Here is a 115,343-nt window from a genome sequence, read left to right as displayed (position 1 = left end):
GGCAGAAGTTTTTCTGTCACTGTCTTTCCAATGTTGTGCGTCCAAATTGCCCCTGACCTGATTGCATAGGTGGATCCCTTTTGATGAAGCCAGTAGTGGATTTACTTTGTACCATTCGACCAGCTTTGGTGTTTTAATGAGATCTAATCAGAGCCCTTGATAGTTCCTTCGATAATGGTCTCAAGGCATGATACGTAGAATATTTTCGTCTTCGCGGCTTCATTAATAGGCTTACCTTTATAAGCCCCTAGGTTGATCAGGCTGGTAACACACATTCCCCAATTGTCGTTAACTCTAGGAAGCTTCTTTGGGCTCCAGAGAGATGTGGTTGAGCAGGGTTGTTACGAAGGCGAACAGGAGGAAGGGCAGGCTTAATACCAAGATCAAGCCAACGCCAACTAGAGCGAACAGAGGCCTGCTCGAGCCCATAAGACCCAGGCCTGCTGCAAGGCTTACAAAGATCACAGCCATCCAGGCCAAGACTTGGCCATAGATGTCTCCAAAGGTGAGAGTGCAACGCAAGGAGTATGGAGTGTTGGTTGTCATGTCATTGCCTTTATCCTCTTCCTTACAGTTAAGCCTCTTGACGCCCGCTTGTCTTGCGATTGACACATATCATATTGAGAGGCAAGAACCCTTTGATAGCAATAGCTCTAGGCAATTAGAATGTGGGTAGAAGGCACCATCTTTGTTCCCACTATTTAATAGATTTAGGGATAGATCTGCTTTTATGCTATTGCAAAATGCTTGTTATCATTATTTAACGACCCAGAACGTTTCTCTTGTAAGTTCCAAATTTACGATGTCCATAGAATCTATGGATACCTGATTAAGGTAATAGGAAAATCTCAGAAATGAAACCAAGCCTTCCTGCTTCATGTAATTAGAAGGATGTTTCTAGAATGAACAAGAAGTAGTAGGCTTATTGAGGACCAAGCTAATCTTACAATCCTAACGACGTGTGCACAGTAAAAGCACCACTTCCACTGCTTCAAAGGCTCAGTCAGGTTCCAGGCATGGAAAAAGACAAATATCGACTTATTATTTTGCTTCCCCAGTTAGGTGACTTTGACAGCATCGAATATGCTCAGGCGCTAGTAGCTGATATGCCAAGGCTAAGGGTTGCTGGGATCTCCACTTTGGCCATAGGCATCGGCAATGCTGGCAGTGCTGAACGATTCTGCACCTTTACTGGCTTTCCTAAACAAAGTTTGTTGGTAGATGAGGAACCGATACTTCACAGAGCCCTTGGCCTCTATGGCGGACTAAAAACACCTGGTGGTCCTTGGCCTGCATTGTTGTTAATGTGCGCAGGCATTGGTTCTCCAGGCACCCTGTCTGAAGTACTGCGTGGCTACATAGGAGATCGTAGTGCACCCCAGCGAATCGCCAACAACGAAACCATCAACATCTCCCCATTCCCATCCGTAACAGGATCCTTTTTCTCGCGAGCTGGTGGTGAGGGTTTTCAAAGACCATTTGAGCTCGCGACCGTTCGACTGCGAAACATGATAGAAGTTCTAGGTAACTTGCGTACTTATCTACCCCGTCACGACTTCATTACACAACGGGGCGGTACTTATTTACTAGATTGTGACGACATACTTTTATATAGCCATCAAGACAAGGGGATCCTAGGTTTTTCAGAAACAATGGCCAAACCCCTTTCCTTTCTAGACCAATATCTAGATAGGAATTAATATCAATAAAATATCAAATTCATTACTCTCATGACTCACGCTTGACTGCTAGTCTTTGATTTGGCGATTAGTATAAAAAGCTAGGGTAATAATATGCATAATTCCTCCAACTAACGTTGAAACTTGCCTGGTAAGTATTTTGTGTAAGTCACAATCAATAGATGTTATTGGCAGCCCTATGTTAGTTAACGACTTGGGGTAAAATTATAATCAACTATATTTATAATACCCATCAAGTCCAAACATCTATAGGTTAATTGTGCCCCCTGTTTATCTGCCGAAATGGCAATATCAGAATATTTAGCATATAGTTTAATTCCTCAAACCCTACAAAAAATTCTATTGATCCCAAATGACGATTGAAAGTTGGACGAAGCTGGTTCACTCTTCAATGAACGATAGTATGTTTATTGTACATTAACTACACAAGTGTCCTGCACCTCAACACTTCTCCATTAGCATGAATAGGCACTCTCATTTAAACAAGTACATTTCACCAATGATGGCCTTAAACGTTAAACCTGAGCATGAATGATCTAACCAAGGCGATCAACCTTCATTTGGCCTGTGAGTTTCAGGCAAGTCATACCTACCTAGCGATGTCAATTTGGCTTCGCGAGAAGGATTTAGCTGGATTTTCCTCGTACATGCAAGTTAAGAGCCAAGAGGAACGTGGTCATGCAGATCGACTTATTGCCTACCTTGTTGATTGCGATGAACAGGTCGAACTTCCCGCTGTTGAAGCTCCACAACGCAATTGGGTCTCCACGCAGGATCTCTTTGATCAGGTCTACGAGCTAGAAAAAGATGTAACAGCATCAATTAACCGCATTTATTCCATAGCCGAACAAGCTGGTGAGCGTAGTGCGACCGCCATGCTCGATTGGTTCATCGCAGAACAGTTACAAGAGGAAGCGGAAGCTCGTTTCGTGCGTAAGCGACTTCGCCTGGCTGGTGACAACACTGCTGCGCTACTTCTTTTGGACCAACAGTTTCTTGATGGAACTGCCTTGACAACTGTCAAAGGTGGCCTTACTGGATTAAAACAATCTGAGAATTAATCCAAAGTTTTTATGATCACTATTCAATAATACTAGAAAATATTATCCGCCGCTGTTTGTTGTGGCTTACTTCTAAAGCATTTCCATGGCAATGATCTGGCAGGAATAAAAATTGCACAATGCCATCATCTTGCATGGAATGATATTACATTGTTTCTAGTAATACCTTCTAGCTATAAAAAGTTTGTACAAATGACCATCCTGTTAGAAAAGCTCTGAATAGAGATGTCTCGACAATGATTTCTTTGCCAAAACTTATTTCACATTAGAATACTTTGTCAAATCTCAATAATGCTGTATTCAAAATTAAATAGCCATAGTTTCTCTACTTTTATTTGTAATTAAAACCAATACTAAAAAAGGGCAGAGTGAAAACTCTACCCTTCCTTGCAAGCGAGGCCAACTTAGATTTCACGTCATGTTGGTTCCTTGTCCATCATTATCGGCTTTGCCTCCGATGATAAAAATAGCAATGCAGGCCGAGCCAATGATCCCACACACCACTGCTGAGAGGGTTCCAAAATCCATTGATGAATCCAGACAAAGTCCATATATCACTAGCCTAAGTAATCCCAATTACAGGATGGCATTGTGCAATTCGAAATGAGACTTAATCCTAGGTGAGCCACTCCATCGTGCAAATACATACATACAACAAAGTGCCAGCGATGGCTTGCTTCGGTTCTGTCAGGATTCCTCAAAACCTAGTGATATCAATAATAATTCACCTTTCATGATCTGTGGCCTGCGAGGCATAATTTGATCGGCTGTATTAATTATCACTTGATAATGTGTCGTTGAACTCTAATTTACGTGATTAATGCCTTGTCTCTGCGGTATCATCTGCGAGGCCTATGATGTATCTAATGATCGCGCTTAATCATACAAATACTACGGCACATTATCATGTCTAAATCACACTCACACTCTTTAAATATGTAGAGTTCTGTGTACACCTAATGTCGAACTGTCGCCATACAAATAGATTTCATTTGCCCTAAACAAATTCATTCTCGTGCAAACCTACGGGAAAACAGACGTTACCTACGCCTGGTACGCGGGTAACAGTGGTGTGACCAACCGATCAGGCCGATTCATTGCCTCGCATATTGGCCATACAGGATTAATTTGCTTCGGCGCTGGTGCCAACACCCTATTTGAGCTAGCTCGGTACGATTCCGCATTACCAATAGGTGACCAAGGATTTGTAGTTCTTCCTCACCTAGCAGGCCTTGGTATTGGTGGCATAGAGAACGGTGTGATTACTGACTCCTATGGGATGCTTGTAGTCGCAGTCTTCCATCTAATCTTCTCGGCCGTTTATGCCGGTGGAGCGATGCTTCACTCTTTTCGATACAAGGAGGACCTGGGAGAATACCCGCAAGGATCCAGGCCCAACAAATTTGATTTTAAATGGGATGATCCAGACAGGCTCACCTTCATTCTTGGACATCACTTGCTATTCCTAGGTCTTGGCTGCGTTCAATTTGTTGAATGGGCTAAATACCATGGAATTTATGACCCAGCAATGGGTGTTGTACGTAAGGTTGAATACAATCTTGACTTGTCAATGGTTTGGAATCACCAGATTGATTTCCTTACGATTAACAGTTTGGAAGATGTGATGGGCGGTCATGCATTCTTGGCCTTTTTCTTGAGTGCTGGTGCTGTTTGGCATATTTTCAGCAAGCCATTTGGGGAATACACTGAATTCAAAGGAAAAGGACTCTTATCTGCTGAATTTGTGCTTTCTACCTCATTGGCAGGTGCAGCCTTTATTGCTTTTGTGGCAGCCTTCTGGGCTTCTATGAACACTACAATTTATCCAACTGATCTCTATGGTGGTCCTCTTAATATCGAATTGAACTTCGCTCCATATTTCTCAGATACAGATCCATTGTTTGGTGGAGACGTACACTCTGCCCGTTCATGGCTGTCAAACTTCCATTTCTACCTTGGATTCTTCTATCTTCAGGGTCATTTCTGGCATGGATTGAGAGCGATGGGCTTTGACTTCAAGCGTGTTGAAAAATTGTTCGATCAGCTAGAAAGCAACGAAATTAGTCTTAACCCAGGTAAGAGTACGACAGTGCCATCAACATCAACAGATAACGCCTCATAAACTAGCTTCTTCAAATTAACACTGCTCTTTAGCTCAAAAAAAAAGCCCTGCGTAAGCAGGGCTTTTTCATTGAGTCTATGGTTGTGAACTTGAAAATATCTTCCTCAGCAAACTACAACTTCTGATTGTTCTATAGTAAGAATTTCCTCCCACTAGTTATACTGCTTCAAATACGTAAACCGCTGATCTTCAAGTTTGCGATTTTGACCTGCCAACGCAAACTGACTTTGTCAAAGCAAAGAGGTTCTTTGATTCATTAACAATCTAAAATAAACATCTATAACTAGCCTTTGATATAGTCTAATCGCTATTGATGCTTGGCTTTTGATGCTGAGGATCCAGGATCAGTGCGGCTATGCCTTTTCACGAACTCTGCTTCAACGACTGTTTCACTGATCTTAATGTGATCGATTTACAATAGAGCCTTGGCCTTAAGGGTTAGAAAAGATTGTCTCTGCCACTTATTGATCTCTAGCTTCTTGATTAGGAGCCATTTTGCGCATGCGGCTTTGTTGTTGCTGTCTTATTAATAAATGAATATCGGCGGCCAATACCAAAACACCAAGCAAGACAATTCCGCCAATGGTTATTGGTGTCAGCTCTACTGCCGCTGCAAAGGGAGCTGTATACATCGTTGACTTAAAATTCTCTCTAATCATAGCTATAAAGACCCATTTGAGGCCCTGCAAACTTAAAAATCAAACGAATCCAAATATCTAGATAGGCCCTCTTACATGTGTTGTTTAACAGTCGCTATGTCTTCGCCACCCTGCCTCCTAATCACTCCATTGAATGAGCTTGCCTTGTCTCTAAAAAAACAAACGAATCGCCTTTTACTGCATTCCATTCATTAACTGTAATCAAGCAGGCTTGTGATCTCAGTATAAATCAGATTTGAAATCACTTTGCCAGATTATCGCTAGAAACTGGCAAAGCCTATGGCAGGCAAACCTGCAATGCTAAGCAGCTTTACAACTGAAGCAGGATTTAAGTCATTGCATAAAACCGTAACATCAATGCCTTCACGAGATTCCATTTATATTTCCTTTCGATCTGTTCTTCTTCCATCCAATCTAAGCCCAGGATTAGCAACTCTTTCAATGGCAAGGATTCACTTCATCTATTTATTTGAAGTGCATTGCGCATTGCTCTTTGGCGATTGATTCGTTCTGCCCCTGCCACAGATTTCAACATGTGCAAGTGAGCAGGTGATAACTTGACGGCGTCACTGGGCCAAACAGCACTCCATGCTGTGACGAAATTTACATAGGAATCAATCAGTAATGCAGATCCCTCGCAACAGCCCTATTGCTATTGAGAATCGCTTGCAAAAGGCCCCGTTGAGCGTATAGGTTGCGAAGAGTTCTCAAAAAGCACTTGAGAGGCTACAAATGAGCTTCCGATTCCTGCCAGATGATCCAATCCCAGCAGTGCGGATGCCAACAGGGCAATCCATCCTGATTGATCCAGCCGCTCGTTCAGGTGGCGCTTGTATCGAAGTTGTTGAGGGTATTGCCCGCGTTTACTGCCCATGCGAAGAAACTGAAGGAATGACTCTCGCTTTTCTTCAGGAAGGCGATCAACTACGCACCGATCGTTTGTGCAGTGAAGGTGTCTGCGTTGAAGCACTTACACCTTTATGTTTTCGCAGCGATGCTGAAATCCGTGATGGGCATGACTTTGATGCAGTGAACGAATGGACCCTGCAGCTGCTTCGCATTCGCCATTTAGGTAATGCAGAACAGCGTCTCCAAGCATTGCTCGCCCTGCTTGTTAACCGCTTAGGACGACGCTGTGGCGACTGGTGTGATCTCCCATTCCGGCTCACCCATGAGCGAATTGGCGAACTCATCGGCTCCACGCGTGTGACCTCCACGCGACTGATCTCCAGGCTAAGGACGGCTGATCTTTTAAATGTTCCCAGCGGAGAGCCCATCTTGCGTTTGGCTCCAGCCTTAATCGAATCAGCACCTCTTGCCGCCTCATAGCTCTAAGTTAATGAAAGATCTAGTTAAGACATCAGACAGCGTTATCGCTAGTCTCTGTAGAGAGGTTGATGGAATCCGCCATCGCTCTAGCTCGTTGCTAGAGGCTATGGCTAAATGTAATGATGAGAACCTATTTTGCCGTCTGAAAAAAGAATTTCAGCAGCTCAGTAATCGACGCAGTCGATTACTCGAAATAGCTAAAGCAATGCAATTTAAAGGTTTCGACGATAAACTCTCTATTGAATTTCTAATTGAGATCAGTAGCAGGCCAATTGACATGAGAACTTGTTGGCCTTATGAGAAAAAGTCTGGTTTTATTAGCCACAACTCATAGGCACTGTTAGTCACTATTCTAAAAACACAGTTATCTATCGATATTTATTATTGAGGGCGATTTCTAGGCAAGCTTTGCAGGTGAATGCTTGCCATCGCTTAATTCGCCGTCAATAATTAACATTGCAGAGGGCTGATTCTGGGCAAAACGTACACGACCCAAGAGGTGAGCCAACTCATTTTCAGAGTTGACTTGATTATCGACTAGTGGATCAAGGAACACTGTCGTGCGCATATCAGATGCTCGCTCAGCCATTGCATAAAGCTGATGCAGTGAGGTTGTCACGTCTGCCTCCATCTGGAATGAGGCAGCCATGATTTCATCTGTAGACATCCATTCCTGACGGGGTGAAGGTACATCCTGCAGAACAACAGTTTGTCCACGAGCAATTAGGTAATCTGCAAAATGGGCCGCATGTTCCTGTTCTTGAATGGCTTCTTGCTTGAAGTAATGGGAAAAGCCTCGTAATTCGCGCTCAGCAAACCAAATCGCGATAGCAAAGTAAGCAGCGCTAGCATTTCGCTCCATGGTTAGATGCTCTTGGAGAGCCTCAACCAGAGACACTTCCATTGACTGAGCGATTGCACGTCCTGCAGGACCTGTTGTAAGCGCTACAGCTTTAGTACTGCTAGGCAATGCCATGATTTTTCCTTTTGAGTCTGCACACTTTGCCGAGGCTGAATTAGCAAAAACGCAAACATGCAGATGGTGATGTGACAAATGCTACAAGCCCTTGTGCATCTTGAAAAGGTCTATTCAGGTGCGATTTGGACCCTGTAGAATGAGAATCAGTCTCAGTTGCGGAGTCGGCCGCAGGTCCTTATGGCCAAGTCCTTGGGGAATGACGATACAGATAGTCTGCGACGCCGTGGGCCGGTTCAAAACAAGAAAAAAGCCTGCAAAAAGCGCAAGTGCTCGAAGTGGAAAGGTGGTAAATGTGTATGCAGCCGTGGCTGATTACCCATTCCTTTGCGAAAAGGGGGTATTGATGGCCAATACAACTGGATCAGGATAAAATTGTAGCCTTAATAGTTGTTGAGTGATTGAGAGCACCACTGGTTAGGTCTTGGTGGTCAATCATTGCTCTCAACATAGTGGGCATGGAATCGCTCCGGGGAAAAGAAGGCCGTTCTGTCCAGTGCGGAAGGCGACGAAACAGCGCTCTCCTGTCTTGACAGGACTTTCAAGTGGTTGCCTTATACGCAACGTGTGATTTCCAAGCTCCACACGCAACAACCAGTGACTACCAAGAAACTCGCGACCTTGAATCAGAGCCTCGCCTCTGGGATCCTGCTGAATCTGAAGAGCCTGATCATCGACCATTAACTCAGTTGCCTTAGCAGCATTAGGTTCCTTGGGTTTTGAGAGAGGGCCAATCGGCGTTAGCCAGTGTTCGCCACCCATGTTGAGAGGAAGCAGGTTTCCTTGGAGCACAAAACGACCAACAAAAGGTGTGGCTGGTTTTTGCACAAGATCAGAGGGTGATGCGCACTGATGGAGCTCACCATTGCGCAGGACGGCAACCCGATCGCAGATTGCCAGGGCTTCTTGAGGATCATGTGTCACGAGCAGACCACTGGCACCACATGTTTGAAGAACACCTGCAAGTTCGCTGCGCAAGCGCAGACGTACCTCAACATCAAGGTTGGAAAACGGTTCATCAAGAAGTACGAGTGATGGTCCTGGGGCCAATGCCCTTGCCAGTGCCAAGCGTTGGCGTTGGCCTCCAGAAAGCTGATGCGGATAACGGTGACGAAGATCCGCTAGGCCAAGCATCTCCAGCAGCCATTGCGCACGGCTGGTGTCTTGGCCGCGGCGTAAACCAAAACAGCTATTGCGCCAGGCATCGAGATGGGGGAAAAGAGCATAATCCTGAAACACCATGCCTATGCTTCGGCGCTCGGGTGGCAGCATTCCCCGTGAGCTTGCAACCTCGTGATCATCGATGCAGATCGTCCCTCTCACAGGCTGTTCAAACCCAGCAATCAATCGCAGCAAGGTTGTTTTGCCACAACCTGAAGGTCCCAATAAACCAACGAGTTCACCTCTCTGGAGGTTCATATTGATGGATTGCAGTGTCCAACCTTCTGCTGATCCATCACCGTAGTGATACCAGAGGCCCTTGATTTGCAAGTGGTTAGCAATCACAATCGTATATCCATAGCTGGGGCGGATTCGATAAGTCGTGCCGAGAGCAGAAAAGTCCCGCCAGGTTCAATCAGCTCAAGATCATTCTTGTTCCGAAACAAGGTGATCTGACGAGTAACAGTGGAGCGCGTGGCCCCAATCAGTTCGGCCATGCGTGCATGGCCTAGGGGAAAGGGCAATTCATAACCTTCACTTCTACGGATGCCAAAGCGACCAATCAGAAGTTTTAAAAGAGCAACTAACCTTGCTTCGGCTCCTACTGGATGCCTTACAAGATGAAACTCAAATAGCCAATCCCATAGGATATCTTGCTCTTTTGGGCAGTTGTCTGCGTAATGAAGGCCAATTGAACTATTCGTGAGTGCCTCAAGTAAAAAGTTACTGCCGTCGGGTAATCGAAGCCAACTAGATTCAGAATCACCACAAAAGGCCAAAGTGATATCAGGAAAATGATCTCCGAAAGAGCCTGAAAGCCTGGCAATGCCCTGCTGAAAAAACAGCCGCACGTAGCGAGATTGATCAGTCTGGGATGACAGCAGAATGCTCTGCCCTACTGTGAGTTGAAGTGATTCCAGCGATTCCAGTTGACTACTGACTGTTATCGGACAAGACGCATTGTGTAATGGTTGACGGAGGAAAGGGACCTCTTCCTCGCCATAACTACTGGTGGCAGAATCAAGGGTGATCTTTGTGGCAGGCTTCCAAGATCCATTGCTGTCAGATAGATCCGAGCATCTACTAGAGATTTTTGAGTCAATAGCGACCCTAATAGATGACAATTGTCACAAGCGGATGAATCATTCTCGCCCATCAGGCACAGATAAATGCTTGCTTGGCATGTGATATTTATTACATCTAGAGGTAGCTATTGATTCGGGTCGCTTGGTTTGGGGGGAGGTAGTAGCAAAACAAAGCAGAAAAATGAGCATGTTGGTTTTTTGGTCAAGAGTCAGGCTTTGGTTCAAACAAAAGGCCAGCCATCCTGCTCATGGGCTGCTTGGATTCAAGTTAAGCCGTATAGTTTCAAATGTTATTCATAAAAAATGGCTTATAGCGAGCAGAATGCATGATCTAGACAAGGATTTTGTATACATAGAAGCAATTAAGGATAGCTAGAATGGCAAGCGTCTATGTCAGTGAATTATCTGTTTATAATGATCGATTCGCCTAAGACTATTGTAAAGCTAGTTGGATAACTGTTGGTGCCAGAATAAGTCAATAACTGCTATAAATAGGATATTTGCAACCAGATTCCTGGGGTAGGACTTGCCTATCATTAGCACTTTAAATATGGATTGAAGTATACATTCATGCAGACAGAGCATCCTGTCTTCAAGGTTTATGGTGATGAATACAGTGAATAACAGTATTCGCTTTGTAACTATCAAATATACAGCGTTTGCTTGATAGTGGTGTATTGAATAGATCTGCGCACTTAGTTTTCAGAAAAAGGATGAAATGGCTGTTCCTATAGATTTAATTAGCACTAGGAAAATGCCATAATGTGAGATTTTTGCTATCCTAAATATAATCATCATTGAAAATGAATGGAATGATTGCTGATAAGAAATTAGAAGAATTAACCATTCCGCTTAACGGCCCATTCTCTTTTTTATTTTATGGTTGGCGTTAATTCTGAAGTTGAAATGTCTTGCTCGGTTTACTGTAGTCCAACAATTAGTGAATGCCGTAGCTGATTGAGCCGCTAAGTATCGAGATAAATGGCATAGTTTACTAAAGACTTCTTAAAAGGCAATTGCGTCCATGCCCTTGATCAACATCCAAGCATCAGTTCCAGCTGTAGTTGATGCGAGCTCACTTCTGCAAGAGCTCTCTAGCAAGCTTGCCGAGCTACTGGGGAAACCAGAGAAATATGTGATGACATCTCTTCAATGCGGTGTGCCAATGACATTTTCGGGAAATACTGAACCGACTTGCTATGTGGAGGTGAAAAGCATTGGAGCTCTCGATGGTAGCCGTACGCAAGAAGTGAGCGAACTCGTGTGTAGCCACATCGAGCAAAATCTTGGTATTCCAGCTGATCGAACCTATATCGGCTTCGAGGATGTTCCTGCTCGACTCTGGGGTTGGAACGGAAGTACCTTCGGTTGAAGTGATCGTGATATGCCGCTAAATGATTACTCAAACAACCTTAAGTTACATGAAGTAATTGTTAGCGTCCATCTCACTTCAAAAGCAGACTGAACATTGGGATTCACAGGTAGATAAGCAAGAGTAGATGTTGAAAAAGAAATTTTTTGACCAATGAATGATAAAAAGAAAACAAACACCGCAATTCGCAATTCAATGAAAGACACGTGAGAAAACATCAACGAGCAGAAACGATCATGCGACGACTAAACGAGCACTATCCTGACCCTGCTATTCCTCTTGACCATCATAACGATTTCACCCTATTGATTGCAGTTGTTTTAAGTGCGCAGAGCACTGACAAGAAAGTCAATGAGGTAACAGTATCTCTGTTCGAACATGCACAGACCCCAGAGGAGATGTATCAGTTAGGTGAAGTGAATATACTAAATATGATCAGACAGCTAGGGCTGTCAAAGCAAAAAGCCAAAAATATACATAGACTTTCGGAAATCATTGTTCAACGCTTCCATTCTTCCGTTCCAAAGAATTTCAAAGATCTAGAATCACTCCCTGGAGTAGGACACAAAACAGCAAGTGTTGTTATGGCGCAAGCCTTTGGAGTGCCTACATTTCCAGTTGATACTCATATCCACCGTTTAGCCCAAAGATGGGGATTGTCTAATGGCAGCAGCGTAGTTCAGACAGAAAAAGATCTCAAAAAGCTGTTCCCGAAATCAGCATGGAATAAGCTCCATCTCCAGATCATCTACTATGGGCGTGAAAATTGTTCTGCAAGAGGGTGTGATGGAACAACCTGTGATTTATGTAGAGAGCTATATCCAAAACGACGCAATCCAGTAAAGTTGATCAAAACCTAGCCCGTTAAATAATAAGATATTGTCTGATACTATGCATGCGCAAATGACGTCATGAATTAAATTAACGTATAAATAGCTAGGAAAATATTTTGTTATCAATCCTTAGCATTATTCAATCGCTTTGGTTCCCGTGAAAGAGCAAGTGCAGCAATAATACCTCCAAGAAATCCACTAGCATGTCCAATCCAGCTCACCCCAGCCGGAGACACGCCTGGGATCAAAGCCGGAAGTGCATTTCCAAAAAGAACCAAACCCACGATTGACAATAAAATGGTCATGAAACGGCGTTCAAGAAACCCAATTAACAAAAGGTAGCCGAGCAGTCCATACAAAACACCCGACATGCCATGGCTTCCTCTAGGCCAAAATAACCAAACCGGTATTTCCATCACAACAACAGCAATTAAAACACCAATATAATCACGAATGCCCTTGCTAAGTACTAACCAGCTTAGCGGTAAAAACATAATTGTGTTAGAGATCAGATGGCCAAAACCTGCATGGCTAAATGGAGCGGTAAGTAGCCCCCACCAAGGCAGGCCAGGCCCTATAGGCAGATTCCAACTACCCGAAAAAAATAGCTGATCAATACTTTCCTGCAGCCAAGCAATCCCTACAAAGAACAGAGGGAGTAATAACCGAAAGCTCAGCATCTGCTTACGTTTGGATTGGTCCACTCAAGATGCTTTGAAATGACAACTGCATGATTCACCATTTTATTATGCTGCAACTCCCCTACAACTCCATTAAGACATTGCAGCAATCAGCAGAGGTGTAGATCAATATGCTGCGATCAAAGCAGATCTTCCCTGGCATTTCGACCTAAGAATGGTTCTCCAGCAGACATGAAAGACGGCGCTCCCAGTGATGAATCGACATTGCTAAGGCAAAAATCCAAGCGTTTTGAAGCTAGAGCATTGATCAATCAACAGCGTTCTATATATATTTTCGCTAGACCATGTGCAATCTTCAGCAAAACGACATGGGCATCAAGCTGGCCATCAGTGGAGCCTCTGGCAAAACCGGCTATCGAGTTGCCGAGGAAGCCCTAAAGGAAGGGAATCAGGTGCGCCTGTTGCTTCGTCCAAACTCCCTTTTGCCCGACAATTTGAGCCAATGCGATCTACGGCGCTTGTCATTGGCAGATGAAACAGCCCTCGATGAAGCACTTAAAGGCTGCGACGCGCTTGTGCTCGCAACAGGTGCCAGACCCTCTGCAGATCTAACCGGCCCTGCGCGGGTGGATGCCTTAGGGGTAAGACAGCAAATCGCCAGTTGCAAAAGGGTTGGCGTCAAAAGGGTTGTTCTGGTCAGTTCGCTTTGTGCTGGACGATGGTTGCATCCACTCAACCTTTTTGGTCTGATTTTGGTTTGGAAACGCCTAGGAGAACAGGCACTTGAGCAAAGCGGTCTCGATTGGACTGTGATCAGACCGGGTGGCCTAAACGACCGAGAAGAGAACCTAGAGAAAGAAGGGATCCTTTATACAGGGGCCGATTGTCAGGAAGACGCTAGAATTCCACGACGATTAGTTGCGCGTTGCTGTATTGAAGCCCTGAAGACTCCCTCGTCAATTGGCCGCATTATTGAGGTCACGAGTGACCCTGATCTGAAGAGAATCACAATGCAACAAGCACTTAAAAATATCAATGCTCTGGCGTCATAGTGTCATCAGATAAGGAGTGTCTGTTCATGAACACCAATGCCAAAATTGATGCCTTACAGCTGATGCTTACCGACCTGCGTACTCGTAACGAACCCATTCGTCACAAGGCGGCATTCCGAGGTTGTCAACCTGAGTTTCAGGCACTCGTTACCAAGCTGATTGAACAACTCGAAAGCGAACTTTTTGAGGAGAAACAACGTCAGCGAAACCATAGTAACCATGCATCTGGCTCTTGATACTTGCCAGGGTTAAGCTCAGTTAAAGAGCAATTGATCACAACGTTTTGCTTCCAAAAGTACAATCAATATAGGACAACAGAAGAGGGAGTCATTTAAAGGAAGTTATTAGCTTCCCTTTTAATGATTCTAATAAGACGACTTAAATGAGTCTAGTGATTTGATCACTTGCCGACCAAGCCAACGGCACTACGAGCTTTGTCGAGAATTTTGCCTTGAAGGGGAACGAAGCCCAACCCATCAGCTTGCGCCTGAGCCTCATCACTCAACATGTAGTCAAAGGTTGTTTTGAGTGCGTCAAGGTTGCTGCCATTACCAGTTTTGTATGCCAACAACCAGGTGAGAGTGGCAATCGGATAAGCACCTTTGGCTGTGGGATTTGGATTGGTACCGGCAAGATTGGCGTCTAACTGGATGCCATTGAGGGCAGCGGCTCCTGTATTCACAGTTGGCTTGAGGAACTCGCCAGAGAGATTTTCAAGTGCAGCAGCTTTAACCTTTCCTTTGATGAATGACTGATTCACATAGCCGATGGCACCAGGTGTATTTGTAATCACACCAGCAACACCTGAATTCCCTTTAGCGCCCACCCCTGTTGGCCATTCCACTGATTTACCGGCTCCCAGGGTCCATTGTTGAGAAAAGGCCTGCATCGAATTGGTAAAAGCTTTGGTGGTGCCAGAGCCATCAGAGCGATGCACCCAAGTGATCTTGCCTGCAGGGCAATTGAGCTGATTCCAATCAGTGATGCTGCCAAGAGCAACTTCAACCGCTTGCTTTTGGGTCAACTTCAGATCGCAGTCTCGGTTGTAGCCAAAGGCGATTGTGCCTCCCACCATGGGGATTTGCACCAAGCCACGCTGAACCTTGTCGATATCCTCTTGCTTCATCGGATCATCCGATGCCGCGAAGCTCACGGTCTGATCAATAAAGGCTTTGCGGCCAGATCCAGAGCCAACCGCCTGATAGTTGACCTGTGGCCCCCCAGCCTTGGAGAGATCACTCAACCAACGGGTATAGATCTTCTCTGGGAAGGTCGCACCAGCTCCGCTGAGCCGTGCGGATGACCCTGAGGTGCTGCAAGCAGTCATGCCAGCACTAAGAACAACCACTGAAAAGAGCAAAAGGGCCTTCTTTGAGAACGACATGGGGCCCCTGAAGGATTTCATCAACCCATACCTAGATAAGAAATGCCCTTTGATGGGAAAAAGTCAGCAATTGACTAGGAGATCTTGATGAATCGGTGAGTGGTTAAGGGAGATAAGAACGTTCTACCCAGTAGAACCTTGTTCTTTTCTCTAGGCAAAAGCCCAGCAACTGAACTATCAAAGGGAGATTCCTGCCCCTTTCCTTAGTCAAGCTAGGCTTCGCCTGGATCTGCAAAGATCAACAAGGCGTTGGTCTTTCGGTGAATATTTGAATTAATAACAGCTTCTATCCAAAAGAGTTCAATGCCCATTTGATACCCAACAATGGTTGGCGTTGATACATGCTTCTGATGCGTAGGCTACTTTCAGCTCTCCTTGCTATCACCGTATGCTTTGCAGCTCCTTCTTGGGTGATGGCTGCTGACTCGGCCCATGGCGGACAAGTCTTCTCGTCTACTTGTGCCGCATGCCACGCTGGCGGCGGCAACATCGTAGATCCTGCAAAGACCCTTCAAAAAGCGGCCCTAGAAGCAACCTTAAGCAACTACGGCTCAGGTCATGAAGAAGCAATTGTTGCGCAGGTCACCAATGGTAAAGGCGGAATGCCTTCCTTTGCAGACGTCCTTAGTGCCGCAGATATTGCTGATGTAGCAGCCTATGTTGAAGCGCAAGCCAGCAGTGGTTGGTAGTTAAAGTCAATTAATCGTTTCAGATCCTTCTATCAAGCTGGTTGAAAAACCAGTGTTGATAGAGGGATTTTCATTTTTTAGCCTAATTCCAAGCAGGCCAAACCATAAACCTCGTCTAAAGGAATAGAGGGTTGTACTCCGCGATACATACGCAAAGTTTGAGAAACAGCCCTGAAGCCAAGTCGTTTCAGCAGGGGCTCTGCCGAAGAGTTGCCTCCAGGTGCGTCCAAGAGCACCACACCTGGATGGCGTTGGATCAAACGCTTCAGCAACAGCTCTGCGAGTTGCGGACTATCAGCCAATAGCGGCCCAATCCGCCAGCCTTCCCCATCACGTAATAAACAAGGCCGGATCCTGCCAAATCCATGGCAACAATCGTTGCCATCTACCAGGGCCAACACATTACCGGCCGGATGCTCAAGCCAATCGGAAAGGAAGTGAGGGCGGGGGCTGGGTTCCCGTATGGCGTCATAAGACTGCACAGCCATCGCGGGGATCGAATCACCCTCAAGCAGTTGCAACCCTTCGCCATTGGAATAACCATCGTTGCCAACGAGGTTGCCATCACAAATCCTCTGCCAGCGGGTTGTCGGCGATGCATTTGCAAAGCCCCATCCGGCATAGTCGTCAATTCGATCGTACGCAGCTTCTAAACCAACGCAGGGAAGATCAACGAGATGCTCGAGAGCATGTTCCCATAGCTCAACCCCATACCCATGCCCTCGATGTTCCGGAATGACAAGGAACAATCCGATGAAGCCATAGGCGGCGTTGTAGCGAACTCCGGCAATGCAACCGACAGGCTGATTGCCGAGCCAACCCACCCATAATCCCTGACGGTCGGTATGACGATAAATACTTACATCACCCACACCAGGAGCAAAACCCTCTGCCCTGGCCCATTGCGTAACCATGGCGATGTCATTGCGTTGCAGCGGCCGGATCTTTAGCAGCGAGGCCATAACAGAGCAATTAACGAGATGTTTTTGAGGATCAAGCTGGTTTGGAGATTGATCCAATGATGGGGCGTGATATTTAAAGATTGAGATCCATCAGGATGAGATTTGATCCTGTTCCGAAAGTTGCTGCTGAATCTGCTGGCGATAGATCGCTGGGGCTAGCACTAGAAACAAGCCCCACCATCCGAACACGCCTATAGCGATCAGAACAGTAAACCAAAGCAGATTGGGCCACCACCAACTGACAGCGACAAAAGCAACACCTGTGAGCAGAATGCTCCAGGGTTGACACCACCAGGGTTTTTCATCCCAAAAGCTTGCAGTGGTTGCTTTGCCTTGATCACTACTCATCGCAGTGTCTCTAGTTGGCCAGAAGCATGCATCTTCGATAGTTCATCGTAACCGCCAATCAACTCACCATCGATGAAAATCTGAGGGAAAGAATTGAGCTCACTAAGATGATTGAACTCCTTGAAAGAGGCATCATTGTCGATGCTCTTAACGGTGTGCGGAATGGAAAGAGAACGAAGCATCCTCAGAGCTCTTGCCGACCAAGGGCAACCGGGCAGAACAGCAATTTCCAGCCTTGGTGGCTGAGAAGAATCAGGAGAGTCTTGTGGGAGAGACTGATCCAATAAACCCACCAACAGATCAGCACCCTTGAGCACAAGGGTGCCTGGTTCAAGATGGCCTCCCCATACCTGACAGGCACTATCAGAGAGGCTTAGATGCAGATGAACACTATTGGGAGAAACTGTGCCATTCAGAGTGATGATCTCCAAGTTTCCCTCTAGGACAGTAGGCCTTGACTGACCAGGACACTGAAATGCTGCACGCGAAAGATTGCCAACCACCCCAAGAACGAAACCGGAGCTGTTCTGTTCCTGAGCCATTTTCTGAAGGCTTATCAGCAGGTCCCTGCCTGGAGCAAGCTTCAATGGCAGCGAACGCATGGAGTTCTCCTCAGTGAAAACAGAGATTAAGAATTCAACAATAAATGCTGATCCTCAGATCTGATCGATAGACGACTCGAAGATTGCCATAGAGAGCTTTTGAGCACGAATGGCAAGTTATTGCTGAACTATTGCTGCCAAGCTAAGACGTCAAAGTGTCGTCACTGCAGAACCCAATGGATGAGCTGCAAGAGCGCCAACGATTGCCTCAAGAGGCTCCAAGTGCAGCAATGGTGGCCGATTCTGCTGAATCGGAACGCCTCAATGTGACCCTGCCGGCGGGTTTGATGAATCGGCTCAAGCAGCATGCCCTTGCAGAAAGCCGTAGCTGTAGCAGCCTTGCGTCATTCTTGATTGAAGATGGATTGCGTCGTCATCGTCAGTTAGACGGGTGACGACCAGTTCTACTGAATAGCGAGGATCTTGACTGTTTAGATGCTGACGTAAGTGCAGTATTAGAAGGTTGACTAAATAGTGTTATTGGTTCGTCTTTGCTGCATTGATGAGTTAGAGGGCGGCTTAATTGATGTTTATAGCCTCAATTTCTATGAAAGCATTGTCTAGATAAAAGTATCTTTATAGCTTCTGCGGCAATGATTTATTTCGAATCTTTTAAGTCAATCGTTGATCATCTCAGTTATCCAGTGTAAATTAGTTCTAATTAGAAACTGTGTCTATGGAGAGTCAGTTTAGGCGGCGCTTATTAATTTTATAAGTTGATCTGAATACACCTGCTCTTAGGCTCTGTCAACGTGGGGATCGACCAAGTGGTTATGTTGTCCTCCGTAATGCATCTGACCAGTCAGAAAGGATGTCGTCTAGCCATCGGAGCTTATCCAGCCTTTAGTTATGACGCTAGAGGTGGTGGTGGAGACGGCCTTCTAGGGCCTTTAAATCAAAATGGGCTGAGAAGTCTTCGCTTTGATCCAAAAAACCTGATCATTCCTGCTCTCAGCTGGCGCACAACACAGATACTTGGCTTGCCAATGCCTCCTGGTTTGAACATCAGCATTAGAACCAAAAAGCTTGAAGGGTCTTTCGCACCCGATAGCGGTGAATTATTACTTCAGTTTGAAGCGCGCTTCTGTTTCACGGTTGGCAGTTGGCTCACTGCTCCTGACCTGACTGTGAACACATGCCTCAGCAGTGGAAAGGTTGAGAGTCAGCGCCATCATGTACAAGGACAGGCACTTGATGCGGATGGCAATGCCGTACTTGTGGGCGTCGCTACCGTGCCACTCAGTGGAGCCGCATGGCTGGATCAATTTTTGGGACTACCCGATGAAGCGCTAGCAGTGCTGAAGTGTCAGCTGCAAAACTAAATGTTTGTGAGCATTAGATCAGAGGAATTATTTCAAAAGCCTGTCGCTTATCGCTTGAACCTTATTACTGCGTTCAAGGCGAAGGAGTTCAATATTAATCAAACGTTCCAATGGACTATCACTAGGCAAGACAAATCCATAGGTCTGAAGGGAAAGCCTAAAAGGTGCTAATTTTAGAGATTTATCTGGATTATTTTTCATATAATAACTCAAGATAGGTTTGTCTGAGATCACTCCTGAGACTTTATTTTTCTTGATTAGATGAATAGCCTCCTTAAGGGTTGGTACTGGCAACGGCCGTGCACCATATGATCTTGCTAAAAATACCCCTGTGGTGCCAGTAACTACGCCAATTAATTCACCATCCAAATCCGATGGTTTCATGATCCCAGGCAATTGCGTCTGAGATAGCGAGACGGTAAATGCCGAAGCCAATCCTGCAGTAATTGTCGACACTGATACTAGCGAAATTACCATCCAGACCCCTGCTATAGACCTTCCTGCTTTTGTTAAAGGTGCACGGTCTCCGTAACCTACGGTGGTGAGTGTAACCAAGGCAAACCAAATCCCATTCCCTAGACCCTTTATATATTGAGGAGGAAAATGTTCAGGGTTGCGTTTTCGCTCTGCAAGCCAAATCAGATTGCCTACACAGAAAAGTGTAAATAGCAAGAAAGTGATAGAAGATAAAGCAGCGACACCAAAGAGAGGTTTGATCCTCGTCCACAATCCGGGTGGCTCTGATGGTACTAAAATACCCTCCTCTGCATAGAAATAAGGTTGAGTGAATTCAATCCCATTTTTTGCCGCCCGATCTGGCGTAATGCTGATAGGCCCGATAGCCAAATCAATCTTTCCATCAGCAACCGCCTTGATGTTCGAATCTATGTTGGGATATGGAACGAGAATGTATTCAAGTTTCTCTGCATTAGCGATTTGATCCCAAACTTCAATACTAATCCCCTCATATACACCAGCCCTCTTGTCCACAAATGGTGGCGAACCACTCACTCCAACCCTTAAAGCCATTGCCTCAAGGGGAGACGGAGTCGCCATGACAATCAAGGCAATAACGGAGAGCCTTCTCTTTAAATTTATGCCGCCCATCAATCGCCTATACACCAACTGAAAAGCCCATCTAACCTAAGGGTGCCATAGGAATGCGGACGATTCTTATCCACACCACCACGACAAGAAAGGTTGTAAGACCAGTCTGAGCAAGAACTTGAAAGGAGAGACAAGCAACAGCTTATTTCTGTTCAAGGCGACGAACGATCAAAATCATTGCTAGAACGGATCCAACTAGGGCACTAATCAGAAAAAGAGTCATCTAGAAGCTACGACTGGAAAGGTCATCTTAGATTGCGATCAACAGCCCTGAAGAGCGTTTTGCTATTTCCTTTTGTAAGCCTTAAGCGCTTGCAAGAGTTGCAGATGGTTCCCTAACAGAACCATAACCTTTGAATAAGACAGTATCTGACGGCACAGCTAGGTCAAACAGATTGATCGCGTTTCAATGACATGACAAAGCCAGCCAGGCCAAATTCTTCCCTAAGCAATATTGATATGGCTAGGAATAGATAACAGATGCAGCAAAAATACGGCTAACAAGCATTGACTATGAAAAGGCTTGAAATGGATCAAAATTCAGCACAGAAAGCCCTTTTGGAATCATGAGAAGGTAATAAATTCTGGCAGAGAAAGGTTCGAAGCTCGAACGTCTTTGCCTGTTTCATTTTTTAGTAAGAAGCCATTCACTAACGACTTCCTTCATCTAGGGAGTTGACGGGAAGCCATTGATGCAGTGAGCTTTAGCTGAATTTGCTGATGGTGAAGGTAGCCATTTTTCACTTGCCCCGAACGAAAACAGCTACAACCAAAGCAAAGGCAGCCCCACTTAGACGTGCTGGCCGCACAGCCTCCCCGCCAAGGCGGCGACGGCGGCCTCAGCGTAGGAGATCTCAGCTACCCAAACGCTTATTTGTGATCGTGTTGCCGCTCACTGTTTTTGCTGGTCTTGTGGCTCTGGCCCCGAAAGCACCCGAACGCTTCAACCCGAGTCAAGTCGCCCAAGAGAGCATTAAGAGACAAGTCCATGCTCCCTTTCGCTATCGACCAAACGATGAGGTCTACGCATTCGATTTTGACCCACGTAAAGTGAAGTTCGGCCTTCTTGAAGGCTGGGATAGAGAACAGGACGCTTTCCAGGACTCCTCTTCACTGGCATTTGTCTCTGGTCCGATGTACGAGCGGCATGTCGACATTGGCGGCCAAGAGATCACAGTTCCCCTTGGAGATCTCAAGCTGGGTCAACGTGTTTGGAGTAGTCGTAACCGCGCTGCCTCCATCCAACGCGCCTACATAGGCATTCGCTACAACGGCAGAGTTGACTTCGGTTACGGAGAACTAACAGCCAATCGTGCCTCAACCTACGACACCTTTATCGGAGGCCTACACAGCATTTACAACGATCTGGAAGCGCCTCCTCCTCGCTACAAGGGCGCATACAGCATCAGCATGGGCCAGCGGATCCGCTACTACCTTCCTCGCATCAGGATGATCATGGGCCTGCGACAAGACGGGCGTATGGAGGTATTAATGAGCAGAGATGGGTTGACCCTTGAACAGAGCAAGGATTTAGCCCGCAGCCGTGGCCTTGTGGCGGCTTACATGCCAGACCATGCCTCCAAGAGTCGTTTGATCATTCCAGGCGTCAAGGGCTTCACAGAGGATGACGCCAATTGGATCAGCGGTGGTGTCACAAGCTTTGTGCATGTTCCCTATCTCCTGAGGCTCAGTGAACGGCGCTTCCAGCTTCAGGGCACCTTGGCAGCCTCTCTCAGCCCCAGGATTGATGGGGCGCAAGACTGCAATGGAGTTAATTGCCAACAATGGCCGGGCGGAAGACTGTTCGACCGGGCCCTGGCTGGACTGAATCGCTTGATAGAGCAAGGTGTGGAGCCCATCGCCAGGATGATCTGGGCGCCCAAGCCCGGCACTACTATTCCCAGCGATAGCCAACGCACTTTGCTGGCTCGTAATAGTGATCGAGCTCCTCTACGGGAACCGCCGATTACGGCAGATCCACTGGTATTGCTCGAAACGCCCGAAAAGTTGGATTCACCCTTGAATCTTAAAGATAAGGATCCCTTGAGAACGGATCTGGAATGGGGCAACACCCTGCTTCCCCCTGATCTGCCACCACCTTTGCTGCTTCGGGAAGGCGAGGTCCTGCCTACAGCCCAGGAGATCCATCAACAAAGAGACCCGATCCATCAAAATCCAGCTGAAATCGAGCCTCCACCACTGATCGGAGCCCCACCACTGCCGGTATTACCTCCACCACCGCTGTCTGCATCAGAGGTAGGACTGATCAATTAACAGTTAAATCAATCGTTTTCATGGCAGGCCTCTACCGATAAGGCCTTGCCAATTTGAATCGTGTTCCATTCCCTACGCCTCAAGATTGGCTATTGCATATTCGCGAGCTTCGATAGGCACTAGTCACCCTGCATTGATAAAGCTCGAACAACATCACCCCGGGTAATCACCCCAACAAGTTTGCGCTGATCGTTGATTACAAATAAGCGCTGCGTACTGCGGTCATGAAGCATGGCGGCTGCCCTTGGTAATGGCAGTGCTTCATTGCAGGTATGGGTGTCGCTGCGCATCAAGTCGTTGACGCTGGTACCAAGCACCTGGTGAACTTGCTTATCCCAGTTAAGGGGGTTCCGCAAGTAGATAACACTGTCGAGCAGTAACACATAGGGACCAGCATCAACGCCGCTCTCGCGCACCATCAGATCTTGCTCAGTGAGTTCCCCCACAAGCGTTCCATCGTCGTTGACGACTGGCAGGCCACTGATGTGGTGATCAGTCAGCAGTTGTACAGCCTCCTGCAGAGATGTGGCTGGCACGACACTGAGCACAGGCGTTGACATGACATCCTTCACCGTCTGCTGGAGCACCATGAATCACATGCAAGTTCATTCATTCTGAGCCTGTGAGTGCACCATCCCGCCTCGGTTCACCATCAACACTGAGAAGATCGGCAAATGCTCTAACAGTGGGGCGTTCTGCCGCAGGCCTCCCCCTGGTGTTGTTGCTTCAATTGGGTCAGCCTGCTCTGGCATGGGTGTTGTTGCTGCTGGCAGGGCTTAGCGACGCCGCTGATGGCTGGCTAGCCCGCAGAGCAGGTGGTGGTAGTAGCTGGGGTGCTCGCCTGGACCCGCTTGCTGACAAGCTTCTTCTAGCAGCACCGATGATCTGGCTGGCCAGCAACGAGGTCTTGCCTGTTTGGTCGATCTGGCTCCTGCTGGCCAGGGAACTACTGATTTCTGGTTGGCGTGCTCAAGCCTCATCTGGTGCTCCTGCTTCTTGGGGAGGTAAAGCAAAGACGATTCTTCAATTCCTAAGCATGCTGCTGTTGTTGTGGCCGCCTAGTTGGGGAAGCCACAACTTTTGCCTCAATATGCAGCACCTGGGCTGGTGGTTGTTCTGGCCATCTCTGTTCCTGGCGCTTAGCTCTGCGTTGGCATACATCAAACCCCGATCAAGGAATGATCGGCACTGAAATCTGGTTCAGCCGTTGGCTTCAAGGAGTAGTCGTTGCAGTAGCTATCTTCGAGGCCAGTCTCAAGGTCAAAGCGTGGCTGCCAGGCCAATTCCCGCTCCACCCTGGTGATATCGGTAAGGAAATGACTCAGCCTCAGCGGGAAGGCCTTACGAGCTTTGGGATTCAGGCCTGAAGGATCAAAAGAACGAAGCTCAACGGTATTTGGATCTTTGCCACAAGCCCTTGCTGCCGCTGCAATCAAGCCCCTGAAGGTGATACCACGCTTGCTGGAACAGTTGTAAATGCGATTCGTCGCTGTCTCCACCTCAAGGGAACGAACCATGGCATCAGCCAGATCAACAACATGCCCCAATTGGGTGATGGTGGTGCCATCTCGTGGCAAAGGAACCGGTCGATTATGGACGATACGATCGAAAAACCAACGTTCAATTGGGTTGTAATTACCAGGACCATAGATATAAGTAGGTCGGAAACTGGTAAAGGGAATTCCTTGCTGAAGCAGCCATGATTCGGTCTGAGCCTTGCCGGCATGACGACTGTTCGGGTCGGTTGCGCTCTCCTCATTCAGTGGCCACTGTTCGGAATCCGCATAGACGCCAGCGGAACTGACATAGAGGAAACGATGCTTTGGCTCTCCTGTACAGGCCACCACCCTTTGACTGTCTTCAAGCTTGCGCCCTGAGCTGTCGACGATGACATCGAAGCTTCGGCCTTGAAGACGACTCAGCCCCTCAGTGGTGGTTCGATCACCACTGAGATGTTCCACACCATCTGGCAAAGAATGGCGGCCACGAGTGAACAACGTGAGCGCATGGCCTTGGGCCTGAAGTCGAGTAACTAGAGGCTTGCCGACAAATCGGGTTCCCCCCATGATCAGAATCTTCAAAACAGCTGAATCATCAAACGCGCATATTGAAGCGCGTTCGATCAGCAACTGAAGGCCCTTCGCCCTGCAGGATGGAGCTCTCAGGCAACGTTCTTTGCCAATCATGGATATCATTCCAGCCATCGACCTACTGGACAGCGCTTGCGTGCGACTTCACCAGGGGGACTACGAGAAGGTGACTCGCTTCAGCGAGGACCCCGTTGCTCAAGCCCTGAGCTGGCAGAAGCAGGGGGCAACACGCCTACACCTGGTGGATCTCGATGGCGCCAAATCTGGTGAGCCGGTCAACGATTCCTGTGTGCGAGCTATTACCTCTGCTCTCAATATTCCTGTCCAGCTCGGGGGAGGTGTGCGCACTCTCGAACGAGCTGAAGAACTTCTCGCCTATGGCCTTGAACAAGTCATCCTTGGCACCGTGGCAATAGAGCAACCCCAGCTAGTGAAACAGCTTGCCCAAAGGAATCCCGGTCGGATTATCGTCGGCATCGATGCCAAAAACGGCAAGGTGGCAACGCGAGGATGGATTAGCCAAAGCGAGGTGAATGCAACAGACTTAGCCGCCGATTTCAATGCTGCCGGCATCGCTGCAATCATCAGCACAGACATTGCAACCGATGGAACTCTTGAAGGGCCGAACCTAGAGTCATTACGCGAAATGGCAAACGCCAGCAGCGTTCCAGTAATCGCCTCCGGAGGTGTGGGTTGCATGGCCGATCTACTTAGTCTGCTTGCTCTTGAACCCTATGGAGTGAGTGGGGTGATTGTGGGAAGAGCTCTCTACGACGGCAAGGTGGATCTAAATGAAGCAATCCGAGCTATTGGAGATGGCCGACTGCAGGACCCACCAAGTAGCCAACCACTGATGGCATGAGGACCTTGGACTATGAATTGACCTTGCTGGAGCCGTAAATTGAATTCATTATCACTTCAGTTGTGACGCACACCGCTCCCAAGATCAGCGGCTCAAGTGGTGGGCGGGATGAAGATGGATTGCAGGGAGCCTTCGAACGCTGCCGGCTGCTCGGGATGCGACTAAGCCGTCAGCGGCGCATGGTGCTGGATCTCCTCTGGAGCGAAGCCACTCATCTCAGTGCTCGCGATATCTTTCAAAAGCTCAACGCCTGTGGTCGGTCCATCGGTCACACATCCGTCTATCAGAACTTGGAGGCACTTCAATCAGCAGGACTGATCGAATGTCTCGATCGAGCCAATGGTCGCCTATACAGCTACCGAAGCGATCCTCATAGCCACCTCACCTGCATAGAGACCGGCAACATCACAGACCTTGATATAGAACTCCCTGAGGATTTGCTCGATCAAATCGAGGCCAAAACTGGTTACTGCATTCACTCCTACACCCTTCAACTCAGCGGTCGGCCAGCATGTAAGAACCAGAACTAAAAACATCAAGATCTCAACGGACTGGAGGATTTGCCTAACGCTCGTTACCTTGATGGCATAAGCCTTGTGCCGTGGTGAATTTGGCGGACAGCACATCCACTCAGATCCTGTTGTTGGCTCCCGATCTACTCGGTGAATCCTTAGCGTTGCAGCTCAGCAGTGCAAACCCAAACCTGGATGTCATTCTGCGGACGGATCAGCTGAGCCGTCATCCAGTCCTAGTGATCTTGTCGGTGGAGAGTCTCGAAACTCTCAGCACATTGCAACTGGAACTCAAAAGACTTCAGGAGCATTGGCAACCTGCTCCAGTAATGCTGATCCTTCCGGCCCAGCTTCGCTTCAATGCAAACGAGTTGTTGAGCCTCGATTGTCCAGGCCTGCTTCAAGACCCCGATCTGGTCACATTGCAGGCTGCCATCACCACCCTTTGTGGCGGTGGAAGAGTTGTGAGACTCAATGCTGCCCCTGACTCCCCAGACAGCATTCCCCAAGCAACGATGGGGCTTGGTCAGTGGCTTTTGGTGAGTGGTCTCCAGCAGATCGACAACGATCTGAGGTTGATCGAAGCATTCCTCAACCCACCGCCCAAAAATGAACTGTCTCGTCTTTTGATGGAAGGGCGCCAGCGGGAACTCCGCAGTGCAAGAGATTTTTTGTTCTGGATTTGGGGCCCGCTGCAAGTGGGATTACGCAACCCTTTCCCCAAAAACCGGCCAGCCCAAAAGGCACGCATCAATTTCGATTTCGATGCTTCAAGACAGATCTCAGCAGAAGCTGCTGGAACGGTTATCTGCCTTAGTGAACGCAACGCAGTGGCGGTATGGGGAGCGATTCGTCAGCGGCTTAGCGATTCCGTAGAAAGAGGACTCAGCAATTCAACAGGCAGCTTGCTAGCGATTGAAAGCCTCAATCCCGAGCGACGTCGTGATCTACTCCTGGCCCTTTTGAACCAATTGGATCAAGTGATGAAAAGGCTGCGTCAAGCCAACAGTACCGAGACCCCACTCAATGACTCCTGGCTGACGCTCGAATCTGAACTACGTGAACAAGCCCTGCGATCCATGGCAGGTAATTACGTCAGACTTCCTCGAGGTGGTGAACTCAAACCAGTGGCAGATCAATTGCTTGCCACTGCCAATCTCAAGGGAATTGATCAAGAACTTCCAGATCCCCAGAGAATGCTGGCTCCATTGCTGCTCGACAGACCCGTGCTTGTTGAGGGGCAGCTGCTGCCGGCAGATGCCCCTCGTGCCTTACTGCAACTTGAAATGTTGGTGGGTAACTGGCTCGTACGAACCGCTGAAATAATCAGTGCCGAAGTTCTCGGAACCTGTGGTGAGTGGCCCGAACTACGCCGATTCCTACTTAACCAGCACTTGATTTCCACACGAGAACTCGAGCGATTGCGTAATCAACTCAATACTCAGGCCCGTTGGCAAAACTGGATTCAAAGACCAATCCAGCTCTACGAAAGCAAACGACTCCTCTACAGGTTGCGAGACGGCATTATCGAGCCATTACTGCTGACCGAACCTCGTGATGAAGAACTCAGCGAACTTGGTTGGTGGCAGCAGCAAGTTGCTCTATTGCTCGAAGCCCGCGATGCTCTGGCACCCTCAATGCAATCCCTGATCAAACGCATTGGTGATCTCATGGTGGTCGTGCTTACTCAGGTATTAGGCCGTGCTATTGGTCTGGTTGGACGAGGAATCGCTCAGGGAATGGGACGCAGCCTGAGAGGTGGCTAACTCCCTCACTTTCGAGGCACTCAAGCGCCAAAATGAGCATTAAACATCTCCGTGTACTGCCCATGACCCATCTGCTCAAAGCACTCCTGAGCTTGGGTCTGGCCATTCTTCTGATGGTGCCCCCAGTCCAAGCCATCCGAGATGACGATGCCTACGACGGCAACATCTTTCCGATCTATGCGGGTGATGGTTCATTGGGTTACGGGCAAGCAACAAATCTTCCCGAAGCCCTTAGAGAGAAGCGCACAAGTGTGATCGTGTTTTATCTAGATGACAGCGCCGTCAGCAAGGCTTTCTCGCCTGTGGTGTCAACAATTAAATTGATATGGAGAGATTCCATTGATCTGATCCCATTGACCACAGACGAGTTTCAAGGACGAACAAGCAACGATCCCCAAGATGAGTCTTATTACTGGCATGGACGCATCCCTCAAGTGGTGGTGATCGATGGTCAAGGTGAGGTGCTACTCGATCAAGAAGGCCAAGTTTCACTCGATGAAATCAATGATGCAATCAGTACTGCTACAGGCCTAAGTAAACCAATTGATTCACTGAAAATCGACAGCTTCAATGAGTACAACAGCTTCATGGTGAAAGAATAAGGCGCTAAAGTACTGCTATCAGCATCAACTACCCTTTACGCTGCGCGCCAGGTCCCCCGGTCTAGTAAGCCGGCTGCTCCAATGACTTGCCTGCTTGAGCTGCTCCTACTGCTGGGTCTTGGTGTGTTTTGGCTCGAGCTGAGGCATCGTCTGAGGCCCGCCTCCCCTCTGAGCCTCAAGGCGCTCGACTTCAAGGTCAAGCAAAACAACTCTGATCTTGATGTAGAAATCTGGCTGGAGATCAGCAACCCCCATCCGCGCATGGAAGTGATGGTGCCTGAGTTGCAAATTAACCCTGTTCTGCTTGGCAAAGCCGATCTAAGTGAAGTCAAGTTGAGCACAAAGATCACACCACATCATCCAGATGAAAAGGCTCGCGATGATGGTTACTGGGCGGCCTACATTGTCAAAGGCCACAAAAGCACGAGGGTGCAGGTGAACCTGCACCTGCAGAACAGTAAAAGCAGCGATTTGAAAACCAGTGTTGACAGCATTTGGGTAGATGTGAACTGGGTGAACTACGGCCCCTTTGGTCGGCTGAATCGTCGTCAAGGTGTCCTGGTGCCACTCCATCAGCCTGAACCCCTCCAACCCTCTGAAGTCAGCTTTCAAGCTGGCGATTGCTGTGAGGTGTTGCCTCTGAAAACCCATTTGCTTGGCACCCTCGATAACACCGTTGAGATCTTGCGTGACTACGCCAAGCCGCATCTACGCCCAGGAGATGTCCTCACGATCGGGGAAACCCCGGTGGCGATCATGCAAGGGCGCTATCACCACCCCAGCACAGTCAACCCTGGATGGCTCGCCCGGTTCCTTTGCCGAGCCTTTCATCCCACAAGCAGTCTTGCTACTGCTTGTGGGATACAGAGCTTAATTAATCTGGTAGGGCCAACCAGAGTGCTACTGGCATGGATCGTTGGCCTAATTCTGAAAACGCTAGGAATCAAAGGAGGTTTCTATCGACTTGCTGGCGAACAGGCACGTCTAATTGATGACATCACAGGAACCACTCCTCCATACGATCAAACGATCGTGCTTGGGCCCCTCGCGCCAACAAAGCTCTGCAGACAAGCAGCCGCTGAGTTGGGAGTTGGCGTTGCCATCGTTGATGTCAATGATCTGGGCCGGGTCAAGGTCCTGGCCTCTAGTGATGGTTGCGATGAAACCCTTCTCAATAAAGCTCTGCGTCCGAACCCAGCCGGTAATGCCAATGAACGCACGCCTTTGGTCTTGGTCCGACCCAATTGACCACAATGGAAGACACGGTCAAGCTGGATAAGATTCAACTGAAGGCATTGGTCGAGGCGTGATCGAGGCATCCAGCAGCCCCCTTCAGGTGATGTCCCTAAGAGCGAGCCACTTCCCCATGCTGAATGCCAGCAATCACGCTGGTCGGATGCACTGGCTAGAGACCATGCTTTGGCGCGGTTGGCTGGCAAGAGCTGAACAACAACTTCCAAGCTTGCTGCCAACTAGGCAGCCAAGTTGCCTAGTTGCTCTTGAGCAGAAAAATCTGGTCGGCCTCGTTGTGATTAGGCCCTACAACCGACGTGGCACCTGCTGGTCAGTGACCTCACCGGAGTTAATAACGTCGCCGCGGCACTGCAGCAAGCAAAGCGTGAGCCGTGACCTTTTAAAAAATGCCATCCAGCAAGGCAGTAAGCGGGCACAGAGCTGGATCTTGCGCTGCCCCGTCAATGACACCGATCAGCTGGCACTAGCCCGAGTGCTCGGCTTTCAACCTCTCAAGCTCTTCCAGTGTTGGACACCACCTTCACTGATGGCCCAGGCGATACCAACTTGGCCTGATGAGCTCAGCTGGCAACAATTGAGCCATCGAACAGCCTCCTTGCTTTGGCCACTGGAAAAAGCCGGAGGCTCTGGCCATCTCCGCCAGATCGTCGATCGACAATGGATCGACCTACTTGACCAAAACCAAACGGGCAGTGGCGTGCTGCTTACCCAGGGCGGCGCAACGATTACGGCCATTGCAGGTCTGGTCAGCCATCCTGGAACAAACTCAGAAACAGTGCTTGAACTCATTCGCGATGTCGGCTGGGACCCTCGACTGTCACAAGCTCTGCCAAAAGTTTTGGCTGACCTTACGAGCATGTCCAAAACATTCCGATTGATCACCACCAGCGAAGACGAGCCGCTCAATACTCTTCTCGAACAACTGAGATGGAAGCGTGCGGGAGAAGAGTTGCTGCTTGGCCGCAGTCTTTGGCGTCGCCAGGCAAGCAGCAAGTTGCTTCTTGGAGCTCGACCACTGCAATCGATGCTGGGGCGACTGCAACCACAGCAACCACCCCTCCCTACTCCAAGCCTGGGCCGACGTGAATGACGGCAACAAAACCCAGCCCCAAATCCATTCTTAGTCTGGATTTGGGGAAAAGACGCATCGGCCTAGCAGGCTGCGATCCACTGGGCATCACGGTGAGTCCTCTACCACCTCTGCAGAGAAAAAGCTTCGACCGAGACCTAAAAGCATTGCAGCGGTACTGCACTAGTCGCAAAGTGGAAGGTCTGGTCGTGGGTTTGCCACTCGATGCCAAAGGTCTGCCCACTGATCAAGCACGACACTATGAGCGCTATGGACAACGCTTGGCGAGAGCTCTCAAGCTGCCTCTCGCTTTGGTCAATGAACACAGCAGTAGTTGGGCTGCTGCTGAACGCTACAACTTGCAAGGCGATCGCAGTGGCCAGCTTGATAGTGCTGCGGCAGCACTTCTACTCGAGCAGTGGTTGCGAGAAGGTCCCGAACTGAAACCGGTCCACGTGGCGGCCCATCCAGTGAGCCAGGCGAACAGCGATAGTGGATCCTGAGCAAATCAACCTCAGCTCTAATGACTGCCCCGGGTCCAAACATCAATGGCGAGGTGCCAACGGTTCTAGTAAGAGATGATGAAGGGCGGGATCTGCTCTGTTTTCTCGAGCAACTCATTCCCCTTGATGACAAGGATTACGCCCTACTCACACCGGTCGACACCCCCGTCTCCCTCTTCCGCCTCATCGAAGGCAACGATCCTGAACTGATCGAAACGATTGCCAGCAGTGAACCAATCCTTTCAGTGGCCGATGTCGTGCTGCAAGAACACGACCTCACTCTTGTTCGCTCAGCCGTAACACTCACTGTGAACGGTGAACTAGACGAACCCGATCCAGAGGAATTGGAAGATGAGGAAACCGATGGCGACTCCGAGACATACGAATTGCTCGTTAGTTTTATGGTCCAAGAGCAGGAGTATGGCCTTTATATCCCTCTGGATCCCTTTTTCGTTGTGGCTCGCATGACCGACGGTCAAGCAAAGCTTGTAGAAGGAGAGGAATTCGATCAAATCCAGCCACGTATTGAAGTCGAGCTCGAAGATAGGGAGCTGTAGATCTAATGAGCCAACACTGGCTTCAGCCAAACTGGGAACCCGGCCTGACCCTCCCCCATCTGCCGATCCAGCACTTGCTGGATCAGGGCCTGCAGGCCCTGATCCTTGACGTTGATCGCACCTTGCTGCCCGGGCGTGAGATTGAACTACCGCTATCCGTTACAAGCTGGGTTAAGGAAGCCCAACGCCATCTATTACTTCACCTCTTCAGCAACAATCCCTCTCGAAAACGTATCGGTTCGGTAGCTGAGCAACTAGATCTCACCTTCACCTGCAGTGCAGCGAAACCTCGCAGAGCCCGACTGCGAAAGGTACTCAATCAGCTCCAGTGCAAACCTACAGAGATCGCCATTGTGGGAGATCGAATCTTCACTGACGTGCTAGCCGGAAACCGTCTTGATCTCTATACCGTTCTAGTTCGACCACTACGCGCCGATGGCTACCCCTGCAACAACAACCGAGTTCAGCGTCTCGAACAAAAACTTGCCGCATGGTTAGGGGCCCCACAGACATGAGTCTGTGGGTGGTGAAGGTGGGAACCAGCCTGCTGAGAGGCAATGAGAAGCAATCCACCGCCGAAGTGATTGAGAGCTACAGCGCCTGCCTTTCAGCAAGCCTCAAGCGGGGGGATCATGTTGTCCTCGTAACAAGTGGTGCCGTAGGTCTGGGTTGCAATCGTCTAGGGCTAAGCCAACGGCCGGTCGATGTGGTGGCTCTCCAAGCGACGGCGGCTATCGGTCAAGGACAACTCATGGCTCTCTATGAGGCTGCTATGAGCCGAAGGGGCCACACCGTGGCTCAGGTATTGCTCACCCGCTCAGATCTTGGCTCGAGGCACCGTTATCGCAATGCTTCAAGCACCTTGAAGCAACTGCTCGACTGGGGCGTGCTGCCGGTGGTGAATGAGAACGACGCCCTCTCTCCGGAAGAATTGCGTTACGGCGACAACGACACCCTTTCAGCTCTCGTTGCAACCGCAGTGGGGGCTGATCAGCTCATCATGCTCACCGACGTGGATCGCCTTTATTCCTCAGACCCCCGCATTAATGCCTCTGCCGAACCGATCTCAGATGTTTACCATCCCCATGAACTGACTGCCCTGGAAGTCGCGGCCGGGGAGGGAGGTCCCTGGGGCACTGGGGGTATGACTACAAAACTTGCGGCAGCTCGCATCGCTACCGCAAGTGGCATCACCGTTCTTCTTGCTGATGGCCGCGATCCTCAAGTACTTGATGGGTTGCTGCAAGGAAGACGGAGCGGCACGGTGTTTCATCCTCACCCTCAACCTCTCGGCAATCGCAAGAGCTGGCTGGCCCATGCCCTGAAGCCCTTAGGGACCCTTCAGCTGGATGAAGGCGCCTGCGATGCCCTTCAAGATCGTGGCGCCTCCCTCCTCTTGGTGGGGGTTAAAGAGGTGGAAGGAAACTTTGAAGCCAACCAGCCGGTAAGACTCATTAATCCTGAAGGTAACGAGCTCGCTCGAGGCTTGTGTTCCTTGAGCAGCAAAGAACTGCGCGAGGCCATTGAGACCCAAATGAGCACGAATCGTTCACCGGTTGTGGTGCATAGGGACGTGTTGGTTCTCCGCAACGCGTGACTTGAGTGAACATCAACAACACATCACGCCTACGATCCGCCGAAAAGTGATTTGACATGCTCTTCAGCCAGTTGATCGCCTCCCTCCAACAAGGAAGCGCTGGGCTGCAGGACCACCAGCTAGCTGAAGATCCTGAACTGCTTAGCGGCGCATCTCTTGATCAAGCAAAGGCCAATCAGCTCAGTTTTCTGGAACAGGGCAATGCACTAACCACACAGCTAAGCCACAGCAAGGTTGGGGCCGTATTGATTCCACCTCAGGATGATCTACGTGTCATTGCTGAACAAAGAGGGCTGGCCTTTGCGGTGTTGCGAGATCCTCGCCTGGCATTCGCTGAAGCCTTGGAACAATTGCATCCACGCTCGCGGCCCAAGGCAGGCGTTCACCCCACAGCTGTGATCGGAGATCAAGTGCATCTTGGTCAAGGGATCTCAATCGGTGCGCACGTCGTCATCGGTGATGGCAGCCGTATCGGTGCCTATAGCGTGGTTCATCCAGGCGTAGTGATTTACGAAGATGTGGTGGTGGGGGAAGCTAATGAACTTCACGCCAATGCTGTTCTTCAGCCTGGTTCCAGGCTAGGTCTGAACTGCGTTGTGCACTCCAATGCCGTTGTGGGATCAGAGGGTTTCGGTTTCGTACCTACTGCCAATGGATGGAGAAAGATGCCTCAAACAGGTTTGGTGGTTCTTGAAGACTGTGTAGAAGTGGGCTGCGGGTCGACTATCGACCGTCCATCGGTGGGTGAGACTCGCATCGGCGCTGGTACCAAAATTGACAACCTTGTGCAAATCGGCCACGGGGTGGTTACAGGCAAAGGATGTGCCCTTGCCTCACAGGTGGGGATTGCTGGCGGTGCTCGCCTGGGTGACGGTGTAATCCTCGCTGGTCAGGTTGGAGTCGCTAATCGAGCTGTAATCGGCGATCGTGCCATCGCTAGCTCGAAGAGCGGTATTCATGGCGAAGTTGAAGCGGGGGAAGTTGTCAGCGGCTATCCCGCGATTCCAAATCGCCTCTGGTTGCGCTGTTCCGCAACCTTCAGCAAATTACCGGAGATGGCCAAAATGTTGAGGAAGCTGACAAGAGATACACCTCAGTAACCTCATAGGAGGCACAAGCCATTTTGGAGTCCTCCACATGCGCCAGCACCGCATCGTTCTGCTGCCTGGTGATGGTATCGGTCCTGAAATCACTGCTGTAGCAAAGTTGTTACTTGATGCAGCAGGCGAACTACACGGTTTCAAGCTGAATTTCGAGCAACACCCCATAGGAGGTGTTGCCATCGACGCAAGCGGATCGCCGCTGCCAGCCAGCACCCTGGAGGCATGTCGAGCCAGTGATGCGGTGCTCCTTGCAGCAATTGGTAGCCCTCGCTTTGATGCCCTCCCCAGGGAGCAACGGCCGGAAACAGGCCTTCTATCCCTTCGTGCAGGACTGAAACTATTTGCGAACCTCAGACCGGTGACGATCCTGCCGGCCCTGATCGATGCCAGCAGCCTGAAAGCAAAGGTGATCAAAGGCGTTGATCTAATGGTGGTGCGGGAGCTCACAGGCGGGATTTATTTCGGCCAACCGAAAGGGCGGATTGAGGCCGATGGGGATGAGCGCGCTTTCAACACAATGACCTACTCCAGAACAGAGGTGGACCGAATCGCCAAGGTTGCTTTCGACCTCGCCCGCGATCGCAGCGGAAAGCTTTGTTCGGTAGATAAGGCAAATGTGCTTGATGTCAGTCAACTGTGGCGTGATCGTGTCGATGCTTTGGCTGTCAACTATGGAGATGTAGAGCTCAGCCACATGTATGTGGACAATGCCGCGATGCAATTGGTGCGCAACCCCAGGCAATTCGATGTGCTGCTCACCGGCAACCTGTTCGGAGACATCCTTAGTGACGAAGCAGCCATGCTGACAGGCTCGATTGGCATGCTGCCCTCAGCTTCGCTCGGCAGCGAAGGACCAGGACTGTTCGAGCCGGTGCATGGCTCCGCACCCGATATTGCAGGACAAGACCTGGCCAATCCAATGGCAATGGTGCTTTCCGCAGCAATGATGCTGAGAATTGGCTTAAAGGAAAACGATGCCGCAACGGCTCTTGAACGATCAGTGGACCGTGTTCTTGCGGCTGGTTTCCGGACAGGTGACCTCATGAGTGAGGGCTGTACCCAACTGGGCTGCGCAGAGATGGGTGAGCAATTGCTGCAAGCGCTTTAAAGGATCGACAACTCTGATAAGCAAATGCTGATGTTGCCAAATTGAGCTGTTTGCTCCATGACCTGCCAAAATCTCTGGGCCTGTCCTGCCTGCGTCGATGTCGAAGCGTCACCCGGTTGTCGCCGTTACAGGGTCCTCTGGAGCCGGAACCAGCACCGTAAAGCGGGCCTTCGAGCACATTTTTTCCCGAGAGAAAATCACGCCCGCCGTTGTAGAGGGCGATAGCTACCACCGCTTCGAGCGGATGGCCATGAAGGAAGCCATGGCTGACGCCTTGGCCAAGGGTGAAAACTTCTCCCACTTCGGCCCAGAAGCGAACTTATTCGACAAGCTCGAAGAGCTCTTCCGCACCTACGGTCAAACAGGGGGTGGCAAGAAGCGTTACTACTTGCATAGCACTGAAGAGGCAGCAGAACATAACAGCCGCCTAGGTACGAAACTTGACCCTGGTCAGTTCACCCCTTGGGAGGAAATTCCAACCAACACTGATGTGCTCTTCTATGAAGGTCTGCATGGCGGTGTCGTTGGTGATGGCTACGACGTAGCAGCCTGCGCTGACCTACTGGTTGGGGTGGTACCAATCACCAACCTTGAGTGGATACAAAAAATCCACCGCGACAATGCCGAGCGTGGCTATTCCGCAGAAGCAATTGTGGATACGATTCTGCGTCGCATGCCTGATTACATCAACCACATCTGTCCACAATTCAGCCGCACAGACATCAATTTCCAGAGAGTGCCCACTGTGGACACCTCCAACCCATTCATTTGTAGGAACATCCCTACGCCGGATGAAAGCTTTGTGATCATTCACTTCCGCAAAGGTGCTCGCGAAAAATGGGGCATCGACTTCGGAGATCTGCTCAACATGATTAATGACTCGTTTATGTCGAGTCCGACAAGCATCGTGGTGAACGGAGGCAAGATGGGTTTTGCAATGGAATTAATTCTGACCCCGATTATTCATCGCCTGATTGAAGACAAACACAACCTCTCCTAAGCAAAATAATTTCGTTACCTCAAGAAACAACTATGATGGGATTATCTGAGTAATCAGTTAATCCTATTTCTATTTCTAACCTCTCATTTGTAATTTCAACAGCTGCTTCCCGATCAACCGAGGCAGCACGCTGGGATCGGATCAACAGTGACCAACTGATTGAGAAAGCACGACAAATTTATTTCAACTATCTCTCTAACACCATCACTACTGGCACGGAACCCAGTGGTGTTGTTCTGAATGAAAACAATGGGAAAGGACGCGTTGTCTTTGATCTTCCGGTTCTGCTCCCAAAAGAAAAGTATCTCAAGCTAGAACTCCTGCGCACCCTCCCGATGCGCTCCCGTCAAACCCGCGCAAGAAACATCGCCATCTCTAGGCGCAGCTAATGCTCTGGATTTATATAGCGATCATCGGAGCTTGTATGGGCAGCTTCAGCAATGTGATGGCCTGGCGGCTTCCCCGAAAGGAATCATTGATTTGGCCTGGTAGTCATTGCCCACGTTGCGGATGTGGTGTGCGTTGGCACGACAACATCCCAGTACTCGCATGGATTCAACTGGGCGGTCGCTGTCGTGATTGCAGAACCACCATTCCAGTGCGTTATCCAGCGGTGGAGAGTCTCAGCGCCGGGCTTTGGGTATCGGCTGCCTTGGCAGCTCCAACCAGCATGGGCGAGTTCTCTTCCTTGTTCAATCTCTTTGCTGGAGTGGTGCTTGTCAGTGTGCTGTTGCCACTGGTCCTTATCGACCTCGATCACATGTGGTTGCCAGAACCACTCTGTCGGGCTGGTCTTTTGTTAGGCCTGGCTTTCACAGCGACAGCGGCAGCTTCACTCGGCTGGAGTAAGGGATCAGCCCTGCTGCTCGACCATTTACTAGCAGCAGCAGCAGCCTTCATTGCGATGGAAGGGCTTAGCTTCTTTGCTAAAAAGCTGATTGGTCAGCCAGCCCTTGGGCTTGGCGATGCCAAATTGGCGGCCCTTGCTGGAGCATGGTTAGGACTGAATGGGGTGGCTATGGCCATGACCTTGGCCATCATCAGCGGCGCAATGGTTGGTCTCATCGGTCGGCTTACTGGTCAGCTACAACCTCGCCAGCCTTTTCCCTTCGGGCCTTTCATTGCCTTTGGGGTCTGGGGTGTATGGCTTTGCGGATCAGATTGGTGGTGGCAAAATTGGGCGAACCTAATGGGTCTTTAATAGACCAAAGGCTGCTAGAAAAAAATGCCAACTGTCAGTGAGTGAAGCGCGCTTTAGATTTGGATGATTCACCACTTCTTAATTTGCGGTATTGGACATAAGCATGGACACTTGATCCATCCTTATGTCTGTCCGAGAAGCCTTGTGCCAGTTGAGAAGTCACCCGTCCTCACACTGATTTAAAAGGATGAGTTTATTCGACTGGTTTGCTGATCGTCGCAAGGGTCAGTTCGTTGGCAAGGTGAGCCAGGAAACTGAAGAAAGCGATGGCCTTTGGGTCAAATGCCCCGAATGCGGTCAGGTTGTTTATCGCAAGGATCTTCATGCCAATGCAAGTGTTTGTTCCAACTGCGGCTATCACCACCGCATCGATAGCGACGAAAGGATTGTCCTGATCGCTGACCAAGGAAGTTTTAAATCATTGGATCGCAACCTCAGCCCTACAGATCCACTCGGATTTAAAGATCGCCGTGCCTATGCCGATCGACTGAGAGAAAGCCAGGCCTCAACAGGCATGAAGGACGGGGTCGTCACAGGTCTTTGCCAAGTTGAAGGAATGCCGATGGCAATGGCGGTGATGGATTTCCGCTTCATGGGCGGTTCTATGGGATCAGTCGTTGGAGAAAAGATCACCCGACTGGTGGAGCGGGCCACAGCCCAAGGTCTACCCCTTTTGATTGTCTGCGCTTCAGGCGGAGCTCGAATGCAAGAAGGCATGCTCAGCCTGATGCAAATGGCCAAGATTTCCGGTGCTCTTGAGCGACATCGAGAGGCTGAACTGCTCTACATGCCACTGCTCACTCATCCAACTACCGGTGGTGTGACTGCCAGTTTTGCCATGCTCGGTGATCTAATTCTGGCGGAACCGAAGGCTCTGATTGGCTTTGCTGGACGCCGGGTCATTGAGCAGACCTTGCGGGAAAAACTACCCGACAATTTTCAGACTGCCGAATATCTGCAAGAGCACGGCTTCGTAGACACAATCGTGCCTCGCACGCAACTTCGTAAAACGCTGGCCTCACTCTTGATGCTTCATGGCTGCAAAGCGAAAAAGGCTGCGGGTAAATAATGAGCAAATCTCTATTCCGATTCTGCCTCTGGCTTGGTCAGGGTGTCATGCTTCTGCTGCTAACCCTTTTGATTCCTTTTGGCTTTCTCGAAGCAGAAATCGCAAGCGCTGGCCCAGTCGAATGGAAGGAAGTCCCAGCCACTGAAGCTGGACAGCAATGGTGGGATATAGGCAGCCTTCACTACGACAAGGATGGCAATCTCAGCGTGCTTAGTCGCTTTACTCCAGCGCTCAGAGAAGGCGAGAAGCAGCAAAATGGCAGCCTTTATTTGATGCATGTGGACTGCGATCAAAAGCTCTTCAGGGATACTTCAGTGAATGGTTTGCATCGTTTCCGCGCAGAATGGAAACCCTCTGATGGCGATGGGCTCATCGATGCAGTCATCGATGAGGTTTGCACTGCAGAGGTGACGTAAATATCAATCATGAATCCAATCCGCCCTCCAATTGGTGTTGCGATTGCCGGCCTTGGCTTCGGTGAAAGCGTTCATCTTCCGGCACTAAAAGCCAATCCAGACCTACAGCCTGTTGCCCTTTGGCATCCACGCACAGAGCGATTAGAAAAAGCCTGTAACCAACATGAACTTATCGGCTATAGCAACTGGTCAGCCCTATTGACTGATCCAAAGATCGAGGCCGTGATTCTGGCAACACCACCAGGCCCGCGTTTTGAATTGGCGCTAGAAGCACTCAAAGCTGGAAAACATTTGCTTCTGGAGAAACCCGTGGCGTTGCATGCCGATCAAGTCGCTGAACTGCAACGACTGGCCATCAAGAAAAGATTGAGCGTGGCCGTGGACTTTGAATACCGTGCTGTGCCGTTGTTTATGCAAGCCAAGCGTTTGCTTGATCAAGGCATCGTGGGAACGCCATGGCTGGTGAAACTTGACTGGTTAATGAGTAGTCGCGCCAATGCTTCAAGACCATGGAACTGGTATTCCCAATCCGAGGCAGGTGGCGGCGTGATTGGGGCGCTAGGCACTCATGCCATCGACATGCTGCATTGGTTGTGTGGGCCAACTCGCCAGGTGAGTGCTCTGCTATCCACCTCGATTCAAGCAAGGCCTGATCCAAGTAGTGGCGAACCGTGTGATGTGAGCAGTGAAGACGTCACCCTGGCTCAGTTAACGCTGGGTGGAAATGAGAGGCCTGAAATTCCTGCCCAGGTGAGCCTCACGGCAATTGCCCTCCAGGGAAGAGGGTGCTGGCTGGAGATCTACGGCAGCAACGGCAGCCTCTTGCTTGGCAGTGACAACCAGAAAGACTATGTGCATGGCTTTGGCCTCTGGGCAGCAGCTGCCGGTGAGCCACTACGCAGCATTAGCGCTGATTTGGATCTAGCATTCCCCACCACATGGACTGATGGTCGCATCGCCCCTGTGGCGAGGCTTCAAGGCTGGTGGGCCGAGAGCATGCGCAGTGGCCAGCCAATGCTGCCAGGCCTTGCGGAAGGATGGGCCAGCCAAAAGGTATGCGACAAAATAAGGGATTCAGCTAGATCAGGACAGCGACTTGAAATCCAATCGACACTCTGAAAATAAATAAGCCTGATAGAGATAGGTGACAGTTCTGACCATCGTCTTATAAAGTCCGGGGCCGCAGGTCCAGGACTCTTTGCTTGAGAACTGGCCCCTACTGACACTACGGAGATCTCTATGGCCCTCGTTCCGCTAAGGCTTCTGCTTGACCATGCCGCAGAAAACGGCTATGGCATCCCTGCTTTCAACGTGAACAACCTCGAGCAGGTGCAGTCCATCATGGAAGCGGCTGACGAGACTGACAGCCCAGTGATCCTGCAGGCCTCCCGCGGTGCTCGAAGCTACGCAGGTGAAATCTTTTTAAGACATCTGATCATCGCCGCCGTTGAGACCTATCCAGACATCCCGGTTGTGATGCATCAAGACCACGGGAATAGCCCCTCAACATGCTTTGGTGCTGCCGCAAACGGTTTCACCTCTGTGATGATGGATGGTTCTCTTGAGGCAGACGCCAAGACACCTGCCAGCTACGAGTACAACGTTGCTGTCACAAAAGAAGTCGTAGGCGTGGCCCATGCCATTGGCGTAAGCGTGGAGGGTGAACTGGGCTGCCTGGGCTCCTTGGAAACAGGTATGGGTGAAGCCGAAGACGGCCACGGATTTGAAGGCAAGCTCGACCACAGTCAACTGCTCACTGACCCAGCTGAGGCCTCCGACTTCGTCGCTAAAACCAAAGTTGACGCTTTAGCAATCGCGATTGGGACCAGCCACGGCGCCTACAAATTCACGCGCAAACCCACTGGTGAAGTATTAGCGATCAGTCGAATTGCAGAAATCCATAAGGCCATCCCTAACACTCATTTAGTGATGCACGGTTCCTCTTCCGTTCCCCAGGAATGGCTGCAAATGATCAATAAATACGGAGGTGCAATCCCTGAGACCTATGGCGTTCCTGTCGAAGAGATCCAAGAAGGGATTCGCAATGGCGTGCGTAAGGTCAATATCGACACCGACAATCGCCTGGCTTTCACCGCTGCTGTACGTGAAGCCTCTGTCGCTGATCCTGCCAACTTCGATCCACGCCACTTCAACAAACCTGCGCGTAAATATATGAAGCAGGTCTGTCTTGATCGCTATCAGCAGTTTTGGTGTGCCGGCAATGCCAGTAAAATTAAGCAACGTGATATCAACTATTACTCAGCCCTTTATGAGAAAGGTCAGCTTGATCCAAAAACCGCTGTTGCTGCATGATTAAGGCCAAATGAATTGCTGAGGGGGGCTGTGAGGCCTCCCTTTTTAATGACTATGGTTTAGGACAACAACATTAGAGATCCATTGCGTCCGTCGAGGCGCGCGATTGCTCCAAGAGGCAAGGCAAGATTCGGTTGGCCATGACCAACAGGAAGATCCCTGACCAATGGCACGCCAAGAGAAGAAAGACGCTCCGCAAGGATGCTGACCATTGAGAAGTCTCCAGGGACAATCTCCCCTTTCCAGCTGAAACGGCCTGTCGCTACAGCCGCAACATCTCGTAGCAGCCCTGCACTGCGCCATTGTGTGAGCATGCGATCAACCCTATAGGGTGCTTCACCTACATCCTCGAGCAGTAACACGGCACCCCGCAAATCAGGGAACCAGGGTGTTCCGATTAAATGTGTAGCCACGGTGAGATTGGTTACCACTAAAGGGCCTACAGCAATGCCTGGAATCACCCCAATGCCCGATATCGGAGCTACAGATTGACAAGACAACAGATCAACCGTTCGTTGCCATTGTTCGTCAGACCCAGTCATCGACCCATGGATGGCGCCGCGAGATCCCACAGCCCACTGGGCCAATAACAGAGAACTGGAGTCTGAGAAGCCCAGGCTCCAAAGGGAGCGTCGTGGAAATTGGAACCCGTCCTCCAAAACCCTTGCGCCACCCCAACCAGAGCCGATGTAGACAATTCCATCAACATGAGGATCCCTCCACGCGTCCTCTAGTTCAGTGCGGCGCTGGGCATCTGTGCCAGAAAACCACTGCCATTGGCGATGCAACGATGGAGGTAATTCAAGGAGCCACCCCTGCGCCTTGCAACGCTCAACTAAAAGAGAAAAGTCTGTTTGAGGATCGATCCACGTACCAGTATTGACCACCCGAATTCGTGAACCATCACGCAGTGGTGTTGGCTCCGCCAAAGGTGTTGATGCATTAAAGGCTGGGGTCAACGTTCGCCCCAGCTTTGGCCAAGCCAAGCTTGCTGCTAAGGCAGCCGGAACCCCCATCAGCAGCGAACGCCGTCGCATCGTGAATCAGCCAAGCAGTGACTGCAACAATCCTCTGCCATCCACACCACCAATCACAGGATCACAAGCCCGTTCAGGATGTGGCATCAAGCCAAGCACATTGCCAGTCTTGTTTGTAATTCCAGCGATATCAGCCACTGAACCATTGGGATTATTGACATAGCGCAAGGCGATAGCGTCATCGTCTTGTAACTGGCAAAGGGTTTCGTCACTGCACTGATATCGACCCTCACCATGGGCAATGGGCAGGGTGAGAGCATCCTGGCGTTGATGACCCATTAGCCAAGGCGTGCGGTTGCTTTCCACAGTCAGCAAAGCATCCTCACAGATGAAATGAAGGCTTCGATTGCGGGTTAGAGCTCCAGGGAGCAGACCTAGTTCAGTCAGAACCTGAAAGCCATTGCAGATGCCGAGCACTCTGCCGCCACGTGCAACAAATTCCACCAGCGACTCAAGCACAGGCGCAAAGCGGGCAATTGCACCACAACGGAGGTAGTCGCCATAACTAAACCCGCCTGGAAGCACAACAGCATCAAGACCATTTAAATCACGGGTCTCATGCCAGAGAAAGCGCGTTGGGATGTTCAAGCATCCTTGCGCTGCCCAGCGCACATCGCGATCACAATTTGAGCCAGGGAAGACAACAACACCAATACTCATGGCTGAATTAAGCGGTGGTTGTAGGAACCGGCTGAAGCTCAAGGCTCCAATCTTCAATCACGGGATTGGCAAACAGGCGATCACTGATCAGTTCCAGCTGCTTGCGTGCTTCCGTTTCATTATCAGCCTCGAGCTCAAGATCAACAACCTTTCCGATCCGCAGTTTGCTGATGCCTTCCACCCCAAGGCGATTGGCAGCAGATCGAGCAGCCTCTCCAGCCGGGTCAAGCACTGAAGGACGCAGACTGACAAGAACGCGGGCATGAAATCGCGGCACGGTCTGTAGGAAGTGGATTGTTAAATCTTCGCAGCTCAAGGCACCCGCTTTAAAGGATGAAAGCGCGTTTAAGACCTAGGCCACTAGGCCCGCACTGCTTGCGTGGTGAATGGTGATGGTTGATTCAACGATCAAAACAATGCTGATTGTCATTACAAAACTGGTCTTGTTAATGCTATTGATGAAGCATGCAAGCAGAACTGATAAGTGCAGTGGTCATAGGGTATTGAAATTGCCAGAGGATTCCAGGCAATAGTTACGATGGACGTGGGGCAGAGAAGTCGATGATGCTGGCTCTACGCCAAAAACCAACACATCTGCTTTAGCCAAGGGGGCAGTGGAAAGATGCAGATATGCTCATAAACAGTAAAGTCACATGACAGCTATCCAGCCATTTTTTGATCAGTGGGAAAACTCTGCGGTTAGGGAAGGTCTGATGAAATGGGGACGTCCCACTGGATTAAAGCTGAGAAAGCAGGCGATCTATCGAAGCCCAAAGATCTAGAATGACCTGTGAAATAAATAGTTACTTCTAAAGCACCTGTGCGCTAGAAGTAACTAGCCGTAAAGAAATTATAATTAAACATCAATTCAATAGGCAATGGATACATTTGAAATTAGATCGCTGATATCAATCTCAATCGGTATCCTTGTACTGTTTATTGGCAAGCGCATCAATGGCAATATTCAAGCGCTGCAGAATTTATCGATTCCTGATTCTGTTACAGGCGGACTGATTGCAGCACTAGCAATCACACTCGTGAAATGGACAACGGATATAGAGGTTGTATTTGATCTTGGTGCAAGAGACTTCTTGCTTATTTATTTCTTTACTACGGTTGGTATAAGTTCAAATTTAATCAACATGAGAAGGGGTGGGAAAGCCCTTGGAATATTACTCGGTCTGGTTATTGCTTTCATTACGATTCAGAACATTTTCGGTGAATGGACAGTTAATCTATTTGGACTCCAAGAAGGCCTTGGAGCACTTTTGGGTTCAGTTTCGCTTGCAGGTGGCCATGGTGTGACCATCGCATGGGCGCCAACCTTTGCAAAACAATTTGGCATCAAGAATGCTTTGGAAATTGGCGTTGCAGCATCTACATTTGGGTTGTTGTTTGCCAGCCTAATAGGTGGGCCAATCGCCAATTACTTGATTCGAAAAAATCATCTGAATTTAGATCATAAAAAAGAAATATATAATGAAAACAGGAATGGAGATGAAAATACAAACAAGAAGGAATTGAATAATCAATTAGCATCAAAATTGGATTACAACAGTATTCTTTCGTCAGTGCTGGCTGTCAATATCTGTATTATTCTCGGGAAAATATGCCAGGGATTTCTTTTTAAGTTAGATATTCAACTGCCACTTTTTGTTGTTTCTATGATCGTTGGAATCATTTTGAGCAGCATTTTTCCGGATCGTAAGATTTCAAATGATTTTCTAATTTGGCCTAAGCAAACAGCTGCATTATTACTTCTGGCAGAGCTTTCCCTTGGCACATTTCTGGCAATGTCAATCATGAGTCTGCAGTTTTGGGATCTCTTGGATCTCCCTCCGGTCTTGCTGTTGATATTGGTTTTCCAAACTATCCTCTCTATCATAGTCAATCTATATCTTGTTTTTCCGCTGATGGGTCGCAACTACGACGCAGCTGTGATTTGCGCAGGATTTGCGGGCATGTCGATAGGTTCATCGGCTGCTGGGCTCGCAAATATGACGGCAATATCAAGGAAGTATGGGCCAACCAAAAAAGCATTTATAGTCGTGCCACTGATCGCAACATTTATTGAGATTATAAATTCAGGTCTTATTATTCCAGCCTCAATTAGGTTTTTATGATTTATTAAATCTTAAATAAAGAATTCACCCGGCAAATCAAATTGCCAATATCTTCATGAGTGATCCGCCAAGGATAGACAGCTTATGCAAATCCTGAATAGCGAATCAATAGATGCAGGTATAGGAAAAATATAACACAAAAATTATAGTTATCTGAGCAATACTATGCAGCTAAAGTAAAGAAGAGCTGAGTGGACTGTGCTGACCCTGGTTGTTAGCTGTCTGGCTGATGGTAAGTAAGACTCTCTGATGAAATCTTAACTTACAAGAGGATATAGATTATCATGCTAAGCATGAGACAAGTCCCTAATAAAATAATGGGCTAGAGATACTCTCTGGGGCTCTATTGCGTCAATAATATATATAAGAATTGGATGAAGTGAGTTTGGCTAGTGGATGGCTTGTTTAATTTGTTCATTCATCAACTCTCTGCCTCGACTAATCAAGTCATCTCGAGTGAACTCACCAGAATCCAGCTTTTGCAATATGCTCTTCTGTGCTGCATAGTCTTCGTTGTGCAGTCCAGCACGGCTTTGCATCATCCGCCATGATTTACGGCGCTCTACATGGAAGAGAACCATCTGACGACTAACCGCATAATACTTAAACTTGCCATTGATTTCAGCCTTGAAATAGACACCCCAATCAGGCACATAGGCATGATGATTCTCATTGAAAACATTTCTATAAATAACATCTTGCTGCCTAATTAGAGTAAGCATATTATCGATATGTATAAACTCGTCAACTTGTGCTTCGGGAATCTCTTTGAGGTGTCTGCGAAAACGTGCTTCGGTAAGAGCCCAGTGAGCAACAGTGAGATTATATGGCTTTCCATCTGATTGATATTTAGCTGCCCTCCAGTCTCGATTGATTGAAGGGTTACCCTTGAGCTCAAATGTTTCCTGGATGGTCTCGCCAGCGCGAGGATTATAGATAAACTCAGGCATCCCACGACTATCGCGAATCATACGAGCCTGATAGGCACTCATGTCGTCACCAATACCATGCTCTGGTTGACAAGATGTATAGCATTGGAAAAAGGCTGTACCACGATATTCAAGTCCATCAAGCATTGCCTTATACATTTTCCCTGAATTTGCCATCGAAACCTGGGCAATAAATGGCGAACCATGGCCAGATGTAAATGCTTCTGCAACACTTTTCTTCTCTACGAGCTTACCTTGCGAAGCAACACCAAATTGGTTCATGTCATATCCACCCAACATGTTAGAGCTGTCAGAGTTTTGACCTCCGGTGTTGGAATAGACCTGGGTATCAAGCATCAGTAATTTCACATTTGGACGGTTTTGCAAGACGACCTTTGAAACGTTTTGGAAACCTATATCGCCCATAGCTCCATCACCACCAATCGCCCAAACCTTAGGTAACTCACGTATTTCCTGATCAGTCATGAGTGAGTCATCAAGATGAGTTAGCTCGAAGTATTCACGCTCACTACAAACATTGATGTCACGATCGAGAAGTGCTGTAGCAAGTCGTTCCGGAGTCACAGATCGACGTGCATGATTGAGGACAGCAGATTCTCCTATCAGCCAACTAATGGTTGCGCCATCCTGAAATAAGGAATTCATCCAGGGGTATGGATGAGGATTGGAGGGAGGCGTAGAGCCGTAAACCGTATTGCAGCCAGTATGAGCACCCATATACATGGTGCACATTCCATTTGCCATACGTCCATCAACTGCCTGTAGATCACAGTGATTAAAGGCATCCTGATTGAGGACTGTTACCAGTGCTGTGATGATTTCTTGATCAGTGATCTCACCAAATCTATTGAGCCGAAGAGTTGTATCATCTTCGTTTTCACCACCAAGACCCATTACTGCATGGGCTACAGAACGCTTAAACCAACTATATTCATCATCATCTTGAGTCTTTAGAGTTGCCAACCTTGTGACACCACATTTTTCTAATAGTTGTGCTTTATTGCGTAACCGCTCTGCTTTTTGGTGATAAATCGGTCTCATGTATGCCTCTGTGATAGAAGCAGCGGCCCTCAGCACACTTTTTTCGCCACAGCCTGCACAAGCACCATCTCCAGAGACAAGAGACTCGTAATTACTCCGTACCATCAAGTGCTTCCGCAGGGCTGATTCAAGAGAAGATTCTGGTGATTCAGACTGATATTGCCCAAGAAACTTTTGACTGGTATCTGGTAATAAGCGGCTAAACACTTGGGCAGTTGTAAGATCGGCATTAAGTTCAGGCGTATCCTGCTTCATTCGCAGGGCATCATGTTCGCCACAAACCTGAACACACTCCCCACATCCTTTGCAGAGGTCGCTAACAAAAATAGAAAAGATACCCCCACTACCAGGATTCTTCTTCTCAAGACTTTTGTAAATACTAGGGGTGTTGTTATAAGCAAGTGGTAACTTGTCAACAATATCAATTAGCTGCTTACGGGAAGATTGATCGATTGATGTAAGCTCATTCAACTCATTACTTAGAATAGTTTTAAATGGCTGTTTGGTTTTGGATGCAACATTGTCATTCATTTTTTCGTGGCAACGTTGATCTAATCCAGGTACCTCCTTCAAAAGTTGCTTCGATGCATTCTCATCAATGACATAATTGCGTATGGCAGTGACAAGAATTGTACTTACATCTTGTGCTGTATTAGGCAAGGCAGTATCAGGGCATGCAGCGATACATTCCATGCATTGAGTACAATTCTCTGCGATGTAAATTGGGGTTTCGCGCCTGGCTACATATTTACTTTGTGTCGCGCCACTGGCAGGTCCCATAACAGATAAGCTTGCAAAAGCACCTGATGGTTGGTGATAGCCCAAGTCGTTTCGGAATTCTGAATCAAATTTCTGCAGTGTTTGGAATGGTGACCTATTGGCTTGTCCATCAGGCATCGCACAAGACGAACAGCCACTAGCAGCACAACCTGCAGTTGCTGGAATCTCAATGAGAGCAGAATCCTTTGGTGCAAGCATGGGATTACGCATGCTTGAAGTATCTACATCCTTATTTTTTCCATAAGCAATTTCCTCAACCCGTTCAAAGCCACCAGCCATAACTTTCATGTTTGAATCAACTACCGCGTCACCAAAGCGTCCGAACTTCTTTTGATATTGGTTGCGAACAACCTCCTTATACGCTGCCTCACTAATTTCGTGATCCTGCAGAAAGGTTGAAACTTTGAAGAATGCACCAAGGAAGGAATTGCCTTGCATCCTTAATTGCAGATCAGTTCGAGTTGTTGCTTCTCGAGCGATATCGAATCCAGGCAGAATAAATACACGAATGCCGTTATCCTTGATAAATTTGCGATACTTTGAGGGAATTCGCTCCCAAGCTTCAGACGCGGGCTCACTTGATTCCCATACAAGGCAACCGCCTTTATTTAAACCCGCCAGCGGATTAGTATGTGTGAATGCTTTGGGGTCACAACAGAGCACCACATCAACATGATTGAGCTCACAATTCACTTGTATCTTTTCAGCCGCAACTGTTAGGAAATAATTAGTAGGGGCTCCTTTCTTTTCGGAGCCATATTTGGGGTTGGCCATAATGAAGAGCTTTTCTTCCAATTGGCCATGTTGATCATAGGTTGGATCACGTTCGGAAATCATTTGCCCAAACTTACCGATAATTTCACCAAGGTTTTTACCCGTGGTGATCATTCCCCAGCCTCCAATCGAATGGAATCGAACAGCAATCGCTCCATTCGGCAATAGCGATGGTGTCTCTTTAGAAACCACGCTATAGGGGTGATCAATGCCTAGTGTGAAATAAGCTTCGCCATCAGCTGCACTTTTGCCGTCTTTCCGGGCAATCTCCCCAGTGGCATATTCAAAAGCTCCGATGATATGTTCCGGACGAAAATCTCTAGAGCCAAGCCCATAACTTCCGCGAAAAATTCTTGGTGTTTGCTCAAGTGTTATTGCAGGCATCATGCCTCCATACTGAGTAGACTCCTGTCCTTTACTTAGAGCAGTGCGGATGTCTCTACCTAATGGATTATCACCAGCCAAGCCCTCATCTGTTCGTTCTAAAATAATGACATTCTTTTTCCCACGCAAAGCATTAATTAATGCCGCTTCAGGGAAGGGACGTAAAACATTTATATGAATAGAACCAATCTTGGCATTGCGGTGCTCACTTAGGTAATCGCATGCCGCTTCAATGTTTTCAGCTGCACAACCAAGAGAAATAAAGACTGTATCCGCTTCCTCGGTTTTATATTCTTGAATAAGACCGTAGTTGCGGCCTGTTAATTGACTAAATTCTCGATAGCATTGCTCAAGGAATTCAAGGATAGGCTCATTGAAATTATCACGACGTGCTATGACACCATTCATATGGTGTTCTTGATTTTGAACCGGACCTAAAAGCACAGGATTCTTTAAATCCAACATTTCGGGAACTCGGCGACGCCGAACTCCGAACAGTTCTCTTTGAGCTTTAGTAGGGCAATCTATCTGGTCATCTGGTGCACCTAGATATTCACGTAGTAGATCCGCTTCTGGGGCTCGATAAGTACGTTCAGAATGGGTTGTCAACATCCCATCTTGAATATTCATGCCTGGATTTAAGGCTAATTCATTACATTTACGCAGAATAATTGCCTGATCTGCAGCTTGCTGGGCATCACGGGCAATTAACATCGTCCATCCAGTATCTAGTGCCGCATTGAAATCATCATGGCCACAGTGAACATTAAGAGCATGCTTGGTCAGGGCTCGAGCTCCAACCTCCAAAACCATTGTCGAGAGCTTTCCCGGGGCATGGTAATACTGTTCCATTGCATATACAATTCCCTGTCCAGAGGTGAAGTTAACTGTGCGCTTACCAGTCATCGCTACCGCAGTAGCACCGCCTTGCGCGGCATGTTCACCCTCTGCTTCAACAGATAACTTTTGGTTTCCCCATACATCAAGAGCCCCTTCCGCAAAAGACTGTTGATATATTTCGCCACCCTCTGTTGAGGGTGTAATTGGGTAATAGACACCTCCTTCCGTAATGCGCGTTTCTACCCACTTGGTGACAAGATGATTGCCATTACACGTCACCGGAACTCCTGGATACTTGGGGTTATCACCCCCCAGTACTGCTGGAGTCATTTCCTGTTCTACGGTTTGATCTGACATACGTAGAAATCAACGAAGGAACGTCTGCTGTGTGCGTGAAATCTACTGAAATCTGTGAACAGATTGCAGCACTTGATCAAAGAGAGCGAAACAACACCTAAGCCCAGGCCTCAACGAGTCGATTCTAAAAAAGCTTAAGCCTCACCCGTCTAGCGAATGTCAGTCTTGAGGCTTGGCTTGATTTTTTCAAGAGCTGGTGTCTCTGCTATCAACCCCTAAAGATAGTGAACTGTTGTTCCTGGCTGCATAACCTGGGAGCACAGGGGATGTTGCCTCAATCTGTTTAGAGGCCCTCAGGTAGCGACTCTGTTGTTTTCAAGTACGCAAACCTCGAGACCACCTGGTATGACTACGGAATAGGCCTGTATTGCCTATGCAAGCACAAAGTCCTGTGCTTGCTTGTAGCTCAACAAGACCCATAGCTATCAATATTCTTGTCGTTCCTTGCCTTCGCAATAGCGCCCTAATCAAGGCCTATTGAATCATTGGTTGAAACAGACCACCTCTTTTGAAGATCAGTAACAAAGCATCGTGGCAAACCGCTCAAGGGGCATGAATCGGTTTCACAGAACTTCCATCAACCAGATCTGAACATGGATGGTGGATTTTGAGATCTACATCCGAATTATGGGCAGCATCAAGGGGACACAAACTCACCACTAGCCGTGCTGCACAGCGACCTTGACCTGGCAGTGATCAGTTTAGTGATCTTCGCCTATTGCCTGCTTTCAAGACGATTGTCCAGGACAGCAGTCTCTGGACCACTGGTCTTTGTTGCGCTGGGCTTAGTCCTTGGCCCTGCCAACCTGGGCTGGCTCAACATCTCACTGGATTCAGCGCTGCTAAGGCGTCTGGCTGAGATCACATTGGGTCTTGTGTTGTTCACCGATGCAGCAGCCTTGGACTGGGCAGTGTTACGCAACAGTGTCCGCCTGCCAATGCGTCTGCTGCTGCTCGGACTGCCACTCAGCATTCTGATGGGTTTCGTGGTAGCCCGATTGATATTGCCTGAACTAGGCCTGATTGAAGCAGCCCTACTTGCTGTGGTGCTCGCTCCAACAGATGCGGCACTTGGCGAAGCCGTGACCACCAACCTCGAAGTACCAGAAGCTATCCGCGAAGACCTCAATGTTGAAAGTGGCCTCAATGACGGAATTTGTGTTCCTATGTTGTTGTGTTTTCTTGGCATCTCATCTGGTCATCTTGACCAGATCAATGGACCGAAGGATGCATTGCAGAGCTTCGGCCAGCTGCTTGTCAGTGAAATAGGAATCGGCCTCGTGATAGGAGCCTTTATTGGATTATTGGGTAGTTGGTTAAGGGATCAGGCAGAACAACGCAAATGGATTGCTGAGGATTGGAGGCCTTTGATCACGGTGGCCCTGGCCCTGAGTGCCTACACCCTCGCCCAAACCCTCCATGGGAGCGGATTCATTTCCTGTTTCATCTCTGGTCTTCTCTATGGGATCTGCAGTCGCAAAGAACTCAAGGACGGTGAGATGGTGGCTTCTCTGGCAATGGGTGACATGTTGGCCCTACTGACCTGGGTTCTATTTGGCAGTGCCATGGTGCCCGATGCCTGGAGCAACATCACAGTCGCAAGTGTTGTCTATGGGGCTTTAAGCCTGACACTAGTGCGCATTGTTCCGGTTGCCTTAGCAACAAGCGGCCTTGGACTTGATCACTGGACGAAACTCTTCGTTGGTTGGTTTGGGCCAAGAGGTTTAGCCAGCATTGTGTTTGTTGTGATGGTGGTAGACGCGGCGCTTCCAAACGCACAAGTGATCCTTACTACCACAACGGTCACCATTGTTTTGAGTGTGATTGCCCATGGCATTACAGCTAACCGGTTTTCGATGTTCTACGGCCGCTGGGAAAGAAGTCATGCAGGTTGAAATAAAGAAGATTGAGTTTATAAAGACAAAACAAAAAAGACGAAAGCTCAAAAAGAACACGCCAGTCAAACGAACGATCTATTGAAATGAATGTATCTACAGTAATGATGCTCAGGATTAGGGCTAGACATGGTTGAATGACATGCCTATCTATCTATATCGTCAGTGCTTGGAATCGTTAAAGATAATGCATGATAGAAATATGAGCCTATTGAGTGTTCTGCTGGAAGATGAATGAATTTAATTCTAGTATTAATTAATAGTTGATGCGACTAGTCTAATTCATGGATAGCCAACACTCTTCAAGCCAAGGAACGGCCTTTCCAGGTCCAATCGCGTCCAGTCAGTGTCCTCCAAACTGAAGTTGGCCCAAGTAAGCCAATAAGGATGCCACCTGCACTCATCAACCACCAATTCGTTAGCGGCACCTCGAATTTCTGACGTGTCCAAAGACGTAGAATGAACTGAAGCAATACACCAATTACTGAAAAAGTAAAGGCAACTAATTGTGCCCCATAAAAAGGGATCCAGAGCAGGCTAACTATTATCAGAAACAAAACTAGCCAGGGGCCTGTGAACATCCAGAACACTAGTGCTGATGCTCCGATTGCTTTGACGATACTGCTATCTAGGCCTAGAAACCAATTTTTGCTCCAGCCTTCCCAAAGCGCAGGAAAATTGTCGTACATCCGCAATTGCAATGCATCTAACCCCAGCAGATAACGAAGTCGAAATCCCCCGCCTTTCACTCCACGAGCTAGAGCCAGATCCTCTATCACTACATCAGCCAGTGCGCGATGACCGCCAATCTCCTCATACGTTGATCGGCGAAATAACATAAATGGTCCAGCGGCAAATGCTGTTGATTCAGCTGGATCATTGGCGGCTTTAATCGGAAAACCTACAGCCAAAAGACAGGCCATGATCGGTTGCACCATCCATTCAGCGGAGCAGCTGCAGTTAATACGTGGTACCAGGCTCAGTAGATCTGCTTCTTCCTCAATCGCCTGATTCAGTGCACGCTTGAGGGTTGCTGGGTGAAGCTCCACATCTGCATCTACAAACAGCACCCAGGTGCTACTCACAAGCTCCATTGCGCGCGAGCAGGCCCAGTTCTTGCCTACCCAACGCTGCGCCAAGGGTCTTGGTCCGGCGTTGAAAATTGTAAAGCGACCTTCCTCGAGCTTTAAGACTGAGGCCACATCGCTTGCAACTTGAACGGTTTCATCAGTACTCCCGTCATCAACCAACAACACTCTCCAGTTATTGCAGGGTGGATCACTGGTCAAAATGCTGCTCAGGCACACCTTGATGTTGGTGGCCTCGTTATAAGCAGGAACAACCACTGTGAGCTCAGTTTTCTTGAGGGTTTCCACCTTGCTAGGTAGCTGCCCAGGCTGAAACTGCTTGGAATTTAAGGTTGGAGCATTTTGGAACACACGTACAAGACTGAACAGCAGCAGTAACAAGCCGAGTGCTGCTCCTGCAGCAAAGACAATCAAGATCCAAGTAAGGATCAACAAAATTGTTTCCCTAAAAAGTCCTTCTATCAAATCATCTCAAGGAGTAATCGCGGAAATCTGTTCCATAAGCATTTGCGGTGACAGCTGGAATGACCAGTTAACGCTGTAATCAAAATCACAGGTCGCCATGAGCACAGTCACTCACTAACTGATAAAAGCCATAGATAATCATTGCATCAATGAATCAATGATCATCATTTGGCTATACCCATGACAACAAATAAATTCGAATTAGAAATCGAAAAGATCATCACACTCACTATTGCGATTGGCTTTGTAACGACTGTTGCCACATCAGCTTTTACAGAAGTCAATGCGCAGTTGAATACCAACTCAAATGCTGCAGGCCCTCCCTTTGAAAGACTGCAGAATGAAGTCAAGGCGAAGAACTGAGATTGCCTTAATAAGGCTTGCTAATCCATATTTGCTGATTGCTTTTTGCGCAAAAAAATAAAATATGATTTTCTAATATTAGGTGTATTTGCTCGTAAAGTTTTTGTTAGTAATAATCAAAGCCCATTTTTTTCAAGCTTGCCTATATCCCGATGTTTCTATGCATGCACGTACAAGCAGATGCCACAATGGCTGAGGTTCCTTTGCGCAGGGTATCCCGCATTGTCAGTCGAGAAGCCCATTGAGCCAAGCACTGTGATGCAGTTTCAGACCGAGAAATTGCGTCGAACAATCCAGGAGTGTCAGGATCTTGACACCCTACGTGGCATCGCAATGCAATTGTTGCAACTTCACGAGAAAAAAAGCGCAATTGCAGAGTGGGCAACAAAAAAGGGAGTTGATGCTGAATGTCGAGCACTTGTGGCCGAGATGGGTAACAACAACAAGCTGGCCAACACCTTTCAAATAATACGAACTGACGGCCAATCAGATGAGATCGCTGGTAGGTATTTTTCCAGCTATGATGAGGCACATAATGTATTGGAAAGATATTATGCTGATCTCAGCTGTTGCGATGAGGATGAAAGAGAATACTATGACATTGTTGAGGTAAATAGCTAAGGCATGATGCCTAAACCACCCCTTACCATTAAGTCAAGTGGAAGTATTTGCCTAAAACAAAAAAGGAAATTCAGCATCGCACCTTCCTTGTTGATCTGATCAAAAACTGAGAAGTGACTAAGGGGAAATGCTTGATAAAAGCGGAAACAGCACTTTGGTTTAAGTGACAAACTAATGACGTCTTTCTTGTTTATTCAGTCTATGTGATTGAAAAAAAAGATTCTGGAAATTAATTAACTAGGCAGAAAGTTGCCACTTAAATCTAAATGCATACAGCGCAGGACTATCTTGTTTAATCAACAGATCTGAAAAGCCTTGGGAGGCCTATCTATGGTCTTTCACCAGGGCAAATCCCAGCCCATTCGACCAAATAGCCAAATTCCTAAGGTGACCTTGGCTCCAGTTGTTAAAAGCCACCAGCCCAAGAGCTGCTTTTTAGTAAAGCCAAACAGCATTTTAGCAAGAGCTTAGTCAGTACCATTCATAGCCCACCAAGCGGTCTGTTAGCTACCAGCTGTAGTGGTTAGTCAAAAAAGAGCCCCCAGCTGTCGGTCTGGAGGCCTGCATACCTTGCTCAATTCAAATCAAAACGCGCTCAAAAGCCTTGCGCTCTCGTAAGTAATACTCATTGCTGTATCCCGAATCAGCTGGTTTGCAGGAGGAGAAACCAACCTCGCTTACTTGGATATGTGAGGGCGGCCAGCTCTGGGCATGGTCCCAGTGATAATTGGGGAGGCTTGCCAACACACAAGATAAAAAAGAAGCTCAATCAATCGGCATCTGTTTCCGCTTTGATTCTGTAATAGCGATCAACTCCGAGCCATTTCCAAGTCGCTCTAGCCGACTTTGGTCCCATAAAGGCAGCCACTAGAAGGATTGGTAAAGACACCCAGACAGCTCCTGCTTGAAACGTTAGCCAAATAAGCCATCCCACAAATACAAGTTGAAGCAGACCAAGAATGGTAAAAACTGTTCCTCTGGGGTAGCGGAAGCCTTTGTAGAGAAGAACTGTGCACATGCCAAGGGTGAATGCTGGGGGCATCGCCAAAGCGATGTTCTTCACCCAGAACTCAAGCAGAGACGTATGCCCATAGATGGGGATACCGCTCAATGAGGGGTTACTGGCCAGTAGTGCTAGCAGGAATATGACGGTTAGACCTGCGGCGATTTGACGACTCATGGCTTCGTTGGAACACCCTCTGGAGATAGCAGGTTCTGATGACACTCGCAGTGACTTGGTGCAAAACCAAGTCAAGCAATCCTGGCATCCACAAGTCCCGAACTGAGAAGTAGAAACAAGATGACTTGATGATCGCGAAAAAGCTTTGCAAGAAAGCTGCAAATAGTTGAGAGGCGCTAGACAAGCTCAGACCACAAAAAAGCCCCGACGAGCGGGGCGAGGTCAAAGGGTTTTTCAGAAGTGATTGCCAAATGAATTACTTCTGGTACTCCTGTCCGCGATAGGTGAGCACAGGATGGGCCTGGGCTGCTTTCAGCTTGTTGTTTGCGTAGACAGTGCGGCGGTATGTCAGTTCTACGAGTTGCTTAGGTGCAACTTCTTTGTGCTGGGCATACTGCTGGCCGCGATAAAGAAGCGTGGTCATGATTCAGAGTCCGAAATGACGTCCAAGTCCCCGTTCCATGGCTTGGCTCGAACTGCGCCCTGCAATGATCAGGGTGAACGTTTGGTAGCTATCGCTACAAACGAATTATGCACTTTGCGCGGCAGGGTTTGTTGTTCATGCGGATACAAAATCCTGCATGGATCGCGCCTCTTCGCTTTGGATTACAAGGATGAAGCTGTTCTGGAAATCAAGATACGGTCTGAATTCTCTCTCAAGCTGTCGTTCCAAAAGGGACCATTCACGACTTTTGCAAGGCCGTGGTCGCAACAAATCTTTACGAGTATGGATGAATAGGGGGGTAAGTATCCTTGCAGAACGTACAGCAACTTTCGCTATTGATTTCTTGATCGAATGTGTGCTGGTCCTTAAAAGGGAGCTAATCAGAGTGAATGAGAACTGGGCATAGTTCAACCAAAAGAATCAGTGACAAGATTCAACAGTAGAAATACTTAAAATCGTCAGTGAGGCAGGAGGCTCTGCTGGCCTCCCTCAGCGGGCCGGCATTCAGCTCAGTCCTAATGAGCAACTCTCCTAAATGAGACGAGAAAAACTGAGAATCACAATGAAAAATCCCCTTGGTTTCCGGACCCAGGGGATTGGACGTCGTCCATGGCTAACTTCGCATCTGCTTGGGGAAGAAGCTGTAATCAAGGCACCAAGCGAACGTGCCGAATGTATCGATCATCCAGATCAGTATTCACTATTCCCCTGAGCTACGTATTTATTTTCACGTTTTAGGATTGCCAAAAGTCTAAATATCAAGAATTATAAGCATAGTAACATTTAAATAAATTGAACAAACTAATGAAAAATGAGTACTGAACTGTGCACCGATAAAATGTAATGAAATATCTAACGATCACTTTCCATGCATCTAATCTCAAAAGAAAGAAGAGGGGTGTTGTCGTTGATGGGATTAAAGAAAAAAAATATCAATAAGCCAATCTGAGTATTGTGACTATCATCATTTTCGTGCAAGTCTGACAAGGTTAAGTTAACAAAAAATTGACTAGCCATTGGCACGAAAATCACTAGGATTGGTTAATAGAGTCAGCTAGTCATGACCTCACCGCAAAGTCGAAGCTTGCTAAGCAAGTGGACTGATAATACTTGTCAGTTGCTGCGACGCACTCCACCACTGGTCTTTGCAACGGCTGTTTTCGTGTGCGGAATCGTCGCAGCATCGTCAATCTTAGTCAAGGGAATCCGCAGTAGTAATGACACAATTACTGTCACCGGAGCCAGTACAGAGCGTATTACGAGCGACTATGTCGATTGGTCTGTAAATGTTCAACAAACTGGCTACAACCAGCAGGCTTCCTATCAGCTGCTAAAACCATCGTTAGAAAAAACGATGGTCTTTCTAAAAGCCAATGGAGTCAAGCCTGATGAGATAGAATTAGGGACTGTTAGGTCTAATAAAGATCAAGTTCGCAACCCAAAGACGGGAGAGCTGCTATCAACAACTTGGACGACAACTCAGGCTGTTCTGATAGGAAGTTGGGATGTTAAAAAAATCCACGTGATTTCAGGAAAGATCAGTGCCCTAATTGGTGAAGGGGTACCTCTTTCAATTAATCGACCCTCCTACACTTTTACAAAGCTTGCAGCCAAGCGAGTTGACATGCTCGCAAAAGCTACTCGTGATGCACGCAAACGAGCAAAGGTTATTGCCCAGGAAGCAGGCTCAAGTATTGGCGCAATCACCAACGCCGATACCGGCACATTCCAGATCACAGTCCCTAACTCTACACAAATGAGTAGTTATGGATCATACGACACCAGCACAATTAAAAAAGACATCACCGCAGTTATGGGGGTAACATTTCGGGTTGAATGAAGACTGAATAAGTCTATAGAGTTGCGGCTTTGTTTTATTAACAAAAATACGATTGATGATTGGATTAAGCTGAGGATTCTCATGGTTTATGTTAATATATTGCCGATGATTTGCATTCTCTTTTGTTGATAGCCTGATTTGAAATCATGAGTCTGGCTAAAGTTCTCTAATGCCTGACCCGAAATCGTGCATTGCATGATCAGGATAAGGATTGTCAAGAATTTGATTCCACACTTGCCAAAAGATTAAGCACTAGCTATTGGATCTGAGCACCATTCGCAACGTTTTCTCGAAAGATCTTGAATTGAAAAGAGAATCTATTCAAAGGCAGGGTAACCATTGCCAGCCAATTGCCAATAGTTTTGAACGATCGCCATCAGCCTCCACCCCAGTCAAATGCAGAAAATTTTATTGAATCCAATCATAAAGATAATGCAATCACATAACAATATTGAGCATGATGAATCAATCCCAATGATGATTGGTTGCATCATCAGGTACCTACACTGATGCTGAGTATTGCTACCTTATTTCTACGGCCATGACCCGCGAACGAGATCCCTTCCGCATCCCACGAGCAGGACTAGAGATCGCGGCGATCGCAGGCCTTACATCGATTGATATCAACCTCAATGGAGGAGCCATCAATGGTGGTGAAATCGTGGCCGAATCAACGCTCGGCGGGATGGCCGTCTATGCCATCTACCAAACTCTTCTGAGCGGATTAAGAACCGAAGCATTGCGCAAGCGGGGTGCGATCAGCCGCACCGTACAAATCCAAATGATTAGCACAACTGTCTGGGAATCAGTTAAACAGGGTGCCGCAGTCAGTGTCTTGCTGGGTGTATTGCTACTGGTTTTCCCTTGGTTGAGCCTCCCACTCTCAATCATGGGGATGGTCGGCATGGGTGTTGCCTCTATTGAATTGTTCAATGCGTTCTGGGATGGTCTTGATGCAATGCAGCGAGCTGAGCTTCATGCTGCATCAATGGAAGCAGGAGTGAATCTACGTCGCTTCCTGAATGGTGATCAGCCTGAAGTTCAATTTTTTTAAATCAAAACGAGCACTGCTACGCAAGCTTTCATTTATCTGGGCTTCTGCATAAGCCTCACCCTCATGAACCTCCTGTCTAGACATCTCCAATGAAGGCAAGTTTGCTAGTCGCCTTGATCTTTCTTTCACCGCCATATCTAGACCGCGACAGCCTGAACTCTTTCAGTATGAGTGGTTATTGAATATTAGCAGACTAGTATCAATAATAAAAAAAGTCCAACTCCAGTAAAGATTGTCTTGTTTGACCAATTTGTCATATTTAATGGTGGCCAATTAGTGAGAGTATATTCCTGTTCTTATTCTTATGTCTACGATTTTTATCGCAAAGAATCCATGTTATTCAAGAGGTTTGGAATGTTTTGCTCGTCATTTCTTTGCCAATAACAAAGTCTCATCAACTCAACTAAGGGTTTAGATCTCATGTGTGCAGTTCATGCTCAGTTCAAACGGTACACAACTGTTAGGTAGCTGTAGCAAATGAGAGCTCAAAGAGGCGATGTCATCAGGCTGAGTCATCGCCTCTTTGGGCAATGACTTAACCCTGGCAGCCATATCGGTATTGACCCAACCTGGACAAATCGCTGTCACGCGGATGCCTTGCTCCCATCCTTCGTTACGCATGGTCTGACAAAGGCCCATCAGAGCAAACTTACTAACTGTGTAGCCAGCCAAACGGCCCTTGGAGCGCTTGCCACTCATTGAGACCAACACAATGATGCGCGCCTCATCATGGCATTCAAGCTGAGACCAAGCAGCGCGGCTGAGCAACCATGGGCCCATGACATTCACCTGCCAGAGCTTATCAATCTCATGCTGCTGGTTATCATTAAACCGTATGGGCGTGCGATGAAATACGCCTGCACAGTGAATCAAACTATCGAAGCCACTGAAATGAGCCAAGCTTGCCGATACCCAGCTTTCGGCAGCGTTAACGTCCTGGGCTTCATAGGGATGTATGAACACTTGTTCAGCACCAGCGATTGCCGGGTCAAGTGAGCTACCAATTAGGCATTTAGGGTCCCTTAGGCCAAGGCTAAGACGATGGCCATCAGCCAACATTCGTTCGGCAATTGCTCGGCCTATACCTCGACTGGCACCACTGATCAAGATGGTGCGCATCATTCCTGAATGGTCGCAAATCCAAAAACATTATTGCTGGTAGTTCTCGTGATGCTCATAACTCTGCAGAATCTGAAAACCTTTTGATGAAATCCCGCTCCACCCAGGCAATCAAAGCCCATGCAACGGAGCAAGCCGTCGCGGGGATCCATTGTTGTTTAATCAGGTCGATAAGCGCAAGCGTGCTTGCGGTGATGGCTAATGCCCGAAGTCCAAAACGTGAGAATCGCAGAAGTTGGTTGTTCATTAGTTTCTCTTCTCCTTTAACAATACCGAGTAAAAAGCCAACTCATCTAGGGAGTGATCAATTGATCTAACTTTGAAAGGTTTTGATGCTGCCGTAATTCGGCTAGATCAATCAACTATAATGACTAAGAGTTTCAACTTTGAACCCAGAGTTAAGGGTTGGGTCAAATTCTTCACTTTCCTCTAATGACGAGATAGCGAAATTCAGATTAAGGAGATCCTTACATGCAGTAACTCGATGCTGAATCAGAAATGATAAAAGTGCTACGTATGTTTATCGGCTAAAGAATCAAGAGCATCATATCGTAATCACACTATTTGATTCTACCGAGGCTGAAAGTAGTGACAATTTTAGCTTAGGAAACACCCGCAACGGCAGAGAGTGGCAAGACACAGACAGTGCAGATCAACATCAAAACCGACGTATAGAAAGTCATCGTGAAACCAAGCGCTCGTCCTACCGCACCACGCCGATAGCCTGCAAAGAAGAGAACTCTCCCTAGTGCAAAAGACAATGCTGCTAGCGGTACGACAGACAACCACGCTGAGGGCATAACGATTGTCCAAGTGCCATAAACGAATGCTGCAGGACCGACTGCTCAAGGGTATTTTGAAGAAGAGACTAGAGGAGGATGGCTCGATCAGAATCTGTTCTAAGACCTTTTCCATCAAGCTCGTCTGGGCTAAAGAAGCGATGCTTTGCAAGACGGCCAATCGAAAAAGTAAGGCAGAGGGCAAGAATGATTAGTGATTTAAACAGAACAGAACTTTTTTCTAAGAGTGTAAGATTGGAATGGAAATTAAACGTATTTAGCAAAATTCCGAAAATAATGATCCCTATCGAAATTGCTGTGCCAGTGAGCATTCCATGAAGGACACCACTCTGTTTAATTGAAAGTTCCATTGTTAGCTTCTAGTTCGTATTCATATTGGTATCAACTCAATATATCTAGGATTCATGGCCCTGACCTGAAGAAATCATATAAAGCTAATTCTTCAGGAGTAATTGAGAATCATCAGATTACGCACTCAAGCTTGGCCCGAAGGTCCAAGTTGGATAGGGTCTGAAACGAAGAATGAGGAAGAGGAAAACTGCTTGCTTTTGGAATAAGATTTAATCAATAATAGAATACTCATGCCCTAGATGTTTTACCAAAGAGCAGCAAGATACTGGCTCGATTAAAGTCCAGGCCAGGTTTTTGTGACACTCCTGGTCTTAATCTTTTAAAAGTTTTAACCTTTTAAGTGTTTGAAGCCTGGAGTTTCGTTTCTTGCTAGAGCTGAAGCTGGCTTTAGAGACTTTCTTCTCTTAGTTAAGGGTTATATTTCTCTATTCACTCTTGCGTAGAGGAGATTTCATGCTTTACAGCTGGTGATAATTAACTTCTGATAATCATTACCGTGTGTTCTCTTCTCTTGATTTCTAGGTTTAAGAAGAAGGGTTTTCTTTCTGGCTGAAAAGAATTTGATGTGAATTCATTTTCATCAGGATAGTTAGCCCGATCGATCTCGTGTTGAGATGCATCTTCTGTTTTTAACTCTGATGGATGAATGCCAAGCACCATTGATTGTGAATTATCTGTCTGCTTGGCTGTCGAATCAACGCTTGGATCATTATTGCTATCGACTGTGAATGAAAATCCAAGCAGCCATTCGGCCAGGGCTATAACCAGAGCCATCGAATACACCAAGAGTAGGTGCAGAATCAAGAGCAGAGGTTGTAAGCCTAACCAAGCTGGACGAAGGATGATTAGCAAGGGCTTGATAACCCTCGAGAAGCGTTGTATGGGCACTATCAGACCATTGACAACCACAATGGCCAACTCGATAGGGTGTGGAGAGGATGGCATTACTCGTCGTCCCATTCAGGAAAATCTAGTTCTTCCAATGCATCGCTAGACCTAGAGAAGGATCCATAGACGATCAACAACCATTTAACATCACTCTCCGAGCTCGACAATCGAGATTGGTACTCAAAAAGAGGTTGCTACTTAAAAAGATCTGCTTGCTTCATCGCCTGGACCGCTTCGACCTTTCCCATAATGATCTGATCCGACTAGAAAATTGAATCCACATATTTTTAACTATCTGGACAATTTAAAGGGATACTTCTGGCAAATCAATGATGGAATTAATGCCAGTTGAGGAGGATGGGCTTGCCTGTTGATTAATCACCAAGATAGATTCTTTATATGATTCACTATAAAATAAAGGAAGAATTGGTGTTAAGTCCTAAGTTAGTGCTTTGTAAAACGCATTAGGCCCCAGCAAAGTCTTCCCTGACTCCCACCTTCAATCCAATGACCAAGGCCTGCATCCATGCGACTCAAATAATCCGTACTAATTACACTTGCAAGCTCTTGATGACGTCGACGTAGTTCCTCTCGAACCCGCGTGTAATGCCTCACAAGCATTTCTGTGCGTTCTTGCCATACATCTCTAGTCATCCCTGAAGCCTCTGCCCAGATTCGGTAACGATCAGGAGATGCCAAATCTGATAGGTGGATACGATCAAGAATCGGTTGAAGGGCGTTGGCTTCGATGCCGTCGCATGCCATTGGATCTGTTAAGACAAATGCACCCCCCGGCTTAAGAAGCCTTGATACTTCATTCATTACCTGGAGGCGATTACCGGAATGAAGTATGGCGTCTTGACTCCAAACCACATCTGCTATGCCATCGGGCAATGGCACTTCTTCGAATGATGCATCATGTACTTTGATGAGCTTGGCCAATCCAGCAGCATTGTTGAGATCTCGATGGCGCATATTCTCAACTGCAGAGATATTGACAGCATGCACATTGACCTGCCATTGCTTGGCGATACGGCGTGCCGCTCCGCCATAACCAGAGCCAAGGTCAACGACGCAACCTTTAGCTGGAGGTTGAGTTGCAAGCTCCATAAGTGCTTGCACGGTTCTCTCGCTCGCGGAAGCGATGGCTTGATCGGCAGTCTCGTATAGGCCGATATGGATGTCTTCACCTCCCCAAATCTCGGCATAAAACCGATCTGCATCGCTGCTGTCGTAATAAGTAGCAGCAACAGTTGATGATGATGAATTCATGATTGATTAGGATTGTATTTTGCTGAAGTCTCTAATATCACGTATCAGTTTTGTTTAAGGTCTGCTTTGTATTCCTTCTCAGCGACATGTACATAAAAATCTGGGTCTTGATGGCCAGGTAAATAATCTCCAAAAGATGTAATCTTCTGGAATCCAACTTCGGTCATAAGACGGTTTACGTAGCTTTGCCTTAGGGGGAACATATTCAAGTGATAAGTGCTGCCATCACTGAAGGAATATTGAAAACGCGCTAACCCTTCATCAACATGCTCAGGGCTGACATTGACATCCTTCCCGCAATAAACATTTCCCTTCCCAGAACGTATCGCTACACCTTGATCGAGAAGTCGGTCATAGTTTCGGTGGTCAAGAATCAGGATTCCATTATGCTTAAGTACTGCGTAATATTCAGCTAGAGCCTTGCGTCGATCATGCTCTCGAAATAGGTGGGTAAAGGAATTGCCCAGACAGATCACAGCATCAAATTCGCCATGAATATCTCTATTTAGAAAGCGCCAATCAGCCTGAGCAGTGCGTAATAACTGACCATGATCACGAGCATTCTGAAAGGCTCTCGCCAACATATTAGGGCTTCCGTCTGCACTGATGACGTCAAACCCTTCCTTCAACAAACTAACCGAATGAAACCCCGTTCCGGTAGCTACGTCGAGCACGGAACGTGCGCCATGTTCACGAAGGATTCGAATATAAAAATCGCCTTCAGCTTCGGACCTCGCCTTCCAATCAATCAGTCGATCCCATCTGTCTGTGAAATCCTCAACATATTCCTGCTGATAATGGTCTGTATCACGTACTTGTTCCGGTTTATCACCAAAGTTTTGCAGATCGTCTTGGCAGGGTTTTTGCGAATGTTGAGTCAAAGTCATGCAGATTCAAACTTCCCGAAGATTTTTTTGATGCGCCATGTCTTTGAGGTCGGGAAAGGCCCGAATCAGCTAGAAAGGCATTGGTCTGAGCAAGGCTGCGTTACAGCTTATGCAATTCCCATTCGCAATCATAGCGAATGATTCTATGGATGTCTGTTAATCAAAATCTAATGACATCACATCAGTTCCCTTAACGCCTAATAATTCATCAAATCCCTTTGGCAATAAGTGCTTTCAGCCGATGATTCAAGATAGACAATTCATTTGACTTCATAGGTGCCTTGGTACGGCCTGCAAGCAGTCATAGTCTGTAAATACAGTCGATGTCAGATATGACGCCCCGGATCAGCATCGACCAAGTCTGGAAGGTGTTTGGTGAGCATCCTGAACGTGCGCTTGACGATCACTGTCAAAGCATGGATGCGGAGCAACTCCATAATCAAACCGGTCTTAAGGCTGCCGTACGCGATGTAACGCTGTCGATCTCTAGTGGCGAGATTTTTGTGGTGATGGGCCTTTCGGGTTCAGGAAAGTCCACGCTGCTACGCATGATCAATGGCCTAATCCTCCCAACTGGCGGTGAAGTCTCCGTTGACGGCAAGCCGATCACTCAGTTGGCAGCTGCTGAACTGCAAAAGCTTCGCAGCAACAAAATGGCCATGGTTTTCCAATCTTTTGCGCTCTTCCCCCAGCGAACCGCACTTGAGAATGCGGCCTTCGGCCTTGAGGTTGCGGGAGTTCCGCGACAAAAAAGGCTGGAAAAGGCCAGGGAAGCACTTGAGCGTGTTGGTCTTGGTAAGGATCTCGACAGGCTTCCTCAACAGCTCTCTGGCGGCATGCAACAGAGAGTTGGCCTGGCCAGAGCCCTGGCACTTGATCCTCCAATCCTGCTCATGGATGAGGCCTTCTCGGCTCTTGATCCTCTGATTCGGCGCGAGATGCAAGAACAACTGCTGGAACTTCAGGCAGAGAGACCTCGCACGATCGTCTTTATTTCCCATGATCTAGACGAAGCTGTAATGCTTGGTGATCGCATCGCTCTAATGAAAGAAGGCAAAGTTCTGCAATGTGGAACGCCACGTGAGCTGCTCTGCAAACCCGCCAATGAGCAAGTTCGTCATTTCTTCCAAGATGTTGATGCCGCCTCTGTGATCACGGTTGATACCGTTGCCGAATCACCCGCTCGCCTAATCAATCAATCAGATTTGCGGCAGCTGCAGATAGAAGGAGATACAGCAATAGAAGCACCGACGTGCATCGTGGACGATCGAAATATCTTCAAAGGTGTGCTTCAAAAGAACGGCAAAATCATTCCAGCTGAAACTGGTCCAGCTCTCATCGCCGAGACCACCATTCGCGATGCCATGAAATCTGTTGCCAACGCCCCGTATCCAGTTCCAGTGATTGGATCAGATCAGCGCCTCATTGGCGTGATGAGTCCACGTCGACTTTTGCGCTCGATGATCCTGAGATGATGGATGTGATTGACCAAGTTTTTGCAACCGTCAGTACCGGCCCTGTCGGCGAGGGCATGAGCAGATTCGTGGACTGGTTGCTCAATCATGCGCAACCAATTTTCCTAGTAATTGATTCTGCAATTAATGGGTTAGCCGGAGCAATCGAACAGATCCTCTCCGTACCAGCGCCCTGGCTGCTAGCTCCCCTGATCGCCATACTCGCAGCTTGGCGAGTGAGTTTTAGCTTCGCCATTCTCAGCCTTCTTGGTCTGAACCTCGTTTTGTTCATGGGGCTTTGGCAGCCAATGATCTCAACCCTGGCCCTAGTTATTGCAGCCTCATTACTGGCACTAATCATTGGGATCCCGATCGGCATTTTTTCTGCCCGTCGCCAACACATCTGGGCGATTACCCGCCCAGTATTGGATCTAATGCAAACCATGCCGGCATTCGTTTATCTCATTCCGGCAGTGATGTTTTTTGGCACAGGGCTTGTCCCATCCACTATCGCAACGCTGATCTTCTCGATGCCACCCGTAGTACGCCTGACGTACCTGGGCATACGACAAGTCCCTGTTGATCTAATCGAAGCCGGGCGCGCCTTCGGTTGCTCAGAACGACAATTGCTCTGGAAAGTGCAACTTCCAAACGCCTTACCAACCTTGATGGCTGGTGTTAATCAAACCATCATGCTCGCTCTATCGATGGTTGTTATCGCTTCAATGATTGGTGGTGGCGGCCTAGGTGATGTGGTGCTAAGAGGCATCCAACAACTTGACGTAGGCCTTGGCTTCGAGGGGGGGCTCGCCGTGGTAATTCTGGCTGTAATCCTGGATCGCCTCACACAAAGCCTGGCTGCCTCAAACTTTTCGAGAAAGTCATTGCCGCAGCGCTTTAAAGCCTTTACTAACCTCTGGACTTCCTCATGAAAATGTCTAACAAGTTGCGAAATCTAAGCCTTGTTATCGCTGGAGTGCTGATGACTGGCTTGTCGGGATGTTCGAACGCCAAACCAGATCAATTGCGCATCGGCTGGACTGCCTGGGCTGATGCTGACGTAGTAAGCCTGATGGCTGAAAAACTAATCGAAAGCCACTATGAGCAGCCTGTCGAACGAGTTATGGCAGATATCGGTATTCAGTACGACTCTGTTGCTCGCGGGAAGCTCGATCTGATGTTAATGGCATGGCTGCCAAAAACACACGATAAATACTGGCAAAAAGTAAGCGATCGAGTTGTAGATCTTGGCACGATGTACTCAGGTCGCATTGGCTGGGTAGTCCCTGACTATGTGCCAAAACAACGTATTGGCTCCATTAGCGATCTGAGCGACCCGAAAATTGCTAACGACTTCAACAACACAGTGCAAGGGATAGACCCGGGATCAGGGCTGATGCAGGCATCTGAGCAAGCGCTAACTGCCTATGACCTATCGGATCTGAAGCTGATTTCAGCGAGTGGTGCCGCAATGACAGCCGTTCTCGATCGGGCTATCAATGACGATCGATGGGTCGTGGTAACTGGTTGGACCCCTCACTGGATGTTTGCCCGCTATAAACTCCGCTTTTTGAAGGATCCCAAGAGTGTCTTTGGTGGCCAAGAAGGTATCCATGCCATTGCACGCCTAGGGCTGGACAAAGACCATCCCAAAGTGGTCGCCTTTTTCACCCGCTTCAAGCTGTCCGATGGTCAGCTGGATGCCATGCTATTGGATGCTCAGAACACCTCAACAGAGGAAGCCGTTAATAATTACATAGCCAACAATCGGAATCAAATCGACTACTGGATGAACGGCACTATGCAAGAGCCGAAAGATAGAGAAGCCAAACCATAACCACCCGCTCAGCTCTTGAGCTGCTTAATCAGTTGACTTCCCTTAGACAATATCTGACATCAAAGAGCTTTCAAGACCAAAGCGAATCGCTTCAGCTGCTTGCTTTTCAAAACTAAGCACCACCAGATCAATGCCCGCCTCCTCAGGATGCCAGGCGTTCTCTGGAGCAGCCTCAAACCAACTGCTAAGCCTTGGGCCAACCATCTGCAGCTGAAGGGGTAAAGCTTTGCCCGGTAGCCATAAGCGACCTTTTAGGCGTACAACCTGATGAAGTGTTGCCAACTCAGGCAGAAGTGCTTCAACCGTAGCCCGATCAACAGAACCTTCAAAACGTACATTGCCACTCACCATCTCCACATGGTTGTGGTCATGATGATGATCATCTTCATGATGATCGACATCAATGGCAGTATCGTCGATTAGGTCATCGCCAAATTGTTTAGGCGAGCTCTTTTGTTGGTAGCCATTGTCTGCAGTACTGAGACCCAATACCACAGCAGGATCGACTTGGCCATGACTGATCGGCATCATTGACGTGCCAAGGCGTACCTGTTCAGCAAGTTCGCTCTTGAGCTTGCGGAGGTCGACATTGGAGACAACATCCGCTCGACTGATCAATACCAAATCAGCAGCTTCCAACTGATCAGTGAATAAGTCTTCAACAGCACTGAGATGATCAAGGCTTGGATCCTCCTGTCGCTGTCGTTCCAACCCGGCAGGATCCCCAACGGGGCTACCCGCTGCGAGGGCTTCACCATCCACCATTGTGACCACTCCATTCACATAAACTCGAGTGCGTACGGCAGGCCAGTCGAGCGCTTTCAAGAGGGGGCGAGGCAGAGCAAGTCCACTGGTTTCAACGATAATTCCATCCAACTTATCCGCCTGTTTCAGCAAGGTCTCCATGGTGGGTAAAAAGTCTTCCTGCACTGTGCAGCAGAGACAACCGTTATTGAGCTCAACGACTCGACCATCCAACTCCTCCTCCGGACAAAAGCCACAGCTACGGATTAAATCGCCATCAAGACCAACCGTGCCAAATTCATTGACCATGACCGCTAAACGCTGCCCCCCATGAGTGAGCAGATGACGTAGCAGGGTGGTCTTTCCAGCTCCAAGGAAACCAGTCAAAACCGTGACGGGTAGACGCTTTGAAATCAAGGCAGGCCTATGCAGGTTGGGGATCAAGAACGACAGCCAAGGCTGTCAACAGTGTTGGAGCCGCTAACGGCATTGGTGCCATTTGCTCTGGAGCAAAGCTCATTCTGCTGGCGACGATCAAGCACAGCATTGCTGAAATCAGCTCCTTCAATAAGGGCATCTTTAAATTGACTCTGCATCAGCATGGCGTTGGTGAAGTTGGCTCCCCTGAGATCGGCTCCATCGAAACGACTAGCAAAAGCCACCACATTTTCCAAATCAGCCCCTTGCAGATCAGCTTCTTGCAGCTGGCTGCTGTTAAAGACCGCACCACGAAGGTCGGCCTCACTGAGATCAACGCCGCGCAGGTCAGCCTTGAGAAAGTTTTGTTCCTTGAGGTCACGTCCGTGCATGTCTTTAGAGATCTCTTCAATGGCCTGGCCTCCTCTGAATTCAGGAGGGATGATTGCCATCACAGGTGACTCTGTTAAACCCAACACAAGAATCACAAGGCCGCTAAGCAACACTGCTCGACAACGGTTCCACCAACAGGGAGAGAGATTCATGAAACTAGAAAATTGCAATGAGCCAGTAGTTTGAGCAGTCACGTTATGGCAATTGCCGGCCAATCCACGCGTCATGCCAATGACCCTAAGGGTAGTGGTCCCCCCCCATCCACTGATCGCCCACTGGCTCACATTGCTGCGCAACACCACAACACCGCCAGCGCTCTATGCCACAGGCTTGGAGGAACTTGGTCGCTGGCTTACCTATGAAGCCCTGCGGGATTGGTTGCCCCACCGCCGTGAAATGGTAACCACATCTCAAGCGCAGACAGAAGGCACGCTAGTTGAGTCCAACGTGCCATTGCTGAGCATTCCCTTGCTGCCCGGGGGCCTTGATCTTTGGCAAGGAGCACGACGGGTGTTACCCAGTTCACAACTATGTCTTGGTGGGGTGCCCGACAACATTGAAACCAATGCCGGGGTGATTGTTTTTGTGGATCAGATTGCTAGTGGTGAACGTTTATTAGCCATCCTGAAGCTTCTGCAGACTCAAGAAATCGAGGCTCGCCGGTTAAGGGTGATCACTGTTCTGGCATCAAGTCCAGGCCTCAAACAACTTGGCGAAATGATGCCTAATCTCACGATTCACACCGCTTGTATTGACCCCGAACTCACTGAAGATGGTGAGATTAGTCCAGGTATTGGTAATCCGGTTTTACGTCTAAACACTAGAACCGGAGGCACGACCTAGACTTTGAAAACTGATCCAGTATCTATGGGCCAGCATCGCGAGCCGGCAACCGGCAGCCTCACCTCCCTGATCAGCGGTGCCGTACTCGGCGCTGCCGGACTTGCCTGGTGGCTTTTTTCTGAGGCAGAACGCCGGCAACGCAGTCGCCACCAACGAGCCATGCTTCACGCTCCTCGCATGCAGGACGGATCAGAGGCCCTGGAGGCCATCTCTCATCCCGAGAACAACAGTCAACACCTGGAACATCGAGTGGAACAACTCAATGCCGCCATTGCAGATGTGCGCAGACAGCTTGAAGATCTAGGGGCGAGGACCTGAGTGGTCGTTAGGTTGGCGACTGAGTGCCCCAGTCGTCACCATGCTCAGATCTGCCGCCATCACAAAGGGAACTCAACGCTCTCCCAACCGAGCCATGCTTCGCGCAGTGGGCTTTGGCGACGAAGATTTCAATAAACCAATCATCGGTATAGCCAACGGCTACAGCACGATCACTCCTTGCAACATCGGTCTTAATGACCTGGCGCGACGTTCAGAAGAAGCAGCCCGCCAGGCCGGTGCAATGCCCCAGATGTTCGGCACCATCACCGTCAGTGATGGCATCTCTATGGGCACCGAAGGGATGAAATATTCCCTGGTAAGCCGCGAGGTGATTGCTGATTCGATCGAGACAGCCTGCAACGCCCAAAGCATGGATGGCGTCCTAGCAATCGGTGGCTGTGACAAAAACATGCCTGGAGCCATGATCGCCCTGGCCCGAATGAACATCCCAGGTGTCTTTGTCTATGGCGGAACGATCAAACCAGGAAAATTGGCTAACCGCGACCTCACGGTAGTCAGCGCCTTTGAAGCTGTTGGCCAGCATGCCAGCGGCAAGATTAACGAGGAGCAACTCACCGCTATCGAGAAGAACGCATGCCCAGGAGCAGGAAGTTGCGGTGGCATGTTCACAGCCAACACGATGTCAGCCGCGATTGAAACATTGGGATTGAGTTTGCCTTACAGCTCAACGATGGCTGCAGAGGATGAGGAAAAAGCAAATAGCGCAGCCCGTAGTGCTGAAGTGCTTGTGGATGCCATTAAGGCAAATATCTGTCCCCTCGATCTACTCACCAAGAACGCATTTGAAAACGCGATTAGCGTTGTCATGGCAGTGGGCGGCTCCACCAATGCAGTGCTGCATCTGCTTGCGATTGCCCGTAGCGCAGGCGTAGACCTTTGCATCGACGACTTCGAGCGCATCCGCCAGCGTGTACCGGTGATTTGTGATCTAAAACCCAGCGGCCGTTACGTGACTGTTGATTTGCATAAAGCTGGCGGCATTCCCCAAGTCATGAAACAGTTGCTCGATGCAGGTTTACTCCATGGAGACTGCCGCAATGTGGAAGGTAAAACCTTGAGAGAACTGCTCAAGGATGTGCCATCCGAGCCTTCAGCAGATCAAGACGTCATTCATCCCCTCTCGAAACCGGTCTATGCCAAGGGGCACCTGGCGATCCTTAAAGGCAATCTGGCCAGCGAAGGATGCGTGGCCAAGATCAGCGGGATCAAAACCCCTGTACTTACCGGGCCTGCAAGGGTTTTTGAAAGCGAGGAGGCCTGCCTTGCTGCCATTCTCAACAACAAGGTGAAGGCGGGAGATGTCGTCGTCATACGTAACGAAGGCCCGGTTGGCGGGCCTGGAATGCGAGAGATGCTTGCTCCTACATCCGCCATCGTCGGTGCAGACCTTGGTGACAAGGTGGCCCTGATCACAGATGGACGCTTCAGCGGAGGTACCTATGGTTTAGTTGTGGGTCACGTGGCACCGGAAGCAGCGGTCGGCGGCATGATTGGCCTTGTGCAGGAAGGCGACAGCATCACTATCGATGCCGATCAACTGCTGATCCAACTCAATATCGAGAACGATGAATTGGAGCGTCGCTCCAGCGCATGGAAAAAACCACAGCCGCGTTATCAAACAGGAGTTCTCGGTAAATATGCCCGAATGGTGAGTAGCTCCAGCAAGGGTGCTGTCACAGACCAGCCTGATCTCTAATCAACTAGCTCTGCTCAGGCAATACCAGCAGTGCTCTCAACCTACGAGCAAACGATTCCATTGGCGCTCCATCCTCAGGCGGCTGACAGCGTTGGCCACTGTTGCCATCCATCCAAACGGGATGCTGCCCTTGCCAAAGCATTGGACGATCAGGCAGTTCACACCAAGTCAACATCAGATTTAGATCGTTGCCGCTGCGATAGATCTCAAGTTCAAGGTCATGCTCTGGAAGGCGGTCACCTTCTCGGTTTCGGCATTCAATACGAACAATGAGATCAACAGATTGAGCCGATGTTAGATCGGGCGTAGATCCAGGCTTCTGATTATCGACATCAGCAACATCTGTGAGCACAACAGCATGAAGCCAGGGCTTCAAACAGACATCAGCCGCTGAGGCCACGAGGACCGACCAATTTTGCGCAGTCTGTTGGATTTCATTGCCTGTCAAGGCTCTCAGCTGAATCTAGGAGGTGAAAAAAGCTTAGGCTATTTCTAAGCAAGATTTTACTATTGAAAGGAATTCAATCACTATGCTGGATTGATCATCTATCCCCAATGGATTCAACAATACATTTAATTAGTGGGCTGTATTTGATTAGGCAAAAAAACACAAAACCCTCTGAATGCATATGGCCATTTTAATACTAAAAAATTTTCAATGAATCAGTGAATTGCTTTGATCGATCGCAGTAAAACTCGAATTGGGCCAGGGCGGAATTCTGGGTTCAGTTCTCCTGGTTGACCAAACTTAGAATGCAATAATTGCACTTGGTTGATACTTGATGCATCAAAGCGAATCAAGCGCAGAGGCATAGCCAACGGCTGGGCAAGCACCGTAGGTTTGAGTGAGCTGAATGGGATTTCAATGGATGTCGTACCAGAAGCCTTAGTCGGCAATTGAGCGACCCATCGCAAACCACCATAAAAACGCTCAGTGAGGCCAAAGAGCCCACTGCGAGAGCCGAGTGCAAGCTTTAGGGTGCGACCGTCTCCATTCACCTCCACCTGTAAGGCTCGATAGCTGGAAAGATCAAGAGGAGGGTTCAACAGGGGTGAACGGCAACTGACAAAGCCGCCATCCTGTTCAACAAGTTCTCCTTCTAGGATCAGGCCCTCGGAGGTCACTCGACAGGCAGCCTGGCTGGATCCGCCCATAATTGTGTCGTTCAAGCTAGACCAGGAGTTGAAGTCGTTCAGTTGAACCTGAACGGAGGCTTGCGGCGGCAGCTCCATGGTGAGGATTGCATCTTTTCTTCAAAAGCAAGAGTAAATGATTGAATTGAAAGAGAAACTGAAAATATTTGATTATTCTTAGATAAGCTTCAGGCTTTAAACTACAGTTTATTTAGAAAAAGTCACCAGGATCGGAAATCTTCCCAGTAGCAATTTTGTCTCCATCGTCATCCCAGAGAGTTAACTTGCCTGACTTTGTATATATTTTCGCATCACCAAAGGAGTAGTCGGGCAGTTCGGCTATTTCCCAGCGATCTCCTTTTAGTGTGCCAATTTTTCGTCGTATCTTTTATTGTATTCGCCATTGTCATCATTGTCATAGTATACGACCCCTTTCATGTAACCTTTCTTGTCTACTTCAAAGCTCCATTCGTAACTCGCTGAGATCCTCTCTTTTTTCCATTTGAGCAAGAAATCTCCTCAATCTGTGAAATACTCATATTCTGCCTTCCATTCTGCTGATATTGTTTTACCCTTACTCTTTCTATTCTTTTTCCCCATATCAGGAACCTCCTTGCCTTGAAAATAAGGTATATCTAAAATGAATTCTATATTTTAGAAAGGCATAGAAATTTTTTTAATCTTCATATACTGGCTCCCTGCTTTGAGTCAGTTTTCCTAAGAAGACAGAAGAATGCTAGGTAGAACTGAACTAATGCAAGCAATAGTTCTTACCACTCACAATTCAGCCGCAGCAGCCACATCTGCCAAGACCAATATCGGTGAACGAGGTTGAACCAAGCGGGCAGGCGTGCGTTCAGCTGATTCAGCAGAATCCAATAAGCGCTTCAGGGCAACCTGCTTCCCTACACCACTCACAAGAAAGATCACCTCGCGTGCAGAGCTGAGCACCGGTGCGGTGAGAGTGATTCTCTCTAGTCCCTTCCCTCTACCGACAGTCGCCCAGCGATCAACAACGGCGGGGGCATCCGTTCCTGGAAAAAGAGAGGCTGTATGGCCATCTTCACCAAGTCCTAAAACCATTAGATCAAATACCGGCGGATCACCTGCACAGGTTTCCTGCACGAGTTTCGCGTAGGCCTCGGCACTGGCCTCAGGGTCTGGCAGCTTCACCGTTGGCACGGGATGAAACGCAGCCTGCGATCCAGGGCCTTCAGCAAGAAGTGTTGCACGAAGCATGCGGGCGTTACTGGCTTCATCACTGGCATCAACCCAGCGCTCATCGCCCAGGAAAACATCCACACGATCCCAGGGCAGACGCTCCTGACCAAGCAACCTATAAGCAATAGCGGGGGTGCTCCCTCCCGAGAGAGCGATCTGAACGCGATCACGCTGATCAAGTACCAGATCAATATGAGATGCGATCCTCTGGGCGGCGCGACGTGCCAGATCCTCAGGGTCGCTCGCTCGTTCAACTTTGTAGGTCGTCATCACGATCTCCTCAGTCCAGCCACTCAGTATGGAAGGTTCCTTCTTTGTCAACCCGCTGGTAGGTATGTGAGCCGAAGCAATCGCGCATGGCCTGCACCAAATTCTGTGGTAATCGTGCCGTGCGATAGCTATTGATGTAATCGAGCGTGCTGCTGAAGCAAGGCACTGGGATACCGGCTTCAGCTGCGCCGGCTACCACCTTTGCTAGGCCCGGTAGGCGACGGCTCACTTGCTCTGCGAACCAAGGATCGATCAATAAGTTGGAAAGCTGAGGGTCAGCATTAAAGGCATCCTGGATGCGCTTCAGCAGACGGGACCTGATGATGCAGCCACCCTTCCAAATCTGCGCGATGGAGGGCAAATGCAAGTTGTAGTTGTATTCAGCAGAAGCTATACGCAGTAGCTCCATGCCCTGCGCGTAACTAGCCATGCAAGACAACACGACGGCGTCCATGAGCGGCGCCATGCCATCTGCGGAACTGCCAAGATCAAATGGTTTGATCGCTGACCCATGCAAAATCTGCTCAGCGGCAATTCTTTGAGGCTTCATTGAGCTCATCACACGGCCATTCAGAGAGGCGTAAATGGTTGGCACTGAAGCTCCTAACTCCAAGGCACTGACAACGGTCCATAGACCAGTTCCCTTCTGGCCTGCCTGATCCATAATTTTCTCAACAAGGTCACTGCCATCGTCAGGATCCTTGGTGCGCAAACACACTTCGGTGATCTCAACCAGATAAGAAGAGAGCTCTTCTGTGGCATTCCATTGCGCCAAGACATCAGCCATCTGGGTACCGGTCATGCCACCAACACGCTTCATCAGGTCATAGGCCTCGGCAAGAATCTGCTCAATGCCGTACTCGATCCCGTTGTGGACGGTTTTAACGAAATGCCCAGAACCTCCAGGACCGATGTAGGTCACACAGGGACCATCCTCCACTTGGGCAGCCATCTTGCAAACAAGGCTCTCAATCGCCTCATAGGAGGTTTTTGTTCCGCCTGGCATCATGCTCGGCCCTTCAAGTGCCCCCTTAGCCCCACCGGAGACACCCATCCCGATATATCCAAAGCTTTTGCTCTCTAAGTCGGCGACACGTCGCTCGGTATCACGAAATTCGGAATTTCCACCATCGATGAGTAGATCACCTTCCTGCAGATAAGGGGAGATCTGCTCAATAACGGCATCAATAGCCGAACCTGCCTTGATCATCATCAGAATTCGACGGGGTCGTTCGAGCTTGTCGACGAAATCTTGAAGGTCCTTGGCACCCTGAATGGCTTTATCAGACCCAAGCCCTTTAAGGAACTCCTCTGTTTTGGCGTAGGTGCGGTTGTAAACGACACTAGAAAAACCATTGCGCTCTGCATTGAGCACAAGGTTTTCGCCCATCACGCCAAGACCGATCAAACCGAAATGTGCCTTGGACATCGCCAGTGAAACGATCAACTGGCGTCAGTGTGACCACAGCAACTCCAATCTGCTGTGATCTGTACAGCTATGTCAGGGTTGAACCATCCTCGCTTTAGATAAGAAACCGTAGAGATCAACACCAAAATTTCCAAAAAAACTACTTGGATCTTGTGTTGATTCAGCCTCGGGCAGCATCAAATCACGGTGCCATCAGAAATGGTGGCATTTTTGACCACTACCACGATCCCATTGCGGATGTAGAAGCCCTCATCAGCACGATCGGCTTCCTCAACGTGATCCTTGTTGACGATCGTGACGTTGTTGCCGATGCGTGTGTTCTTGTCGAGGATCGCCCCCTTCACGGTGGTGCCTTGGCCAACGCCGAGCGGGATGCCTCCTCCTTGCCTTAGAAGAGTGCGTTCTTCGGATGATTCATAGAAATCAGAGCCCATCACCAGGGAATCTTGCAGGACCACATCGCTCTCAACTCGGCTTCGCACACCAAGGACGCAATGGTGAATACTGCAGGATTTGAGGATGGATCCCTCTCCAATAATCGATTCCGTGATTTGCGCATCGACCAGTTTGGTTGGCGGTAGATAACGGGGTCTTGTATAGATCGGGAACTTCTCGTCATAGAAACTGAAAGGTGGATTGGGCTGCTGGGTAAGAGCCAAATTTGCCTCGTAAAAAGCTCCTATCGTGCCGATGTCTTCCCAGTACTCATCGAACACATAGCTTTGCAGCCGGTCACCTCGAGCCAGGGCCTCAGGAATCACCTCCTTGCCGAAATCCTTGTGAGAAGGGTTCTTATGCAGCAAATCGAAGAGAGTGGCGCGACTGAACACATAGATCCCCATTGAGGCGAGATAGGGCTTGTTCCTTGCCGACTCAGCTGACAAGCCAAATCGAGAGGTATCGACGGCCATGGCCTTCAGGGATTCACCCTTGGGCTTTTCACGGAACTCCTTGATGTTTCCATCGCTATCCGTGCGCATTAGACCAAATCCCTCAGCCTGCTCTGCATCAACGGGAAGCGCTGCCACTGTGAGATCAGCACCTGAGCGACGATGGTGCTCCACAAAAAGGCTGTAATCCATACGGTAGAGCTGATCACCAGAGAGGATCAGATATTCATCAACATCCCATTCCTGAAACAACCACTGATATTTACGAACTGCATCCGCAGTCCCCTCAAACCATGAAGGACTTTCTGGGGTCTGCTGTGCGGCAAGAACTTCTACAAAACCTTGACCAAAGGCAGCACTGAGGTTGTAGCTCTGTCCAAGGTGCCGATTCAGAGAAGCGCTGTTGAACTGCGTCAACACATACATCTTGTTGATGCTGGAGTTAATGCAGTTACTGATTGGGATGTCAATCAGACGATATTTGCCTGCAAGAGGTACGGCCGGCTTGGCCCGCATCTTGGTGAGGGGGTAGAGGCGCGTTCCTGCTCCTCCCCCGAGAATGATGGCCAAAACACGCTTCATGCTGCCCCCGCAAATCGGCGTTGCGCAGCAAACTTACCGGACGGTTGGCCATCTAAAGCTCTCTGCTGCGAAGATCCAACAAGACTTCTGCAAATCAAGACGCAATCAGTATTTGGCATAGAACTACCCATCCTCTAGTGGTGGATCTAACTCAAACAAACACGCCACCACACGCAGAGCCTGTTGCCGCTCTGGACGAGCCTGAGGAGCCCGTAGCTGAGTGACTGGGGTATGGAGAATTTTGTTAATGATTCCTTTGCTTAAAGCCTCAACGACTTTGCGCTCACGAGCAGAGAAATCAGGCCCCATCCGACTGAGCGCTTTTTGTAATTCCTCTGCACGAATAGCCTCAAGGGTCGCCCTCAAGCGATTAATGGTTGGCACAGCTTCCAGGCTGTCCCACCACTCTAAAAACAGACGCGTCTCTTCCTGGAGCACAACCTCTGCTTCTTTGGCCATCTGTTGGCGGGCCTCCTGATTACGAGACACCACCTCATGCAAATCATCCACATCATGGGACTCAACACCGGGTACATCGACAACATCTGAGGCGATGTTGCGCGGCACGCCGATGTCAATCAGACGAAGAAAACTGCGGCGCTTGAGCTGCTTGAGCAGAGATGCATCAACAATTGGATCGTCAGCAGCCGTACTGGTAAATACCAGTGAACAGGTGCTTAGACAATGGTTCAAATCATCAAGGGGTCGACACTCAACGGGGAGCTCAGGGAAATCAGCGGATAGATCCTCAGCTCGTTGCCGCGTGCGGTTCAGCAACATCACCCCGGAACAACCTTTCGCCTGAAGATGTTGAAGCAGTAGTCGGCTCATCCGGCCCGCACCCACCACTGCGACCAACTCAGACTCCAGAGTCATCAACTGATCTTCCCCTTGCGCCTGGCCAAGTTTCAGTTGGGCTAACTCCACAGCCGCAGAACTAATTGAGACAGCCCCCGTACCCAGATTGGTTTCACTGCGAACTCGTTTGCCAGTACTCACTGCCTGAGTGAGCAGACGGTTAAGAATCGGGCCCATGGATTTGTGCTCCTGCCCCAATCGCACCATCTTCTTCACCTGGGAAAGGATCTGTCCTTCTCCTAAAACCAGACTGTCCAGACCAGCAGCCACCCTCATCAAGTGGGCTACTGCTTCATCGTGATGAAAGTTGAACAGATGGGGGGAAAGATCTTCCGTTGCCAAACCAGAATGTTGGCCTAGAAAATCACTGATGGCTGAGATACCTCGTTCCGGATGACGTACCAAGGTGTAAATCTCAAGCCGATTGCAGGTGCTAAGGATCGAAACCTCAAGGACTTGATCGTTGCCGCGAAGAGTTTGCAGGGAGGTCTCCATGGTTTGCTCAGGGATGCTGAGCTTTTCACGGATTTCCACCGGCGCCGTGCGATGACTTAAGCCGACGACGGCAATGTGCATGGAGACGTCCCTTAGATCTTGCTTGTCTTGGATGGTTAGCTCAGAGCGATGCTCTTAGCTCCATCCTTGATATGCACGGTATTGGTAAACCGAGCTGTGTTGTCGAGAGTGCTGATCACCAAGCTGCTAGTGCGTGTGCAGTCAGGCTCGAACTTAACTCCATGGAACAACAGTCCATCAGTGATCCCACTACCAGCAAAAACAACATTGTTGCCGGAAGCCAGTTCTTCGGCTTCATAGATCTTGTCAACATCAGTAATGCCCATCTCATTGAGGCGGGCAATGTTGCCTTCCTTGGTGTAATCGGCCCACTCACTGGTTTGAGCAATGGCGGGGTCATACACCAGCTGGCCCTGAAAATGACCACCGAGGGCACGCATTGCGGCAGCTGAAATCACACCCTCAGGAGCAGCACCGATGCCCATTAGACAGTGGGTGCCGGTGCCGGCAAACCCGCAGGCAATTGCGGCTTGAACATCCCCATCTGAGATGGGTTGAACACGTGCACCAGTGGCACGTATCTCTGATATAAGGCCTTTGTGACGAGCTCGATCCATCACGACAATGGTGAGTTCACTCACGGCAAGCCCAAGACACTGGCTAAGGATGTTGATGTTCTCGGTGGCAGATTTGCGAATGTCCACCTTGCCTTTCGCTGACGGGGGGGCCGCCAATTTTTTCATGTAAAAGTCAGGAGCATTGAAAAGGCCACCGCGATCAGAGGCGGCTAGTACAGCCATCGAACCTCGCTGGTTGTTGGCGCAAAGATTGGTGCCTTCGCAGGGATCGACAGCAAAGTCAACGCCTGGGCCGCTGCCGCTGCCAACCTCTTCGCCGATATAAAGCATCGGGGCTTCGTCGCGTTCTCCCTCACCGATGACGATGCGACCCTGCATTTGGATTTGTCCCATCCGCTTACGCATGGCTTCCACAGCTGCTGCATCGGCTTCGTCTTTCTTGCCGAGACCAGTCAGATGTGCCGACGCAATGGCCGCTTGCTCAACGACCTCGAGAATTTCCTGAATAAGAGTGCGATCCACTGGTATGCGGCGGTGGGGATGGGTGTGACGACCAAAGAAACGAGCAGGGCTGGACTGAATTCACGGGTCAGCGTTATACGCTGATCATGTGAAAGGACCCGATGCCGCAGGGGTTCTCGGCTCTAAAGCGCTGCTCACTGTATCAGTGCAGGCAACAACGAGAATGCCCATACAGCCGATTCCTAGAATCGCCCACTCCCCAACCCCGATCGATGAGCACGAAGCCCCTGGTAATTGCACCTTCGATCCTTTCTGCCGATTTCTCCCGCCTAGGAGAAGACGTGCAGGCTGTAGATCAAGCCGGCGCAGACTGGATTCATGTGGATGTCATGGATGGCCGATTCGTGCCAAATATCACGATTGGTCCTCTGATCGTTGAAGCACTAAGGCCTGTGACCAGTAAGCCCCTAGATGTCCACCTGATGATCGTGGAACCAGAAAGGTATGTAGGAGATTTCGCAAAAGCTGGTGCAGATCACATCTATGTGCAGGTTGAAGCCTGCCCACACCTTCACCGCAACCTTGCGCAAATCAAGGATCTCGGCAAGAAAGCAGGAGCAGTACTCAACCCAAGCACACCTCTGGACACCCTTGAGTACTGCCTGGAGCTATGTGATCTAGTACTGATCATGAGCGTCAACCCAGGCTTCGGCGGGCAAAGCTTCATCGACAATCAAGTGCAAAAGATCCGCGACCTGCGTCGCATTTGCGACGAACAGGGTCTCGATCCCTGGATCGAAGTCGATGGAGGGATCAAGGCCGACAATGCCTGGAAAGTGATCGAAGCTGGCGCCAATGCGATTGTGAGCGGGTCTGGCGTGTTCAATCAGCCCGACTACGCTGAAGCTATCCGAGGCATCCGTAATAGCAAACGTCCTGAAGGTGTTCTGGTCTGAAGTAAATGATGCAGCAAAACCTGCATCTATTTTCTATTAGCCTTGTGGGGATTTGTTGCTAATAAGAACAGATCAATATGAGAAAATTAGGCTTCAAAGAACCAGCCGTAGCTGTGCAAACCAATCCCTAATAAATTCACACCGATATAACAAACAACGATCACAACGATGCCTGCCACGGCAACTAAAGCTGGACGTCGCCCGCTCCAGCCACGGCTGAAACGTGTATGCAGATACGCCGCATAAACCATCCAACAAATTAGAGCCCAGGTCTCCTTTGGATCCCAACTCCACCAACTCCCCCAGGCCTCATTGGCCCAAACGGCACCACTGATCAAGCCAAGCGTGAGCAACAAAAAGCCAACCGTAATCGTGCGATAACTAAGGCTGTCCAACTGTTCAGTGCGGCTCAAGTTGATTGAATTCAGGCGCAGGCCATCATTTTGATCCATAGCAGATGTGGCTAGCTTTGCCTGACGAAAACCACCTGTTCCAATTGAACTGCTGCGTAGCTCCAAAGTTTGCTGGCGATCAGTAAATAGAACCGCCATTGATAAGAAAGAACCAACAAGCAGGGCAGCGTAACTACACATAATCACGCTCACGTGCATCACAAGCCAACTGGAGCGAAGAGCCGGTACTAGAGGAGAGGCCTCCTGAAGAGTTTCTGGTAATGCAAAGCTGGCAAAAGCCACACAAAGCAAAGCCATTGGTGTTGCAGCAGCTGAAACAATCGGGGAAGACAAGGAACGTTCCACCAATAGCTGCGCAAGTGTGCAAGCCCAGGCCAGAAAACAGAGGGATTCATAAAGGTTGCTGATCGGGAAGTGACCCGACTGCCACCACCGCAAAACCAATTGAGCGGTAAGAACCAAATTGGCAAGAGCCACCAGAAGTGTCACAACAGCAGAATTGCTACCTCCTGAAACCATCCAAAAAGAGATTGGTATGGCCAACAGAAGTAGGGCAAATGCAGCCAAACCAAGAGCCAAAACAGGATCCCCTAGCGAGGCGGAAAGCTCAGCCAACGTCACTCCAAACACCAGGACCCTGCGACAACTCTCTTATTCTGCCGCTGCAGTTCAACCACTGGCCTGACGCAGCAACAGACCGCCACCTGCCAAAGAGATAAAAACAGGGATCCACGCTGCCAACATCGGTGTCAAAGTGCCCGTAACGCCTAGAGAACTGAAGCTGAAGCTAAGCGTGTAATAAGCAAGAATTAATAAGAGACTGATGCCAAATCCCTGGGTCCGGCTGGTACGAGAATTAGGTTTTGCTCCAAGGCTGCTGCCAATCAGGCCAAACACCAGGCAGGACATCGGGAAAGTGAATTTTTCTTGGATACGCACCTTCAAACGCCTTGCCTCTTTACGGTTGCCAGCATCGGTATAAATACTTGCAGCCTCCATTGCCTGTGCAACAGTCATGTTGTTGGCATCTTTAGGGAGTTTGGCTACACGAATTGGGCCTGATGTTAGGGGGTAGAGATAGCGATCAAATTCAACTGAAGTGGTACTGCCACTTGGTGTGAGAGTAAGGATATTGCCGTTAAAAAATTCCCACATCGCCTCCTGCTCATTCCAAATAGCCCGCTCGGCCTTCAACATCTGAGTAAAACCAAGACGAGATAAATCAAGCACTGTGACATCCTCCATTTCTCCCTTAAGGAATTCCCTTGCATAAAACAACTGAGAAAGCCCTTGATTCCTATCTTCAGCTTTTGCGCCAGTAATCGTTCCGAATCGGGAATAAACAACATGTTTGCCTTTCTCTGTGGCAATTGCTTTGCCAAGAGCACGCTTTATTGTCACCTCAGCACTACTATTTGTTCTTGGAACAATGACATCATTGAAGATAAAAGTTAGCCCTGTCATCAATAATGCCAATGCCAATGCTGGAGCAACGATTCGTCTGGTGCTTACACCGAGGCTGCGCAAAGCCGTGAATTCGCTGTTAGAAGAAAGACGGCTATAAGCCAACAAGGTGGCCAGCAAGGTGGCCATCGGAAAAGAAATCACCAGAAAGAAAGGTAACTTCAAGCTAAAAACCTGCAATGCAAAATGCAGAGGCAATCCAAACTCAACAATCTTGCGCACCAAATCAAACATCACCCCCACTGAGACGGAAACCACCGTGAAGGCCGCTATGGCAAACAGCAATACGGGTATTAACTCACCTAAAAGCCATCGATCCAGCAGCGGGATCAGCCTCCACTTGGACGAAGCCCAGCGCCACCACTTCCAAGGCCAAGAATCAACGTCTTTCAACTTTCCAAGGCGCCATTTGCTCAAAGCTGAAAACCCTCCCCGAGATAGTGACGCCGCACCAAGGGGTTGTTTGCCACTTCTTCAGAACGGCCTGAAGCAAGAATGCTGCCTTCCGTAAGAATGTAAGAGCGGTCAGTGATGGCAAGGGTTTCACGGACATTGTGATCAGTGATCAGGATTCCCATGCCACGCTCCCGGAGGGTATGAATCAAAACCTGGAGGTCCGCCACTGCCATGGGGTCAACACCAGCGAAGGGTTCATCAAGCAAGAGGTAGGTGGGACCTTCTAGGCCTACCGCCAAGGCACGTGCTACCTCGCAGCGACGTCGTTCGCCGCCGGAAAGTTGATAGCCACGACGGTCCAAGAACAAGTTGAGATGAAAGTCTTCAACCAACTGCTCGAGACGCTCCCGACGCTGATGAGTTGTTAAATGACTTTGAGAGAGCGCAAGCTCAAGGTTTTGTCGCACGCTGAGCTGCCGGAACACACTTGGTTCCTGAGGGAGATAACCGATACCTAGACGAACTCGATTGGGCATCGGCAAATCCGCCACTGGCTGTCCATCAAGTTGCACCTGCCCGTAATCAGGACGCAACAAACCGATGACAAGATTGAACGTTGTTGTCTTGCCGGCACCATTGGGACCGAGTAAGCCAACAACTTCGCCTGGATCAAGGCGCAAGGAGACATCTTTTACCAGGTGACGCCCTCCCATGGTGAGCGCCACCTGCTCTAAACAAAGACTCATTGGGCCAAAGGTGCCTCTGCCTGATTGTTGGAATCAAGTTGCACAGAAGTGAACACTTGCGCACCAGTGCTTGGGTCTGCTACCGCTTGCTCCTCTTCGAGTAGATAGACAACTCGCTCAGCCTGCATGGAATTTTCCCCGTCCCGAATCACATCAACATCTCCGGTAAGTACCACACGATCTTCTTTGCTGAAGTACTGAGCCTGTCTAGAGGTAGCAACGATGCCTCGGGCTGGATAAACGATGCGAACGTTGCCGATGGCGGTGAAAACCCCTGTGACGCTGTCTGCGTTTTGGATATCTGATTCGATCGTGATCCAACCGCCATCTTCTACCGGAGCAGAAGGGCTGCCCTCCTGGCTTAAAACCGCAGGGGTAGACATTCCAACAAACGCTGTCGCTATGGCGAGATGAACTTGCCAACTCCTTGTCATGACTTGAACAAGAGCAGCCAAAGCGGAACAATCCAAATCTTGATGGTTAATTTACTCAGAAACTGAGCTGTCATAGATCAGGCCTGGGACAGTGCACTCGTCGGGATCTTGTCCCTGCTGAAGCCGTTGCAAGCGATTCTCCACACAGGTGCAGAGCTGATCAAGGTCAAAACCCAGGTTTGGAGTTCCTAGAGCTTTTAGACGCCCGAGGCCTTCACCATAAAGAAGAGTTGCCCCGCGACGATTTCCGCGCTGCAAGTGAAGTTGGGCAACAGCAACCTGAAGTACCCCTTGGATGGTCTGGCGTGCTTGACCGGATGTCTCATGCCAAAGCTCCTCAAAGGCGTCATGAGCGGGGTACCAATCGGCCTTATTAAAAAGCTCCACGGCTAGTTGAAAACGTGGATCATTGATCAGATCAGTAGGCTGGAATTTCTCCATCAAGAGCTTCAGCGTTTGGCCATCTTCTTGGCAGGCAACTTGCGTAAGCGAATGGATTCTGGGGTGACTTCAAGCATCTCATCTGGACCGATGTACTCAAGAGCACGTTCAAGGGTCATCTGAACAGGTGTCTGCAAGGTATCGAGTTCTTCTGCACCAGCAGAGCGAATATTTGTGAGTTGTTTGGCCTTGCAAACGTTTAACTCCAGATCCTGAGGCCGACTGTTTTCGCCAACGATCATCCCCTTATAAACCTTGACACCCGGAGAGATGAAGAACTGACCTCGACCCTCAGCATTCTTGAGTGCGTAGAAGGTCGCAGTGCCCTGCTCAAAAGCAATCAGAACACCATTCCGACGAGCATCAAACTCACCCAACATTGGGCGATATTCAAAAAAAGAGTGGCTCATAATTCCTTCACCCCTGGTAGCACGTACAAACTCACCACGGAAACCGATCAACCCTCGAGAAGGAACAACGAATTCAAGCTGGGTGCGACCGTCATTACCGGTTTCCATGTTCTGCATTTCACCCCGACGCACTCCCAACTTCTCAATGCAGGAGCCAACGGCTGCCTCTGGCACATCCATCACCAAGGTCTCAACGGGCTCGCAAGGAGTGCCGTCAATTGTTCGGAAGATCACCTGAGGCTGGGTTACCTGAAACTCAAAACCCTCGCGGCGCATGGTCTCAATCAGGATGCCCAGGTGTAGCTCACCACGTCCGCTAACCGCAAAACGATCAGGAGAATCAGTGTCCTCAACGCGTAAGGCAACATTGGTGAGTAATTCCTTGCGTAAACGATCTCGCAGCTGCCGGCTAGTGACGAATTTGCCTTCTTTGCCAGCAAAGGGTGAATCATTGACGACAAATGTCATCTGCAAAGTGGGTTCATCCACCTTGATTAGAGGTAAAGCTTTTGGTTCATCTGGACAGGCAATGGTCTCGCCAATATTGACTTGATCGAAACCGGCTAAAGCAACGAGATCTCCCGCTCCAGCTTCTTGTATCTCAATCCGTTGCAACCCTTCGAAACCGAGTAGTTTGCTAATTCGGCCACGCTTAATGCTGCCATCATCCTTGATCAACGAAGCACTCTGACCATTACGGATAACCCCGTTATGGACCCGACCAATCACAATCCTGCCCAGGAAGTCTGAATAATCGAGAGTAGTGATCTGTAGCTGAAGAGGCTTGTTCTCATCTCCAACAGGTGGTGGAACATGACGCAGGATGGCATCAAATAGTGGCTTCATTGTTTGACTTTCAGTTGCCATATCTGGCTTGGCAAAACCTCCCATTCCACTGCCGAACAAGTACGGGAAATCACATTGGTCATCATCTGCACCGAGTTCAACAAACAGATCGAGGACCTTGTTGACAGCGGTTTCAGGATCCACCCGCGCACGATCAATCTTGTTTACGAACACAATTGGCCGCAATCCCTGCTCAAGCGCCTTCTTGAGCACGAAACGCGTCTGTGGCATAGGCCCCTCGTTGGCGTCAACGATCAGCAAACAGCCATCAACCATGCCAAGCACTCGCTCAACCTCACCACCAAAATCAGCATGCCCAGGCGTATCAACAATGTTGATACGCGTCTCGTCGTAGGTAACGGCCGTGTTCTTTGAAAGGATCGTAATGCCCCGTTCCCTTTCCAAATCATTGGAGTCCAGGACACATGTGGGTACAGCCTCGTTGTCTCGGAAGATCCCGGACTGAGTGAGGAGGGCATCCACCAAGGTTGTTTTGCCGTGATCCACGTGAGCGATAATTGCAATGTTGCGGATCGCCTTGGCCTGGGCACTCATGGGTCAGAGACTTTCAAAAGGAAAAGGAAACGCACACAGGCGTAGTGGCGGAAGGATATCTCAATTTGAGATTCGACTTAACTTCTAGGCCCCTTCCGCTAGCTAATCAAAACTTCTAAGACCGAAAAAAAACCTTCATCAGTTCATTCATTCCAGTTGATGAGCTGATTCAAAGAGTCTCAGAGCAGAAGCTGAACCCTCAAATCGCCAATGCCAAGGCTCATAAGTCACCCCCTGGGGGTTATCAAGGGGAAAGGAAAGGACAAAGTGATAACTAGCAGCATGATCCTGTAGCCAGCGGAACGCCCTAGTGGCTTCGAAGCTTTCAGACAGATTCGCTTCAGGAATCGTCCCGTCACCAAGATCAATGGCATAGCCAGTGCTGTGTTCGGAATAACCTGGAGGTGCAGAGACTTTGGCCCGTTCTGCTGCTGTCTGGTTCCGGTCTGATTTGATATCAAAAAAGATTCGCTCTTGTAGGTCGTGAGAGCGGTAGCCACTCAACAGCCTCAAATCAACACCATCTGCTGAAGCCGCAGCACGCATGGAACTCAATGCATCAGCGGCTTCCTGATGAAGCTCAATCCCAGGCTGCATGAGAATTCGATTCTGCACTGAGGCTTCTGGGTAAGGGAAATGTCCGAGCAGACGTCCGTCAGCAGTAGGACGATCCTGAATGCCCTCAACAGGAGCTGGACCCATAAGCCCAGCAAATAGCCACGGGCCGAACAAAACAGCTGTGATGGAACCTCCAAAAACCATCAAACAAACCACCAGTAATCCCAATGAACCACCCCTTGTCCGTCTCTGAGGACGCGACCGACGAGCAACGGGAATGTCATCTCGGCTGATGCGTCGAGCGTTGATTGCTCGAGCCACGAAGTTGATGCAGTGTTATCTAGATCGTAAGGGGGGGCGCCAGGGGGCCCCAAAATCTCTTTCAGGGAAGTAAGTTTTACTTAAGTGATTCCGCGGAGCGGACCTGAACATGCTGCGTGTTGCCGTTGTCGGTGGTGGTCCAAGTGGATCCTGCGCCGCAGAAGTTCTTGCCAAAGCAGGTATCCAGACCTGGCTATTCGAACGCAAACTCGATAACGCCAAGCCTTGTGGTGGAGCGATACCTCTTTGCATGGTGGATGAATTCGACCTGCCCGAGTCGATTATCGACCGCAAGGTTCGCAACATGAGAATGATCTCTCCATCAAACCGTGAGGTTGATATCACTCTGGACAAGGTCTACAGCCCAGACGACAAGAGTGAATACATCGGTATGTGCCGTAGAGAGGTCATGGATGCCTTTATGCGAGATCGTGCCGCCAGCCTCGGAACTAACTTGATTAATGGACTCGTTACCAAAATCGACACTGGCTCTAATCGTCAAGGTCCATACACAATCACCTATTCCGACTATTCAACTGGTAAATCCACTGGTGAAGCCAAAAGCCTCGAGGTTGATCTAATTATTGGCGCTGATGGAGCCAACAGCCGTGTAGCAACAGCCATGGATGCTGGTGACTACAACGTCGCCATTGCATTCCAAGAGCGCATCAAGCTGCCAAATGAAGAAATGGCTTACTACGAAGACCTTGCTGAAATGTATGTAGGCACTGATGTGTCACCAGATTTCTACGGCTGGGTGTTCCCCAAGTACGACCACGTTGCCGTTGGCACAGGCACCATGCAAAAAAATCAGACCCTAATAAAAAGCTTGCAAAAAGGAGTACGCGAACGAGCTAAGAAACGACTTGTTCATGGAGAGGTGATCAAAGTTGAAGCCCATCCGATTCCTGAGCATCCTCGTCCACGCAGGGTTGTTGGTCGTATGGCTCTTGTTGGAGATGCAGCGGGCTACGTCACCAAAAGCTCTGGCGAAGGCATCTACTTTGCTGCCAAAAGTGGCCGCATGTGTGCAGAACAGATCGTGGAATCGAGTCGGTCTGGTGAATTAATCCCCTCCGAAGCAGATCTCAAGAAATATCTGAAGAAGTGGGATCGTAAATACGGTGCCACCTACATCGTTCTGTCAATACTTCAAGCCATCTTCTACTCGAATGACACTGCCAGAGAAGCCTTTGTCGCCATGTGCGATGACATGGACGTGCAACGACTCACGTTTGATAGTTACCTCTACAAAAAAGTTGTTGCGATGAATCCATGGCAACAGATCAAACTGACACTGCTAACTGTGGATGCACTCGCACGGGGGATTTTCCGTAATCAAACAAGCTATAAACCTGTCCCCAGTGCTGTACGTAGCGACGAAGAAGTGAATGCCATGCTGGCGATCAAAACCATCACCGGCGGTATCAAGGTAGACAACAACAAAGATGCCTCCAAGCAAAATTTGGCATCAGAACAAGGAGAACGTGACCCTGCTGTTTCAAACAAATCCTAAGCCTGAAATAACCACTTAGCCGCTGATTTGGCTGAAATCGGCCAGCACACCAGCTTGGTTGCGCAAAAGGCTAAGCAGATTGAGACGGTTTGCGCGTACAGCGAGATCTTCACTCATGACCATCACACTCTGATCACCATCAAAAAAAGCTGCGAGGGCTTCGGAGCCAGCAATCAGGCCATCTGCTAAATGACGGTACCGTTCACTTGAGGAATCCTTGGTGATTGGTTCAAGAGCATTGAGCACTTTCAACATCTCCAACTCACTAGGCTTTTCAAACAAACCAGGATCAACGACCTCAGCAGCACTCAGCACGGTTGCTGGCAGGTCCCCTTTCTCTGCTAAGCGTGCCGCTCTGGTAACAACAGCCTGAACCGCCAGCAATTTACCCGTGCGGCGCATCCTCGCGAGCAGATCTACTCGCAGTCGCGCATCAGCAGGGTCAGAAAGAAGACGATCGATCAAAACTGTTTCACCAGCAACCGCTTGGGCCAGATCAATATCGGTTCCTGCCTCCTCCAGCAGGCTGAGCATCCGCTGACGAAGAAACTCACCAAGCTCAGCCGCCAAGGCGGATGGTGTGACCTTGAGATGCGGTAGGAGCTTGCTCCAATGGTTCGTCGCTCGTTGCAATAAGGCGAGCAGATTCAGTCGCCAACCCTTCGACCAAAGGATTTGCAAAAGACCGTTACCGGCCCTGCGCAAGGCATAGGGGTCTGAGGAGCCACTAGGACGGTCACCCTTGGCATAGATGCTGAGCAGCAATTCCAGGCGATCGGCCAGGGCAAGCACTGCTCCCGACTCTGACTCGGGCAAAGCATCCCCTGCCCCACGTGGCAGGTAATGCTCCAAAACGGCAAGGGCTACTTCTCGAGGCTCTCCTTCCGCTAACAAATATTTCGCTCCCATCACGCCCTGTAGCTCTGGAAATTCGCCCACCATCTGACTGACCAGATCGTGTTTACAGAGATGGACGGCTCGACGCACTTGTACAGAAATTTCAGCAGAAAGATCCAACAGCTCAACAAGCACATCAGTGAGCCATTCCATGCGCTCAACTCGATCGAGCAGAGAACCAAGGCCCTCGGCAAAGGTCACATGCGCTAACTTTTTGCGCCGCTCGATGCTGGCCAAAGAGCGATCGGCTTCGACAAAGAATTCTGCATCAGACAGTCTGGCTTTGAGCACTCGCTCATTGCCGCGTCTTACAGGATCGCTTGCCTTCGCGAGCCCATTGCTGATGCAAAGGAATCTGGGCAGAAGGCTGCTCTTGGCATCGAGAGCAAGAGGGTCTTTGACAGCATCAAGACGGTAAAGGGGTACATAGCGCTGATGCACTCTCATCACGGTGCTGAGCACTTCAGCGGGTAGATCTAGATATGACTCAGCGAAGGCTCCCTCTAAAAGCAGAGGTGCTTCCACTAGGTCGGTGAGCTCTTCGAAAAGATCATCAGGACAATCAGGGCATGCTTCAAGACCAGCAGCAGCCGTATCAATTGCATGACGGATCAAGGTGCCACGTCTTTGCCGATCGACCTCTACACCAACCTCGGCGAGGGTTTTTACGTAACTGCCTGCAGAAGGAATGATGACAGCTTGATCGTGTAGTCGATGGCCTCGACTCAGGTTCGCTGCACAAATCGCTGGGTCGCTGCCGTCAAGGCAAACAGGGATGATCTGCTCATCGAGCAGGGCCACAAGCCAACGAATAGGACGAGAAAAACGCCTTTCACCTTCGCCCCAGCGCATGAAACGTCGACCTTGAAGACTACCTATCCACTCAGGGATCTGGTCTGTTAGTAGTTCCATTGCTGAACGTCCGTGCTCAAGCACGGTTGCAAACACAAAAGGTCCCTTCGGGGTCTCCCGAATCTCGAGATCCTCTGCTTTCAGCCCACAGCGCTTGGCAAAGCCAGCGGCTGCCTGGGTTGGTACACCATTTTTGAAGGCTTGGCCAGCCGGTGGGCCCTTGCGGACTTCCTCTAGATCAGCAGTAGCGCTGGCCAAGTCTTCAACCAGCAAGACAAGTCGCCTTGGCGTACTCGTGCACTGGAGCATGCCGTAGCTAAGACGTAGACCTTGCAAATCACGACTTACCATCTGCTCCAGCTGAGGTAGGGCAAGCCGGGCAAAATCAGCTGGCAGCTCCTCAGTCCCAATCTCCACTAGAAGGGTCGACACGGAGGCGAGCTATCAAGACCGCCCAACTGTATTGAAGGGAGCAGCTCAACAGGTCGTGTGCATTTCGCTACGGTGTATTAGGAAAATTTTGACGCCGTGACCGAAGGGCAGACAACATCTGGCCAAGCGGCAGATCTCAAGTTCGCAGCTTGTCTCGCCAGTGGAGCAGACCTGAGCAAATTTGAACAATTCAAGGCTGAGAGCTGCTACTTACTAGACCCCCTGGCTGCTGAACTTGAGAACAGCAGTGATCACTTCAGCAACGACGCCGTTCAGCTGCTCAAATTCCACGGAAGCTATCAACAGGACAACCGAGATAACCGCCAGAAAGGTGAGGGTAAGGATTGGCAAATGATGCTGCGTCTGCGGAGCCCTGGCGGACGTATTCCACCATCACTGTTTTTAGCCTTAGATGATCTTTCCAATCGCCTTGGCAATGGGAGCCTGCGGGCCACTACCCGCCAGGCGTTCCAGATTCATGGGGTCCGCAAGGAGGACCTGCGCGAAGTTATCAGCACAATCATCCGATCAATGGGATCAACCCTGGCGGCTTGTGGTGATATCACTCGCAACGTTATGGCACCAGCAGCTCCCTATGAGAAAGGTGGTTATCCAGCTGCCCGACAACTTGCCAATGAAATCGCTGATGTTCTCAGCCCAACGGCAGCGGAGGGCTCCTATCTAGACCTATGGGTGAATGGAAGTGCGACCTACCGCATCCGCCCCTCCAGGCGAGTGAAAAAAGTTCGTACCCGCCAGCATCAGGGCAACGTCTTCAGTGGAGATGCCAAGGAACCTCTCTATGGCATGACCTACTTGCCGCGCAAATTTAAGTGCGCCGTCACCGTGCCAGGCGATAACTCAGTTGATCTACTTACCAATGACATCGGTCTAGTTGTCTTTACTGCTGCAAACGGTGAAATCAAGGGTTGCAATGTCTATGTGGGTGGCGGCATGGGTCGAACCCACAACAATGAACAGACATTCGCCCGCACAGCTGATCCTCTTGGCTATGTGGCTGCAGAGCATGTATTGGATTTGGTGCAGTCGATTTTGGCCTTGCAACGCGACTACGGAGACCGAAAGACAAGGCGTCATGCCCGCATGAAATATCTTCTCAATGATCAGGGGATCAGCTGGTTTAAACAGGAACTCAAGAGCAAATACTTCCTTCATCCAATCAAAGCGTTAAGGCCTGAACCAAAGAGCAAACTTGAGGACTATCTGGGCTGGCATCAGCAAAGCGTTGGCCAATGGTTTGTTGGTTTGCCACTGCTCTCTGGACGCTTGGAAGGAGATCTAAAGAAAGGACTCCGCCAACTGGTGGAGACCTTTCAACTTGAAATTCGCCTAACACCGAATCAGGATCTACTGCTCTGCAATATCGGGACGTCACAACGGTCCAGTGTGCGCAAAGGTCTAGCCGCTCTAGGCATCCGCGCCCCAGAGGCTCCGGCGATGCTGGCACGGCATGCAATTGCTTGCCCTGCTTTGCCCTTATGTGGTCTGGCAGTAACCGAAGCAGAGAGAACGCTGCCTGTCTTGCTTGAGCGAATTGATGCTCAGTTGCGACGTCTTGAAATTACTAAATCGATCCTGATCCGCATGACAGGTTGTCCCAATGGATGCGCTCGGCCCTACATGGCCGAGCTTGCTCTAGTGGGAAGTGGTGTCGATCAATATCAACTCTGGCTGGGAGGCACCCCAAACCTGCAACGTCTTGCCAAACCCTATCTACAGCGGATGCCCCTAGATCAACTCGAGAGCACACTTGAGCCCCTACTGCTGAGCTGGAAGCAAGCTGGTGGTCGACGCAGCCTCGGAGACCATGTCAACAAACTTGGCGATCAAGCCGTCCTTGGCTTGCTGTCTGGTAATGGCAAGGCTCCATAGATTGCTTCAGCGACACCCTTTCTCCACGCCCAGAGTTGATCTCCATAGCTGAAATGCCACCACTCATTCGGGTGCTGAGAAAACCCAGCTTTACCCATGGCCTCAGCTAAAGATTGGCGCCTGTTGTGCCAGAGGTAAGCCTCTGATTGAGGTTGATCGTTCGCAGCTTCGCGGTAGTGATCCGGTTCTGAAATGCTGCCAATAGCATCGATCTCGCCACCCATATTCAGAGCTATTCCCTGGCTATCAGCAAGGGTGAGATCCACGGCAGCTCCAGTGCTATGAGGAGGTGGAGTACAAGGATCAAGGCTGGGCGGAGCCCAAAACCTGCCAACATCATCAATGACCCTTTGCAGCTCCTCGGCCTGACTACGGTCATCGCGCTTCAGTTTGCGTTTGCGGCACTCCTTAGCGATGGCATGCTCGACCATAAAAGCCTGAACAGGAATCGGTCGCCAGGCATCAAAAATGGCAAGGCAAAGTTCTGGATGCTCTTGCTGCAGCTCATCTTGAGCCCTCAGCAGACGATCAACCACACCCTGACGCAGCCGAAAGGGATCAGCCTCTACACCATAGGGGGCACCTAAGGATGCATAGGGATGTGGCTCCAATCGATGCAACGAAAGAGGGATTTGATTGAGGGACTCCCCACAATCACGAATGGGCCTATCACTCCAAGGGCGCAGCAGGAAAAAAGTTCGCGCCGACAACATTTCCACAGCGACAACCTAGTTTTCCACAAAGCAAATCTCGTTGATGCGGCGAGATTTGAAATTGGTACAGCGAACCAACATCAAGCCAGAAAAACCTTGACAAAGAGTTGAAAAATGAAAATTAAAAAAATTACTGCCAGCCATTCAGTGAGATCGCTTGCGGCACAGTGCCTTTGCGGCACTGGCTAAAAAAATTAGGCACTAACGACAATGACTGCACCAGAAGCCTGCCCGGCAACCGATGTAGCAGAAGACACATCGGCTCGTAATTTCTGAGTATTAAGACTCAAACGAGTCTCAAGTGTGTGGAAAAAATCAATGGACTCAATTCAGATGGGCTGTTCCACTCAGGTGCTTCCACTGTGCCTCCAGCAATTCCTTGAGCCGAGAGTGGTCAGTCAGGTTCGGATCATCGCTGAGCAGTCTTTGAGCCTCATCACGAGCCTCTTCAAGCACTGACCCATCATCTGCAAGGCTGGCCAGGGCCAAATCAGGCAATCCAGACTGTTTTGTGCCAAGCACCTGCCCTGGCCCTCGCAAGCGTAAGTCAATCTCAGCAATCTCAAAGCCATCACTGGAGCGCACAAGGACTTCAAGTCGCTGCCTCGCTAAAGGGTTTGTGCTGTCATTGATCAGTACGCAATGGGACGCTGCTGCGCCACGTCCCACACGACCTCGCAGTTGATGCAATTGGGCTAGACCAAAGCGATCCGCGTGATCGATCACCATCACACTTGCTTGAGGTACATCCACGCCTACCTCCACCACAGTGGTAGAGACCAGCACCTGGCAATCACCCGCTGTGAAGGATTGAATCACGCCCTGCTTCTCTGAGCTACTCAAACGTCCATGCAGTAATCCAACCGTGAACTCCGCAAATACCTGCTCTGATAAATGAGTGTGAACCTTAACTGCTGAACGCAGATCAAGTTTCTCGGAGTCGTCGATCAGCGGTAACACCACATAAGCGCGCTGGCCAAGAGACACTTGATCACGGATGAGTTGATAGGCCTGATCACGATCGCAGCCCCTAATCATCTGAGTTTGAATGGGGGTACGACCGGGAGGTAATTCATCGATCTGACTCACATCCAAATCTCCATGCAACGAAAGTGCCAGTGTGCGAGGAATGGGCGTTGCTGTCATGGTCAAAAGATGAGGCTGGAGCCCCTTGTTCAACAATCTGTTGCGCTGCTTCACTCCAAAGCGATGCTGTTCGTCAACCACCACCAGCCCCAGTCTTGAAAAGGCAACAGGATCTTCGATTAATGCATGGGTGCCTACCAGTATTTTCAAGGATCCATTGACAAGATCATCAAGGATCTGACGGCGACGTATACGAGTGGTTGCCCCCGTAAGCAACTCGACGCTGACATGCAACTGAGGCAACCAACAACACAATGTGCGGTAGTGCTGCTCGGCAAGGACCTCAGTGGGTGCCATGAAAGCGCCTTGCCAGCCGGCCTCTACCGCTGTCAGCAGGGCTGCTATGGCGACAACCGTCTTGCCACTACCAACATCTCCCTGAATGAGGCGCGCCATTGGTTCCGAGAGCACCAGGTCAGCTTCGATCTCCCTCAACACACGCTGCTGAGCTCCTGTGAGAGGGAATGGCAAAAGCTCCAGGAAGCGAGCGACAAGGCCATCTCGCTGCCCTGCCGTCTGCAATACAGGAGCAGAACAACTGCGCAGCTCTGCTCGCCGTTTGAGCAACCCCAACTGCAATAGAAGAAACTCGTCAAAGACCAATCGACGTCGAGCAGACTGCAATGTGTGCTGATCGTCTGGATGATGAATTGCGATCAAGGCATCGCTTCTGCTGGGTAAACGCAATGCCTGACGACGTGGTTCAGGCAGGGATTCAGGCCAACTTGCTGCCAAAGGTAAAACCTGCCGTACCAGATCACGAAAGCGGTCAGCCGTAAGGCCTTCAGTGAGGGCATACACAGGCAACAACCGGCCAATGCTTTGCGATCGCAACGGCGAATGCGGACTCTCCATGACCTCAATCAAAGGGTCTTGAAAACTCATGCCGTAAGGCCCCCCTTTGACCAATCCACTTACGGCCACAGTGACTCCAGGCGGGTAAAGGCGTGACTGGCTTTTGAGGTAAGCAGGGCTGCTGAAACGCCGACCAGCGAAAAATCTCCTCACTTTGAGCCGACCAGTTGGGTCTTGAAGCTGCAGCTCAAGAATGGACAAATTTGGGTTGCGTGGACTGGTGAAGCCATGACAACGCCTCACTGTGGCCACAATCGTGGCCGCCTCCCCTGCCTCTAGGGCCTGGATACGCCGCAGCGAGGAATAATCCACATAGTCTCTGGGGTAGTACTGCAGCAAATCTTTTACGAGCAGTAATCCAAGCCCGGCCAAGCGTTCAGCAAGTTTTGGGCCGATTCCTTTCACCTCTGACAGTGGGCTTTCCAACTTCAAAGAGTGGTTCCCACTAGCTAAAGGCATCTGCCGCTGCATTTCAGCTCCCCCCTGCTTGAGTCTGGGAGGGCCTATTGGCGCTGGTGGTTCTAATCCCTGGCGAATGCCATGTAGAAGCTGCCTTGAGTCCGTCACCAATCGACGTCGCGCCGATTCAGAGCTGTCTGGATAACTCGCAAAGGCTTCAGCTAGCTGGCTGAGTCGAGACTGACTTTTAGTAGGCAGCAATCCAGAGGGTGGTTCTGCTAACTGACGCACCAAGAATGCATGAAAATTCTCCTGACGCCCCTCAAGATTCTTAAAACCGTTCTCAGCCTCCAGGGTTAACGCTTGCTGCAGAATGCGCATCCAGCTGAGCAGATGCTGCAACTGATCCGTACTCAGGCCTTGGGTGGACTGGTTGGAGGATTGGCGGAAGGGCTCTGCCACCACTGTTGCTTTACCTCCTGAGCCATGGCGCGACGTTGCCAGTGCCGCTGTTGTCGAACCATTTTGAGCAAGGTAAGGCGATGTCGCTTGAGTTGAGCCCGACAACGTCGCAAACGCGGGTCGTCAAACTCCAATTCGGATGGGCGCAGAAGAACGCAAGTGATCTCCATGCCCTCTAAGACCATTGGATTGGTTGATACCGGTACGCGCAATCTCAGCAAATTGGATGCCACAGGTTCAGATTCCAACTGACCATTCAACACAGCATCAAGCAAGCTGATTGGTAAGAGGCTGTTGACAATTCCGGCTCGCAACATTTCCACGTTGAGAGCGTGGGAAAGATTGCGCAATCTACGAGCAAGAGCACGATCAAGAGATTCCAGCCAACGTGCTAGTTCAAGGGGAATCACGGGCAAAAAAACCTGCTCCTCATCAAGACCACTTTTAAGCAGGCTGCTGTCACCAGGCTGCAAATCGCTGGATTCACTGGTCAAGACATTCTCTGTAGCCATGGTCTCTCCAGCCATGACAAAGAGAGAGCGAAGCACATCAAGATCACCCTTCTGCCCGCCAATCGGTTCTGAGTCCTCTGACGCCAACTCCAACTCCTGAGAGTCAAGCTGAGCTTGTTCATCCTTGCCTAAATCAGGCTCATCGACATCCTCAGTACCAGCCAACCCTGCGTTTAAGCCAGCGTTTTGGGGATCATGATCAAAAGTCAACATGCTGCCGAGACGATCAGGATGCTCGAGTGGAGGATCAAGGCTTAGGTGAATGGACCCTTCAGCTTCTTGCGTGGAGTCCTGTTCAGAACGAAAAGCCAACAACAGCTCACGCCTGTTTTGATCGCTCTTTCTCTGGCGTTCACGTTCCATCTGGCGAACGAGATCCATCAACTGCTCGACAGTCAATAAGGAACAGCAATGAGAGACCAATTGCTCAACCTGATTTTGAAAAGCTGCCCTTGTCTCGTCCGAAAGCCCTCTAAGACGATTCTGATCCTGATCAGTTATCAACAGGAACAGGGCTTGACGGACAACATTGAGCAGTTCCCTCCGTAATAATTGCAGGTAGAGAGCTAAATCGTGGTACAGAGTCAGCGACAAGCGCTGACTCTGCTTTTTTAGTGAGGCAATCTGCTGATCGGGCTCGAAGCGTTGCAATCTCTACTTCTCCGCAGCCAAAATTAAGCAGTCTTCATGGATGCTACTTCCGTAGCGAAATCAGTCTGTTCCACTTCAATCCCCTCCCCAAGTGTGTATCGGGTGAAGCGGCGAACCTGGACATTCTCTCCAATCTTGCCAGCAACTTGCTTGACGAGTTCCGCGACCGTCATGGAGCTGTCACGGATAAAGGGTTGCTCAAGCAAGACCAGTTCCTTAAGGCGCTTGCCAATTCGTCCTTCAACGATCTTTGCCTTCATCTGTTCAGGCTTGCCAGAAAGATCATCGCGACCCATCTCAATAGATTTTTCCTTTTCAACGACATCAACAGGAATCTCTTCTGTGCTCACGTATTCGACATTCGGGCAGGCCGCCACTTGCATGGCGACATCCTTTAAAAGCCCTTGGAACAAATCACCACGAGCAACAAAATCAGTTTCGCAGTTCAACTCCAGAAGTACCCCGACCCTGGCTCCGGTGTGGATGTAAGTACCAATGGCACCTTCAGCAGCAATGCGAGAAGATTTCTTTTCTGCACTGGCAATACCCTTCTTACGCAGCCATTCGCTCGCCTTGATCATATCTCCGTCACTCTCTGCAAGGGCTTTCTTGCAGTCCATCATTCCCGCGCCGGTCTTGTCGCGCAGGTCCTTGACAAGCTTGGCTGATACGTCCGCCATGGGTAATCGGGGAGAGGAGTATTAGGGATGCAGCCGACCAGATAAGGAGGACGGCGGCGAGAACTTAGTGCTGGAAATGGACTCAATCGTCGTTGTCGTCAGCACCTCTTTGGTCATTAGTGCCATGACGGCCTTCGTTGATGGCATCAGCCAGTCGGCCCAGCACAAGCTGCACAGAGCGAACGGCATCGTCATTACAAGGGATCGGGACCTCGCAAAGGTCAGGATCGCAATTGGTGTCAAGCATGGACACCAAGGGAATGTCCAATTTGCGGGCTTCAAGTACAGCGTTGGTTTCACGGCGTTGATCAACTAGCACCACGACATCAGGCAACCGTCTCATCCCTTTGAGACCACCGAGGTACTTCTGCAGTCGCTCAAGCTCGCGACGCAAAACGGAAGCTTCTTTCTTGGGTCGCATGGCAATAGCACCACTGGATTCCATCCGCTCCAGATCCTTCAATCGATCAATTCGAGCCTTCATCGTGGTCCAGTTGGTGAGCATGCCACCAAGCCAACGTTGATTCACATAGGAAGCTCCGCAGCGAGTGGCTTCCAACGCCACCACCTCAGAGGCCTGCTTTTTGGTACCAACAAAAAGAAATCGCTTGCCACTTCTGGCAGAAGAACGAGTCCATTTGTAGGCATTGTTCATGCAGATCGCGGTCTGCACCAGGTCAATGATATGGACTCCATTACGCGCACAGTAGATGTAGCGCGACATCTTGGGATTCCAGCGACGGGTTTGATGCCCAAAGTGGGCGCCCGCCTCCATCATTTCTGAAAGAGTGACAACAGCCATAGTTTTTAGGTTTCGGGTTCGCCTCCACCTGCCAGGTATGCGAGACGATTCAGCCAAAAGGCATGGGTCGACTCAGTCATCACCCGAAACGGACAGGTGTGCGGAATGAAAGAACCATTGAAATTTATCAAAGCGACAGCTCAGCGCAGCCCTGTTAGTGCTGCTTCTTTGAAGAGCGCGCGTACCCCGATTCGGTTTAGGGGTAAACGCAAGAGCTCCATTGCCAAACCTTGATGACCGTTGCGAATCAACCAGCCAAGTAAAGGCCTGAGGCTGCGCTCATTAAGTAATCCACCGAGCGTAAGCAACTCCCATAACAACCGATGAAGCCAGGTGAATTGGATGATGAAACGCACCCGTCGCGTCGGGTGCTTGCGATAAAAGACCAGGCCCATTTTGGCCCGCTCCCGCTCAACTCTGATCAGGTCAGGAACTTGCTCAAGACGCAGGGCAGGATGCCAGTGATAACCAACTGCTTCGGGACATTTCACCAACTCAACATCCATCTGTCGCAGTCGTTCCCCCAGCTCTAGATCCTCCCAGCCATACAGACGGAAATTGGTATCGAATAGTCCAGAACGTTCAAGCACCTCACGATCAATGGCCACATTGCCTGTCGCGAAGTAGGCCCATGAGTTGTCCTGGAATTTGTGAGGTTCTGTAGTTGGCTGCTCAAAATTTGCCGTGTTGATCACCGCGCCATAGGTGAAAGAAAGTCGATCACCGCGTTGCTGCCAACTTTTTCGCAAAGCTCTCGCATGACAGGCGAGAAACGATTCGGTTACAACGAGATCACTGTCGATAAAAACAATTAGATCACCTCGGGCATTGTCTACACCGCGATTACGCCCCTCTGCCGGCCCCCCATGCTCTTGCTCCACCATGCGCACATGTGGAAAGCGAGACGCCTCATCCCTAAGCCAGCTAGGTGTGCCATCCGTGGAGCCGTCATCCACCACGACCACCTCATAACCATCTAGCTCAGAGAAAAGGACCTGTTGCTCAAGAGCCAACAGACACTTCTCAAGGATCGATCGACGGTTGTAGGTGGGTATCACGACGCTTGCGAACATTCGCAACCACATCTGCTGCTGACAAGCAACAGCCTAGAGACATGAAAAAAGGGGGGCTATCAATGTCCCCCCATCTGTTGATTTAAAAAGTCTGTCGATGGGATTAGTCGGCAGCACCACCGTTGTTGGCAGTTCCGGTTACACCATTACCAGCTCCCTCACCTCGGCCGTCATTGCGTAGCTTGCGCTTCTTGAATTTGCGGGCATAGGAGCGATTCCGCTCTTGCTTTTCTTTCTTGAGGTTTCTGCGCTTGGCCATGCTGTTAAAACTTCCAAACTAGAGATCTTTAACCAACCTAACCAAGAGAGGAGATCAGGCGACCATCTTCCATCTGCACCAATCGATCCGCGAGATCAACAATGCGTGGATCATGGGTCACCATTAACACCGCACAAGACTGTTCTCGGGCCAATCGTTGAAGCAGCTCTACCACTTCCCTTCCTGTGACGCTATCCAGGGCTGCTGTGGGTTCATCGGCTAGCAATAGCTGAGGTCGAGCCGCCAGCGCACGTGCAATTGCGACTCGTTGTTTTTGGCCGCCAGAAAGATCATGGGGCAGTTTGCTTAGGTGATCGTCTAGCCCCACAGCCCGCAACCAATAGCGTGCCTGATCACGGCGAGCCCGATAAGAGAGACCTGGCAACAAATCAGCTCCCATCTGCACGTTCTGTTCAGCTGTGAGACACCGCAAAAGATTGTGGCCCTGAATAATCATGCCGATATGACATCGAAGCTGTTGGCGAAGGCGACGATCTGATCCACGTAACTGATGGCCGAACACGCACACATCTCCCTCTTGAACTGTGCGGAGCGCTCCGATCAAAGTGAGCAGAGTGGTTTTGCCACAGCCTGAAGGCCCGCTGAGCAACACCACCTCGCCAGGGGCTATTTGCAGAGCAATGGACTGCAACACCTGACGTCGCATTGCACCAATGCCAAACCAGTGGCTGAGACCCTGAACTTCAACCATGAACTTGTCATTCATGGCGATGTCTTCTGATCGAATGATTGAAAGAGAACAGACCCATCAGAAAATCTCTGCAGGATCGGCATCGACCAATCGGCGCATCGCCAGCACCGCTGAGCCCATGCACATTGTCAGGATCAGGCTGAAAACAAGCACGGCACGCGGAAGATCCATCGCCACAGGCAGTTTTGTCGAACTACGTACCAAGGCGTATAGGGCCTGGCCGGCGGCATAGGCCGGCACATACCCCATCACTGCCAGGAAGATCCCTTCGCGAGCTACCACGCCTAGAAGAGTCTTCAAGCGATAACCCATCGCCATCAGAGTGGCGTACTCAGGCAGATGATCGCTGACATCGGTGTAGAGGATTTGATAGACAATCACGCACCCCACAACAAAACCCATTGCTGCACCGAGGCTGAAAATGAAGCCAATGGAAGTACTGCTTCGCCAGTAATTCTTCTCAAACTCAATGAAAGCCTGCTTGGTAAAGACCTTCACATCGTTGGGCAAACTCGCCGTTAGAGATCGAACCACAGCATCTGGATCTGCCCCTGGCCGCAGCCTTAGCAAACCGATTTCAATGCTTCCAGGCGGATTGCTGGGTAATAGCTCAAGGAATGTCTCCCTGCTGGTGAGCAGATTGCCGTCAGCTCCAAACGATGGCCCCAGGCTGACTAACCCCGCCACTCGAACCCTTTTCCCGGCGAGCTCAGTATCGACAATGCGGCCCTCATCAAACCACTTGGCAATAGGTCCGAATTCATTTCGAGAACGCTGATCAAACAAAACACGGCCACGACTTGTGAGCGCTTTTGCCTTGGCCGCAAGCTCAGGATCTGTGAACAGGGAATCCCCCGGTTCAAAACCTAAGGCAAGAATCTGACGAGTCGTGAGGGTTTGCGGATTTCTCCAAAGCAAAAAATTCCAGTTCACAGGCGTGATGCCCTGGACATCTGGATGTGCCATGGACTGCACCAACCGACGCCTTGGAAATCCACTCATGCTGATCGAGCTCATCGAGCGAGGGCTCATTAACACCAGGTCAGCATCAAAGAGACGATGCACGGTGACACTGGCATCGAACAAACCATCTCGGAAACCCAATTGCATGAACATCAGGATTCCGGCGAAGCAGATTCCTGCCAGAGCAACCAAAAGCCGCAAAGGTTGACGACTCAGTAGCAACCAAGCCAGAGGGATCCTCCGCCGTTGCCAAAAGCCAGACATCACGAGGGCTGAAAGCGAGCTATCACCTTCATGCCCGCGAGACTTCTCACCCGAGAAGCTGAGTTTTGGTCAAGACTGACCCGAACTTCAACTACGCGGGCATCTGCATCACCAGTTGGATCAGTTGAGAGCACATTGCGCTGCCGAACCTGGGGGCTAATGCGTTCCACACGACCCATCAAAGTCCCATCAAATCCACCGTTTTCACTGGTTAAGCGAACAACTTGTCCAACATTCACTCGATTCACATCCGACTCATAAACTTCGATCAAGGCTTCCATGGTCTGATTGGCGCCAACTTCCATCACGCCATCACTACCTGGACGCTCCCCGACGCGAGTGTGCACCCTTAACACCACACCATCGAGGGGAGACTTCAATTGACTATCAGCGAGATCAGCTTCAAGTCCGCTGATTTCAGCCAAAGCCTCCCGACGTTGGCCATCGATTTTGACGAGTTCTTCCTGTTTTTCCTCCAAATCCACCAGAGATGAAGCTCCAACCATGGCAGCTTTTTGATAACGAGTGACCTCCCGCCGCTGCATTCGCAACTGAACCTCGAGGGTCTCCAGTCGAGCTTGGACGGCTGCCAGATCAGCAAAAGTTTTAGGTCGGTTGTCGAACTCTGCTAGAACCTGACCACGCTTAACCGCATCACCTTCACGAACACTGAGCTTGGCAACCCTTGGAGTGCCACCAAACCCGCTAGCAGGGGCGGCCAAGCGACGGACATCACCAGCGGGCTCAAGTTGCCCCAAGGCCGCAACAGCTTTAACTGGTCTAGCAGCTGGAAGCAGTACAGGACTTTCTGGAGGTGTCTCAGTACGACGCGTAAGGCTCCAGATACCAATAGCTACAACAAGGCAGATTCCTCCGGTTATCAACCATCTCCAGGTTTTGCTGCTTAAAGGGGAGGTGGATCCTCGAACAAGATCTCCTCGATGTATCGATCCGCCCATTGAGGATTGAAGGCCTTCTCCAGCACTCCGCGAGTCTTGTCGTTGCGTTTCTGTTGGATGCAATAGGAGAGTTGGCTCTTATGCCTTTGGATCGTAGATGCCGCATCAGAAGCATCGGGAGTCGCGTCAATGACGCTAGAGATAAGAGCTTTGAGATAGCCATCTGCCAAATCCACGAACCAGCTTTCCTCCTGGCTACTAGCTGGACGGATGAACTGGACAAACGGCGAGAAGATGGATCCCCATGCAGGCAATTCCCTCACCTGTTGAAACGCAGGAATGGGCAGTGATTCAAGGCCATGGAGTAGGGCCACTGGCATTGTTAGGCCTACAGGCGAAAGATCCACGATCGCCGCCGAAATACCGGCAGGACTAGCAACAATATCTGCTCCAAAAATTGGCAGATCAAAGCGAGGATCGGGAAAGAAGACGCAATGGAGTACTTGCAGCCCCCCTCCCAGCCTTGCTATCTCCAAATGCAACTTGCGCAGCCCCCGACAACGATGCAATTCATTGCTAATCAGCAGCTCCTCTCCATCAAGCTGGCCGCTGATTGACTCCATCACTGAATCCAGCGCAAATGGACTGAGCTCCGGCAACTGCGCCCTGCGCTGCCTGATCCGCGCTGCCAACGACTCGATTAACGGGTGAATTGCCGGGCCGCTTGTGGAGGGAAAAGGCAGCACGATGGCAAGAAGGATCAGAATGGGACTTTGACACGCACCTCTGACACGCTCCACCCCTAAACCCAATCTTCAACACTGGGCTCTAAACAACAAGACCCGCTGCGTGGTGGCATCCATGCCAGATGCACCTCTGACTTGTTTAGACCTCTGGTGCAAAGCAGGTAGTTCAAGCGAACAAAAAGGAGAGGAAGGACTAGCCCACTTTCTTGAACACATGGTGTTCAAGGGAAGCTCACAGATGGAGGCTGGAGAATTCGATCGGAAAATCGAAGCGCTTGGAGGCAGCAGCAATGCCGCCACAGGTTTCGATGACGTGCACTTTCACGTTCTTGTACCACCAACGGCAGCCAGGGCAGCACTTGATCTACTGCTCAATCTCGTTCTGACTCCAGCTCTGCGTTCAGAGGCCTATGCCATGGAGCGAGATGTCGTATTGGAGGAAATTGCCCAATATCGAGATCAACCGGATGATCAAGTCCTCCAACAGCTTCTCGAAGCATGCTGCGAAGATCATCCCTACGGCCGAGCCATCCTTGGCTTTGAAGCAAGCCTAAAAACAAGTACTCCCGAGCAAATGAGGGAGTTCCACAGCCGCCGCTATCGAGGCCCGAACTGTTGCCTAGCAATTGCGGGTGCCATTCCTATAGGCCTGCAAGAAATCTTGAACAACAGCCGTCTGGCTGAGTTGAATCACCAAACGATGGAGGACATTGATCCTGCCATTTCTCCAACTTTCAGCTTCCAAAAAGGGCGACGAGAAATTCAAGTCCCCAGGCTGGAATCCACCCGGCTATTGATGACCTGGCCGATGCCCCCTGCCTCAAACCAAGAGATGGTGATGGGAGCTGACCTGGCGACCACCCTGCTTGCGGAAGGACGTCGCAGTCGACTGGTGCATCACCTCAGAGAGGAATTGCAAATTGTGGAATCGATCGATATGGATGTAACCGTGTTGGAACAAGGCAGCCTTGTATTGCTAGAAGCATGCTGCAACGAGAAGCAGCTGGACAGGGTGGAAAAGGAAATCCACCATTTACTGCAGACCAGCCTCGAATCAACACCCAAGAATCAGGAGATCGAACGAGCTAGCCAACTGGTTTCAAATGGACTGTGTTTCAGCCTTGAAGCTCCCAGTCAAGTAGCCGGCCTGGCAGGGAATCAAGCTCTTTGGAATCGTCCTCAATCCTTGTTGGCACCACTTGATCACCTGTCTGCATGGACGCCGACTCGACTTCTCGAGCAAATGCTTCCATTACTGCAACCAGAGCGCAGCTTCACCCTTGTTGCCAGACCGATGGAAGCAGGCGAATGAATCCTCTTGATGTGGTTTTAGATCCAATCGCCGCACCGGGAGTTATCGCCGCCAAGCTCTGGGTTAGAGGCGGCAGTGGTGCTGATCCAAAAGGGCAACGGGGAGTTCATCAACTGCTCGGAGCCCTCTTGACCAGGGGCTGTGGACCTTATGACCACCTTGCTCTAGCCGATCTCGTTGAAGGCTGCGGGGCAGGTTTGCGCTGCGATACCCACGAAGACGGATTGCTAATTAGCCTCAAATGTGCAGATCGTGATGCCGAACGACTCCTTGATTTACTTGGCTGGATGCTGATCGATCCGCATCTGGATTCAAGTCAAGTAACGCTGGAAAGGGATCTCAGTCTTCAAGCCTTGCAAAGACAAAGAGAAGACCCATTTCACTTGGCTTATGACGGCTGGCGGCATATGGCTTACGGCAGTGGCCCCTACGGCCACGATCCCCTTGGCCTTAGCGAGGACCTGAACCAACTTGGTCGTCAGCAATTAATTTCGCTAATCGACGGGCTAACAGCACAATCACCTGTGCTTGCCCTCGCTGGGACCATTCCAGAGGATCTTGAACAGCGGCTGGAGGCAATGGAATCTTTCCAGCGCTGGCCCAATCAGCCACCTCAGCAAGCGAGAAAGTCTGAATCAAGCAAGATCTCAACAGAGAACATTCAGATCGAATCCAACATTTGTCTTCAGCCTGAACCTACAAGTCAGGTGGTCATGATGCTTGGACAGCCAACCCTTGCTCATGGCCATGAAGACGATCTGGCACTGCGTCTACTGAACTGCCACCTGGGATTAGGCATGTCGAGCTTGCTGTTCAGGCGTCTACGAGAGCAACACGGGGTGGCCTACGACGTAGGCACTCATCACCCGGTACGTAAGTGTGCGGCTCCATTTGTATTACATGCTTCGACAAGCGAAGACAAGGCAAAACTCACCCTTCAGTTGCTTCTAGACAGCTGGTGGGAACTCAGCCAGCAAGCGATATCAGAAGAAGACATTGAACTGGCACGCGCAAAATTCCATGGTCAACTCGCCCATGGAGCTCAAACCACTGGACAACGTGCAGAACGCCGAGCCCAATTACGGGGACTAGGGCTGCCAGGCAACTATGACCAGCACAGCTTGGAGACAATCAAAAATCTTGATGGAAGCGCTCTGCAAAAGGCAGCTCAACGACATCTAAAAATGCCCTTGCTAAGTCTCTGTGGCCCAGAAACCAGCCTTCAAATCCTTGCCAAGGACTGGCAACAGCAAGTGGTTCAAAGCTCTTAATCCCCCTTTGCGCCATCAACATCTGAAAGGTCAAAGACCAGGCGATCCAGTGGGATCAGAAAGCTGCCATGACGAAATCGCACAACAGCCATGTCTTTGGCTCGCAGGCCAACGATCTTGCCAAGCTCTTCTGGGGAGACCAAATCCGGTGGCCGTAGCATTGGCATGGGATCCGCGGTCTTTAGATAAGGCAAGGGCACCTTTAAACGGACCTGTTGACCAATAACCGGTTCCATGAGAAATGAGCAATGCCACTCTCCTACTGCAGGATGGAGCAAGCTGAAAACCCTTTGTGCGAGCCCTGGCCACCTGGAGCGGCGCCCTCGCCGGCCTGATGATGATCCTTGTAGGAGGGTTGATCCCTGCTGCGCTGCTCTTGCCTGGCCTTGACTTACAGCCACACGTGTTAACCCTTCCAAGCACTTGGCAGGTCCCAGCTCTATTGCTGTGTGCACTCGTATGCGGTCCGCGTGCTGGAGTCATCGCTGCAGTTGCCTATCTCACCATTGGCCTCGTTGACCTACCCGTATTTCATGGTGGTGGAGGCCTCAATTATGTGCTGACACCAGGCTTTGGCTACCTGGCTGGATTCGTTCCAGCTGCCTGGCTCAGTGGTCGTCTGGCCCAGCAACCAGGCATGAATGATGTACTGAGCTTGACGATTGCAGCAATCGCGGGGCTGATCATGCTTCAACTTTGCGGCGTACTCAATCTGCTTCTCGGATCTGCCCTATACCAATGGCCTGATCGCATACCAGAACTGCTATTTAGCTATACCTTTGGCCCCCTACCCGCTCAACTAGTCCTCTGTGCAGGCGTTGGCGTACTTGCTTTGCCATTGCGAAATCTGCTGTTTGTTGAATGAATCAACCTCAAATACTGAAGCAACGTCAACTATCACGCCGGGCAATGCTGCTAATCAGCATCCTGCTGATGCTGATTGATCAGATCAGCAAAAGCTGGGCCCGTCAACAACTCAGTTCAGGCTTCGTATTCCCTTTTGTTCCTGGGCTATTGCAGTTGCGTCTGATCAGCAACACAGGCGCAGCTTTTAATCTTTTCAATGGAGCAACATTCCTCTTAGGGCTGCTCAGCCTGGTTGTGACCATTGGTTTGATGGTCTGGATATGGAGAGCAGGACAGATGCCGATATGGCAAGGCCTTGCCGTTTCCTTTCTGCTCGGCGGAACCATCGGCAATGGCTTGGACCGATGGCGTCTAGGGCACGTCACCGACTTTCTGCAACTTGTACCGGTGGACTTTCCGATTTTCAATGGAGCTGATGTGGCGATCAATTTGGCCGTGATCTGCTTCGGAATCGATGCCTTGACAAGACGCCATGGACAACAACACACCTAAGCGATTTGCGATGACTGGAGTGATCATCCATCAGATCAGTCAACCCGATCGAAAAGTTGTTCTTTAAAGCGATAGCTGCCGCTTTAGTGGAAACGAAAAGATGGAGCTTGTCTTACTTGATCATCAAGACAAGCATTGGTCTCTAGATGATCTCAAACCCACCAATGCAGCTTGTTGGCGAGGGAGGAGGGGCCGAGAGCTGGAATGATGCGACGCCGATCAAATCAAGATTTCACGATCCTCAAAGATCAAATGACCTATCCACCTCATTCCTGCATACAGCCAGCGAAAGCATCAAAATTGCTGGTCTGGGCAGATTCAGACCATGCTTTAAATGGTGGTGATGAACTGGACCAGTGCAATAGGTGTCTTGGTGATATGGAAGATGGCAAGACCGGCACAACCATCAATGCCAGAGATCTGCTATTGATCGGCCATGAGCCTTGCGGATACAAATTCTTGCTCTCTGGCTCAGCAATGATGCCAACAGTTCCAGACCCCAGACGCTGTCTCTCTGGTCAAAGATCATTCAACCTGCAGGCCAGCGGAAGCATGACAAACAAATGATCTCCCGTCAGCGGCTGCTCCTATGGACCGCCTGCGCGCTGGTGGTCTTGCTCGTCATCGGAGCTCTCGTGCAAGTGGTGAGGAACCTGCTCTGGGATTTGAGTTACCTACTACCTCCCTGGTTGCTAGGCCCGGTGTTGTTCCTAACAGCAGGCCTCATCATCTTGATGATCTATCAAGTTGGATGGCCCTGGTGGAAGGCTTTTAAGCGTCAGAACTTAGAAACTGCTCAAAACAATCAACGGCCCCTTTCCACTCCAAGTAGCCGTCATCAAGCAGCCAAGCAAAGTCTTGAAAGCATTGATCGCCTGCTCGAACGCCTTCAAGACGATGTCACTCGAGAAGGGCTTAAGCAAGAGAGAGAAAGGGTGGCTGATGAACTGGCCCGTGGTGATCTGATGGTGGTGGTGTTCGGTACTGGTTCGAGCGGCAAGACATCTCTGATCCGAGCACTTCTGAACGAAATGGTGGGTGAGGTTGGTGCACCCATGGGATCCACAACCAGTAGCCAGATTTATCGACTGCGTTTAAAGGGATTTGATCGAGGCCTTCAACTGGCTGACACCCCAGGAATTCTTGAAGCAGGCAGAGCCGGTTTAAGCCGAGAGAAGGAAGCAAGGCAACGAGCCAGTAGAGCTGACCTGATGGTTGTGGTTGTGGACTGTGATTTACGCGCTTCAGAGCTGGAGGTCATCAGTAGCCTCGCCAATCTGGGCAAACGATTGCTCCTGGTTCTGAATAAATGCGATCTACGCGGTGAAGAAGAGGAGCGACGGCTGTTGGCGCAGTTGCGAGGGCGATGCAAGGGCTTGCTTGAAGCTGAAGATGTGATCTCCTGTAGCGCTGCACCCCAGTCAGTGCCGCGTCCCGGCAAACGACCTTTGCAGCCTCCGGCTGAGGTCGACAATCTGCTGCGGCGCCTTGCGTCAGTGCTACACGCCGATGGTGAAGAACTACTGGCAGACAACATTCTGCTGCAATGTCGCCATCTGGGAGATTCCGGTCGCCAGCTGCTGGATCGACAACGCCAACATGAAGCGCGTCAGTGTGTTGATCGTTACAGCTGGATCAGTGGTGGTGTCGTCGCTGCAACCCCCCTCCCAGGAGTGGATCTATTGGGGACGGCAGCGGTGAATGCCCAAATGGTGATGGAGGTCGCCCGGGTCTATGGAGTTCAACTCACTCGCAACCGAGCACAAGAACTGGCGGTATCAGTAGGTCGCACTTTGGCAGGACTCGGCATTGTTAAAGGTGGAGTGGCGATCATCGGCACAGCTCTCAGTGTCAACTTGCCCACCCTGTTGCTGGGCCGAGCGGTACAAGGGGTCGCTGCTGCTTGGCTCACACGCGTTGCGGGGGCGAGCTTCATGACCTACTTCCAGCAGGATCAAGACTGGGGGGATGGCGGTATGCAGGAAGTGGTTCAACGTCACTACGATCTCAACCGACGAGAATCTTCGCTGGAACGTTTTCTCACGACAGCCCTGAGGCGTGTGGTGGAGCCTCTACAGCGGGAGAAACGGCGACAGCTCCCGCCACGCCCAGGGCCTCGGGGGGTGGCGGACGCATCGGACCACGGGCATCCAGAACTGTGATCAAAGCCAGGTAGAACAATCCAATCGCTACTGATAAAACAGTCGTGATAATCGCCACCCAGCGACCTCGCGGGGGTGATGAAGCCATTAGCGCAAACCCAGCAAAGATTGATTCATCAGAGTTGCCAACCGAGTGAGATGAATCGATTGCGTATGGGGGTTGCCCAAGACCACCTTGAGGAAATGACGACCATGATGCAAGGGTCTTGACACCATCAACTGCTGTTCCAGCAAGCTTTGCCGAGTTGCTAATGACCAGACTGAGGCTTGATCTGCATCGGCGTTTTTAGGGGTACAGGCAATGAGATGCAATGGTCCGCTGAGAAGAATGAACCTGGATGCATCGAGTTGACGCGCGAGCGACTGACGACGCTGAATCGCCCCCTCCAGCAAGCTCTGAATTCCCTGCTCCCCGAGCTGACGCAGACCCAACCAAAGCTTGAGCACCTCTGCTGGCCGAGTTCCTTGAAGGCCAATTTCACTTCCATGACCGTCTCCCCAGGCTGGTTCCATATAGGGCAAGCCAGTCGAGAAGGCTGAAGCAAGATGGGATTGGTTCGCGACTAGCAATAGGGATGATGTCTTAGTGATCCCAAGCAACTTTTGAGGATTCACTGTGATCGAATCGGCTAGAGAGATTCCTTCAACCACAGAAGCAGTGGCTGCTGCTAGAGCAAAGACCCCTCCAATGGCTGCATCGACATGCAACCAGACCCGCTCGCGTCTGCATAGCTCTGCTACCGCTATCAAGGGATCTACAGCTCCCTGGACAGTCGTGCCTGCTGTCGCCACAACGGCTAAGCATGGTCTTCCTTCTGCGCGGAGAGCCTTCAGTTGATGCTCTAGGGCATCGAGATTCATGCAGCCCTCTTGATCGACAGGCACCGTCTGCAAGGCATCGCTAGCCAATCCCATGACCCGAATGGCCTTAGCGAGCGACACATGAGCGTCGACACTTGCAAGCACCACTGCCCTGGGATCATCTTGAAGATCTGCCTGTTGGCGAGCTATCACCATCGCCATAAGGTTGCTGAGGCTGCCACCACTGGCTGCCACACCACCAGCCGTCAACGGCAGTCCCAAGCGCTCAGCAAACCAGCGGCACATCTCTCGCTCTAAACGCGAAAGACTTGGTGACAACTCCTCGGCCAAAAGATTGTTGTTTAGTCCTGCGCAGATCAAATCAGCAGCGATGGATGCGGTTAGAGGAGGCGGATCGAGATGAGCCAATGCACCTGGATGGGAAGGCTGATAAGCCCCTTCCATCACCAACTGCAAATCGTCCAGCAAGGCATCAACTGAAAGACCTTGAGGCGGCGGCGCCACATCAGGCAAAGCACTCAGCGCTGGTAAGGGGCCTCGATTACTTGCTGTTGCGAACCACTGACAAAGTCGAGCACTGGCCTGCTCCAGAAAAGTCTGCAGTTCTGGATCGAAACGGTCAGGCTTGGCAAAGGGCGCCAAGGTCGCAGTCGGCCTTATCTGGGGAGTGCCAGCCAAAAACGCTCGTCATACAAGTTCCATTCTCCCTCCTGATGGCATTGTTTGATCAGGAGCTGCCACTTAGCGGTGCCTTTAGCGAAACCTCTTGAACTAACCAACATGCAATGCCGCTGTTGGATGTTGCGGCTACTGACTCGAGCAAAACAACTTGGCGGTCTTGGAGAAGTTCCTGTGAGTGCCGTAGTGCTGGATGCCGATGGCCGCTGTATCGGCCATGGCAGCAACCAAAGGCATCGAGGACGTGATCCATTAGGCCATGCAGAACTGATCGCACTCCGACAGGCTGCCTGGCTAAGAAGTGATTGGCGATTTAATGACTGCACCCTGATTGTCACTCTGGAACCCTGCCCGATGTGCGCGGGAGCACTAACACAAGCGCGCATGGGCCAGGTGATCTTTGCTGCACACGACCCCAAGCGAGGTGGGCTTGGTAGCACAATCAATCTGGGGGACCACCCCAGTGCGCATCACAAAATGCGTGTTCTAGGCGGTGTGATGGAAGTTGAAGCTAGGCAGCAGCTAGAAGCCTGGTTCAAGCAGCAACGGCAACGTTTTCACGAAAACGAGGTAACTCTGACTCGAACAGATTGAGCAACAGCTCAACGTTTTTAGGGGTGGAGTTGTATCCCATCAAACCAATCCTCCAGATCTTGCCAGCCAGGCTTCCTAATCCGCCACCGATTTCAATGCCGTGCTCATTCAGCAAATGCAAGCGGAAGGCATTGCCATCCACTCCATTAGGAATGCAAACAGTTGTGAGTGTGGGCAAACGCAAGGCTTCAGGTACATGCAACTCCAAACCAAGACTCTCGAGCCCTGCCCAGAGCGCTTCGGCATTGCAGCGATGACGATCCCAAGCGTTTTCAAGGCCCTCATCCGCAAGTAATCGCAGGGCTTCACGCATCCCAAAGTTCATATTCACCGGCGCAGTGTGGTGATAAACCCTGTCGCTTCCCCAATACTGATTAAGCAGCGAAACGTCTAGATACCAATTGGGCACCTTGCTACTACGGGCCGCAAGCTTCTCTTCGGCACGGGGCCCCATGGTGAAAGGACCAAGACCAGGAGGGCAGCTGAGCCCCTTCTGGCTGCAGCTGTAAGACAGATCGACCTTCCATTGATCCAGAAAAACCGGAACAGCACCTAAGGAGGTGACCGTATCTAGCAGTAAAAGGCAATCGTGCTTATGGCAAAGATCGCCGACACCATCCATTGGCTGACAAACGCCAGTGGATGTTTCTGCATGCACTAGAGCCAGAATTGCTGGGCGATGCTCGATCAAAGCTGCTTCTAGCTCTGCAAGGGAAAAGGCTTCTCCCCAAGGTTTTTCAATCAACTGAACATTGGCTCGATATCGAGCAGCCATATCGGCAAGGCGATTGCCGAAATAACCGTTTACCGCAACCAATACCGTGTCACCAGGTTCAACGGTATTGGTCAAGGTCGCCTCCATGGCGGCACTACCAGTGCCGCTCATCGGCAGTGTGAAACGGTTGTCGGTCTGCCAGGTGTAGCGGAGCAACTCCTGAACCTCACCCATTAATTCCAGATAAAGGGGATCAAGGTGGCCAATCGGAGAGCGCGCAAGTGCCTGAAGCACCTTGGGATCGGCATTTGAGGGTCCAGGCCCAAACAGCAAGCGGGTAGGCGTGGCAATCGGTTCGAGAACCGTCTTATGAGATTGGTCAACCTGGGGAAGGGTTTGCGTCGTCGCCAAGGCCCTTGGTTAGTTCAATTGTTTAGAGCCTAAGCAGTCAACCTTCATCCCCGGGACTTTTTTTGAGGGATTGCAACGGCAAGCAAGCAGGTCAATCAATAACGACAGCAATGAAAAAATACTGATTTTTTTTTCGAATCTCTTGGCAGCAGAAGGGAAGTAAGTCAAAAAACGCTAGCTCGTCTAGCAAAGTCCCTTTGAAGCCTGATCCGTCGTCATTGGCTCAATACTGATCCCCATTGACTGAAAGCAGGCTTCAAAATCGTTGATGAAGATCGAGCGAAGGCTGAAAGAAGATGGTTGTAGCAACCAATCAACCCTGTGATGAGATCAGCCATTGAGGACGACTGGACGACTTGGACGAGTTGATGGATATCGAAGCTAAACAATCAAAATCAGTGATCCAGCAATAAAGCTCTCCCAGGCTTAGATCAGCTCAAGCTGACAGAAACGGTTACGGAATCCACCCAGAAAGAAAACAAGGCTTCAGCAGAAGGTACCTGCTGCTACAAAAAGAAGGCCATGCGGCTGATTACGGTCGCTTTATTATCGCCGGCTCGGCCTCATCTTCGCCATGGGCAAATCACCCCAAGACGTCCTCCGCCAGATCAAGGACGAGGGCATTGAACTGATTGACCTCAAGTTCACTGATCTGCACGGCAAGTGGCAGCACCTCACCGTTTGTTCGGACTTGATTGATGAGGAAGCCTTCACTAATGGCTTGGCTTTCGATGGATCTTCCATTCGTGGATGGAAGGCCATTAACGAATCAGATATGGATATGGTTCCTGACGCCAGTACGGCCTGGATCGACCCCTTTTATCGCCACAAGACTCTTAGCTTGATCTGTTCCATTCGGGAACCTCGTAGCGGCGAGCCCTATGCCAGATGCCCCAGGGCGCTTGCGCAAAAAGCCCTCGGTTACTTAGCCGGCACTGGCCTAGCCGATACAGCCTTTTTTGGTCCTGAGCCAGAGTTTTTCATCTTTGACGACGTCCGCTACAACTCCGGTGAAGGTGGTTGCTTTTACAGCGTTGACACGATTGAGGCCCCTTGGAATAGCGGTCGCATCGAAGAAGGCGGCAACCTTGCCTACAAGATCCAACTGAAGGAGGGCTACTTTCCGGTTCCACCCAACGACACCGCCCAGGACATCCGTACTGAAATGCTGCTGC

General features: G+C 49.8%; 113 protein-coding genes (1 of these 113 only partly in view). 55 read left to right on the top strand and 58 right to left on the bottom strand.

All coding sequences use genetic code 11. The features are described 5' to 3' along the window. Positions 1-294 precede the first annotated feature (294 nt). Positions 295-546, bottom strand: a complete 252-nt coding sequence (locus SIB74_RS06370; RefSeq protein ID WP_036915559.1) for a hypothetical protein — start codon at positions 544-546, stop codon at positions 295-297. A 470-nt stretch (positions 547-1,016) separates the two neighbouring features. Between SIB74_RS06370 and SIB74_RS06365 the strand changes: the two genes are divergently transcribed. The 3 genes from SIB74_RS06365 to SIB74_RS06355 all read left to right on the top strand — a co-directional run bounded on the left by SIB74_RS06365 (position 1,017) and on the right by SIB74_RS06355 (position 4,883). Beyond that, positions 1,017-1,700 (top strand): peroxiredoxin-like family protein, encoded by a 684-nt coding sequence (locus SIB74_RS06365; RefSeq protein WP_063395985.1) that lies wholly within the window; start codon positions 1,017-1,019, stop codon positions 1,698-1,700. A 527-nt stretch (positions 1,701-2,227) separates the two neighbouring features. Further along, on the top strand, positions 2,228-2,761 hold the full coding sequence (locus SIB74_RS06360) for a ferritin (RefSeq protein WP_063395724.1): 534 nt from the start codon (positions 2,228-2,230) through the stop codon (positions 2,759-2,761). 1,015 nt (positions 2,762-3,776) lie between these two features. Next, positions 3,777-4,883 carry a chlorophyll a/b binding light-harvesting protein gene (locus SIB74_RS06355; RefSeq protein ID WP_063395725.1) on the top strand — a complete coding sequence of 369 codons (1,107 nt, stop codon included), beginning with the start codon at positions 3,777-3,779 and terminating at the stop codon, positions 4,881-4,883. Positions 4,884-5,344: 461 nt separating this feature from the next. Here the strand turns inward: SIB74_RS06355 and SIB74_RS06350 are convergent, their stop codons facing one another. Then, positions 5,345-5,515, bottom strand: a complete 171-nt coding sequence (locus tag SIB74_RS06350) for a hypothetical protein (RefSeq protein WP_011826400.1) — start codon at positions 5,513-5,515, stop codon at positions 5,345-5,347. 759 nt (positions 5,516-6,274) lie between these two features. Between SIB74_RS06350 and SIB74_RS06345 the strand changes: the two genes are divergently transcribed. Then, positions 6,275-6,871, top strand: a complete 597-nt coding sequence (locus SIB74_RS06345) for a helix-turn-helix domain-containing protein (RefSeq protein ID WP_011826399.1) — start codon at positions 6,275-6,277, stop codon at positions 6,869-6,871. Between the two features lie 397 nt (positions 6,872-7,268). On the opposite strand, the gene SIB74_RS06340 is transcribed toward SIB74_RS06345, so the two are convergent. The 3 genes from SIB74_RS06340 to SIB74_RS06330 form a co-directional block, all read right to left on the bottom strand. Further along, positions 7,269-7,847 (bottom strand): ferritin, encoded by a 579-nt coding sequence (locus SIB74_RS06340; RefSeq protein WP_063395728.1) that lies wholly within the window; start codon positions 7,845-7,847, stop codon positions 7,269-7,271. Between the two features lie 444 nt (positions 7,848-8,291). Beyond that, a complete protein-coding gene (locus tag SIB74_RS06335; RefSeq protein WP_063395986.1) occupies positions 8,292-9,350 on the bottom strand; it encodes an ABC transporter ATP-binding protein in 1,059 nt (352 codons plus the stop codon). Continuing rightward, a complete protein-coding gene (locus tag SIB74_RS06330) occupies positions 9,350-10,132 on the bottom strand; it encodes a helix-turn-helix domain-containing protein (RefSeq protein WP_063395729.1) in 783 nt (260 codons plus the stop codon). Before SIB74_RS06330 ends, SIB74_RS06335 begins: the two co-directional genes overlap by 1 nt. A gap of 985 nt (positions 10,133-11,117) precedes the next feature. Here SIB74_RS06330 and SIB74_RS06325 point away from each other — a divergent pair. Both SIB74_RS06325 and nth read left to right on the top strand, forming a co-directional pair. After that, positions 11,118-11,465: a phenylpyruvate tautomerase MIF-related protein gene (locus SIB74_RS06325; protein WP_063395732.1), complete on the top strand. Its 348-nt coding sequence runs from the start codon at positions 11,118-11,120 to the stop codon at positions 11,463-11,465. A 206-nt stretch (positions 11,466-11,671) separates the two neighbouring features. Then, positions 11,672-12,325, top strand: coding sequence for an endonuclease III (gene nth, locus SIB74_RS06320; protein WP_063395733.1), 654 nt, complete (start codon positions 11,672-11,674; stop codon positions 12,323-12,325). A gap of 95 nt (positions 12,326-12,420) precedes the next feature. Here nth and SIB74_RS06315 read toward each other — a convergent pair whose 3' ends face one another. After that, positions 12,421-12,978, bottom strand: coding sequence for a rhomboid family intramembrane serine protease (locus SIB74_RS06315; RefSeq protein ID WP_063395734.1), 558 nt, complete (start codon positions 12,976-12,978; stop codon positions 12,421-12,423). 329 nt (positions 12,979-13,307) lie between these two features. On the opposite strand from SIB74_RS06315, the gene SIB74_RS06310 reads away from it, so the two are divergent. Next, positions 13,308-13,991 carry an SDR family oxidoreductase gene (locus tag SIB74_RS06310; protein WP_063395987.1) on the top strand — a complete coding sequence of 228 codons (684 nt, stop codon included), beginning with the start codon at positions 13,308-13,310 and terminating at the stop codon, positions 13,989-13,991. A gap of 26 nt (positions 13,992-14,017) precedes the next feature. Further along, positions 14,018-14,227, top strand: a complete 210-nt coding sequence (locus SIB74_RS06305) for a hypothetical protein (protein WP_063395735.1) — start codon at positions 14,018-14,020, stop codon at positions 14,225-14,227. Between the two features lie 164 nt (positions 14,228-14,391). On the opposite strand, the gene pstS is transcribed toward SIB74_RS06305, so the two are convergent. Continuing rightward, a complete protein-coding gene (gene pstS, locus SIB74_RS06300; protein WP_063395736.1) occupies positions 14,392-15,375 on the bottom strand; it encodes a phosphate ABC transporter substrate-binding protein PstS in 984 nt (327 codons plus the stop codon). 350 nt (positions 15,376-15,725) lie between these two features. Between pstS and SIB74_RS06295 the strand changes: the two genes are divergently transcribed. Then, entirely contained in the window at positions 15,726-16,064 is a 339-nt protein-coding gene (locus SIB74_RS06295; RefSeq protein WP_011129888.1) for a c-type cytochrome, read from the top strand. A 77-nt stretch (positions 16,065-16,141) separates the two neighbouring features. Here the strand turns inward: SIB74_RS06295 and SIB74_RS06290 are convergent, their stop codons facing one another. The 3 genes from SIB74_RS06290 to SIB74_RS06280 form a co-directional block, all read right to left on the bottom strand. Next, complete coding sequence (locus tag SIB74_RS06290; protein ID WP_063395988.1) at positions 16,142-17,026, bottom strand: GNAT family N-acetyltransferase; 885 nt, start codon at positions 17,024-17,026, stop codon at positions 16,142-16,144. A 90-nt stretch (positions 17,027-17,116) separates the two neighbouring features. After that, positions 17,117-17,374, bottom strand: a complete 258-nt coding sequence (locus tag SIB74_RS06285) for a DUF6737 family protein (protein ID WP_063395737.1) — start codon at positions 17,372-17,374, stop codon at positions 17,117-17,119. Then, positions 17,371-17,976: a PCC domain-containing protein gene (locus SIB74_RS06280; RefSeq protein ID WP_063395738.1), complete on the bottom strand. Its 606-nt coding sequence runs from the start codon at positions 17,974-17,976 to the stop codon at positions 17,371-17,373. Before SIB74_RS06280 ends, SIB74_RS06285 begins: the two co-directional genes overlap by 4 nt. 176 nt (positions 17,977-18,152) lie before the next feature. On the opposite strand from SIB74_RS06280, the gene SIB74_RS06275 reads away from it, so the two are divergent. Both SIB74_RS06275 and SIB74_RS06270 read left to right on the top strand, forming a co-directional pair. Then, a complete protein-coding gene (locus SIB74_RS06275; protein ID WP_413681799.1) occupies positions 18,153-18,371 on the top strand; it encodes a ribbon-helix-helix domain-containing protein in 219 nt (72 codons plus the stop codon). Between the two features lie 378 nt (positions 18,372-18,749). Beyond that, complete coding sequence (locus tag SIB74_RS06270; protein ID WP_063395740.1) at positions 18,750-19,298, top strand: hypothetical protein; 549 nt, start codon at positions 18,750-18,752, stop codon at positions 19,296-19,298. A 27-nt stretch (positions 19,299-19,325) separates the two neighbouring features. Here SIB74_RS06270 and SIB74_RS06265 read toward each other — a convergent pair whose 3' ends face one another. Next, entirely contained in the window at positions 19,326-20,354 is a 1,029-nt protein-coding gene (locus tag SIB74_RS06265) for a transporter substrate-binding domain-containing protein (protein WP_413681798.1), read from the bottom strand. Positions 20,355-21,125: 771 nt separating this feature from the next. On the opposite strand from SIB74_RS06265, the gene SIB74_RS06260 reads away from it, so the two are divergent. Further along, positions 21,126-22,679, top strand: coding sequence for a hypothetical protein (locus SIB74_RS06260; RefSeq protein WP_063395989.1), 1,554 nt, complete (start codon positions 21,126-21,128; stop codon positions 22,677-22,679). 119 nt (positions 22,680-22,798) lie between these two features. On the opposite strand, the gene SIB74_RS06255 is transcribed toward SIB74_RS06260, so the two are convergent. Beyond that, positions 22,799-23,269, bottom strand: coding sequence for a CBS domain-containing protein (locus SIB74_RS06255; RefSeq protein WP_063395742.1), 471 nt, complete (start codon positions 23,267-23,269; stop codon positions 22,799-22,801). A 32-nt stretch (positions 23,270-23,301) separates the two neighbouring features. On the opposite strand from SIB74_RS06255, the gene SIB74_RS06250 reads away from it, so the two are divergent. Beyond that, complete coding sequence (locus tag SIB74_RS06250; RefSeq protein ID WP_063395743.1) at positions 23,302-23,871, top strand: CDP-alcohol phosphatidyltransferase family protein; 570 nt, start codon at positions 23,302-23,304, stop codon at positions 23,869-23,871. Here the strand turns inward: SIB74_RS06250 and SIB74_RS06245 are convergent. Then, a complete protein-coding gene (locus tag SIB74_RS06245; RefSeq protein WP_231906049.1) occupies positions 23,840-24,745 on the bottom strand; it encodes an NAD-dependent epimerase/dehydratase family protein in 906 nt (301 codons plus the stop codon). The genes SIB74_RS06250 and SIB74_RS06245 overlap by 32 nt on opposite strands. 118 nt (positions 24,746-24,863) lie before the next feature. On the opposite strand from SIB74_RS06245, the gene hisA reads away from it, so the two are divergent. The 18 genes from hisA (at position 24,864) to fba (ending at position 41,701) form a co-directional block, all read left to right on the top strand. Next, the gene (hisA, locus tag SIB74_RS06240) at positions 24,864-25,631 is read left to right on the top strand and encodes a 1-(5-phosphoribosyl)-5-[(5-phosphoribosylamino)methylideneamino]imidazole-4-carboxamide isomerase (protein ID WP_063395745.1); all 768 of its coding nucleotides are present in this window, start codon (positions 24,864-24,866) and stop codon (positions 25,629-25,631) included. A gap of 155 nt (positions 25,632-25,786) precedes the next feature. Beyond that, a complete protein-coding gene (locus SIB74_RS06235; RefSeq protein ID WP_231906077.1) occupies positions 25,787-26,161 on the top strand; it encodes a Fur family transcriptional regulator in 375 nt (124 codons plus the stop codon). A 71-nt stretch (positions 26,162-26,232) separates the two neighbouring features. Further along, positions 26,233-27,909, top strand: a complete 1,677-nt coding sequence (locus SIB74_RS06230; protein ID WP_063395746.1) for a DUF3685 domain-containing protein — start codon at positions 26,233-26,235, stop codon at positions 27,907-27,909. A gap of 32 nt (positions 27,910-27,941) precedes the next feature. Then, entirely contained in the window at positions 27,942-28,511 is a 570-nt protein-coding gene (locus tag SIB74_RS06225; RefSeq protein ID WP_063395747.1) for a thylakoid membrane photosystem I accumulation factor, read from the top strand. Between the two features lie 81 nt (positions 28,512-28,592). Then, positions 28,593-29,759, top strand: coding sequence for a hypothetical protein (locus SIB74_RS06220; protein ID WP_063395748.1), 1,167 nt, complete (start codon positions 28,593-28,595; stop codon positions 29,757-29,759). 58 nt (positions 29,760-29,817) lie between these two features. Continuing rightward, a complete protein-coding gene (locus SIB74_RS06215) occupies positions 29,818-30,855 on the top strand; it encodes a hypothetical protein (protein ID WP_231906050.1) in 1,038 nt (345 codons plus the stop codon). Beyond that, positions 30,852-31,337 (top strand): Holliday junction resolvase RuvX, encoded by a 486-nt coding sequence (gene ruvX, locus SIB74_RS06210; RefSeq protein WP_063395749.1) that lies wholly within the window; start codon positions 30,852-30,854, stop codon positions 31,335-31,337. Before SIB74_RS06215 ends, ruvX begins: the two co-directional genes overlap by 4 nt. A 20-nt stretch (positions 31,338-31,357) precedes the next feature. Next, entirely contained in the window at positions 31,358-31,894 is a 537-nt protein-coding gene (locus SIB74_RS06205; protein WP_063395750.1) for a DUF3727 domain-containing protein, read from the top strand. A 5-nt stretch (positions 31,895-31,899) separates the two neighbouring features. Next, positions 31,900-32,409 (top strand): YqeG family HAD IIIA-type phosphatase, encoded by a 510-nt coding sequence (locus SIB74_RS06200; RefSeq protein WP_063395751.1) that lies wholly within the window; start codon positions 31,900-31,902, stop codon positions 32,407-32,409. Then, on the top strand, positions 32,406-33,491 hold the full coding sequence (gene proB, locus SIB74_RS06195) for a glutamate 5-kinase (RefSeq protein ID WP_063395752.1): 1,086 nt from the start codon (positions 32,406-32,408) through the stop codon (positions 33,489-33,491). The genes SIB74_RS06200 and proB overlap by 4 nt, the downstream gene beginning before the upstream one ends. A gap of 56 nt (positions 33,492-33,547) precedes the next feature. Beyond that, positions 33,548-34,591, top strand: a complete 1,044-nt coding sequence (lpxD, locus tag SIB74_RS06190) for a UDP-3-O-(3-hydroxymyristoyl)glucosamine N-acyltransferase (RefSeq protein WP_063395753.1) — start codon at positions 33,548-33,550, stop codon at positions 34,589-34,591. Between the two features lie 37 nt (positions 34,592-34,628). After that, positions 34,629-35,702 (top strand): 3-isopropylmalate dehydrogenase, encoded by a 1,074-nt coding sequence (leuB, locus tag SIB74_RS06185; protein WP_063395754.1) that lies wholly within the window; start codon positions 34,629-34,631, stop codon positions 35,700-35,702. A gap of 97 nt (positions 35,703-35,799) precedes the next feature. After that, entirely contained in the window at positions 35,800-36,702 is a 903-nt protein-coding gene (locus tag SIB74_RS06180; protein WP_063395755.1) for a phosphoribulokinase, read from the top strand. Between the two features lie 388 nt (positions 36,703-37,090). Beyond that, positions 37,091-37,903 carry a prepilin peptidase gene (locus SIB74_RS06175; RefSeq protein ID WP_063395756.1) on the top strand — a complete coding sequence of 271 codons (813 nt, stop codon included), beginning with the start codon at positions 37,091-37,093 and terminating at the stop codon, positions 37,901-37,903. 187 nt (positions 37,904-38,090) lie between these two features. After that, the gene (gene accD, locus SIB74_RS06170) at positions 38,091-38,972 is read left to right on the top strand and encodes an acetyl-CoA carboxylase, carboxyltransferase subunit beta (RefSeq protein ID WP_063395757.1); all 882 of its coding nucleotides are present in this window, start codon (positions 38,091-38,093) and stop codon (positions 38,970-38,972) included. 47 nt (positions 38,973-39,019) lie between these two features. Beyond that, positions 39,020-39,388 (top strand): hypothetical protein, encoded by a 369-nt coding sequence (locus SIB74_RS06165; RefSeq protein ID WP_063395992.1) that lies wholly within the window; start codon positions 39,020-39,022, stop codon positions 39,386-39,388. A gap of 9 nt (positions 39,389-39,397) precedes the next feature. Beyond that, the gene (locus SIB74_RS06160; protein ID WP_063395758.1) at positions 39,398-40,507 is read left to right on the top strand and encodes a Gfo/Idh/MocA family protein; all 1,110 of its coding nucleotides are present in this window, start codon (positions 39,398-39,400) and stop codon (positions 40,505-40,507) included. Positions 40,508-40,627: 120 nt separating this feature from the next. Then, positions 40,628-41,701, top strand: coding sequence for a class II fructose-bisphosphate aldolase (gene fba / locus SIB74_RS06155; RefSeq protein ID WP_063395759.1), 1,074 nt, complete (start codon positions 40,628-40,630; stop codon positions 41,699-41,701). Between the two features lie 59 nt (positions 41,702-41,760). On the opposite strand, the gene SIB74_RS06150 is transcribed toward fba, so the two are convergent. The 3 genes from SIB74_RS06150 to purS are packed head-to-tail and all read right to left on the bottom strand — an operon-like array spanning position 41,761 to position 43,675. Next, positions 41,761-42,717 (bottom strand): S66 peptidase family protein, encoded by a 957-nt coding sequence (locus tag SIB74_RS06150; RefSeq protein WP_413681797.1) that lies wholly within the window; start codon positions 42,715-42,717, stop codon positions 41,761-41,763. A gap of 27 nt (positions 42,718-42,744) precedes the next feature. Then, entirely contained in the window at positions 42,745-43,398 is a 654-nt protein-coding gene (gene purQ, locus SIB74_RS06145; RefSeq protein WP_063395761.1) for a phosphoribosylformylglycinamidine synthase subunit PurQ, read from the bottom strand. A gap of 7 nt (positions 43,399-43,405) precedes the next feature. Next, the gene (purS, locus tag SIB74_RS06140) at positions 43,406-43,675 is read right to left on the bottom strand and encodes a phosphoribosylformylglycinamidine synthase subunit PurS (RefSeq protein WP_063395993.1); all 270 of its coding nucleotides are present in this window, start codon (positions 43,673-43,675) and stop codon (positions 43,406-43,408) included. A gap of 601 nt (positions 43,676-44,276) precedes the next feature. Here purS and gltS point away from each other — a divergent pair. Then, on the top strand, positions 44,277-45,521 hold the full coding sequence (gene gltS, locus SIB74_RS06135) for a sodium/glutamate symporter (protein WP_063395762.1): 1,245 nt from the start codon (positions 44,277-44,279) through the stop codon (positions 45,519-45,521). A 389-nt stretch (positions 45,522-45,910) separates the two neighbouring features. Here the strand turns inward: gltS and SIB74_RS06130 are convergent, their stop codons facing one another. Continuing rightward, on the bottom strand, positions 45,911-50,569 hold the full coding sequence (locus tag SIB74_RS06130) for a 2-oxoacid:acceptor oxidoreductase family protein (protein WP_231906052.1): 4,659 nt from the start codon (positions 50,567-50,569) through the stop codon (positions 45,911-45,913). A 743-nt stretch (positions 50,570-51,312) separates the two neighbouring features. Between SIB74_RS06130 and SIB74_RS06125 the strand changes: the two genes are divergently transcribed. Next, a complete protein-coding gene (locus SIB74_RS06125; RefSeq protein ID WP_231906053.1) occupies positions 51,313-52,542 on the top strand; it encodes a cation:proton antiporter in 1,230 nt (409 codons plus the stop codon). Between the two features lie 302 nt (positions 52,543-52,844). Here the strand turns inward: SIB74_RS06125 and SIB74_RS06120 are convergent, their stop codons facing one another. Continuing rightward, positions 52,845-54,065, bottom strand: coding sequence for a glycosyltransferase (locus SIB74_RS06120; RefSeq protein WP_063395764.1), 1,221 nt, complete (start codon positions 54,063-54,065; stop codon positions 52,845-52,847). A 210-nt stretch (positions 54,066-54,275) separates the two neighbouring features. On the opposite strand from SIB74_RS06120, the gene SIB74_RS06115 reads away from it, so the two are divergent. After that, complete coding sequence (locus SIB74_RS06115) at positions 54,276-54,458, top strand: hypothetical protein (RefSeq protein ID WP_063395765.1); 183 nt, start codon at positions 54,276-54,278, stop codon at positions 54,456-54,458. A 258-nt stretch (positions 54,459-54,716) separates the two neighbouring features. Then, entirely contained in the window at positions 54,717-55,079 is a 363-nt protein-coding gene (locus tag SIB74_RS06110) for a hypothetical protein (RefSeq protein ID WP_082818481.1), read from the top strand. Positions 55,080-55,848: 769 nt separating this feature from the next. Here SIB74_RS06110 and SIB74_RS06105 read toward each other — a convergent pair. After that, entirely contained in the window at positions 55,849-56,259 is a 411-nt protein-coding gene (locus SIB74_RS06105; protein ID WP_231906054.1) for a hypothetical protein, read from the bottom strand. 256 nt (positions 56,260-56,515) lie between these two features. Further along, the gene (locus SIB74_RS06100) at positions 56,516-56,683 is read right to left on the bottom strand and encodes a DUF4278 domain-containing protein (protein WP_071817970.1); all 168 of its coding nucleotides are present in this window, start codon (positions 56,681-56,683) and stop codon (positions 56,516-56,518) included. Between the two features lie 583 nt (positions 56,684-57,266). On the opposite strand from SIB74_RS06100, the gene SIB74_RS06095 reads away from it, so the two are divergent. The 3 genes from SIB74_RS06095 to SIB74_RS06085 all read left to right on the top strand — a co-directional run bounded on the left by SIB74_RS06095 (position 57,267) and on the right by SIB74_RS06085 (position 59,598). Next, positions 57,267-57,416: a hypothetical protein gene (locus SIB74_RS06095; protein ID WP_156486108.1), complete on the top strand. Its 150-nt coding sequence runs from the start codon at positions 57,267-57,269 to the stop codon at positions 57,414-57,416. A gap of 348 nt (positions 57,417-57,764) precedes the next feature. Next, positions 57,765-58,544, top strand: coding sequence for an SIMPL domain-containing protein (locus SIB74_RS06090; RefSeq protein ID WP_063395767.1), 780 nt, complete (start codon positions 57,765-57,767; stop codon positions 58,542-58,544). A gap of 541 nt (positions 58,545-59,085) precedes the next feature. Beyond that, complete coding sequence (locus tag SIB74_RS06085; RefSeq protein ID WP_063395768.1) at positions 59,086-59,598, top strand: hypothetical protein; 513 nt, start codon at positions 59,086-59,088, stop codon at positions 59,596-59,598. Between the two features lie 411 nt (positions 59,599-60,009). Here SIB74_RS06085 and SIB74_RS06080 read toward each other — a convergent pair whose 3' ends face one another. The 7 genes from SIB74_RS06080 to SIB74_RS06050 form a co-directional block, all read right to left on the bottom strand. Then, complete coding sequence (locus tag SIB74_RS06080) at positions 60,010-60,720, bottom strand: SDR family NAD(P)-dependent oxidoreductase (RefSeq protein ID WP_063395769.1); 711 nt, start codon at positions 60,718-60,720, stop codon at positions 60,010-60,012. A gap of 52 nt (positions 60,721-60,772) precedes the next feature. Continuing rightward, entirely contained in the window at positions 60,773-60,964 is a 192-nt protein-coding gene (locus SIB74_RS06075; RefSeq protein ID WP_063395770.1) for a hypothetical protein, read from the bottom strand. Between the two features lie 355 nt (positions 60,965-61,319). After that, on the bottom strand, positions 61,320-61,517 hold the full coding sequence (locus tag SIB74_RS06070; RefSeq protein ID WP_231906055.1) for a hypothetical protein: 198 nt from the start codon (positions 61,515-61,517) through the stop codon (positions 61,320-61,322). Between the two features lie 68 nt (positions 61,518-61,585). Then, positions 61,586-61,867 (bottom strand): hypothetical protein, encoded by a 282-nt coding sequence (locus SIB74_RS06065; protein WP_231906056.1) that lies wholly within the window; start codon positions 61,865-61,867, stop codon positions 61,586-61,588. A 475-nt stretch (positions 61,868-62,342) separates the two neighbouring features. Continuing rightward, positions 62,343-62,777 carry a hypothetical protein gene (locus SIB74_RS06060; RefSeq protein WP_413681804.1) on the bottom strand — a complete coding sequence of 145 codons (435 nt, stop codon included), beginning with the start codon at positions 62,775-62,777 and terminating at the stop codon, positions 62,343-62,345. 423 nt (positions 62,778-63,200) lie between these two features. Beyond that, a complete protein-coding gene (locus tag SIB74_RS06055; RefSeq protein WP_063395772.1) occupies positions 63,201-64,028 on the bottom strand; it encodes a methyltransferase domain-containing protein in 828 nt (275 codons plus the stop codon). A 44-nt stretch (positions 64,029-64,072) separates the two neighbouring features. Continuing rightward, positions 64,073-64,915 carry a class I SAM-dependent methyltransferase gene (locus SIB74_RS06050; RefSeq protein ID WP_063395773.1) on the bottom strand — a complete coding sequence of 281 codons (843 nt, stop codon included), beginning with the start codon at positions 64,913-64,915 and terminating at the stop codon, positions 64,073-64,075. A 323-nt stretch (positions 64,916-65,238) separates the two neighbouring features. On the opposite strand from SIB74_RS06050, the gene SIB74_RS06045 reads away from it, so the two are divergent. The 3 genes from SIB74_RS06045 to SIB74_RS06035 are packed head-to-tail and all read left to right on the top strand — an operon-like array spanning position 65,239 to position 68,206. After that, on the top strand, positions 65,239-66,390 hold the full coding sequence (locus SIB74_RS06045; protein ID WP_197463278.1) for a quaternary amine ABC transporter ATP-binding protein: 1,152 nt from the start codon (positions 65,239-65,241) through the stop codon (positions 66,388-66,390). A gap of 56 nt (positions 66,391-66,446) precedes the next feature. Then, the gene (locus SIB74_RS06040; RefSeq protein WP_413681796.1) at positions 66,447-67,301 is read left to right on the top strand and encodes an ABC transporter permease; all 855 of its coding nucleotides are present in this window, start codon (positions 66,447-66,449) and stop codon (positions 67,299-67,301) included. After that, positions 67,298-68,206: a glycine betaine ABC transporter substrate-binding protein gene (locus tag SIB74_RS06035; protein WP_063395776.1), complete on the top strand. Its 909-nt coding sequence runs from the start codon at positions 67,298-67,300 to the stop codon at positions 68,204-68,206. The genes SIB74_RS06040 and SIB74_RS06035 overlap by 4 nt, the downstream gene beginning before the upstream one ends. A 42-nt stretch (positions 68,207-68,248) precedes the next feature. On the opposite strand, the gene SIB74_RS06030 is transcribed toward SIB74_RS06035, so the two are convergent. Both SIB74_RS06030 and SIB74_RS06025 read right to left on the bottom strand, forming a co-directional pair. Continuing rightward, positions 68,249-69,364, bottom strand: coding sequence for a GTP-binding protein (locus SIB74_RS06030; protein WP_063395996.1), 1,116 nt, complete (start codon positions 69,362-69,364; stop codon positions 68,249-68,251). 26 nt (positions 69,365-69,390) lie between these two features. Next, on the bottom strand, positions 69,391-69,987 hold the full coding sequence (locus tag SIB74_RS06025; RefSeq protein ID WP_063395777.1) for a pentapeptide repeat-containing protein: 597 nt from the start codon (positions 69,985-69,987) through the stop codon (positions 69,391-69,393). Here SIB74_RS06025 and SIB74_RS06020 point away from each other — a divergent pair. From SIB74_RS06020 to ilvD, 3 genes are read left to right on the top strand one after another with little or no spacing between them, the layout of a single operon-like run. Further along, entirely contained in the window at positions 69,986-70,603 is a 618-nt protein-coding gene (locus SIB74_RS06020; RefSeq protein ID WP_063395778.1) for a uracil phosphoribosyltransferase, read from the top strand. The genes SIB74_RS06025 and SIB74_RS06020 overlap by 2 nt on opposite strands. Before the next feature lie 24 nt (positions 70,604-70,627). Then, complete coding sequence (locus SIB74_RS06015; RefSeq protein ID WP_011826325.1) at positions 70,628-70,921, top strand: hypothetical protein; 294 nt, start codon at positions 70,628-70,630, stop codon at positions 70,919-70,921. A 40-nt stretch (positions 70,922-70,961) separates the two neighbouring features. Further along, positions 70,962-72,638, top strand: a complete 1,677-nt coding sequence (gene ilvD, locus SIB74_RS06010) for a dihydroxy-acid dehydratase (RefSeq protein ID WP_063395779.1) — start codon at positions 70,962-70,964, stop codon at positions 72,636-72,638. A 4-nt stretch (positions 72,639-72,642) separates the two neighbouring features. On the opposite strand, the gene SIB74_RS06005 is transcribed toward ilvD, so the two are convergent. The 7 genes from SIB74_RS06005 to glpX all read right to left on the bottom strand — a co-directional run bounded on the left by SIB74_RS06005 (position 72,643) and on the right by glpX (position 80,638). Beyond that, positions 72,643-73,038, bottom strand: a complete 396-nt coding sequence (locus SIB74_RS06005; RefSeq protein ID WP_231906058.1) for a hypothetical protein — start codon at positions 73,036-73,038, stop codon at positions 72,643-72,645. Positions 73,039-73,301: 263 nt separating this feature from the next. Continuing rightward, a complete protein-coding gene (locus SIB74_RS06000; RefSeq protein WP_063395780.1) occupies positions 73,302-73,871 on the bottom strand; it encodes a CIA30 family protein in 570 nt (189 codons plus the stop codon). 678 nt (positions 73,872-74,549) lie between these two features. Then, positions 74,550-75,263, bottom strand: a complete 714-nt coding sequence (gene pgl / locus SIB74_RS05995; protein WP_063395781.1) for a 6-phosphogluconolactonase — start codon at positions 75,261-75,263, stop codon at positions 74,550-74,552. 10 nt (positions 75,264-75,273) lie between these two features. Next, entirely contained in the window at positions 75,274-76,692 is a 1,419-nt protein-coding gene (gene gndA, locus SIB74_RS05990; RefSeq protein ID WP_063395782.1) for an NADP-dependent phosphogluconate dehydrogenase, read from the bottom strand. Between the two features lie 176 nt (positions 76,693-76,868). Beyond that, on the bottom strand, positions 76,869-78,164 hold the full coding sequence (locus SIB74_RS05985) for a glucose-1-phosphate adenylyltransferase (protein ID WP_063395783.1): 1,296 nt from the start codon (positions 78,162-78,164) through the stop codon (positions 76,869-76,871). A gap of 123 nt (positions 78,165-78,287) precedes the next feature. After that, positions 78,288-79,598 carry a glutamyl-tRNA reductase gene (locus SIB74_RS05980; protein WP_063395784.1) on the bottom strand — a complete coding sequence of 437 codons (1,311 nt, stop codon included), beginning with the start codon at positions 79,596-79,598 and terminating at the stop codon, positions 78,288-78,290. A gap of 35 nt (positions 79,599-79,633) precedes the next feature. Further along, the gene (glpX, locus tag SIB74_RS05975) at positions 79,634-80,638 is read right to left on the bottom strand and encodes a class II fructose-bisphosphatase (protein WP_063395785.1); all 1,005 of its coding nucleotides are present in this window, start codon (positions 80,636-80,638) and stop codon (positions 79,634-79,636) included. A 212-nt stretch (positions 80,639-80,850) separates the two neighbouring features. Here glpX and rpe point away from each other — a divergent pair, with 212 nt between their 5' ends. Continuing rightward, a complete protein-coding gene (gene rpe / locus SIB74_RS05970) occupies positions 80,851-81,534 on the top strand; it encodes a ribulose-phosphate 3-epimerase (protein ID WP_063395786.1) in 684 nt (227 codons plus the stop codon). An 86-nt stretch (positions 81,535-81,620) separates the two neighbouring features. Here the strand turns inward: rpe and ccsB are convergent, their stop codons facing one another. The 7 genes from ccsB to SIB74_RS05935 all read right to left on the bottom strand — a co-directional run bounded on the left by ccsB (position 81,621) and on the right by SIB74_RS05935 (position 88,118). Beyond that, the gene (ccsB, locus tag SIB74_RS05965; RefSeq protein WP_063395787.1) at positions 81,621-82,577 is read right to left on the bottom strand and encodes a c-type cytochrome biogenesis protein CcsB; all 957 of its coding nucleotides are present in this window, start codon (positions 82,575-82,577) and stop codon (positions 81,621-81,623) included. 39 nt (positions 82,578-82,616) lie between these two features. Continuing rightward, positions 82,617-83,828 carry an LptF/LptG family permease gene (locus SIB74_RS05960; protein WP_063395788.1) on the bottom strand — a complete coding sequence of 404 codons (1,212 nt, stop codon included), beginning with the start codon at positions 83,826-83,828 and terminating at the stop codon, positions 82,617-82,619. After that, positions 83,825-84,553, bottom strand: a complete 729-nt coding sequence (gene lptB / locus SIB74_RS05955) for an LPS export ABC transporter ATP-binding protein (protein WP_063395789.1) — start codon at positions 84,551-84,553, stop codon at positions 83,825-83,827. The genes SIB74_RS05960 and lptB overlap by 4 nt, the downstream gene beginning before the upstream one ends. Beyond that, positions 84,550-84,987: an LptA/OstA family protein gene (locus SIB74_RS05950; RefSeq protein ID WP_063395998.1), complete on the bottom strand. Its 438-nt coding sequence runs from the start codon at positions 84,985-84,987 to the stop codon at positions 84,550-84,552. Before SIB74_RS05950 ends, lptB begins: the two co-directional genes overlap by 4 nt. A gap of 51 nt (positions 84,988-85,038) precedes the next feature. After that, entirely contained in the window at positions 85,039-85,428 is a 390-nt protein-coding gene (locus SIB74_RS05945; RefSeq protein ID WP_063395790.1) for a DUF309 domain-containing protein, read from the bottom strand. An 8-nt stretch (positions 85,429-85,436) separates the two neighbouring features. Then, positions 85,437-87,239: a translational GTPase TypA gene (typA, locus tag SIB74_RS05940; protein WP_063395791.1), complete on the bottom strand. Its 1,803-nt coding sequence runs from the start codon at positions 87,237-87,239 to the stop codon at positions 85,437-85,439. 147 nt (positions 87,240-87,386) lie between these two features. Next, positions 87,387-88,118 (bottom strand): M15 family metallopeptidase, encoded by a 732-nt coding sequence (locus SIB74_RS05935; RefSeq protein WP_063395792.1) that lies wholly within the window; start codon positions 88,116-88,118, stop codon positions 87,387-87,389. A 109-nt stretch (positions 88,119-88,227) separates the two neighbouring features. Between SIB74_RS05935 and chlP the strand changes: the two genes are divergently transcribed. Continuing rightward, on the top strand, positions 88,228-89,634 hold the full coding sequence (chlP, locus tag SIB74_RS05930) for a geranylgeranyl reductase (protein ID WP_063395793.1): 1,407 nt from the start codon (positions 88,228-88,230) through the stop codon (positions 89,632-89,634). A gap of 15 nt (positions 89,635-89,649) precedes the next feature. Here the strand turns inward: chlP and glyS are convergent, their stop codons facing one another. Beyond that, complete coding sequence (glyS, locus tag SIB74_RS05925) at positions 89,650-91,815, bottom strand: glycine--tRNA ligase subunit beta (protein WP_063395794.1); 2,166 nt, start codon at positions 91,813-91,815, stop codon at positions 89,650-89,652. 96 nt (positions 91,816-91,911) lie between these two features. On the opposite strand from glyS, the gene SIB74_RS05920 reads away from it, so the two are divergent. Then, positions 91,912-93,708: an NADPH-dependent assimilatory sulfite reductase hemoprotein subunit gene (locus SIB74_RS05920; RefSeq protein ID WP_063395795.1), complete on the top strand. Its 1,797-nt coding sequence runs from the start codon at positions 91,912-91,914 to the stop codon at positions 93,706-93,708. Here SIB74_RS05920 and SIB74_RS05915 read toward each other — a convergent pair. From SIB74_RS05915 to SIB74_RS05865, 11 genes are all read right to left on the bottom strand, one after another. Continuing rightward, positions 93,663-94,421, bottom strand: coding sequence for a M15 family metallopeptidase (locus SIB74_RS05915; protein ID WP_197463279.1), 759 nt, complete (start codon positions 94,419-94,421; stop codon positions 93,663-93,665). The genes SIB74_RS05920 and SIB74_RS05915 overlap by 46 nt on opposite strands. A gap of 324 nt (positions 94,422-94,745) precedes the next feature. After that, on the bottom strand, positions 94,746-97,286 hold the full coding sequence (gene recG, locus SIB74_RS05910) for an ATP-dependent DNA helicase RecG (protein WP_063395796.1): 2,541 nt from the start codon (positions 97,284-97,286) through the stop codon (positions 94,746-94,748). After that, positions 97,235-98,446, bottom strand: coding sequence for a hypothetical protein (locus SIB74_RS05905; protein WP_063395797.1), 1,212 nt, complete (start codon positions 98,444-98,446; stop codon positions 97,235-97,237). The genes recG and SIB74_RS05905 overlap by 52 nt, the downstream gene beginning before the upstream one ends. A gap of 23 nt (positions 98,447-98,469) precedes the next feature. Then, the gene (gene tsf, locus SIB74_RS05900; protein WP_063395798.1) at positions 98,470-99,126 is read right to left on the bottom strand and encodes a translation elongation factor Ts; all 657 of its coding nucleotides are present in this window, start codon (positions 99,124-99,126) and stop codon (positions 98,470-98,472) included. An 82-nt stretch (positions 99,127-99,208) separates the two neighbouring features. Continuing rightward, complete coding sequence (gene rpsB / locus SIB74_RS05895; RefSeq protein ID WP_063395799.1) at positions 99,209-99,928, bottom strand: 30S ribosomal protein S2; 720 nt, start codon at positions 99,926-99,928, stop codon at positions 99,209-99,211. 140 nt (positions 99,929-100,068) lie between these two features. After that, complete coding sequence (locus SIB74_RS05890) at positions 100,069-101,001, bottom strand: glycosyltransferase family 2 protein (RefSeq protein ID WP_197463280.1); 933 nt, start codon at positions 100,999-101,001, stop codon at positions 100,069-100,071. A gap of 103 nt (positions 101,002-101,104) precedes the next feature. Continuing rightward, positions 101,105-101,260 carry a hypothetical protein gene (locus tag SIB74_RS05885; protein ID WP_011129965.1) on the bottom strand — a complete coding sequence of 52 codons (156 nt, stop codon included), beginning with the start codon at positions 101,258-101,260 and terminating at the stop codon, positions 101,105-101,107. Positions 101,261-101,297: 37 nt separating this feature from the next. Further along, positions 101,298-101,987, bottom strand: coding sequence for a DevA family ABC transporter ATP-binding protein (locus SIB74_RS05880; RefSeq protein WP_063395801.1), 690 nt, complete (start codon positions 101,985-101,987; stop codon positions 101,298-101,300). A 42-nt stretch (positions 101,988-102,029) separates the two neighbouring features. Then, on the bottom strand, positions 102,030-103,199 hold the full coding sequence (devC, locus tag SIB74_RS05875) for an ABC transporter permease DevC (RefSeq protein WP_063395802.1): 1,170 nt from the start codon (positions 103,197-103,199) through the stop codon (positions 102,030-102,032). Further along, positions 103,199-104,083 (bottom strand): HlyD family efflux transporter periplasmic adaptor subunit, encoded by an 885-nt coding sequence (locus tag SIB74_RS05870; RefSeq protein ID WP_063395803.1) that lies wholly within the window; start codon positions 104,081-104,083, stop codon positions 103,199-103,201. The genes devC and SIB74_RS05870 overlap by 1 nt, the downstream gene beginning before the upstream one ends. A gap of 20 nt (positions 104,084-104,103) precedes the next feature. Continuing rightward, complete coding sequence (locus SIB74_RS05865) at positions 104,104-104,898, bottom strand: phycocyanobilin:ferredoxin oxidoreductase (protein ID WP_063396000.1); 795 nt, start codon at positions 104,896-104,898, stop codon at positions 104,104-104,106. Positions 104,899-104,959: 61 nt separating this feature from the next. Here SIB74_RS05865 and SIB74_RS05860 point away from each other — a divergent pair, with 61 nt between their 5' ends. Both SIB74_RS05860 and SIB74_RS05855 read left to right on the top strand, forming a co-directional pair. After that, complete coding sequence (locus SIB74_RS05860) at positions 104,960-106,156, top strand: M16 family metallopeptidase (RefSeq protein ID WP_063396001.1); 1,197 nt, start codon at positions 104,960-104,962, stop codon at positions 106,154-106,156. After that, positions 106,060-107,427 (top strand): M16 family metallopeptidase, encoded by a 1,368-nt coding sequence (locus SIB74_RS05855; RefSeq protein ID WP_063395804.1) that lies wholly within the window; start codon positions 106,060-106,062, stop codon positions 107,425-107,427. The genes SIB74_RS05860 and SIB74_RS05855 overlap by 97 nt, the downstream gene beginning before the upstream one ends. Here the strand turns inward: SIB74_RS05855 and SIB74_RS05850 are convergent. Further along, positions 107,424-107,663, bottom strand: a complete 240-nt coding sequence (locus SIB74_RS05850; RefSeq protein WP_063395805.1) for an NAD(P)H dehydrogenase assembly family protein — start codon at positions 107,661-107,663, stop codon at positions 107,424-107,426. The two genes, SIB74_RS05855 and SIB74_RS05850, sit on opposite strands and share 4 nt — an antisense overlap. A gap of 56 nt (positions 107,664-107,719) precedes the next feature. Here SIB74_RS05850 and SIB74_RS05845 point away from each other — a divergent pair, with 56 nt between their 5' ends. From SIB74_RS05845 to SIB74_RS05830, 4 genes are all read left to right on the top strand, one after another. Beyond that, entirely contained in the window at positions 107,720-108,292 is a 573-nt protein-coding gene (locus SIB74_RS05845) for a biotin transporter BioY (RefSeq protein WP_011826287.1), read from the top strand. Beyond that, a complete protein-coding gene (gene lspA / locus SIB74_RS05840) occupies positions 108,289-108,786 on the top strand; it encodes a signal peptidase II (RefSeq protein ID WP_063395806.1) in 498 nt (165 codons plus the stop codon). The genes SIB74_RS05845 and lspA overlap by 4 nt, the downstream gene beginning before the upstream one ends. A gap of 204 nt (positions 108,787-108,990) precedes the next feature. Then, positions 108,991-109,353: a hypothetical protein gene (locus SIB74_RS05835; RefSeq protein WP_063395807.1), complete on the top strand. Its 363-nt coding sequence runs from the start codon at positions 108,991-108,993 to the stop codon at positions 109,351-109,353. Next, positions 109,350-110,948, top strand: coding sequence for a YcjF family protein (locus SIB74_RS05830; protein ID WP_063395808.1), 1,599 nt, complete (start codon positions 109,350-109,352; stop codon positions 110,946-110,948). The genes SIB74_RS05835 and SIB74_RS05830 overlap by 4 nt, the downstream gene beginning before the upstream one ends. Positions 110,949-111,035: 87 nt before the next feature. Here the strand turns inward: SIB74_RS05830 and SIB74_RS05825 are convergent, their stop codons facing one another. Further along, the gene (locus SIB74_RS05825) at positions 111,036-112,448 is read right to left on the bottom strand and encodes a pyridoxal phosphate-dependent decarboxylase family protein (protein WP_063395809.1); all 1,413 of its coding nucleotides are present in this window, start codon (positions 112,446-112,448) and stop codon (positions 111,036-111,038) included. Positions 112,449-112,550: 102 nt separating this feature from the next. On the opposite strand from SIB74_RS05825, the gene SIB74_RS05820 reads away from it, so the two are divergent. Further along, positions 112,551-113,042, top strand: coding sequence for a nucleoside deaminase (locus tag SIB74_RS05820; RefSeq protein WP_011826279.1), 492 nt, complete (start codon positions 112,551-112,553; stop codon positions 113,040-113,042). Here the strand turns inward: SIB74_RS05820 and SIB74_RS05815 are convergent. Next, on the bottom strand, positions 112,984-114,168 hold the full coding sequence (locus SIB74_RS05815; protein ID WP_063395810.1) for a pyridoxal-phosphate-dependent aminotransferase family protein: 1,185 nt from the start codon (positions 114,166-114,168) through the stop codon (positions 112,984-112,986). The two genes, SIB74_RS05820 and SIB74_RS05815, sit on opposite strands and share 59 nt — an antisense overlap. A 574-nt stretch (positions 114,169-114,742) precedes the next feature. Between SIB74_RS05815 and glnA the strand changes: the two genes are divergently transcribed. Beyond that, positions 114,743-115,343, top strand: partial view of a type I glutamate--ammonia ligase gene (glnA, locus tag SIB74_RS05810; protein ID WP_063395811.1) — the 5' end (the start) only. The gene runs 821 nt beyond the window's last position; only the first 601 of its 1,422 coding nucleotides appear in the window; its start codon is at positions 114,743-114,745; the stop codon falls past the right edge of the window.

Origin of the sequence: Prochlorococcus sp. MIT 1306 (genome assembly GCF_047304515.1) — a bacterium.
GTDB classification, from domain to species: domain Bacteria; phylum Cyanobacteriota; class Cyanobacteriia; order PCC-6307; family Cyanobiaceae; genus Prochlorococcus; species Prochlorococcus marinus_D.
The sequence above is the reverse complement of the archived record's forward strand: the minus strand, read 5'-3'. Positions and strand labels throughout refer to the sequence as shown.

Bases quoted from the DNA above. Each gene is read 5' to 3' on its own strand.
- SIB74_RS06055 (WP_063395772.1), bottom strand. From the start codon at position 64,028: ATGAATTCATCATCATCAACTGTTGCTGCTACTTATTACGACAGCAGC.
- SIB74_RS06095 (WP_156486108.1), top strand. From the start codon at position 57,267: ATGAAAAATCCCCTTGGTTTCCGGACCCAGGGGATTGGACGTCGTCCA.
- rpsB (WP_063395799.1), bottom strand. From the start codon at position 99,928: ATGGCTGTTGTCACTCTTTCAGAAATGATGGAGGCGGGCGCCCACTTT.
- SIB74_RS05915 (WP_197463279.1), bottom strand. From the start codon at position 94,421: ATGTTGTCGGCGCGAACTTTTTTCCTGCTGCGCCCTTGGAGTGATAGG.
- SIB74_RS05835 (WP_063395807.1), top strand. From the start codon at position 108,991: ATGATGCGACGCCGATCAAATCAAGATTTCACGATCCTCAAAGATCAA.
- rpe (WP_063395786.1), top strand. From the start codon at position 80,851: ATGAGCACGAAGCCCCTGGTAATTGCACCTTCGATCCTTTCTGCCGAT.
- SIB74_RS06075 (WP_063395770.1), bottom strand. From the start codon at position 60,964: ATGAACAACCAACTTCTGCGATTCTCACGTTTTGGACTTCGGGCATTA.
- SIB74_RS06020 (WP_063395778.1), top strand. From the start codon at position 69,986: ATGCCAATGACCCTAAGGGTAGTGGTCCCCCCCCATCCACTGATCGCC.
- SIB74_RS05980 (WP_063395784.1), bottom strand. From the start codon at position 79,598: ATGCACATTGCCGTCGTCGGCTTAAGTCATCGCACGGCGCCGGTGGAA.
- SIB74_RS05885 (WP_011129965.1), bottom strand. From the start codon at position 101,260: ATGGCCAAGCGCAGAAACCTCAAGAAAGAAAAGCAAGAGCGGAATCGC.
- SIB74_RS06365 (WP_063395985.1), top strand. From the start codon at position 1,017: ATGGAAAAAGACAAATATCGACTTATTATTTTGCTTCCCCAGTTAGGT.
- SIB74_RS06360 (WP_063395724.1), top strand. From the start codon at position 2,228: ATGAATGATCTAACCAAGGCGATCAACCTTCATTTGGCCTGTGAGTTT.
- lptB (WP_063395789.1), bottom strand. From the start codon at position 84,553: ATGAGTCTTTGTTTAGAGCAGGTGGCGCTCACCATGGGAGGGCGTCAC.
- SIB74_RS06045 (WP_197463278.1), top strand. From the start codon at position 65,239: ATGTCAGATATGACGCCCCGGATCAGCATCGACCAAGTCTGGAAGGTG.
- SIB74_RS06070 (WP_231906055.1), bottom strand. From the start codon at position 61,517: ATGCCCTCAGCGTGGTTGTCTGTCGTACCGCTAGCAGCATTGTCTTTT.
- SIB74_RS05850 (WP_063395805.1), bottom strand. From the start codon at position 107,663: ATGGAACCGGTTATTGGTCAACAGGTCCGTTTAAAGGTGCCCTTGCCT.
- pstS (WP_063395736.1), bottom strand. From the start codon at position 15,375: ATGTCGTTCTCAAAGAAGGCCCTTTTGCTCTTTTCAGTGGTTGTTCTT.
- SIB74_RS05880 (WP_063395801.1), bottom strand. From the start codon at position 101,987: ATGAATGACAAGTTCATGGTTGAAGTTCAGGGTCTCAGCCACTGGTTT.
- SIB74_RS06085 (WP_063395768.1), top strand. From the start codon at position 59,086: ATGACCCGCGAACGAGATCCCTTCCGCATCCCACGAGCAGGACTAGAG.
- pgl (WP_063395781.1), bottom strand. From the start codon at position 75,263: ATGACGACCTACAAAGTTGAACGAGCGAGCGACCCTGAGGATCTGGCA.
- SIB74_RS05855 (WP_063395804.1), top strand. From the start codon at position 106,060: ATGGACGCCGACTCGACTTCTCGAGCAAATGCTTCCATTACTGCAACC.
- lpxD (WP_063395753.1), top strand. From the start codon at position 33,548: ATGCTCTTCAGCCAGTTGATCGCCTCCCTCCAACAAGGAAGCGCTGGG.
- SIB74_RS06015 (WP_011826325.1), top strand. From the start codon at position 70,628: ATGGGCCAGCATCGCGAGCCGGCAACCGGCAGCCTCACCTCCCTGATC.
- gltS (WP_063395762.1), top strand. From the start codon at position 44,277: ATGGATACATTTGAAATTAGATCGCTGATATCAATCTCAATCGGTATC.
- SIB74_RS06340 (WP_063395728.1), bottom strand. From the start codon at position 7,847: ATGGCATTGCCTAGCAGTACTAAAGCTGTAGCGCTTACAACAGGTCCT.
- purQ (WP_063395761.1), bottom strand. From the start codon at position 43,398: ATGAGTATTGGTGTTGTTGTCTTCCCTGGCTCAAATTGTGATCGCGAT.
- SIB74_RS06080 (WP_063395769.1), bottom strand. From the start codon at position 60,720: ATGATGCGCACCATCTTGATCAGTGGTGCCAGTCGAGGTATAGGCCGA.
- SIB74_RS06040 (WP_413681796.1), top strand. From the start codon at position 66,447: ATGAGCAGATTCGTGGACTGGTTGCTCAATCATGCGCAACCAATTTTC.
- SIB74_RS06110 (WP_082818481.1), top strand. From the start codon at position 54,717: ATGCAGTTTCAGACCGAGAAATTGCGTCGAACAATCCAGGAGTGTCAG.
- SIB74_RS05820 (WP_011826279.1), top strand. From the start codon at position 112,551: ATGCAATGCCGCTGTTGGATGTTGCGGCTACTGACTCGAGCAAAACAA.
- SIB74_RS06150 (WP_413681797.1), bottom strand. From the start codon at position 42,717: ATGGGGGTTCCGGCTGCCTTAGCAGCAAGCTTGGCTTGGCCAAAGCTG.
- SIB74_RS06295 (WP_011129888.1), top strand. From the start codon at position 15,726: ATGCGTAGGCTACTTTCAGCTCTCCTTGCTATCACCGTATGCTTTGCA.
- leuB (WP_063395754.1), top strand. From the start codon at position 34,629: ATGCGCCAGCACCGCATCGTTCTGCTGCCTGGTGATGGTATCGGTCCT.
- SIB74_RS06100 (WP_071817970.1), bottom strand. From the start codon at position 56,683: ATGACCACGCTTCTTTATCGCGGCCAGCAGTATGCCCAGCACAAAGAA.
- SIB74_RS06205 (WP_063395750.1), top strand. From the start codon at position 31,358: ATGACTGCCCCGGGTCCAAACATCAATGGCGAGGTGCCAACGGTTCTA.
- hisA (WP_063395745.1), top strand. From the start codon at position 24,864: ATGGATATCATTCCAGCCATCGACCTACTGGACAGCGCTTGCGTGCGA.
- devC (WP_063395802.1), bottom strand. From the start codon at position 103,199: ATGTCTGGCTTTTGGCAACGGCGGAGGATCCCTCTGGCTTGGTTGCTA.
- SIB74_RS06160 (WP_063395758.1), top strand. From the start codon at position 39,398: ATGAATCCAATCCGCCCTCCAATTGGTGTTGCGATTGCCGGCCTTGGC.
- SIB74_RS06200 (WP_063395751.1), top strand. From the start codon at position 31,900: ATGAGCCAACACTGGCTTCAGCCAAACTGGGAACCCGGCCTGACCCTC.
- SIB74_RS06290 (WP_063395988.1), bottom strand. From the start codon at position 17,026: ATGGCCTCGCTGCTAAAGATCCGGCCGCTGCAACGCAATGACATCGCC.
- SIB74_RS06175 (WP_063395756.1), top strand. From the start codon at position 37,091: ATGCTCTGGATTTATATAGCGATCATCGGAGCTTGTATGGGCAGCTTC.
- SIB74_RS06270 (WP_063395740.1), top strand. From the start codon at position 18,750: ATGTTGTCCTCCGTAATGCATCTGACCAGTCAGAAAGGATGTCGTCTA.
- SIB74_RS06220 (WP_063395748.1), top strand. From the start codon at position 28,593: ATGACTTGCCTGCTTGAGCTGCTCCTACTGCTGGGTCTTGGTGTGTTT.
- lspA (WP_063395806.1), top strand. From the start codon at position 108,289: ATGAATCAACCTCAAATACTGAAGCAACGTCAACTATCACGCCGGGCA.
- SIB74_RS06280 (WP_063395738.1), bottom strand. From the start codon at position 17,976: ATGCGTTCGCTGCCATTGAAGCTTGCTCCAGGCAGGGACCTGCTGATA.
- SIB74_RS06345 (WP_011826399.1), top strand. From the start codon at position 6,275: ATGAGCTTCCGATTCCTGCCAGATGATCCAATCCCAGCAGTGCGGATG.
- SIB74_RS06165 (WP_063395992.1), top strand. From the start codon at position 39,020: ATGCTTCTGCTGCTAACCCTTTTGATTCCTTTTGGCTTTCTCGAAGCA.
- SIB74_RS06305 (WP_063395735.1), top strand. From the start codon at position 14,018: ATGAACACCAATGCCAAAATTGATGCCTTACAGCTGATGCTTACCGAC.
- proB (WP_063395752.1), top strand. From the start codon at position 32,406: ATGAGTCTGTGGGTGGTGAAGGTGGGAACCAGCCTGCTGAGAGGCAAT.
- SIB74_RS06115 (WP_063395765.1), top strand. From the start codon at position 54,276: ATGACAACAAATAAATTCGAATTAGAAATCGAAAAGATCATCACACTC.
- SIB74_RS06285 (WP_063395737.1), bottom strand. From the start codon at position 17,374: ATGAGTAGTGATCAAGGCAAAGCAACCACTGCAAGCTTTTGGGATGAA.
- ruvX (WP_063395749.1), top strand. From the start codon at position 30,852: ATGACGGCAACAAAACCCAGCCCCAAATCCATTCTTAGTCTGGATTTG.
- SIB74_RS05985 (WP_063395783.1), bottom strand. From the start codon at position 78,164: ATGAAGCGTGTTTTGGCCATCATTCTCGGGGGAGGAGCAGGAACGCGC.
- ilvD (WP_063395779.1), top strand. From the start codon at position 70,962: ATGCTCAGATCTGCCGCCATCACAAAGGGAACTCAACGCTCTCCCAAC.
- SIB74_RS05860 (WP_063396001.1), top strand. From the start codon at position 104,960: ATGCCAGATGCACCTCTGACTTGTTTAGACCTCTGGTGCAAAGCAGGT.
- SIB74_RS06265 (WP_413681798.1), bottom strand. From the start codon at position 20,354: ATGGCGACTCCGTCTCCCCTTGAGGCAATGGCTTTAAGGGTTGGAGTG.
- SIB74_RS06225 (WP_063395747.1), top strand. From the start codon at position 27,942: ATGAGCATTAAACATCTCCGTGTACTGCCCATGACCCATCTGCTCAAA.
- SIB74_RS06325 (WP_063395732.1), top strand. From the start codon at position 11,118: ATGCCCTTGATCAACATCCAAGCATCAGTTCCAGCTGTAGTTGATGCG.
- SIB74_RS06370 (WP_036915559.1), bottom strand. From the start codon at position 546: ATGACAACCAACACTCCATACTCCTTGCGTTGCACTCTCACCTTTGGA.
- SIB74_RS06260 (WP_063395989.1), top strand. From the start codon at position 21,126: ATGGTGAAGGTAGCCATTTTTCACTTGCCCCGAACGAAAACAGCTACA.
- SIB74_RS05830 (WP_063395808.1), top strand. From the start codon at position 109,350: ATGATCTCCCGTCAGCGGCTGCTCCTATGGACCGCCTGCGCGCTGGTG.
- SIB74_RS06310 (WP_063395987.1), top strand. From the start codon at position 13,308: ATGGGCATCAAGCTGGCCATCAGTGGAGCCTCTGGCAAAACCGGCTAT.
- gndA (WP_063395782.1), bottom strand. From the start codon at position 76,692: ATGTCCAAGGCACATTTCGGTTTGATCGGTCTTGGCGTGATGGGCGAA.
- SIB74_RS06255 (WP_063395742.1), bottom strand. From the start codon at position 23,269: ATGGTGCTCCAGCAGACGGTGAAGGATGTCATGTCAACGCCTGTGCTC.
- typA (WP_063395791.1), bottom strand. From the start codon at position 87,239: ATGAGTGCCCAGGCCAAGGCGATCCGCAACATTGCAATTATCGCTCAC.
- SIB74_RS06035 (WP_063395776.1), top strand. From the start codon at position 67,298: ATGAAAATGTCTAACAAGTTGCGAAATCTAAGCCTTGTTATCGCTGGA.
- SIB74_RS06315 (WP_063395734.1), bottom strand. From the start codon at position 12,978: ATGCTGAGCTTTCGGTTATTACTCCCTCTGTTCTTTGTAGGGATTGCT.
- SIB74_RS06065 (WP_231906056.1), bottom strand. From the start codon at position 61,867: ATGGAACTTTCAATTAAACAGAGTGGTGTCCTTCATGGAATGCTCACT.
- accD (WP_063395757.1), top strand. From the start codon at position 38,091: ATGAGTTTATTCGACTGGTTTGCTGATCGTCGCAAGGGTCAGTTCGTT.
- SIB74_RS06180 (WP_063395755.1), top strand. From the start codon at position 35,800: ATGTCGAAGCGTCACCCGGTTGTCGCCGTTACAGGGTCCTCTGGAGCC.
- SIB74_RS06090 (WP_063395767.1), top strand. From the start codon at position 57,765: ATGACCTCACCGCAAAGTCGAAGCTTGCTAAGCAAGTGGACTGATAAT.
- SIB74_RS06235 (WP_231906077.1), top strand. From the start codon at position 25,787: ATGCGACTAAGCCGTCAGCGGCGCATGGTGCTGGATCTCCTCTGGAGC.
- SIB74_RS06275 (WP_413681799.1), top strand. From the start codon at position 18,153: ATGGATGAGCTGCAAGAGCGCCAACGATTGCCTCAAGAGGCTCCAAGT.
- SIB74_RS05945 (WP_063395790.1), bottom strand. From the start codon at position 85,428: ATGGAGAAATTCCAGCCTACTGATCTGATCAATGATCCACGTTTTCAA.
- chlP (WP_063395793.1), top strand. From the start codon at position 88,228: ATGCTGCGTGTTGCCGTTGTCGGTGGTGGTCCAAGTGGATCCTGCGCC.
- tsf (WP_063395798.1), bottom strand. From the start codon at position 99,126: ATGGCGGACGTATCAGCCAAGCTTGTCAAGGACCTGCGCGACAAGACC.
- SIB74_RS05950 (WP_063395998.1), bottom strand. From the start codon at position 84,987: ATGACAAGGAGTTGGCAAGTTCATCTCGCCATAGCGACAGCGTTTGTT.
- SIB74_RS06105 (WP_231906054.1), bottom strand. From the start codon at position 56,259: ATGAGTCGTCAAATCGCCGCAGGTCTAACCGTCATATTCCTGCTAGCA.
- SIB74_RS06000 (WP_063395780.1), bottom strand. From the start codon at position 73,871: ATGGAGCTGCCGCCGCAAGCCTCCGTTCAGGTTCAACTGAACGACTTC.
- SIB74_RS05890 (WP_197463280.1), bottom strand. From the start codon at position 101,001: ATGTTCGCAAGCGTCGTGATACCCACCTACAACCGTCGATCGATCCTT.
- SIB74_RS06025 (WP_063395777.1), bottom strand. From the start codon at position 69,987: ATGACGCGTGGATTGGCCGGCAATTGCCATAACGTGACTGCTCAAACT.
- fba (WP_063395759.1), top strand. From the start codon at position 40,628: ATGGCCCTCGTTCCGCTAAGGCTTCTGCTTGACCATGCCGCAGAAAAC.
- SIB74_RS06350 (WP_011826400.1), bottom strand. From the start codon at position 5,515: ATGTATACAGCTCCCTTTGCAGCGGCAGTAGAGCTGACACCAATAACC.
- SIB74_RS06245 (WP_231906049.1), bottom strand. From the start codon at position 24,745: ATGGGGGGAACCCGATTTGTCGGCAAGCCTCTAGTTACTCGACTTCAG.
- SIB74_RS06050 (WP_063395773.1), bottom strand. From the start codon at position 64,915: ATGACTTTGACTCAACATTCGCAAAAACCCTGCCAAGACGATCTGCAA.